Source organism: Bifidobacterium mellis, assembly GCF_000967265.1.
GTDB lineage: Bacteria > Actinomycetota > Actinomycetes > Actinomycetales > Bifidobacteriaceae > Bombiscardovia > Bombiscardovia mellis.
In genome coordinates this window covers 1,364,253-1,478,521 of the sequence record NZ_KQ033885.1, presented here as the reverse complement: position 1 = coordinate 1,478,521, position 114,269 = coordinate 1,364,253, and the positions used below count along the sequence as shown (strand labels likewise).

Below are 114,269 nucleotides of genomic sequence, written 5' to 3'. Positions count from 1 at the left end.
CAGGACTTGGGGTCCTCCGTCCAGTTCGGCCTTGACTGCGGGCGGCACCTGCGTGCCCTGGGCATAGGGGGAGGCCAGCAGCGAACGCCAGCCCTCGATGGGCAGACAGCCTTCCCGGTCTCCCTTGCCTGCAGCTGTGGCGTAGCCTCGGGCCAGAGTATCCACTTTCTCGTTGAAAGTGTTGCCAGCGTGGCCCTTGACCCAGACAAACCTGACCGATCCCGTCCGTGCCTGGATCTCCCGGTCGATGGCTTCAATGAGCGGGCGGTTCTTGACGGGCTTGCCCTGGGAGTTCTTCCAGCCCTTCTTCTTCCACCCGGGCACCCAGGTGGTGGAGCAGTTGATGGCGTATTGGGAGTCGGTTTCGATGACCAGCGGACGTTCGCCTGGGTGGGCGCGCAGGGCCTGCAGCACGGCGCACAGTTCGCCGATCTGATTGGTGCCGTTGCTGGCGCCGCCCGCATCCGCGTCGCCGCCCTCGTGATCGGCCCAGGCCCAGCCCATGGGGCCATTGGGGTTGCTCAGTGCGCTGCCGTCGGTGGAGACGACCAGATTCTTGTCATTGGTCATGGTTCCAGTCTAAGCAGGAAAATAAAGAACCCCCACGCCAGGGATGGTTCTGTCTGCAGCTCAGCCCAGGGCCTTGGCGACCACCTGATCGGCGTCGTCCAGTACCTGGTCCAGGGCCTCGGGGGAAACGAAGGATTCGGCGTAGACCTTGTAGATGTTCTCGGTGCCGGAGGGGCGGGCGGCGAACCAGTTGTTCCGGGTGGTCACCTTGATGCCTCCGATTTTGGCCCCATTGCCCGGGGCCTCGGTCAGCCTGGCAGTGATGGGCTCGCCGGCCAGGGTGGAGGCCGTCACGTCGTCGCTGTTCAGCCGGGCGAACTTCTGCTTCTGCTCCAAGGTGGTCGGGGTGTCCACCCGCTTGTACCAGCTTTGGCCGAAGCGCTCCACCTGCTCCTGGTGGAGCTGGGCCGGGTTCTTTCCGGTCTTGGCTGTTATTTCGGCAGCCAGGAGGTCGGGGATCAGCCCGTCCTTGTCGGTCGTCCAGACGCGGCCGTCCCGGCGCAGGAAGCTCATCCCGGAGCTCTCCTCGCCACCGAAGGCCACCTCGCCCTTGAAGAGGGGGTCGACGAACCACTTGAAGCCCACAGGCACCTCGATCAGCCTGGCGCCGATGGAGGCGGCCACGCGGTCGATCAGGGAGGAGGAGACCAGGGTCTTGCCGATGCCGGCACCCCGGGGCCATCCGGGTCTGTTGCCCGAGAAGAGGTATTCCACGCAGACGGCGATGTAATGATTGGGGTTCATGACGCCGGTACCCGGACAGACGATGCCGTGCCGGTCGGCGTCCGGATCGGTGCCGCCCACCAGGTCGTAGGAGCCCCAGGCTCCGGCGTTGAGGCGATCCACCAGCCCCTTCATGGCATAGGGGGAGCTGGGATCCATGCGGATCTTCCCATCGTGGTCGATGGTCATGAATCGCCAGGTCGGATCCACCTCCGGGTTGACGACGCCGATGTCCAGGCCGTACTTTTCATTGATCAGCGGCCAGTAGTTGACCGAGGCGCCGCCCAGCGGATCGATGCCCAGACGGACCCCGGAGGATCTGATCAGATCAAAGTTGATGACATTGCCCAGGTCGGCCACATAGTGCTCCCGGTAGTCGAAGCGCTCCACCAGGTCTGATTTGATGGCATCCTCGAAGGGAATCCGCTTGACCTGCCTGTAGTCGCCCAGGAGTTCGTTTGCCCGTTGTGCGATGGCATTGGTGGTTTCGGCCGGAGCCGGACCGCCTGTGGGCGGGTCATACTTGAATCCGCCGTCAGTGGGTGGGTTGTGGGAGGGGGTGACCACAATGCCGTCGGCCAGGTCCTTGCCGGAGAAGCGCTGGGTGCCGTCGGCCGCCCGGTTGTGTGTGAGGATGGCCTGAGAGACGGTGGGGGTGGGAGTGTAGTCATCATTGGCATCGATGCGCACCCGGACCCCGTTTGCGGTCAGGACCTCGATGGCCGTCTTCCAGGCGGGCAGGGAGAGGGCGTGGGTGTCGCGGCCCAGGTAGAGCGGTCCGGTGACCACGTCCTTGGCCCGCTGTTCGGCTATGGCCTGGCTGATGGCCACGATGTGGGCCTCGTTGAAGGATGTGGCCAGGGCGGAGCCGCGATGCCCGGAGGTACCGAAGGACACCCGCTGGGAGGGAATGGAAGGATCGGGGACGAGATCGTAGTACCTGCCGATCAGATCGTCGACGTTGATCAGATCTTCTGGGCTGGCAGGCTTGCCCGCATTCTGTGCTGTCATGGCTTCCATCATGCCACCCCGGCATGAGAAAGCGGACAGAGGAGCAACAGGCTCTTTCAGTCTCAGTCGGACTGGGGCACCCGCACGTCCAGGGCCCGGCGCTCCACGCTGAGTGCGATGTGGCGGGTCTCGCCCAGAATGTCGCCGTCCACCTGTGCCAGGGCGGGCTTCTCCAGGCGGATCTCCGCCTTTGTCCCCTGCAGCTGGACGATGGTGGAGTTGGTCGACAGGGGGCTCTGGCTGGACTTGCGGGTGATGGTCTGATGCATGACATCCCCGAAGAGGTTGGCCCAGCCGATCAGGCCGGCGGTGGTGTCGATGATCTCGAAGTCCAGGATGCCGTCATCGTAGGAGGCGTCGGGCATCAGGGAGAACCCCGGAATCTCCCCGCAGTTGCCGGCCATGAAAGTACGGAAGGTCACTGAGGTGTTGGTCTGCGTGACCTGGTCGGGCCGGGTGATGGCGATGTCGGCGGTGTACTTGGGTGCGAACAGATGCTTGGCGCCGCTGATGAAATAAGCCAGCCAGCTGACGGTCTTCTTCAGGTTGGGGTCGGTGTCGTCAATCATCAGGGCGTCGAAACCAATGCCTGCGATGATCAGGAAGGCGTGACCATGGCCTTGGTCCTGATCGTCTGCGTCAAGCAGGGCCATGCGGCCCACATCCACCTGGGTGGATCCGTGCGAGGTGGCCACGGCCAGGGCAGCGTCCAGATCGCCTACGGGAATGCCCATGTTCCGCGCGAAGAGGTTTCCGGTCCCGATGGGGATGATGCCCATGACATGGTCGCTGGAAGCCATGGCGCTGGCTACGGTGCGCACTGTCCCATCCCCGCCCACGGCAACGACTACGTTGGCTCCACGCTCCAGTGCCATGCGGGCACAGGCCCTCCCGTCCCGATCCAGCTGGGTTTCGATGAAGCTGAACTCGCGAATGCCCTTGTCCCGGCAGTATTGCTGGATGCGCTCGCGGGCGGCGGCTGCCTGGGGTTTGGAGGGGTTGATGACGAAAGCGTAGCTGAGCTGGTCGTCGTCCCGGGCCAGGATCTGCATGGCGAACCTATGCCGTCTTTGGGCTCGGACGATCAGCACCACCGCAGTGACGACAATGGCCGCCGCTGCCAGGATGGTGAGGATGACGACCGCTGGAATTGGCATGACTCTATTTTGCGCGCCGTGCCGACCCGCAGCCCTTGGGCGTGTCCGACGTGAACGAACCCTCTACAGCAATCACGCTGACAGTATGAGCTGATTGAGTAGTGAAAACCGTGAAGTTAAGATGGCACTCGGTCCATGTGGTCCCCTCGGTCTGGAGTTGCAACGGCTTCGTGCGCTGGAAGTCCGGGAAAGCCAGGGGGTATGGGGAGAGGAGGCAGGCATGGATAAGTACAAGAGCGTGTTCGACATCATAGGTCCCATCATGATTGGTCCCTCCAGCTCGCATACGGCTGGGGCAGTGGCCATTGGACGAGTTGGCCATACTCTTGTGGAGGGCGTTCCCAGCCGTGCTGATATTCATTACTATGATTCTTTCGCCCGCACGCACAGCGGCCACGGTACCGACTATGCCATTATCAGTGGCCTGCTGGGTTTTGCCCCGGATGACCCCCGGGTGCCTGATGCCATCGGCATCGCCCGCAGGCAGGGTATGGATCTGACCTTCCACGAAGAGGATGAGCCCAGTCCCATCGACCATCCGAATACCGCTGTCCTGGATTTGCAGGGCCCAGCCGGGCGGGTGATTTACGCGGCTTGCTCCATCGGGGGCGGGACCATTGAAGTGCGGCGTATCAACTTGGACGGCTGCCTGATCACTCCTCCCGGGCTTCTGCCCATCCTGCTGGTGGAACTGGATGAATCCGAAAAGAGCGCCGGTCGGCGATTGGAGCGCATACGCGATCTGCTTCGGGAAGAGGGCGTGACCAAGCAGACCAGGTATGAGCCCGAAGGTCCGGCCGGCATGGCGGTGTACGAGTTCGACCTGGACAATCCGCTGTCCGCGCAGCAACAGAGGCAGATCGCGGGTCACTCGTCCCGGATGATTTATATCGACTAGGAGGCATGGCGCATGTTCACTTCGATCGCTGAACTCGTGAGTATGGCCGAAGGGCGCGGCTCGTCGATATCCGAAGTGGCCATTGACGAGGAGGTGCGACGTTCGCACCAGACCCGCGAACAGGTCTGGGAGAGAATGGCCAGGAACCTGCAGGTCATGCAGGCTGCCGTGGCCAGGGGGTCCCAGGGCGATGGCGTATTTTCCAAGACTGGGCTGAGCGGTGGTCAGGCGGCTCTGCTGGAGCATTACCGGAAGACACGAACCAGCCTGAGCGGCGATGCCATCCTGCAGGCCGTGGAGGCCGCCATGGCTACCAATGAGGTCAACGCGGCCATGGGCATCATCTGTGCTACCCCTACGGCCGGCTCCTCCGGGACCCTGCCCGGAGTGCTCACCGTGCTCAGGAACCGACTGGGGCTGGATGACGATGGGCTGATCCGTTGCCTGTTCACGGCAGGGGCTTTCGGACTGGTTACGGCCAATAAGGCGATGATCTCCGGAGCCACAGGTGGCTGTCAGGCCGAGGTTGGCAGCGCATCCGGCATGGCCGCTGCTGCAGCGGTTGAGGGTGCAGGGGGCGATCCCAATTCCAGTGCCCAGGCCTTCGCCATAGCCATGAGCAACCTGCTGGGCCTCGTCTGCGATCCTGTGGCTGGGCTGGTGGAGGTGCCTTGCGTCAACCGCAACGCCATCGGCACTGCCAACGCTTTGATCGCTGCTGATATCGCCTTGTCGGGTGGCGTCAGCAGGATCCCGCCCGATGAGGTCATTGCAGCCATGAAGTCCATCGGCGAGAGCATGCCCTCATCGCTGAGGGAGACCGGCATCGGCGGGCTCGCGGGCACCCCCACCGGCAAACGGTTCCGTAAGACTGTATTCGGCAAGTGATGCGGGCCAGGCGCATATACATATCAGGGACAATCGGTTCCCGTCCGTCTTCCCGTCCTTCTTGCTCTTTTCGACTGGGTCGGCGGCCGGACCGGTTGCAGCAGAGGTCATAAGGCCCGGAAAGAGGTGTGCGGGGCCGGTTTTCGTGTCCCCTGAAAGTCATAGAATTCAGATATGTTAGATATCAGGTTCATTCAGGAACATCCGGATGTTGTCCGTGAATCACAGCGCAAACGTGGCGAATCGGTCGAACTCGTCGACGAAGTGCTGAAGGCGGACAGCGAGCGCAGGGCCGCACTCCAGGATTACGAGAGCTACAGGGCCGAGCAGAAGTCGCTCGGTAAGCGCATGGGCTCGGCGTCTCCTGATGAGAAAGCCGACCTCCTGGCCCGGACCAAGAGCCTGTCGGACAAGGTGAACGCCTGCAAGGCAGCCTCCGACGAGGCCAACGCCAGGTACACCGATTTGATGTGGAAGTTCAGCAACGTAGTGGAGCCCGAGGCACCCGAGGGCGGCGAGGACGACTACGTGGTGGTCAAGAAGATCGGCACTCCGCGCGACTTCGCCAAGGAGGGCTTCGAACCCAAGAACCACCTGGACCTGGGCGTGGGCGTGGCCGGCATCGATATGCGCAGGGGCGTCAAGGTCTCCGGATCCCGCTTCTACTTCCTGCGCGGGGATGTGGCCCGGCTGGAGATCGCCATGCTGACCATGGCCGTGGACCAGGCCATGGAGCATGGATTCATTCCTACGATCACCCCCACCTTGGTCCGGCCTGAGGTCATGGCCGGCACCGGCTTCCTCAATGCCCATGCCGACGAGATCTATCGCCTGCGTGAGCCCGACGACCAGTATCTGGTGGGCACCTCCGAGGTCTCCCTGGCCGGCATGCACGAGGACGAGATTCTGGACCTGAGCAAGGGTCCGCTGCGCTACTGCGGCTGGTCCAGCTGCTACCGGCGCGAGGCTGGCTCCGCCGGCAAGGACACCATGGGCATCATCCGTGTCCACCAGTTCGACAAGGTTGAGATGTTCGTCTACTGCAAGCAGGAGGACTCCCGCGACCAGCATCAGCAGCTGCTGGCCATGGAGCAGGAGATGCTGGCCAAGGTGGACGTGCCCTACCGGATCATCGACACCGCCGCAGGAGACCTGGGGTCCTCGGCAGCGCGCAAGTTCGACTGCGAGGCCTGGGTGCCCACCCAGGGTCGCTACCGCGAGCTGACGTCAACCTCCAATTGCACCGAGTACCAGGCCCGCCGCCTCAACGAGCGCGAGCGGCTGGAAGATGGCTCCACCCGTCCTGTCAGCACCCTGAACGGGACCCTGGCCACCACCCGTTGGCTGGTCGCCATCCTGGAGAACCACCAGAATGCCGACGGCTCCATCGTCATCCCTGAGGCCATGCGCTCCTATGTGGGCGGCAAGGAGGTCATCGAGCCCAAGACCTGGGAGGCCTGAACCGCCTCTGCCGAGATTGGTCGACATTCCGCTGGTGGTTGGACCAATCTTGATGTCGTATGATGAGTGACGTGCCTGATCGGCACGTCTTATGGACAGGTGTCTGAGCGGCCGAAAGAGACGGTCTTGAAAACCGTTGTGGCGCAAGCCACCGCGGGTTCGAATCCCGCCCTGTCCGCCTGGTGGATGCCCCGGAGCTCATTCCGGGGCATTCCTGTATTCGCTGAAATCCCCTGTTTGCAGAGCGGTTTGGGCTGGAACCTGGTGCCTACAATGATGGATGGTAGCCATGAGTAATCACGCGAGCCGACCCTTGGGCGCCGACTCTGCAAGGGAAAGGTCGGGTCGTGGATCAATTCATCGCCATTGTCTCTCTGATCGGGGACTGGTTGCTTTTCACATTCCCTCTCTTCCAGGGGCTGATGGAGCTGCAGGAATATCAGGAGCTCCTGGACGACTTTGATCAGCTCAGCAAGAATTGGGATGAGGTCTCGCCCTGGTGGTGGCTGGTGCCCATCGTCAAGATCCAGCTGGAACGTAAACGCGGGCACGAAATTCTCCGTCAGGCTACCAGGACCAGATCAGAACGTCGACGGGCGCTGAGCTTCCTCGACCAGGCGACCGCCTGGTACTTCGTGTCGGTCGCAGGCTGGCTGAAGATGGTTTCCTCCTCTTATGAATTGCTTGAGACATACGAAGCCAAAGAGAACATATGGCTGCTGGTCCTTCTGATCGTTCTGCTGACCTCCGGCGGTCTCTTCAACGCCTACTATCGCATAGACAGGAAGCGGATAGGCCAGAAGGAGAAGGAGCTGAAGCCCGACTCGGAGGTGGCCAACGACTGATGAGGCACCCATGAGACCTGGCAACGGCAGCACTGATCCTGCAGCCAGAGTAGACCTTGGCGCCCCGGTCGGTATGGATAAGAAGCCATTAGATTCGGGGGACAGGATGGTTCCCCAGCCGGTGCGAGAGCTTCTGGATGGTTTGAGAACGAATTGGCGCGTCGTACAGCATCCGCCTTTGGACACCATCGACCAGGGCATGGAGCTGGGCATCGCTGACCTGCTGGGGCTCTCTGCAGAAAACCTGTCCAAGTTCCTGCTGCTGGAGGATGTTGGAGGGCTGCTGATACTCCTGGTGGCCAAGGGTATAGTGCGGCCGGATCTGCGCCAGGTGCGGGAAGTGGTCGGATGTCGAAGGCTGCACATGGCCTCGGCTGCCACCTTGCGTCAGCGTCTGGATACGGTGCCGGGTCGGGTCTCGCTGCTTGATCTTGTGGGCCATCGCGGCCAGGTGGACACCACCGTCCTGGACGGCAATCTGACGGCAACTGACGAACAGACAGCACTGCCGTTGGGCTCCGACGATGTGTCCGTCTGCTTGCCTGGCTCCTGCCTGCCGGATCTTGCTCGGAAGCTGGCATCCCAGGTGTTCATACTGCCGGAGGGTTGAAGTCGTCGACTCAGCCATTGCTCCTGGTCTCTGCCCTGAGAGAAGCTGGAAACCGTTGTGCGCGAAGGAGGGAAGGAGCGGACCGGTGAGGCTGAATCTGTCTAGAGGAAAGCCGTCGGCAGATGAGATGGATCAGACCCATCGTTCCGACCAGCTGCAGGCGACCAGATCGGGTCGAGCCAGCCGGTGGCTGGTGGCGCTCAGGGCCGCCTGTTGCGGATTGCTGGTGGGAGTACTGGTGGTGCTCTACCGGCAGGGCATCGGCTATGGCACCAGGTTCGCTCGATGGGCCTACGCACAGATGCGTGATCAACCCCTGCTGATCCTTCCTTGGCTGCTGGCCGCCCTGCTGGTAGGCCTGACCCTGGCCTGGATGGTCCACCGGGTTCCCATGGCCTCCGGCTCCGGCATCCCACAGGTGGAGGGAGTGGTCATCCATGGCATGCGCATGCCTGCCATCCCTGTGCTGGGTGTGCGGTTCCTGGGCGGTCTGGCCTGCGGCATGTTCGGCTTGTCTCTGGGACGCGAGGGGCCCTCGGTGCAGATCGGTGCGGCCGGTTCCCAGCTGGTTTCCCGTGGATTGCGTCGGGACCGTGTGGAGGAGACCTGCCTGGTGACCTCCGGTGCGGCCGCCGGTCTGTCTGCGGCATTCAACGCGCCCCTGTCGGGGATGGTCTTCGCCCTGGAGGAGATCCACCGGTCCTTCTCTCCCATGATTCTTCTTTCGGCGGCCATGGCCTGCCTGAGTGCTGATTTCATCGCCAAGAACCGCTTCGGTCTGCGTCCGGTCCTGGACTTCACTGCTATGCCGCAGCTGACCATCGCCCAGTATCTGCTGATGATCCCCCTTGGGCTGGTGGCCGGCCTGGTGGGAGCTGCCATGAACCGTCTGCTGCTGGGTGCACAGAGCCTTTATAGCCATCTGCCCTCGAAGCTGGGACCGGTGATCTCCCTTTTCCTGGCCCTGCCGGTCGGATTGCTGCTGCCTGCTGTTCTGGGTGGCGGCGAGGACCTGATCGGCAAGGCGGAAGGCGTTCGCGAGCTGGTCTGGTCGGTGGCCGTCAACCTGCTGGTCCTGCTCCTGGTCAAGATGCTCTTTACGGCCACTTCCTTCGGCAGTGGCGCCCCTGGTGGCATCTTCATGCCCATTCTGGCTGTCGGCACGCTGACCGGGTCCCTATGCGGGATGGGTGCGGCCGCCCTGGGAATGCCCGTTCGAATCATTCCGGTCTGCGCGGTCTGTGCCATGGCTGGCACCCTGACGGCCTCGGTCAAGGCCCCCATAACCTCCATCCTGCTGACGGTGGAGATGTCTGGCTCACTGGTCCATATGCTTCCCGTGGCCCTGTGCGCCTTCACAGCCCTGATGGTGTCCGATTTGTTGCGTGTCGAGCCCATTTACGAGGCTCTGCTGGAGCGTTACCGCCGAGGGCATGCTCCCGATGACCAGGCTCCTGACAGGGTGACTGTCGAGTTTCCCATAGAGCATGGCAGCCCGGCGGCTGGTCGTCTGCTGGGGCAGGTTCCCTGGCCGCACGGATGCGCCGTTGTCGGTCTGCGCAGGGGCGAGCATCGGCTGATTCCCGCTGGTGATCTGCGACTGCTCGCAGGAGACGGTGTCATCCTGCTCTGTCCGGGTGATCGCCTGGACCAGGCCCGTCAGGTCATGGAAGGCCTCTGTCGCTGACGGGTGCTCTTTAGAGGATAGTCAGGCACTGCCCGTGGACTGCCACGGCCTGGCTGTTGCTGATAGCCACCATGGGACCATCGTCGCCGTAGCGGTCCAGAATTTTTCTGGTCACCCCGGCGAAGGGCTCGGAATCAAGGTGGGGGAGGAGGCGGAAGTCCACCAGACCCAGCCCGGCGGTGGATTCCAGATCAGGAGCGGCCGAGCGTGGATCCATGGCATCCAGGAAGCCGATATCGGGACCGGTCACCACTGCGCCGGCCGATTCGCCGATGTAGGGTTTGCCCTGATCCACCTGCTGCCTGATTAGATCAGCAGCACCTGAGCGACGCAGCTCCTGCAGCAGGAAGAAGGTGTTGCCGCCGGACAGGTAGATCAGGTCGTCCTCCTCAAGGCTCCGGCGTATGGTCTCCGGATCGGCGGTCGAGACCTCCAGGTCGTCGATTTGACAGCCCATGTCGGTGAAGGCCCGGCGAGCCTCCTGGACATAACCATCCGAACCTTGTGGAAGATTGGCCGTGGGGATGAAGGCCACCGTATGGTTCCTGGGCGAGCCTTCGAGGAAGGTAGCCAGCCTATCAGCGGTAGCGGAGAATGAGGATGTGAGCAGCAGCCGACGCATGACGGCTCCTTTCATGCCAGGCGGGACTTCCTCCCTGGGGCAGGTCGGAAGCGTGGGACCGACCATTGCTGGCCTCAATATATCCATGAAACGGCCTTTACCTGGTGATTGACCACGTTGTAGGTCCGGATGCCTAGTCTGAGGGCATGGCAAGGCAGCATCAGGAGTTTCGGCAGGAATCGGGCCAAGACATCTCAAGTGACATGTCTGATTATGATTTCTCTGGCAACGACAAGTTCAGCGACGACCGTCCCGATCCCGCAGCCCCCGGCGGCAGCATCCTCTTCGGTCTACCCGGTACCCTGGTGGATCGGGACCCACGCCGAGCCCTGGTTGGGCAGTACCCTGACGGGGTGATCGATATGGTGCTGGACCCGGAGGACCCTTGGGGTTTCGCCTGTGTCAGCAGGCAGATCAATCTGGGCGTGGATCCGCAGCAGGCACTGGCCGACTATGAAACCACTCACGGGCCTGCGGTCGCCTGGGTGGTCCGCATCTGTCTGGAAAACTACACCCTGGCAGTGAAGGGCCTGCTTCCCGGGGCGTCGGAGCTGTTGGAGGATCTGCGGAGGGCAGGCCTGACCCTATGGGGCCTGGCGGCAACGACCCGTCAGCTGATCGAAGCGGCATCCGAGGTCCTTTCACCGCTCTCTGCGCTGAAAGGTGTACTGATCTCATCCGAGGAGCATATGGACCTTTCCGATTCGCTCTTCTATCGTCTGGCCCTGCGCCGCTTCGCCATCAGTCCCGGGCATACGATCTTCGTTGATGCGGATCCTGAGCATGTTGCCGTGGCTGACCGACTGGGCATGGATGGGATTGTTGCCGATGACATCCGCGGTCTGCGTCAGCTTCTTCGTCAGCGCGGCATCGCCTGTTGAGCGGGCTTTCAGACGATGCGGCGGTCTGCGGCCCAGCGGGTCAGTTCGGTTCGGTTGGACAGCTGGAGTTTACGCAGGACGTTGGAGACGTGGGTCTCAACAGTCTTGATGGAGATGAACAGCTCGGAGGCCACCTCGCGGTAGGTGTAGCCCCGGGCGATCAGGCGCATGACCTCCTGCTCGCGCGCAGAGAGCCGGTCCAGTTCGTCGTCTTCTGCCAGGCCGGCATCTGCGGTCTCGTCCTCCTGGAAGGCGGAGAGCACGAATCCGGCCAGCTTGGGGGAGAAGACAGCGTATCCTTCATGCACCTGGCGGATTGAGGAGACCAGGTCCTTGGCGGAGATGGTCTTGGTCACGTAACCACGGGCTCCAGCACGGATGACCGAACCCACGTCCCTGGGCGAGTCGGATACGGAGAGAGCCAGAAAAACCGACCGGGGGGAGAGGGGATGGGAACGGCTCAGAATTTCGGCACCTCCACCGCCCTGGCCACCCGGCACGTGCACATCCAGCAGAACCACGTCGGGACGGGTCTGCCCGACCATGAGGATGGAGGATTCCACGTCCGCCGCCTGACCCACGATGTGAAAATGCGGCTGTAGGGTGGTGATGACGCCGGTGCGGAACATCTCATGGTCGTCGACGACGGCTACGCGGATGTTTGCGGACCCATCCTTGGCTTGATGGAGCTCTGCTGCAGTCGTGGTCATGGGCGTGGTTCAGCCCGCCTTTCCCGACGCGGGGTCCTCAAGTGTGGGTGGGATCGGACCGGCATGCGTCTGTGAATGAATGGTTCACCATGCATCCTATCATTGCTGGGCATCGGTCCCTTTTTCACGCTGACCAACCTTGCCCTCCTGATGCTGGCTGGCCTCGGACAGCGGCATGTGCATTCTGACCTCGGTGCCCCAACCAGGACGGGAGACGATCTCGACCCTGCCACCACGTCGCCGAGTCCGGCCGATGATGGACTCGCGGATTCCCAAGCGGTCAGCCGGAATCGCATCCACATCGAAACCCGAACCGTGGTCGCGCACGTAGACCTCAACCTGATTCCTGCGGGCCTCGCAATATACGGAGATGGGTTCACCGCCGTGGGTGACGGCATTGACCAGGGCCTGTCGGGCCGCGTTGAGCAGGGCATCGGTCTGGGCGCAGGGCATGGCGTCTCCCACGGTGACCACCTCGATTGGCTTGCCTGAATCGTCCTCCACCTGTGCGGCTATCTGGCTCAGCCCGGTGCTGACGGACCGGTCTGAAGGGGTGCGTTCCTGGTAGAGCCAGTTGCGCAGATCTCGCTCCTGGGATCGGGCCAGAGTGAAGACGGTATGCGGGTCGTCGGCATGCAGCTGAATCAGGGCCAGGGTCTGCAGAACGCCATCGTGCAGATGGGCTGCCATATCGGCCCGCTCCTCCTCGCGTTCCTTCATGGCGCGTTCATCACCCAGCTGGCTAATGATTGAGCCGACCCAGGGCACGACCACCGCGGTTACGCCTACAAGAAGCAGGCCGGCCAGGACTATCAGGGTCAGGGCCCAATGCAATTCCTGGGTGGACAGCAGGAAGATTACCGCAGCCGACAGGATCAGGGCCAGGCTTCCGATCAGGGCCGGCAGGTGGTAGCCGGTTCCTTGGTTCTCCGGCCTCACCCAGGCCAGGACAAGTCCAGCGCAGAAAAGCAGGCAGGGGACGACAAAGGCGGGGCGCATACCGCTGCTGAGCAGAATGACCGCGGTCAGCAGGAGGATGATGCCCAGGCCTGCCAGCAGTCTGGTTACCCGCCCGGGAGTGATGCTGTGATCCTCCTTCTGACCTGGTTGCCCAGTAAGGATGCTGGGCGCCAGCGGGGCTGACCGCGGGTCATTCGGTTGGGCTGCCTGTGTGGGATCGCCCTGGGGAAGTGTCAACCAAAGAAAGCAGTAGACCACGCAGGTGATCATTTTGGGAGCCAGGAGAACCATGACCAGGCGTATCCAGAAGACGGGGATACCCAGGTGCAAACTGACGCCCTTGCAGACTCCGCACAGGATCCTGCCCTTGTGCGGCCTCATCAGGGGCATGCGCGCAGGGTGCAGAGGAGGCGGTTCCTTCAGCGTTTGTTCTTCCTGCATGGTTGCGTTCATGCTTCCATTATCGTTTTCGGACGGTGCCGATAAGGCAGTAAGGGGAAGAAATCAGGGTTGAATCAGGGTGTTCCCCCATAAGATTTGCGCTCGCTGGGTGTTGTAATGAAGACATGAGTAGCGACATGAACGGCAATGGCCCTGATAACGGCTGGCGGTGGAAGTCCGACAGGTTCTTCCGCGCCTGCAGGGAGTCCTATCTGATCCGCGACCAGGGATGGATCGGCGGCGTCTGCGTAGCCTTGGCCCGTCGGCTGGGCTGGAGCGTGACCCTGGTCAGAGCGCTGATGATTTTGGCGGTCTTTCTCTTCGGCACCGGTGCTGCCTTCTACGGTTTTGCCTGGTTCGTCTTGCCGGACCGGCGTGGGGTCATCATTGCCCAGGAGCTGATTCACGGGATTTGGCACGCTTCCATGGTGGGCATCATCATTTACTGGCTGCTGGCAATCCTGATTCCTGGAGTCGGAATCTTTTCCCTGGGAGTCGGAATCTTTTCCCTGGCTTTGGGTGCGTTGATCCTGTATCTGCTCATCCGGTGGAGCCGCAACAAGGCCCTGGAGTATCAAAGAGGGTACTGGGCTGGGCCGGATGCCGGCAGGCCGGTTTCGGGCGATCCGTGGGTGATGGGATCGCAGTATTCGGAACGGCCGAATGGCACAGGTTCGCAGCGGTATTCGAATCAGCCTGAGTACCCTAGCTTTTCGGGGTATGAGGGATACCAGGATTACACAGGGACGCGAAGCAATGCACAGACAGCAAGTGATGCGAGCTCGGAAGGACTCAAGGATCAGCCAGAGCATTCCGATTCGTATGGAACTTCGGAGCAACAAGGGGAGGTAGCCTTTCCTGGACCCATCTCTGAGACAGAGGATTCGGCAAACACCGGCAGCGATTCGAATAATACGCAAGATGGGGGCAATCCCAGCGCTGGTGCAGCTCCCGGAGGTTGGACGGGGGCAGAAGGCCCTGCAGAACCTGCTGGGAACAAGAATCAGTCGTATGGATTCAGTGCCTGGCCGGGCTATGGCACAGCCGGGTCATTCTCGACAGGGCCGGGAATAGCCCGTCAGGGTCCGTCGGTTCCGCCCCGGCTGAGGCGTCGTCCCGCCGGACCTATGCTGGTCAGTCTTCTGTCAGGACTGATCCTGGTCTCCGGGGCAGGGGTCTGGTGGATGGCCACGAACCCCTATCGCGGATTGAATGCGGCCTTGGCCTATGCTCTGATCTGGGCTGGATGCGTCACGCTGGCACTTGGCGTGGTCATACTGATCCTGGGCTTGATGGGCCGCAGGTCTGGAGGGTTGACCCCCATTGCCTTGATGGCCTGCCTGGTTGTCCTGATTCTGGCTACCGGTTCGGCCATACCAGGCATTGAGCAAACCCAGAACCGCAGGGTCTTGGCCGACTACGCCACAGTTCAGGTTAACGGCAATAACCACGGGCGTTTGTTGGGGGCGGACAGTGCGGACATGAGGCGTTATCGCCGCGGTATCAAGCTGGTCGGAGACCAGCACGATCAGGGAAGTGCCGTCATTGACCTGACTGGTTATGAGCAGAAACACGGCACCCATCGTGTTCAGATTATGGATGATGCGGTGAGCACAGTCTCAGGCTGCCCGACGGGCACCGTCCGCCTGGCTGTGGCCTATGCTGACGTTCGCCTGCTCATACCTAAGGGATGCAGCTTGTCCTATAGGGAACACGCCGACCTCTACAGGGTCTTGGGATCAGGGGCGGCTGACTGGATAACCGAGACGGAACAAGGAAACTGGATGTGGTGGGGCAATACGTCGTCATCAGCTGAACGACGCGATTGGGAGGAAGCCCTGCGAGCGTCCAAGGAGGATCAGTGGCATATGCCCGACGAGCCCGAATTGATCGTCGAAGCCAATCTCATGGCCGGTGCACGGGTCACCGTGCAAGCCCGGGGGAGTGCTACCCAGCCGAGGCGGGCGCAGCTCTACAGCGGCTTGATCAATGATTATTGGGATTACAGCTACAATCCATGGCAGTTTGGGGAGGACCAGGAAGATGACTGATACGCAGCAACCAGAAGGAGACCAGCCGATGGATCGTCAGGAACGCATCACCAAGGCCATGCCGGTTGAATCCCCACCCCCGATTTACCAGGTTCGGATGCAGCCGCCGGAGCCGGTCCGTCCCAGCGGGCCCAGCCTGCCTACCATCATTTTTGGCGCCCTGGTTGGACTTTTGGCTCTGACCATGTTGGCTCTAGGATTGGTCTTTCTGCGTTACGGTACGGATCTGACCATAGTCGTACCCTGGCAGCGGGTTATTCCATTGATTTTTGCCGGCCTGGGCGTAGTGCTGATTGGAGCGTCTGTATTAGCCTGGCTGGCATCGGCAAGGCGCACCCGATCTGTCTCAAAAGACCAGGATATTCCAGAAGATCAGGCTGCCAAGGATGGCCAGAGACCCCAGCAGGGTCAGGGTCAGGGTCAGCCAGTGGACACTCCCGGCGACAGCCGGCTTGCCGTCAGCTCGGTTGAAGATAGAGGTCAGGGTGCTCGCCAAGAGCAGGATGAATACCAGACACAGAACGGACAACAGGGACCAGCATGATGCCATCATCGAGGACAGATGCATAAGGCCAAGCGCCTTGCGGACCACAGTAAAGGCATAGGCCAGCAGGCCAGTCATAAGTCCTGCGGCTAACAAGCCTAACGACCAGAGCCGTCCGGTCAGGCCTTTGCTGAAACCTGACTGTCTGCGGTCTTTGCCTCGAGCCCGCAGATGTGAGCCCAAGGCTCCAATCAGGGCAGAGACCAGGGCGGCAGCCAGCAGAATGGGGCCACTGGCCATCAGGGTCAACAGGGCGGTCAGTGAAGGTATCAACCCTGTATTCGTGTGCTCGGGCACTTGATTGAGCTGATGGGGCTGGCTGCCGGCAATCATGGGTGTGGACCACTGGTTGGCCTGGGTGCCCAGTGCCACGGCGTTGATCCAGTCTTCCAGATTATGGGTGTATCTGGGTTCCAGGGGTAACCCGGCCTTGGCCAGCCTGCTGCCGGTGCGGATCTGATGGTTGGTGGGATAGTAGCGCAGGGTCACGTTGTCGTTGCCGTTCGCGTGTGTTCTGCTGATGATCTCGCGCGCACCCTGCTCGACCGGCATGGAGACGTCCATGGTCCCGAAGTTGATCATGACCGGCATCCGCAGCTGGTCCAGATAGGGCAGGGAGGGGAAGTCGGCGTACTCCAGGCCCAGCAGGGACAGATCCATGCCCATGAGCCGGGGTATCACGTTACGGATCCCCTTGGGTGCGCCGATCAGGTCCAGGTAGCTGGTGGCCGCCATGGCCATCTGCCGCCGTCCCGGGTAGACGGGCGGCGAGGTCAGGATGGAGAAGGCGATGCCGGGATCCTTGGCGGTCATGATGGTCGATATCCAGGTGCCCTCGGACTCGGCGTACAGGCCCACCTTGGTCGGATCCACGCCCGGCCAGGAGCGCAGACGGTCAAGGGAACGCCCATAGTCGGCGGCCATGGCCTGATAGTCGCGGTGGAAGGTTGTGTAGGTGTCCAGACGTTTGTCAGGCACCAGGGTGGTGATGCCGGCTGAGGCCATGGCTGAAGCCAGGTCGCCGTACACCTCGGAGGATTTGCCTGTTCCGGCGCCATGGATGAACAGGCAGGCTGGTCCGGTGCCCTTTCGGTCGCCTGGCTCTCTGATGATGGCCTGGATGCGAACCCCGCCATCCAGAGTGATGCCGATCTTCCGCTCCCTGACGGGGTGGGTGCCCTCAGGGGTGGTGGCTCCAAGGCTCGAGGCGATGGCAGTGGACCGGGTCGGGACCTGCAGATGGTCGCGGTAGGGTTCCACCTGCCAGTCCGGCGTCATGGCTTGGCCCAAAAGGAGCATGACCAGCAGGATGACCACAAAGGAGGCGGCGGTGAAACCCGCCCGTTTCAGCTTTTGCACCCGTCAACTCTACCCGACCGCGCGACTGGTTGGTCAGATGGGCCTCATGATTGTGGTTCAGGTGCTCTGTCCTGGGCCTGCTCGGCTTCGTCCAGGGTCTCAAAGCCATTCATTTGCACCGTGGCCAGGATGGTTTCCTCGGTAAGGTTGCCGCCCCGGGCCGCGATCCGGTCCACCATGGACTGGTAAAGATCCAGCGTCCGTGCCGAATAGGTGCCCAGTTCGCCACGCAGATAGGTCTCAAAGGAGGTGGCCTCCGGCGTGTCCTCGCTGGTGCGCAGGACCCGCATCTCCTGGCCCAGGCGGGGGTATCGCTCGCGGAAGTCCTTGGCCCAGGCCACCTGCCGGTCGATGATGCGCTCCTGCTGCTCCTGGCGCTCCAGGCCCAGCCTGGGCAGGTAGGGGGCGATGCTGCTGTGGTACTGGTCCGGGGCTGTGGACTCCATCATCCGCCCGTACTTCTCGGTCAACAGGTTGCGCCCCACCTTGTCGGCCTGATCCAGGTCGTCCGCATAGCTGGTCAGCAGGGGGTGCGGCCAGGTCAGAAACTGGCTCAGACGCATCTGGTGGAACATGGGCCAGTTGCCCTGACAGTTGGCCGGACCACCCTCGTTGTTGACCTGCTGGAACTGCTCCCATTCGTGGCGGACGATCCGCTCACGCAGGGATTCCTCATCCTGACATTGCTCGTCGTTTGCCATCCTTGGCTCCTTTCAGATGCTGTGCAGAACCGGATCGTCGCTGGAGATGTGGGCCTCGACATAGGGGCGCTGCCATTCCAGGAAGGTTTCCGTGCTGTTGGTCAAGCCCTCCGCCTGCAACTCTTCTACGATTCTTGCGCAGATGGACTCCACAAGCTCGGTGACGCGTTCGGCGGCCGGCCGGGCTCCCTTGCCGCCCTCGCCGAAGCCTTGCCCCCCGTAGCAGGCAGCCGATGCCAGGCGCAGGATGTCCTCCAGTTGCTCGGTCAGGTCGGCCAGCCTGGTGGCCATTCGTCTGCTCAGCCGCCGCAGGGCCGCGAAGGTCCACTTGTAATAGGGCAGATACCCGACGGTCAGCGGATTGTTGATCAGGAAGATCAGGGAGGCGCAGGCCTTGATGAATTCGTTGATCGACAGCATGGCTGCAGCCCCGTCGCCACGCTGCAGGCTCCGCGGCAGGTTGTACTGGCCTGCTTGGGCGATCATGCCCAGCCGGCGGGAGATTAGGCAGAAGCGCACATCGTCGGGCATGGCCTTGAACCCCTGCCGGGTGGCCAGCATCTGTCCCAGAGGATCCGCGAAGATCCTGCCATTGGTGGCCGCCGCCAGCGTGGCCTCGTCCAGGAGCAGCCACTCGTGGGGGTGACCTTCCGGGGGAGCCTGACGGTAGCCGGTCAGGGATTCGAAGAAGGCGCCGATCTCGAAGACGCCCACGCGGCGGTCGGCTCCCTTGGCTCTGACGCTGTCGGTTCTCGAACCGAACCCCATGAATTCGGTGGGCAGGGCCTCGTAGTCCTTCTGCAGCTGGTCGCCAATGGCCCGATAATCCTCGCTGGTCAGCCACAGGCAGAAGCCAGGGCCGAAATCGTGGTCCCGGGAGATGGCATCGTCAAAGCCGTAGCAGTCCGAGCCATGGCCCATCAGGCCTACGGCGATCCGGCCGCGATATTGGGGGTAGCGTTCCTCCAGCATGGGACGGCCCACCTGCTCCCAGTAGGCCTTGGCCAGGTCCAGTCCCTGAATATCCGGCTGGGAGCCATGCCGATCGTTGTCACTGCTGTGATTTCTGGCCGGGGTCCGATCTGAGCTGGCTTTCGGCTGGCTGGATGCTGCTTCGTCGGCCTGCTTGGATTGGTCCTTGTCCCCGGCTGCTTCCGCGGCGGCCTGGGCCTGGTCCAGATTGGCCTTGGTGATCTGGTAATAGTCGCTGCCCTTGCCGTACCGGTCCTCGATGATGGCCAGGGCCCTTCGGTAGGTGTCCGCCGACTGGCCGAAGCGCCCGGTCATGTAGCAGACCTGGGCAAAGCCAGCCAGGGCCGAGGCATAGTGTGCGCTATTTTCCAGGTGGCCGGTTCGATAGATGTCCAGGGCTGTGCGGGCCTGGTCCCAGGCCTCTCGCAGAGCCTGCGGATTGTCCTTGCGCTGCATGAGCAGGAGGGCAAGATTGGTGTGGGTGGAGGCCAGATCCAGATCCCGGGAAGGATCAGTACTGGAAGTCTCCAGGATGTCCATGGCCTGGCGCAGCTCCTGTTCGGCCTGGTCGGGCCGGTCGGTTTCGCTGTAGAGCATGGACAGGTTGTTGTGCAGGGCCGCCAGCCGCCGGTCCTTGGGCCCGAGGGTTTTGGCTGCGGAGGCAAGCGCCTGCCGGTAGAGGTCCTCAGCCTGGTCGTACTTCTTGGCCGCCCGCAGACCTGTGGCTGCATTGATCAGGGTGGTCGTCCAGGCCTCGGACCCCTCGATGCGCATGCGCGAGGCCAGTTCGATGGCGCGCTGGATCATCCACATATTCTCCTGGTGGCGGCCCTGGGACCGGTAGAAGCCCATGGTTTCGTTCAGCACGGTCAGTAGCCCGGCGTCGTCGCCCGCATTCTCCGCATCCACCAGCGCCTGCTGCAGGTAGGGTTCGGCCTGATCACGGGCCTTGCCGACGTTGAAGATGGCATCCAGTCCGTCCAGGAAGGCTTGGGTGCCGAAGCTGCCGTCCGGTTGCATGTAGGACTGTTGAGGCTCTTTCTGCTTGCTGTCCTGCCAACCGACCTCGTCCATGTGGCCTCCGCTCGTCATCAATGATGGAATCGTGATGCACGCGATCATACGATGCGTCGATTATTCATATACATTCTACGGCTTGAACTTCTGCGGGGAACTGCGGGTCCGGGTCGGCTTGCTCACAGTCAGCGACATCCGTTATCTATGGACAAAGAGTAATCGGTTTCGTAATCTAGCGGGATAAGCAATGACGTCAAAGGCGGAAACGACGGTTTGTCCAAATGGTGTCGCGACTTTCTGAATATCCATAAAACGCTGCAATGACAATGAAAAATCAAGTGCTGAGCCTGTCGTGATTGGCATTTTTGCCAAGCGGCTGCTTGCGCGATCGCGACGAATGGTATAAGACTTTGAGTAACCGGTTACGCAATCGTTGTCGTACAAGGAGGTATTGCAGCACCATGAATCTCGATTCAGTTGTGCAGGCCCTGGACCACGGTTTCAATTGGTTCATAGGTCTGGGCGGCGCGGCCATGATGTTCTTCATCATCACCCTGTTGTCGCTGGCCTTCGGCGTCAAACTGTCCAAGGCGTTTGAAGGCGGTTTGAGAATGGCCATGGCCCTGACCGGCATGAGTGCGGTCATTGGGCTGTTGACCAACACCTTCAGTCCGGCTCTCAAGGCTTTCGTGCGTTATACCGGCCTTCAGCTGTCGGTCACGGATCTGGGCTGGGCACCCATCGCCGTCATCACCTGGAGCTCGTTGTACACGCTCTATTTCGCTCTTATCTGCATTGTGACCAATCTGGTCATGCTGGCCTTGAAGCTCACCAACACCCTGAACGTCGATCTGTTCAACATCTGGAATGTATCCATACTCGGTCTTCTCATCAACTGGAGCGCCGGCGGGAACTTCTTCCTCATGTCCGTTTTCGTGGTCTTCATCTATGCCTTGATGCTGTTCAACGCTGATGCCATGAAGCCCACCATTGATGATCTGCTTGGCTATGATCAGGACAACATCACCACCACGGCACACCCTGCCCTGTTGGTCACTCCAGTGGTTGTCCTCCTTGACCGTCTGATCAGCAAGGTCCTGCCTTTCATCGATCGGTTCGACTTCGATGCCGAGACCCTGAACAAGAAGATCGGATTCCTGGGAAGCAAGGGGGCCATAGGCGCATATTTGGGCGTATTCGTGGGTCTTCTAGGTCGCCAGGATGCCGCCCATATCTGCGCACTGGCATTCTCCTCCGGTGTCTGCCTGGAGCTATTCGGAGTCGTAGGGGACTGGTTCGCTCCCGCTATCGGTCCCCTATCCCAGGGGGTCACCTCTTTCATGGAGCGTCGCATGAAGGGGCGCAAGCTGTATATCGCCATTGATTGGCCCATCCTGGCCTCCCGGGCCGAGCTCTGGGCTGTGGCCAACATCCTGGCGCCCATCCTGCTCCTGATTGCCATGATCCTTCCCGGCAATTCGGTATTGCCTCTCGGAGGGATCATCCTCACCGTACTGGCGCCCTCGCTCCTCATAGGAGCCAGGGGCAAGGTGGTGAGAATGACCCTGATAGGAACCATCATGATTCCCCTCTTCCTTTGGGCCGCAAGCCTGATATCGCCCTTCCTGACCCAGACTTCGAAGACTATGGGTGTCTTCCCCGCCGGGCTGGGCAAGAACGAGATGTTCTCGGCCGTGGATTCAGATCCGCTGGAGAAGATGCTGGCCATGCTGATCGGCAATGCGGTTCGTACCCTCGATCTGAAAACCATCGGTCTGGCTCTGTTGGCTCTGTTGGCTTACATTGCACTTTTCGCCTGGTATATCAGGAGGCTTCGCAGGGAGGCGGCAGCAGGAATCAGTGTCGGTTCGGTTGCTGTTGACCAGCTCGATGCCGCCCCTGGGGCTGGTTCGGTTTCCGCACAGAGTGGAGTCGCCGCAGCCGAGGAATCTTCATCACCTTCTTTGCCTCCTGCCGGCAAGCGCTCGGGCGAGCCGGAAGGAGCTGGAGTCGGGGGTGATGCCTCCGGTCTATAGAAGTCCTGGAAACCTCGCTGAAATCACGTCTCCGGTTTAACCTGAAGTAACCGGTTAGGCCCAGGGAATCCATCCCATGCAGGGCCCTCCATCGCAAAGATATAAGGATCGACTGATGGTGACGATTAGGGATATTGCGGAGCTGAGCGGTGTTTCCACAGCAACCGTGTCGCGCATTCTCAACAAGAAAGGAGGGGCCAGTGATGCGACAATAAGCAAGGTCAACGCCATAGTCAAAAAGCTTGGATATCAGCCGAACTTCGTGGCAAGGACCCTGTCCGAGCAGTCATCGGATTTGGTCGCTCTCTTGGTTCCCGGCCTGGGCAATCCCTACTTTGCTGATTTGTCAGAGAGGATAGAACAGGCCGCTGACCGGCGGGGACTCCATATATATCTATGCAACAGCAGGGATGAACGCGATAAGGTCGATTATTATCTGCGGTTTATGGAGGGCATCCGAGTCCGCGGGGCCATCATCAGCTCCTTGTTCGTTGATGAGGAGGATCTGACCAAGCTCAACAACCAAGGCATCTTCACGCTCACTATGGACCGGGCATGTTTCTCGCATCCGTATTCGGCCTTATATGTGGACCACCGAGCGGGAGGGTACAAGGCCACCAGGTATCTGATCCGACAGGGTTCCTGCAGTCATCTCATGTTCATATCGGGACCTGAGCAGGAAAAAAGCTCCGAGGATCGGTATGCCGGGTACCTGAAGGCGATCACCGAGGCAGGGGCCAAGCCGGTTGCCAAACTGACGACTTCCTTCTCCCTGGCCGGCGGATACCAGGCAGCAAAGGGTTTCCTGGAGGATCACCCGGGGTCTGTGGATGGCATCTTCTGCTCTGATGACATTCTGGCCATCGGAGCCATGAGAGCCTGTACCGACCTGGGAATCCGGATACCCCGGGATATGCGGGTCTTTGGCTATGACGACATTGAACTGGCTGAATATTCCGTGCCGCGTCTGAGCACGGTCAATCAGCTTCCCGAGGACATAGGCGAGCAGATCATGGATTTGTTCGAAAGCACAGTGTCCAGCAAGGGGAAGCCGCAGAAACGTTCAATCGAACCGCACCTTGTCATTCGTGACAGCTCACAGACAAGGGGCGCGTAAATAGGAGATGTAATGCTGGAAATAGGGCCATCGCTCATGTGCGCCGATCTGGGCAATCTGGAACGTGATGTCAGGGAGCTCGATGCGGCGGGTGTTGATTTCTACCATATCGATGTGATGGACGGATCGTTCGTTCCGAACTTCACCCTTGGTCCCGACTTCGTACACAAGGTGCGGGCCATTACCGACAAGCCGCTGGATCTGCACATGATGGTGGAGCGGCCGGAACGCTATATTGACATGTTCGCTCTGGCCGGGGCTTCCGGAATCGCCATTCATGCAGAGTCCACCAGAAACCTGCAGGGGACTCTGACGGCAATCCATAAGGCAGGTCTCAAGGCCGGTGTGGCCATCAGCCCGGCTACGCCGCTGGACGTGTTGGACTACGTATACGACGTCACGGATTATGTGATTCTGATGACGGTCAATCCCGGCTTCGCAGGGCAGCGATTCATCGAGCCCATGTACGGCAAAATCAGTGATTTGGCCGATCGAATCCGCAACAGAGGCATGAATATCCCCATTGAGGTGGATGGGAACATCGGCCGGCAGACCATTCCTGAATGCGTGCGCAGAGGAGCCACCAGATTCATCGGAGGCACCAGCGCCATATTCCGCGAAGGCCGTAGCCTGGCTGAGAATGTCCGCGCCACGCGCGAACTCTTCAAGGAGGCGGTGGGCCCGCAAGAGGTCTGACATCCGTTTCTTGTTCTCGATCGGTTACTGATGAACAGATTATTGCGCATCAGCATGCTTGCCGACTGAGTCCAAACCAGTTGTAAAACACATCACACGCTAAGGCCGAGAGCCGCTGCGTGAGGCGAAGCCTTGCCTGATAGCGGCAAATTCATACCAATCTTGAGGAGATTATCATGCATTATGACGTCATAGTACTGGGCAGCATCAATCTGGATGTCAAGGCCCTGGTGACCAGCTATCCCAGACGCGGGGATACGGCTACGGCAAGGAGCATCACCATGCTGCCGGGCGGGAAGGGTTCGAATCAGGCCGTGGCTGCAGCCAAGTTGGGAGGCAAGGTGGCCATGCTGGGCGCGGTCGGTGAGGACGGCGCAGGCAAGCAGATGCTTGACAATTTAAGCGATTGGGGAGTCGATACCCAGTTCGTCATGCGCAATGGCAATGAGGGGACCGGAACATTCATCGTCCAGGTCGATCAGACCTCCGAGAACACCATGGTGGGAACCCTTGGCGCCAATGACACCATCACGGCCGCAGAAGTGGATACAGCCTTGGATCAGATGGAGGCTCCGGTTCTGCTTATGCAGCTGGAGACCAGTCGCGAGTCCGTTCTGGCTGCTTTGAAGGCCGGCAGACGCAAGGGCATGTACATCATCCTTGATCCCGCTCCGGCTGACGGTTTCTTCCCCGAGGCGCTCGCCTATGCTGATTGTGTCACGCCCAACCAGCAGGAGACCGAGCGGATCACCGGTATTCATGTGACCGACAAGGTGGAGGCGGTCAAGGCTGCCAAAGCCATAGCCGGTATGGGGCCGAAGACCGTCATCGTCAAGCTGGGTGCCGATGGGAGCGTGGTTTTGCATGAGGGGGAGATCTACGAAATCGACTCAGTCAAGGTCCACGCACTGGACTCCGTCTGTGCCGGTGATGTGTTTGCCGGCGCCCTTGCGGTCAACTATGCCCAGCATGGGGATTTTCTGAAGGCGGTGAATTTTGCCAACAAGGCGGCCGCCATCAAGGTCAGTCGTGTGGGCAACCATCAGGTCTTCCCCACCTTGGCCGATATGAGCTGACCGAAGTCAAGCACAGCTGCATGCAGTTTGACGAGTAATCACGCGCAGTGAAAAATGCGGTAAGAAAATTAAGAGGGATAAGGAAGAGGCCGGCATTATCTGCCGGCCTCTAATCGCATTTGTCGGGGTAGGGGGATTTGAACCCCCGGCCTCTTCGTCCCGAACGAAGCGCGCTACCAAGCTGCGCTATACCCCGTGACAACGTTCTATATAGTACACGTACCGTCGGCCAAACGCCATCGTCTGCGCGGCGCGACCGTTCAACCGCTTGCTGGTCGACGGTACCCTGGGCCAAGTACCGGCTCATGCGTAAAATAGCAGTTTATGAATGACTCATCGGAAGAAACCCCTCGTCTGACTACGGTCGAGCGTGCTCAGGCGCTGCTCGACCAGGATATGGCCATCACGGAGAAGATCGATCAGGGCGCCCAGTTGGATGACGCCATTGATCCCGGCAACCTGACGGACAGCGCTGAAGGCCATCCCGAACAGGTGCGCATGCGTGTGGCCAAGAGGGCTCTCATGCTCAAGGAGGGCATTGAGCCCTACCCGGTCCATCTGGATGTGACCGATCGCATTGAGGATGTGCGCCGTAAGTATCAGGACCGCCTTGAGCCTGGCCAGGAGACCGAGGATGTGGTTGGCATCGCCGGCAGGGTCCTCTTCCTGCGCAACGGCGGCGGCCTCTGCTTCGTCCAGCTGGCGGCAGGCGACGGCACGCGCATCCAGGGCATGGTTTCCAAGCGTGAGATCGGCGCTGATTCTCTCAAGCGCTTCAAGCAGCTGGTCGACTTGGGCGACCACCTCTACCTGCGTGGCCGTGTGGTCGCCTCCAAGACCGGGGAACTCTCCGTCTTCGCCACTGAGTGGAACATCGCGGCCAAGGCCCTGCAGCCCCTGCCCGCCCTTCACAAGGAACTGACCGAGGAACAGCGCACCCGCAAGCCCTACCTGGCCATGATCGCCGATGAGGATGTGCGGGCCATGGTCCGCCGCCGTTCCAAGGCCGTCTCCTCCCTGAGGCGTACCTTCGAGGACCACGACTTCATGGAGGTCGAGACCCCCATGCTTCAGACCGTGCATGGCGGCGCTGCGGCCCGGCCATTCACCACGCATATGAACGCCTTCGACATCGACCTCTACCTGCGCATCGCCCCTGAGCTCTTCCTCAAGCGCTGCCTGGTCGGCGGCATTGAGCGGGTCTTCGAGATCAACCGCGACTTCCGCAATGAGGGCGTGGATGCCACCCATGCCCCGGAGTTCACCATGCTGGAGGCCTATCAGGCCTACGGCACCTATGACACCATCGGAGAGCTGACCAAGGAGCTGATTCAGAAGGCGGCCATGGCCACGGCAGGTTCGCTGACGGTGACCCTGAAGGATGGCAGCCAATACGACTTCGGCGGCGATTGGCATCAGATCAGCATGTATGAGTCCCTTTCCGAATCCCTGGGCGAGGAGATCACCCCGCAGACCAGCGTGGACCATCTTCGGACCATTGCTGACAAACTGGGCCTGGAGGAGGAGCCGGCCGAGAACCACGGCAAGCTGGTCGAGCACCTCTGGGAGCACTTCTGGCAGGACAAGCTGTATGAGCCGACCTTCGTGCGTGATTTCCCGGTCGAGACCTCGCCCCTGGTCAAGGCCCACCGCACCAAGCCGGGCGTGGTCGAGAAGTGGGACCTTTACGTGCGCGGGTTCGAGCTGGCCACGGGCTATTCGGAGCTCAACGATCCGGTGGTCCAGCGGCAGCGGTTCGTCGAGCAGGCCAAGATGGCCAGCCGCGGCGATGTCGAGGCCATGGACATTGACGAGGACTTCCTTGAGGCCCTGGGGGTGGGCATGCCTCCAGCAGGCGGCATGGGCATGGGCATCGATCGTCTGCTGATCGCCCTTACCGGTGCATCCATCCGCGAGACCATCACCTTCCCGCTGGTCAAGCCGCTGGTCTGAGATAACAGGGGAGGGACGGTCATGAATATCAGGCTTTGGATGGATGGTATGCGTCCCAGGACGCTGCCTGCATCGGTGGCGCCTGTCTGCGTGGGCGCTTCGGCTGCACTCCTGGAGCGGTCACGGCTGTTGGAACAGTGCACCAGCTCCTGCTCGCCCACGCCTGCCGACCCTGCCCTGAAGGCGGCCACGCCGGGACGGCTGGCTCTGATCGTGGTCTTGTTGGTCCTGCTCGCCCTGTCCATGCAGATCGCAGCCAACTTCGCCAACGACTACGCCGATGGTGTTCGCGGCACCGACTCCGGCCGTGGAGGCGAGGAGGCCGCCTCCGGCAGGCCCAGACGTCTGGTGGCCGCCGGCGTGCCACCCAGGAAGGTGCTGTACGCCACCATGATCTCGGCGGCCTTCACCTGTCTGATGGGTCTGGCCGTCATGGCATTGACCGGTCACTGGTGGATGATCCTGGTCGGGGTCTGCTGCCTGGTCGCCGGCTGGTGTTACGTGGGTGGCCCGCATCCATATGGCTACCACGGGCTGGGCGAGGTCAGCGTATTCATCTTCTTCGGTCTGGTGGCCACCCTGGGCACCGAGTATTTTCTCATTAATAGGGTTGATACCGCCGGCATCCTGGGTGCCTGCGTCTGCGGGCTCAATGCCGTGGGCCTGCTCATGCTCAACAATTACCGGGACCTGGATGACGACCGCCGATCCGGCAAGCACACATATGCGGTTCTGGTGGGGGCGCGCGCAGCGGCTATTTCCATTTACCTGGTCTACATCCTGAGCCTGGTTCTGGGTCTGATCCAGTTCGTCCCGGCTGTCATGAGGCGTGGCCTGCCCGGCTTCCCTCTTGTGCTGGTCCTCCTGCCTGTGGCCGCTGTCTTTCTGCTGATCTGTCGAGCCTTTGCCCGTGGCCAGGTGCCCAAGGCCTTCGGCATGGCAGGCAAGGGTACCCTGGTCTCCGCCCTATGCTGGTCGGCGGGCCTGCTCCTGCAGCTGTGAAAATCCTGATACCCTCATAAGAAGGCAGTCCGACTTTCGAGCGATTTGGTGGATAATCAGGCAATCATGTTCATCACACTTCGGGAATACAAGGACGCACTGCGGCCCTCGGCCCTGCTCTGCTCGCCCACGCCGGTGCTGATCGGCACGGCGGTGGCCCTCCGGCAGCTGTTCAACCAAGGGCTGGGTCCGGATGCGCGCTTCTGGCTGATCGCCCTCTTATGCTGTCTGACGGCTGTGTTCATCCACAGCACCTGCAATCTGGCCAATGACTACTTTGACGGCATCAGAGGTACTGACGAAGGCCGCAGCAGCCTTTCGGGCGCCGGCGCTGACGGCCCGGTGCCCGATCTGCCTAGACGTGGGGTGGCCGGTGGTGTGGAACCTCGCAAGGTCCTGCTGTCCGCCTATCTCAACATCCTTATGGCCTGCCTGTCCGGACTGATCCTCTGCTGGGTGACCGGCCACTGGTGGATGATCCTGGTTGGCATCTTCTGTCTGCTGGGAGCCTGGTTTTACACGGGAGGCAAACACCCTTACGGCTATAGGGCCATGGGCGAGCTGAGCATCATGATCTTCTTCGGCCTGGTGGGCGTGCTGGCCACCCAGTACTTGGAGACCGGCGGCATCGACCGCCATGGCTTCATCGGCGCTTTGGTTGGCGGTCTTATCTGCATTCCCGTTCTGGAGATCAACAACTATCGGGACATCGATGCGGATCCTCTGGCCGGCAAGTACACGCTGTCTTCGTTCATCGGAGCCAAAGGCACGCTGATTCTGATGGGGTCCTGCTATGCCCTGGCTGTGATTCTGGGCGTGTTCGAGTCGTGGTCCCTGTCTGACGGATCCCTTGCGGACGCCTGGCCTCGCCTGCTCTGCCTGCTGCCCGTCCTGGCCCTGGCCATCGCCACCACAGTAGCCAGCTGTCGGAACCGGTTCAGCAGGGCGTTCGCGCTATCGGGCTATACGGATCTGCTGACAGGGTTCTGCTGGCTGGGTGTCTGCCTGCTTTGAGTGGCCGCTCTACAGGGGGAGCCGTAGGTCCGCCAAACAGTCCCTCTTAGGTCTTAGAATTTTCACTATGACCTACAAACTAGTATTGCTCAGGCATGGCCAGAGCGCATGGAACAACACCAATCAGTTCACCGGCTGGGTGGACGTCCCGCTGACCGAGCAGGGCGAGCAGGAGGCCCGTAAGGGCGGCAAGCTGCTCAAGGATAAGGGTGTTCTGCCGGACATCGTCTTCACCTCGCTGCTGCGCCGCGCCATCAACACCGCCAACATCGCCCTGGACGAGGCTGACCGCCTTTGGATCCCCGTCAAGCGTGACTGGAGGCTGAACGAGCGTCACTACGGGGCTCTGCAGGGCAAGAACAAGACCGAGATCCGCGAGAAGTACGGCGACGAGAAGTTCATGCTCTGGCGTCGTTCCTATGCCACCCCGCCGCCCGAGATCGATCCTGACGACGAATACTCGCAGTCCCATGATCCGCGGTATGCCGGAGCCCCTGTGCCCCGCGCCGAAGCGCTGGCCAACGTGGTCAAGCGCGTCACCCCCTACTGGGAGAGCGATATTGTTCCTGAGCTCAAGACCGGCAAGACCGTCCTGATTGCCGCCCACGGCAACTCCCTGAGGGCCATCGTCAAGATGCTCGACAACCTGACTGAGGACGAGATCGCCAAGGTCAACATCCCCACGGCCATCCCACTGGTCTACGAGCTGGACGAGAACTTCAAGCCCATCAAGCCTCGCGGCGAGTACCTGGATCCGGAGGCAGCCGCAGCCGGTGCTGCTGCTGTGGCGGCCCAGGGCCAGAAGTGAGATTCCTCGGATAGATCTATCCGATGATGTGAATCGGGCTTTGGATGCAGAGTATCCCAAGCTGATTGGGCGGTGTCTTCCCTTTTTGTGGAAGGCACCGCCTTTCGTATTTATTCCTGGCCGTTGGAGAAGTAAGAAACGGCCCGTCACCTGACTGACGGTCAGGTGACGGGCTGCACGGTTGCCGTCCGTTCAGTCCAGATCGAGGTCGAGGTCCTTGGGATCCTTGGAGGGGTCGAAGCCCGAGACGATGTAGACCACGCGCCGGGCCGCCGAAACGCCATGGTCTCCCAGACGCTCCATGAACCGTGCCACCAGGACCAGGTCGATCAGCTGCTGTCTGGTTCCCTTCCAGTCGTCTGAGAGGGCATAGCCGAATGTCTGCTGATGGAGCTTGTCCATCTGGTCATCGCTGACGATGATCTGTTCGGCTATGGTCGTGTCCCTGTCGGAGAGCATCTCGACCAGACGATCGGCCATGACATCCAGAAAGTCCTGCATCTGTTTGAACAGGGGGATGACCTCGTTGGGCAGGGTCGGTTCGGGGTAGGAGCGCCTTGCCGTCTCGGCGATGTGCCTGGCCAGGTCTCCCATGCGTTCAAAGGTGGCTGACAGGCTCAGCGTGGAGACCACCACCCGCAGATCGGTGGCCACGGGGCTCTGCTTGGCCAGGAGCCTGATGCATTGATCGATGATGCTGGCCTGGAGGTTGTCTATATCGGCATCCCCATCGATGACTTCCTGGGCCGTCTCTACATCGCTGTCCATCAGGGATCGCCCGGCTTTTTTGATGGCATCGCGGACCTTGGCGGCCATCCGATCCAGATCGTCGGCCACCAGCCCCAGCTCTTCGTTGAAAATCACGCGCATTGTTCTTCCCTTTCGGCCTCGGTCAACGATATGACTCCAGTCTATGTGACCGGGATGGCAAGAAAAAGCCAGAACCGAAGAATGTCGGGCCTTTGGAGCGCCAATCACTGTCGGATATGGGAGAATAAAGCCGGAACTGCCGATAAGACTTGGTTGATGTCGCAGCGTCCGGGGTCGGCGCCGGACTGGAGGGAAGTCCTTATGAGACGGTTCATGGACCGCCTACGCAGCCTTATGAGCAACCGGAGCAAGGATGGTGGACAGGCGGATGGCGAGGCTTTAGAGGGATCGACCCAGGCCTTGCTGGCGCTTATCCCCGCCGCTACGGTTGTGGTCGATGGCGATGACGAGGTTGTCCGCTCCAGCCCGGATGCCTACAGGCTGGGAATCGTCAGCAACGACGAGATCTCCAATCCGAAGATCATCGAAGCCATCGCCCAGGTGCGCCGCTCGGGCGGTCGACGCAGCTTTAATCTGATCACGCGAACGCCAACTGAATTCGCCTTGGATGCCGCAGCTGAGAGCAGGGAATCCGATGATTGGGAGATTAGCCAGGCCCAGGCGGTGTCCAGGAGGAACTGGCTCAAGGTCACCCTGGGTCGCATCGATCAGTCCCTGGTGGTGGTGCTTATCGATGATGTGAGCGATTCGGTCAGGTTTGTTCGGACCAGGGACGCCTTCATGACCAATGTATCCGAGCAGATGCTCAAGCCGGTCCAGGCACTAGAGGAGCTGGCGGCGCAGCTGAAAACCACCTCACACCTGGAGGGGGATGATCCGGAACTGCTTCGCAGCCACCTGCGCAGCGTCTCCAAGGATGCCTCCTCGGTCCAGCGTTACAGCGCATATCTGGGGCATGTGCTCAAGGATCTTCTTCTGCTGATCCGGGCTCAGGAGCGGATCAAACCCAGCAGGGAGAACGTGCTTGATGTGGCTGAGCAGATACGTGCAGTGGTACGGGATGAGCAGGATAGAGCCGACCAGGCCCATGTGACCCTGCGCTGGCGATGCGACCAGCCACTGACGATTCATGGCGACGGGCAACAGATCAGAGTGGCCCTGGCCAAGCTGGTGGAGAACGCTGTCTCCTATTCGTCTTCGGGCTCTACCGTCTCCCTGGTGGCACAGCCCTCCAAGGATGGGCGCTACGGAATCATCAGGGTGGTCGACCACGGCAGAGGCATATCCAAGGCCGACCAGGGCAGGATCTTCGAGCGCTTCTACCGGGCCGACAACCAGAATGAAGAGACTGCCGTAGGCATCGGTCTGGGGCTGGCCATCGTCAAGCATGTCGCTCTGACCCACCATGGCTCGGTCACTGTCTGGAGCGCGCCGGGAGAGGGGAGCACCTTCACACTGATGCTTCCTCTGGCTCAGGGTCCGGTTGCTGGGCAAGACGGCGATAATCCCAACGATTGAAGTGCTCCCAGATCATCAGCAGAATGCCCACGCCAACCCCGGACAGGCAGACAATCAGGGGCTTGGTGACCGTCATCCCGGTCAGGGCCAGGATGCCCACCACGACCAGAGCCAGAATCCAGGCACCGGTACCGAACAGGAAGATGCGTCGTAGGTCCACCTGCACGGGCCGAGGCGATGGCCTTCGGGCATCCGGGTCGAAAATGGGAGCCAGCTTCATACCCCCACTGTACCGTTTGCAATGACATGCGGTGACCCCCACGCCTTGCCCAGGCTTCGGCCCGTGTCATATTATGACGGAGATTGGTGGGTTCGTATGCACCGGCCCATGGAGGGATTTCCCGTGGAAAGGGGAGTGCGTGTATCCGATCCAAGCTGTGGAGAAGCACTACGCCTGGGGCTCACATGACCGACTGCAGCGCATGTTCCATTTGCATGAGCCGGAGGGATGCCAGGGGGATACCTTGGCGGAGATGTGGTTCAGCGGGCACACCGAATCCCCCTCGCCCCTGACCCTGCCCGACGGGTCGCTCATACCGCTGACCGAGGCCATTCGTCGCAATCCCATGGCCATGCTGGGTGAGCGCGACTCCCGCCTCTTCGGCCCCACCCTGCCCTACCTGTTCAAGATCATCTCGGCCCGCATCCCTCTGTCCCTGCAGGTGCATCCGCTGGATTTCGAGGCTCGCGCCGGCTTCAACCGTGAGAATGCCCTGGGGGTGGCTGATGACGATCCCAGCCGCTCCTTTCATGACAGTCTGGCCAAGAACGAGATGGTGGTGGCCCTGGAGCCCTTCCAGGCCTGTGTGGGCTTCGCAACCATCTCCACACAGCTGACCCTCCTGCGCGCCGTGGATCACCCCCTGGCCGAGCTGATGACCGAGGCTCTGACCGCCCGCACCTTCCATCTGGGGGTCCCTCCGGCCCGTTTCGCTTCGGCCGATGCCATGATGCCGGTCTCCTCCCTGATCTGGCCGGACTCCCGCCGACGTATCTTCCGGGCCTTCCACGCTGCCGTGACTGCCGAGCCGGAGGCCGCCCAAGGTCTGGAGGAAGCCTTGGAGGCAGCTGCCGGGCGGCTGCGGTCCAGGCGGGCAGGGGCCGTGCTGGACCATGCCCTGTGTGCAGTCCGGTCCTTCCCGAATGACCCCGCCGTGCTCTGCTTGCTTATGCTCAACCCCGTGGACCTGGAGGAGGGCGATTCGGTCTATATCCCCGCCGGGACCCCTCACGCATACATCCATGGCACTGCAGCAGAGATCATGACCAACTCCGACAATGTACTCAGGGCCGGTATGACCCCCAAGCATCGTGACATTCCCAACCTCCTGCGCAGCCTGGACTGCCAGCCTTCAGCCCCCATCGATCCATCCAGCTCCATGATCGCCACCCTGATCATGCACAATATGGTGACCTACCGGCCCAAAATCAACGAGTACATGCTGGTCTACGGGCATGTACAGGAGGGTGGCGCCACCTGGCCCCTGCTCAACAGGCTTCAGCAGCGTTACGGGGATCTGATAGAGCGTCTGGGGCCTCGCCACCTGATGATTCCCCGCAGGGGACCCCGCATCATCGTCTGCACTGATGGGCGGATCCGTTGCGCAACCGCCGACAAGTCCTGTGTACTGGACCAGGGACAGGCCCTCTTCGTCCCCTCGGAGGATGGCCGTGTCGACATCACCATGCCTCAGGATTCAGACGATGCCGGCGGGTCCTTCCTCCTGGCCTCGACCCCGGTCTGACCTTTTTTGAGCCTGGTTCGCTCAGGGTGGACCAGGCAGGGTTCAAAACCGAGGGACACGCCGTGGCGGACGGCACGCATGCCGGTTTGCTCATGTTCGCCTCATGTCCGTATAATCCTAGCGTATTCCGTGGTTGTCGAAGATGAGCGACCACCGAAGCCATGCTTGAGTACACCAGTATGGACAATTCAGGTCATTTGGCCTGGGTTCTCGCTTGCGTTATGGTGTTCCCTTGTGATGGTTCGTGATACGGCACGAAAGTCGCGTCGGAACATAAACGGGAGTGATTCTAGATGAAGCATGCTGCGCACAGGGCTTCGGCCAGGCGAGGCGCAGGTGTCGGCAGTTGGTCGACCGGCCGATCTTCAGGCGTAACGCAGGCAGCGGGCATTGAGGGTCTTGATGATGCCCTGGCGGCCAAGCTCAACCAGGTGGCCCCTCGAACCCGTCGTTCCATTCGTCTGGCGGCCAAGGCCTCAGCCCGTCGCTCCCACATCATGACCGGTTCGGCCCTGACTGTCCTGGTCGGTGCCGCCGCCTCCTCCATGGCGGTCAGTCAGGCTCGCGGTGACTGGTCCCTGCCCCTGGCCGACAGTGTCGCAATCAATTTGGTCACCCCCTCATCCTCTGCCGGTTCCTCCAGCGCGAACGGTGATGCAAGGGTCTCCCGCTCTGATTACCGTCAGCCCCTGCCGACGGCTTCTCAACGCAACGAGGGCAGCTGGGAGCTGGGCGAATCCGAACTCGATGCCGGGCAGATGTCCAAATCCCTGGCCGACAATCCGGTCGTGGCTGTGCTGATGGATACCAACCGATCAGTTCTGCCTTCAGGGTTCAATCCCAACCATGCCACCGGGGATGCAGGCAATGTCTACGAGTTCAGCCAGTGCACCTGGTGGGCCTACGTCCGACGTCACCAGCTGGGTCTGCCGGTGGGTTCACACATGGGCAATGCCAAGGATTGGTCCGGCTCTGCGCGCTCCCTGGGCTATTGGGTGGACAACACGCCGCGCAATGTCGGCGACATCGTGGTCTTCCAGGCCGGCCAGGAGGGTTCGGATTCCACCTATGGCCATGTGGCCATCGTCGAGAAGATCAATCCCGACGGCTCCATCGTCACCTCGGAGTGTGGTGCCATCATGAACGGAAAGACCTACTCTCGCACCTTGTCCAATGTGCATGCCTTCAGCTACATCCACTACTGATTCCTGGCTGGTTAATCTTTGTTCCCAATGCGTGATAGAATTGTGCCCGATGAAAAAAACACGCAAGTATGTGAGCATGATGGCGGCAGCCACAATCTGTGGCATGCTCTCCATCGGTATACCCGCCGTGGCCCAGGCCAGTGACGGCAGTGAAGCCGTAGTTACTTCGTCGCGTTCATTCACTCCCGGCAGCAAGGTGCGTGCCGACCTGTTGACCGAGTCGACGGCTACCACCGTCGAAAAGGACAGCAGCTGGGGTGGCATTGAGTCTTTGAACGTTCCTGCCACCAAGTCCCAGGCCGAGAAGGATGCTGAAGCCAGGGCCCAGCAGGCTCAAGAGCAGGCCCAGGCTGCAGCCAGTCGGCGTCAGTCCGCGCAGCAGGTCAGTCGTTCGGCTGCTCGTGCCGCTCGTGCCAGCACCACCGACACGGTTACGGATGCACCGGTCTCCGGCACGGGTGCCGATGTGGTCAACTACGCCCTTCAGTTCCAGGGGATTCCTTATGTGTATGGCGGGACCGATCCAGCCACGGGCTTCGACTGCTCTGGATTCACCCAGTATGTGTTCGCCCACTTCGGCATCAGCCTGCCCCGCACGGCCGATGCGCAACGTTCAGTGGGTGTACCGGTCACGGATCCTGCTCCTGGCGACCTGCTGGTGACCTCTGATGGTAGCCATGTGGGCATTTATGTCGGCGGTGGTCGCATGATTCATGCCCCGCGTCCCGGTCGGACCGTAACAGTTCAGAAGCTTTATCGGGATTTCGAGTATCGTCGTCTGGTCTAAGGCATAGTTTTTGCGCAGGCTCAACGCCCCTACGGGGGCGTTTTGCATATTCGGAGTCGAAGTTCCTCGCGTGTTGGCCCCTGCCAACTTATTGATGAGGTCTGCATGCGATATTCTGACAGAAAGAGCGATGTCGGTTTGTCATCGCCAAGTTTAAAGGAGGTCGTCGGATGAGCAACGACAAGGCTGTTCTGGTAGGCGTCGATGGCTCGGACGCCAGCTACAAGGCGGCGTGGTGGGCCGCCAACTACGCTAAGCATGCAGGGTTGACCCTGCAAATCGTCTGCGCATATTCCCTTCCCTCGTATGCGGCCGTCTCCTTCGACGCGACATACACCACCATGGGAGACGACGTAGCGGCCCACAACGATGCACAGGAGATTCTCTCCAAGGCCAAGGCCATAGCCGATGAACAAGGTGTAGGGGCAGCCACGCTGATTGTGACGGGGGATCCTTCATCGGTCTTCGTGGAGCTGAGTCGCAACTACCGGCTGATTGTCATCGGGAACCGGGGCAAGGGCGGCCTGGCTGAGCGTCTGCTGGGCACCACCAGCTCCAGCCTGCCCGCCTACGCTTACTGCCCTATCGTGGTCGTTCCTTACACCGATGACGATGGCAACCTGATGCATCTGAGCAACGACATCAAGCGGGTCGCCGTGGGTTCCGACGAGTCCAAGTGGGGGCTTAAGGCCCTGCAGATCGCCGCCGCCTTCGCCGACAGTTGGAACGCCGAGCTGGATGTCATGTCGGCAGTGCCCAATATCTCCGGACTGACCGGCACGGGTTCGGCCGAGGAGCGCAGCGTCATGGATTCCTACCTGGACGACCTCAATACCCGAATCGAACCACTCATGAAGACCTATCCCGATCTGCGCATCAACAAGACCGTGGTGCCGGGGTCGGCTGTGGAGGCCCTGACCCAGGCCAGCAAGACCCATGACGTGGTCGTGGTCGGTTCGCGTGGTCGCGGCGGCTTCACCGGGCTCCTGCTGGGATCGACCAGCCAGGGGCTCCTGCAGCATGCCGTCAGCCCCGTCTATGTGGTGCCGCGCAAGTATGTGGAGGCCGAGGAGTCCGGGCTCAAGGCTGCAGCCGAAGCTGCCGAAACTACCGATGTGGCTGAGATCACCGGTGTGGAGCAGGTCTCTGTGGATTCGGCCAAGCCCGAGCAGTTGGCCGACCTGGAGTCGACCATCGACCCCGAGCACGAGGAGTAAGAGCAAGGAGCGGAGACCCCGGAAGTTCCATGAACCTGGGGGTCCCCGCTCCTCTCTTCTTGTTGTCCTGTCGGATCAGTGGCGAACCTTGACGGAAATCCTTACCGGGGTCTCCCGCTGATAGGTGTGTGCCACGGTGCAGGACTTGGCGATATGGCGGCGGACCCGCTCCTCCAGCTTGTCTGCATCATCCTGGGCCAGCCTGGCCGAAGTGGCATCGACGTCCACCTGCTCGTCGAAGCTCAGGTAGGCGTCATCGTCGGCGTCATAGGTGCCGTCCACCACGATTTTCGCCCCCTTGCCCTTGCCTAGGGCGCTCTCCACGGCGAATTGGCTGGAGAGGGCTCCACAGGCGGCCAGAGCGATTTTCATCAGGTCGCCGGGGTTGAACTGATCCTCGCCCTTGCCGAAGGTGATGTGGGCGCCGTTGTCGCCATAGGCGTTCCAGGTGCCGTTTTCGTCGCGTTCGACCCAAAGTCTCTTGCCCATCTGTTCCTCCTTGTCCGGCACCCGGCCGGGTGCGTCATCCGGATCCGACCCTGTGGCCGGACCTGTTCCTCCAATCTAACCCGGACTTGGCGATTCGTCACCGGGGCGCGCTCAGCTGACCGAGGACTTGATAGTATGGCCGCATGGCCTTGACTTCCGAAGAACTGCAGCGCATCCGTACACGTATCCCCGAGCGTCCCGACTCGGACATTCCCACTCCTTATGAGGACCTGGTGCGCACCATCCTGCGCGAGGGCACCCTGAAGTCCGACAGGACGGGCACCGGGACCATATCCCTGTTCGGGCGGCAGATGCGATTCGATCTCTCGCGTTCCTTCCCGCTGATCACCACCAAGAAGGTCTACTTCCGTGGCATCGCCTATGAGCTGCTTTGGTTCCTGAAGGGGTCGCAGAACGTGCGCTGGCTGCAGGAGAACCGTGTGCATATCTGGGACGAGTGGGCGGACCCGGAAACCGGGGATCTGGGTCCGGTCTATGGGGTCCAGTGGCGCAGCTGGCCCGCTCCGACCCCTGAGGACCCCCATCACACCATCGACCAGATCGCCAAGGTGCTGGATTTGATCCGCACCCACCCGGACTCCCGTCGAATGATCGTCACCGCTTGGAATCCGGCCCAGATTGACAGCATGGCCCTGCCGCCCTGCCATGCGCTCTTCCAGTTCTATGTGGCCGACGGCAGGCTGAGTTGCCAGCTCTATCAGCGCTCCTGCGACATGTTCCTGGGGGTGCCTTTCAACATCGCCTCCTACGCCCTGCTGACCCTGATGATGGCCCAGCAGGCCGATCTTGAGCCTGGGGAGTTCGTCTGGACCGGCGGCGACTGCCACATCTACGACAACCATGTGGAGCAGGTTCTGGAGCAGCTGTCGCGCAAACCTTATCCTTACCCGACCATGCGCATCCGCAAGGCCGACTCCATCTTCTCCTACCAGTACGAAGACTTCGAGGTGGTGGACTATCAGTGCCATCCCGCCATCAAGGCCCCGGTGGCGGTCTGATGGTGCGCTGGGCCGAATACGGGCACCGTCGAATCCGAAGATTAGAATGTACTCGTATATCTACTCACCATGAGGAGTGAACACAACAGATGGAGCATGACAATAGTCGCAGCGGCTATCACGAACCCGAGCCCGGTCAGGCCGGGCTTCTAGGCGATGAGGAATGGCGGCATCAGGAAGAAGAGATAGGCCGCCGCTCATCGGTCAATATGATCTGGGCGCAGGCGCGGGCCACTGACGGCCGGCGCGGCGCCATCGGTTACCACAATGCCCTGCCTTGGCATTTGAGCGAGGACATGCGGCACTTCAAGGAGCTGACCGTATCCCATCCTGTCATCATGGGGCGGCGGACCTGGGTGTCCATGGGGGAGCGGCCCCTGCCCAAGAGGGACAACATCATCCTGTCCAGCGACCCAGGGTTCCATGCACCTGGCGCTACCGTGGTGTCTGCGGCCGACGATGCTCTGGAGCTGGCCAGGCAGGAAGCCATTCCCGACGATGGGATGGATCGCAGTGAAATATGGGTCATCGGCGGGGCAGGGGTCTTCAGCACCTTCTTTCCGTTGGCGGATGCGGCCTACGTGACCGACCTGGACCTGCAGACTCCGGCCGACGTCTTTGTGCCCGATATGGAGGAGCTGGTCAACAAGCGGTTCTGGCATGTGCGTGATAAGACCCGGTGGATGACCCCGGCCAAACCAGACCAGGCGGCTGCCATCCCGCGTTTCCGGTACATCACCTATGGGAAGGTGCGTTGATGGGCCGGGATTCTGAAGGAAAGGCCCCACGGGGTCCCTACAATGTCATGACCGTCTGCACCGGCAACATCTGCCGGTCACCCATGGCTGAGGTCATCCTGCGCAAGTTCTTCCAGGATCGCGGACTGGATGAGGACCAGGTCAGAGTGGAATCCAGCGGGGTCAGCGACGAGGAATTCGGCAACCCCATAGATCGGCGTGCCCAGAAGGTTCTGCGCGAGCGGGGCTATGAGGTGCCGCCTGACCACTTCGCCCACCGGATCACCTGGGAGGAGGCCGAAGACGCCGACCTGCTGCTGCCCATGACGGCCGACCATATGCGCGCCCTGCTGCGTCTGCTGCCCTCAGGCAAGCGATCCGCCGTTCATCTGTACCGTAGCTTCGACCCGGATCTGCCCAAGCCGGCGCCGGGTCGGGAGAGCCAAATCGACCTGGTGGACCCCTGGTATGGCGGCCCCCGTGAGTTTGAGGTGGCCATCGATCAGATCGAACACACCGCGCCTTACATCGTCGACTGGGTGGTCCGTCAGCTGTCCTGAACGATGGATGAATGCAAATATCAATTAAGCCCCTGGGTTCCTTATGAATCCCAGGGGCTTAATGGCTGGTGGCTCCGAGCGGGATCGAACCGTTGACCTAGCGATTTTCAGTCGCTCGCTCTACCAACTGAGCTACAGAGCCATGAACAGTCGAAAAGACCCGGACAAACCGGGCCAGACCATTCCCAGCGACTCCGGCCGGACTTGAACCGGTGACCTCCGCCGTGACAGGGCGGCGCTCTAACCAACTGAGCTACGGAGCCGAGGCTGCTCGAACAGCCAAGAGGAAAGTTTACATGAGCGCCGGAGGAATGCAAGCCCCGGCGCGTCGCTGCCTAGTCCTGCTGCTGCCAGCCATCGGTGTCGATGTGGTGGGCGGGGTTGGCCTGCCAGGCCTTCCAGGCCGATTCGACGATCTCTTCGACGCCGTACTTGGCATGCCATCCCATCTCGGTGTTGATCCGGGTGGGGTCGCCTATCAGGTGCGGCGGGTCGCCGGCACGGCGGGGCTTGATGGCCTCGGTGAAGGGCAGACCCGTCACTTTCCTGACCTCGTCCACGATTTGGCGAACGGATGTGCCCTGGCCGGTGCCCACGTTGAAGGCGTCGTAGCGGCGCTGGTCGCGGTCCAGGTAGTCCAGGGCGGCGATGTGGGCGTCGGCCAGATCGGAGACGTGGATGTAGTCGCGCACGCAGGTGCCGTCGGGGGTGGGGTAGTCGTCGCCGAAGATGGCGGGTGCCTTGCCCTGCCGCAGCCTGTCGAAGAGCATGGGAATCAGGTTGAGGACAGCCGGGTCCTCCAGGCTGACCGGTCCGCAGCCGGCCACGTTGAAGTAGCGCAGGGCGCAGAAGCGGATGCCGTAAGGCTGCTCGCAGGCCCGGGCCATCCACTCGCCGACCAACTTGGTCTGGCCGTAGGGGTTGATGGGGACCATGGGCTGCACATCCTCGGGGACCACGTCGACCGGAGGCTCGCCGTAGGTTGCTGCCGAGCTGGAGAAGACCAGCTTCTTGGCATCGGTCTTTGCCATGGCCGACAGGACGTTGATCATACCGTTCAGGTTCTGCCGGTAGTACCAGATGGGCTTCTCCACCGACTCGCCCACCTGCTTGCGGGCTGCGAAGTGGATGACCGAGTCGACCTTGTTCTCCTTGATGATCTCAGCCAGACGCTGGTCGGCCCCCGGTGCGGCCACGTCGGCGCCGTAGAGACGGGCATCGCCGATCCGGCTGGGCTTGCCATAACTCAGGTCGTCGACCACGACGACGTTCTTGCCGGCCTCCTGCAGGGCGTGGACCACATGGGCGCCGATGTATCCGCAGCCGCCTGTAACCAAAACTGACATCTGTATGCCTTTCCTGTCGAAAACCGGACGAAAGGGCTTGTTCGGTTTTGCAATCTTTTGTTGTTTTTTGTTCTAGATTGAGTATATCACGGGCACATGTGACTCCTGTGCCCGCTTGTATCCGCTTTCTAGGATATATATGAGCTGTGATGAGTGCAGAAAGACAGAGCAAGGCCCCCATGAGGTCCATCGTCTCCTATGTGAGGCGGTCCGAGAAGCTGAACGACCGGCTGGCGAGGGCTTGGGCTCGGTATTCTTCCAAATACCTGCTCGATTTGGGCCAGGCTAAGGGTTCGTTGACGGTTGCGGAGAATCTGCGTTGTGATGCAGCAATGATCAGGTCGGTCTGGGGACGGGATGCGCCGCTGATCGTCGAGATCGGATCGGGCCAGGGGGAGAACGTCGTGGCCAGCGCCCGGGAGCACCCCGATCTGAACTATCTGGCCCTGGAGGTCTATCAGCCAGGGTTGGCTCATACCATGCTGATGGCCGGTAAATCCGACCTGGATAATCTGCGGCTGGCCCAGGTCAACGCCCCGGACCTTCTGGCCCGTATGGATCCTGGACTAATAAATGAAGTCTGGACCTTCTTCCCCGACCCCTGGCCCAAGATGAAGCACCACAAGCGTCGTCTGGTCCAGCCGGCTCTGGCTGAAGAGCTGGCGAAGCGCCTGGTACCAGGCGGCATCTGGCGAATCGCAACCGACATCGAAGATTACGCCCTGCATGTGCATGAGGTGATGGATGGCAATCCGAAATTCAGGAACCTGGGCGATCTGCCAGTCAGCCTACCTACCCAGCATGTCGGCAAGGGGACGGCTGATCAGGCCAAATCCCTGCCTCATGCCATGTTCATGGAGTCGGAGCGGTTCGGCGGCAGGATCGTGACCAATTTCGAGCGTAAGGGGATCCAGGCCGGCCGGGTCATCCACGACCTGACCTATCAGGTTTCGGCAGACTGACCATAGAGTGCGCATAAACATGAAGAGCGAGGGAGGCCCCGATGGTCAAGAGGATAGTGGTGGGGATGCTGGCACATGTGGATGCCGGCAAGACCACGCTCTCGGAAGCCATGCTCTACCAGGGCGGGAGAATTCGCCGTCTGGGCAGGGTGGACCATGGCGATGCCTATCTGGACACCGACGATCTGGAGCGGCAGCGGGGCATCACCATCTTCTCCAAACCAGCCCGGCTGACCTATCGTGATGTCGATCTGACCCTCATCGACACACCCGGCCATGTGGATTTTTCGGCCGAGATGGAGCGGGTCCTGTCGGTCTTGGATTATGCCCTTCTGGTCGTCGACGCAACCGCTGGATTGGAAGGGTATGTCGACACGCTCTGGCGACTTCTGACGCGCTACGGGGTACCCACCTTCATTTTCGTCAACAAGTTGGATGCCCCTGGATCTGACGCCGCCCGCATACTGGAAAGCTGCAAGCAGCGCTGGTCTTCGGGCTGCTTCGATTTGAGCCGTGGACTTGGGCACGGTGATATGGAGGATGTGGCCCTGCTTGACGAGGGTGTCATGGATGAGTACCTCAAGACCGATGGCATATCGGATGAGAGTCTGGCAAGGCTGGTTGCCGGCCGCCGTCTCTTCCCATGTTTCCTTGGGTCTGCCCTGCGCCTGGACGGGGTCGACACCCTCCTGGAGGGGTTGGAGCGGTACACCCTTTCGCCTGTGTACGGCAAACAGTTCGGTGCAAGGGTGTTCAAGGTATCGCATGATGACAAGGGTGCAAGGTTGACCTGGCTCAAGGTGACCGGTGGCGACCTGCCGGTCAAATCCTCTTTGACCACCGAGCTCCGTCATGGGGATGAAGCCAGCCAAGCATCGGGTTCTGTCGCGCAGGCGTACGGGACAGCCGGAGATATGGGGAGGAACGGACACGTTGAGACCAGGGAGACGGTTGATCAGCTTCGTGTCTATTCGGGGGCTTCCTATACGTTGACGGACTGCGCCCAGGCCGGAAGCATCGTGGCGGCAACCGGCCTTGACCTGACACGTCCGGGGCAGGGGCTTGGGTGCGAGCGGAAGGATCTGACTCCTGTGCTGGAGCCGGTGCTGTCCTATGCAGTGTCAGCCGAGGGGGTGGACCCGCACCACTTGTTGAGCGCCTTGCGCATCCTGGAGGATGAGGATCCCCTCCTGCATGTGGTCTGGCAGGAACGGCTCCAGGAAATCCACCTGCGTATCATGGGCCAGGTTCAGTTGGAGGTGATTCAGGAGGAGCTGGATCGACGGTTCGGCATGCAGGTCTCCTTCAGCCAGGGCGGGATCCTATACAGGGAGACCATCGCGGCCCCCGTCGAAGGAGTTGGACATTTTGAGCCCCTCCGCCACTACGCCGAAGTCCACCTGCTCCTGGAACCCACGGAGCCGGGCAGCGGTCTCGGTTTCGCATCGACATGCAGTCTGGATCGCCTGGAGGGGAACTGGCAGCGGCTCATCATGACCCATCTGGCGGAGAAGGAGCATCTGGGCGTTCTGACGGGGTCGCCCATCACCGATATGCGCATCACCCTGCTGGACGGCCGCGGGCACATCAAGCACACCGAAGGCGGGGACTTTCGCCAGGCCACATACCGGGCCGTCCGGCAGGGGCTGATGAAGGCCCGCAATATACTGCTGGAGCCCTGGTACCATTTCAGACTCACCGTTCCCCAGGGGAATTTGGGCAGGGCCATGTCGGACATCTACCGGATGAAGGGCGGCTTCTCGGAGCCGCAGGCAGACGGGGATACTGTCGAACTGGAAGGGGATGCGCCGGTATCACAGATGCGTGATTATGCCATCGAGGTCAGCACCTACACTCATGGCCGCGGACATCTGACCTGTTTCTTCAACGGGTATCGTCCCTGCCAGGACCAGGATGCTCTTGTGGATTCCATCGGTTATGACCCCGAGTCCGACCTGGAGAACACCCCTGACTCGGTCTTCTGCGCCCACGGAGCAGGGTACCCGGTCAAATGGAACAAGGTGGAGGACTTCATGCACCTGCCCGGCGGCCGGTACATCTGAAGCACAGCCTTAAGGTTTGAGCTTGGTTATCCCCTGCATCGAGCGGTACGGGGAAAGAGCATTCTGGGCGGTCTGCCATTATCGGTTGATGATCCACCTAGAATTACGGACATGATCGATCATCTGACGCTGAAGGTTCGGGACATCCAGGCCTCCATCGATTTCTATAGCAAAGCCCTGGCACCATTGGGGTACGTGGCCAAGGCCCACCATGAGCCCACCATCGGGTTCGGTGCAGGGGATGATGGGGCCCATTCGGACTTCTACCTGACGCCGAGCGAGGACGGGGCCGGCTCACCAGTGACCCACATAGCCTTCAGGGCCGCCGATGCTGCAACGGTGGATGCCTTCCACAGGGAGGCGCTCGCTGCCGGAGGCCGTGACAATGGTGCTCCGGGGCTGCGCGATTATCATCCCAAGTATTATTCGGCTTTCGTCTTGGATCCGGACGGGAACAATGTCGAAGCTGTGGTGGACTGGTCAGAGGCCCAGGGATAACTGCGTCAGTCCACATACGGGATCATGTCAGTATCCGGGCGGTTGGAAAAGCCTAGGATGACCGGTATGACCTATACAGCCGCATTCGACGTGGGGACCACGCAGGTCAAGGCCGTTCTTGTGGATGGCCAGGGCTCTGCAAGAGAGTGCGCGTCCAGCGGTCTTCTGCCGATTGACACGTGTGAAGGGCGTATCGAGCAGAATCCCGAGGATTGGCTACAGGCCTTCATCGAGGTGTCCCGTGACCTTTTGGCCAGGGCCGGGCGGAGCATCGAGCATTTCAAGAGCGACCAGGTCACCGGTATCATCATGAGCGGACAGATGCAGGATCTGATCGCCATGGATGCGCAGGGGCAGCCGGTCGGGCCGGCAATCCTGTACGCGGACGGCAGGGCCGAAGAAGAGTCTGCCGAGCTGGTTGAAGCTTACGGGGCTGAGTCCTTCCGCGCTCGAGTGGGGAACCCGTGCGACGGGTCCCTGCCTGTAGCCAAGCTGATATGGATGTCCAGGCATCAGCCCCACCGGTATGCGCGGGTTCGCCATGTACTCATCGATGCCAAGGATTATCTGATTTGGTGGCTGACCGGTGTCTACTGTGGCGATGTGACGGCCTGCTCGACGGCAGGTGCCATGGATCTGCGCTCGCGAACGTGGAGAAGGGACATCCTGGAGGCAGCAGGCGTGGATGCCGCGATCTTCCCGGAACTCCATTGGCCATGGGAAAGCGTTGGTACCAGCACACCGGGCGCGTCCGCTGCCACAGGGTTTGCTCCGGGGACCACGGTCTATGCGGGTATGGGGGATGCTGGGGCATCCACCTTGGCCGGCGGGGTGTTCCATCCTGGTCAGTTCAATATCAACCTGGGCACATCCGGGTGGATTGCCACAGTGACAGACCGGGCTGTAGCTGACCGCCCTGGAATGGTCAATCTGGCCTATCTGGGTACGGACAGCATCGTCAACACGGTGCCATTCCTCAATGCCGGAAACGTGCACGCTTGGGCCGCCGGAGTCTTTGCAGGGTGCGGTCCGACCGAGGGCGACGGCGACCCCTATCGACGCATGGGGCACTTGCTGGAATCCAGCCCGGCAGGAGCGCGCGGTGTGGTATGCCTACCCTATCTGGTGGGGGAGCGCTTCCCGATGATGAATCCTTCGATTCGTGGAGCCTATGTCGGCATTTCTTCCGAGACCGAGGCCTGCGACCTTGCCCGAGCGGCGCTGGAAGGCGTGTCCTATTCGATTCGCCAGGGGCTCGACCTGCTGGGCACGCCCATCGAGCGCGTCACCCTGATCGGTGGCGGCACCCGCGAACCACTGTGGTGCCAGATGCTGGCGGATATCCTTGATGCGCCCGTTCAGGTGCTTGATGATGCCCATCTCATGCCTGCAGTGGCCTTGGCCGAGCTGGTCTCTGTTGGCAAACGGACAGGCTCGTCTTCCAGGCCCGATCTGCAGGCCTTGGAAAAGTTGATGGAGGCGAACCTTGTTGGACAGGTCTATTCGCCTGACCACGCAAACCGCCATGTGTACGATGCCGGTTACAACCGGTTCCGGCGATTATACCCGGCTTTGGACTCTCTCCGGTAAACACCCCTGGATGCCAATCATTCTTTATGATCTCTACGAGTACAGTCGAGGGTGGTGAAATGATCACTCCGGAAGTTTAGAGTCTTCAAACCTTTCGGATTGCAAATAATCGGGTCTTCGAATGGCAACAACAATTAGTGACTATTCTCACGTGATCACGCGTTCTATTATGCGATGTTGCCGAAATCCGAGCGAGTAAAGAGCTATGGCAATCCCCTGATGAATCTGACATTAGGGTCACTGATTGAGAGTATAGAGGTTTCGAACATCAGAAAATGGCGTTTTTTTTTTTAATGATTCGCCTATGTACAGTAACTATAAGGGGAGCAATTTAGTTGCTCAAGAAAACAGGCTGAAAGGTAAACTAATGGCAAAGAAAAATCCTGCATGCATATACAGCTACAAGGAAGCCGCACATGAGCTCAAACGTGACGAAAAAGAAGTAGAAGAAGCTATAGATTCATTAGAGCTAATTCTTCCATTTCCTAGAAGAAATCTGAAGAAGGTTGAAGAACATATTGCTTCTTTTCATGCGCAGAAAATCAATCAATCTGCTCAAGAGCGAGAGCGGGAAAAGAAGGAAGAAGAAGAGAAGGAAAAACAACAGATACTTGAAAACAGTAGATTGGATCAAGAGCGAAAAATGAAAAGTGTACAATCTAATTGTCTTCATTTAACTGCAGTTCAAGAGCTTCAGAAAGACGCTGAAGCAATTGAGTCGCAAAATCAGGAGGATGAAGATACGCCAGATTTTGATTGACGTATTGTGTTTGGCGGTTTGACTATGTAGCGATATATCGGCATTGGGCTTCGAATACTCTATTTTTTACAATAGGTAAGATAACAATAGCTTTTATTTTTGTCAAAAATACATTAGAGGGGATGTGATGAGTCTCCTCAGATCTGCTAAAAGTTAACAACTTTAATTGTATGATGTGTGGCGATAACACGTTTAGCGCTTAAGTGAAAAGAAGATTTGAACCCCGTATCAAAGCTATGTGCAACTATATAGGGTTTGCCTCATGTGTGCATATCTCTATTTAATAGAAAAAAGAAATAAAACAACAAGATAAATCATCAAGCTAGATGTAAATCTATATAGTGCACTTTTGTACCCCCGGAGAGAGTCGAACTCTCGCTGTCAGATTGAAAGTCTGGTGTCCTAACCGTTAGACGACGGGGGCGAACGTGCCCATGATACCCGCCCCCTATGGACCAGGCAAGCCTGGTGTGCCGTCCGCAGGTCAGTGGTCCTCCTGGTCCAGCTCCTGGTCGCGTCGGTGGAAGAGCTCCATCTGTTCGCGGATCCAGACACGTTCCGCAGGGTTGATGTCGGCGGATTCCAGGTACTTCTGGTAGACGGGGTAGAAGGCTCGAAGGATCGGGTAGATGGCGTAGAGGGTGTGTTCGGGCTTCTGCTCCCTGGTGTGCTGCGGGTGGGCGTCGAAGGTGTTCTTGAAGCGCTGCATGTAGTGGCGGAAGGATGTGAAGGAGGTGTCCATCCGGCGGGCGCTGATGCCCACGTTCATGTCCTTGCAGTAGACCGTCTTGAACCCTTGGTCGATCAGGTGCAGGGAGATATCGACATCCTCGTGCATGATGTCCTCCTTGTCCCTGCAGACCTGGTTGCGTATGGCTCGCCAGGCCGTGGCGCGCAGGGCCATGTTGGAGCCGTAGAGCAGGTATTGCCCGTCATCGGCCCGGTAGATGGCCCGGCGGATGGTGTTGTCGCCCTTGAGCCCGATCTTCTTGCCTGGCATGTCATAGTAGGCCACTGGACCGGTGGCGCCCATGGCCTTGGGGTCCCTGGTGAAGATGCCGGAGACCACCTCGACCCAGTTGGGTCGCAGCATGCAGTCGGCGTCGATCCGGCCCAGCACGTCGCCGGTGGCCCGGTCAAGTCCGTAATTGCGGGTGGGGATCAGCCCCTGTTCGCTGTCCTGGTGGAGGAGCTTGACATGCTGGTCAGGGTGCTGGTCGATGAATTGCTGGACGATGGAGGCCGTTGCGTCCGTGGAGTGGTTGTCGACTACCAGCACCTCCTTGGGTGCCTGGCTCTGCCTGGTGGCGTTCAGGAGGCAGTCTTCAATGCGTTCTTCCTCATTCCAGGCGGGTATGACTATGGAAACGGTCAACATACCCATTAGGATACGTGTGCCCGGATACACTGTCGGCTCAACCTGCGTCCCATGCCCCGCCATGTCAGCCATCTTGGGATAATGAAACATATGGCCAACGAGCAAAAGCAGCGCTTCGATTTCGCGACGGTCTTCCCGCCCAAGGGGGATCCGCGCCGACCTCCGGAATGGTTCGGCCGCGCCCTCCTCTACGTGGTCATAGCCGTCTTCCTGGCCTGGTTCGCCTACTCCTCCTGGTGGAAGATCGAATTCCTTGTTCTGGACGTGGTGATCGCCATCTTCGTCTCCCTGGCCATGGAGCCCCTGGTGCTCAGGTTGGTCAAGCATGGCTGGCGGCGGGGAGCGGCCTCGGCGGTCACCCTGATAGGCCTGATCATTATTGTGATCGTCCTCCTGGGCATGTTCGGCAATCTGCTGGTCCAGCAGGTCATCGGCATGGCCAACGGCTTGCCGGCCCTCTATGAGCAGGTGGCGGAATTCATCGCCAGCCGCACCCCCTGGCACCTGCCGGCCATGCAGGATCTGGGCGGGGAGATCGTCAAGAACATCCAGACATCCTGGGTGACTGACTTCGCCGGGCAGGCCTTGACCACGACCGTGGGTCTGGCAGGGTCCTTCATCAATATCATGACCGTTCTGCTGGTCATCTACTACATCTCCGCTGCAGGCCCCAAGCTGCGCCGCAGCCTCTGCCAGTGGCTGGCCCCCAGGAGCCAGCGCCGTTTCCTCTTCGTCTGGACCATCGCCCAGGACCAGATCTCCAGCTTCCTGTTCAGCAGGACCATCCTGGCGCTCATCTCCGCGGCCTGTATGTCGGTCTTCCTGGTCATTCTCAAGGTGCCCTACTGGCTGCCGCTGGCCCTCTTCTGCGGGCTGGTCTCCCAGTTCGTGCCCACCATCGGCACATACATAGGCGGGGCCGTTCCCATAGTGGTGGCCTGGGGGAGCCGTGGACTGCTGATGGCTGTTATTGTGCTGGTCTACATCATCATCTACCAGCAGATCGAAAACATGATCCTTGCCCCCAAGATCTCCCAGCGGACCATGGACCTCAACCCGGCCATCGCCTTCCTCTCCGTACTGGCACTGGGCGCGGTCTTCGGCGCCCTGGGCGCCTTCCTGGCCCTGCCTCTGGCAGCCAGCTTCCAGGCCATCTTCTCGGCTTCGGTCAAGCATTACGAGCTGATCGACTCACCGCTCATGCAGGATCCCAAGCCGGTCGGCAAGTCCAAGGTGGTCGAGGGCGTCGAGGCCTTCAACGAGCACGTGGTCCAACCGGTGGCCAGTCACGTGGGCAGCCGGTCCGCCAAGGGGAGCAGCGCCAGGGTTCGAGTGGAGGACCCTGTCATGACCATTGCCAGCCAGCTCTATCCGACATCCTCGCCGACGGCCAAGGACCTGGACGAGTCGGCTACGGTGCCCATACCCAAGTCGGCATCGGCTCCGGTAAAGCACAGGCCGCTCAAGGGTACCGAGACCGGGGACGAGGCCTCCGAGGGGGAGGACAACCCCCGCAAGGAGTGGCGCTGATGGCTCTGCTCAAAGTACTGGACGTTCTGATGCTGCTGCTGGGTGGAGTGGGCATCGTCTACCAGGCCATCTGCATCGTCATCTCCTTCGTCTCCAAGCCGGTGGTCTTTCCCGAGGCTCCCTTCGACAAGCGGTTCGCCGTCCTTATTTCCGCCCGCAACGAGGAGAACGTGGTCGGTCATCTGATCAACTCCATCAAGGAGCAGACCTATCCATTCTCCATGGTCGACATATGGCTGGTGGCCGACAACTGCACCGACAACACAGCCGGACTGGCCAGATCCCTCGGCTGCCACGTGGTCGAGCGGCAGGACCCGGACCGGGTGGGCAAGGGCTACGCCCTGACCTTCCTACTGGAGCAAATACTCGATCGGGGTCTTGACTCCCGCTACGACGCCTACTTCGTCTTCGACGCGGACAACATCCTGGACCGCCACTATATCGAGGAGATGAACAAGGCCTTCCAGTCCGGCTTCCGCATACTGACCAGCTACCGGAACTCGGTCAACTTCTCGGACAACTGGGTCTCTTCGGGCTCGGCCCTATGGTTCATCCGCGAATCCCGGTTCCTCAACACCTCAAGGATGGTCATCGGCTCCAGCTGCCATGTGGGCGGCACCGGGTTCATGTTCTCCAGGGAGGTCATGGAGCGCAACAACGGCTGGAAATTCCATCTACTGACCGAGGACCTGGAGTTCACCATGGACTCGGTTCTGCACGGCGAGCGCATCGGTTATTGCGGCACCGCCATCCTCTATGACGAGCAGCCGGTCACCTTCAAGCAGAGCTGGCGGCAGCGGCTGCGCTGGAGCAAGGGCTTCCTTCAGGTCTTTCGCTACTATGGGCCTGCTCTGATCTCCCGGGCCTTCCGTGAGCGCGACTTCTCGGCCGTTGATCTGACCATCCTGATCTGTCCCTTGACCGTCTTGGGCCTGGTCCGCTGCTTCTTCGGCCTGCTCTTCCCGGCTCTGGGTTTTGTGACCTGGACCAGCCAGGTGACCACCCTGATCGATGGCATTGCAGCTGGGATTCTGGGCCTCCTGGCCATGATGGGCCTGGCTGCCCTGACCGTGCTGGCCGAGCGGGACAAGATCGGCGCATCCAACAAGGAGCTTTTTGCCTACTGCCTGAGCTTCCCCATCTTCATGCTCAGCTACGTGCCCATCTCCTTTCAGGCCATTTTCGCCAATCCGGGATGGAAGCCCATCGAGCACTCGGGGCATTAAGGCCGGTCATTCCTCGAATGCTAGACTTAAGGCCATGTCCGATGAAGCGCAAGCAACCAGCATGACCGCCCAGACGGCAGTGGTTCCTCCGCCAGATCCACAGGCGGCGGTTTCTATCCGCGCCTTGGTCAAGTGCTACCAGGGTCGGCCAGCTGTCAACGCCCTCTCTGTGGACATTCCCAGGGGGTCCTTCTACGGGATAGTCGGCCCCAATGGCGCAGGAAAGACCACCACGCTGAATATGATGACCGGACTTCTGGTGCCCGACTCCGGCAATGTCATGATTCTGGGCAGGGACGTGTGGTCGGACGTGGATACGGCCAAGCGGGTCATCGGCGTCATGCCCCAGGCCGATCAGATCTTCGACAGGCTGACGGGTCTGCAACTGCTGGTCTACTCGGGCATGCTTCGACGGATGCCGCGCAATGAGGCCCTGGGCCGGGCCAGGGACCTGCTTGAGGCCTTCGACCTGACTGATGCCGGCGGCAAGCGGGTCTGTGATTATTCATCGGGCATGACCAAGAAGATCTGCCTGGCTACGGCCATGATTCATTCACCCAGGCTTCTGGTGCTGGACGAGCCCTTCGAATCGGTCGACCCGGTCTCCAGCGCCAATCTCAAGGACATTCTGGCCGAGTATGTCGATACCGGAGGGACGGTGGTCATTTCCTCCCATGTCATGGCCCTGGTGGAGCGGATGTGCACCCATGTGGCCATCATCGACCATGGTCTGGTTCGGGCTGATGGCACGGTGGCCCAGGTCGCTGCCGGCGAGGATCTGGAGGATCGCTTCCTGGAGCTTGTCGGCGGCCGTCATCAGGCTAAGCGAATCGCCTGGCTGAACGGCTCCGGGTCCGAGGAAGACCAGGGGACGCAATGAGCACGGCATCCACGATCATCGCCATGCGTTGGTCCATCACCTGGGGCACAATCAAGCACTCCTCCTGGCAGATGGTCGGGGCCATCATCAGCCTGCTCATGGCCATAGCCATCTGCCTGGCCTCGTGGCAGGTTGCGCTGACGCTGGGGGACTGGCTGCCCAGTGCCGGTCCGGGCGACCGGCAGCGTATGGGATCCATATTGGTCCTGTTCCTGGCCGGACTGACTCTGGGAGTGATCCTGATTCAACTGGCCTTTCTGGGCCAGGGGTCGAACCTGAGCCCTTCGCGATTCGTCCTGTACGGGATTCCTGACAGCCAGCTGCAAGTGGGGCTCTACCTAGCTGGGCTGATTGGGCCTGCGGGATTGACCGGCCTTGTCTGTTTCCTGGCCCTGACAGCCATCTATGCCCGCACGGGTGTCGGAGCCGCGATCGTGGCTTTGATCGCAGCCCTGCTGGCTGTCATGGTGATGCTGGCCTTGTCCCGGGCTGTTTTGGACCTGGTCGGTACCCTGGTGGTCTCCCGGCGCACCCGATCCGGGCTCTACCTGCTGGTCACCATGGTGATCATGCTTTTGTGCATGCTGCCCTCTCTGCTGGACAGCGGGATTACGGATGGCATGGCAGTCGACACTGACTCCCTCAAGTCCGTGGCCGACATACTGGCCTGGACGCCGCTGGGCGCCGCCGTCCGTCTGCCGGAGGATTTCCTTTCGGGATCATGGTGGGCTCTGGTCGGACGTCTGTGTATGGAGCTGGTCACCCTGGCTCTCTGTTCCATGATCGGCATGCTGTGTCTGCGCCATAGCCGTTTGCATGCCGGGGCGAGGACTGAACGGTCGACTGCGCCCAAGGGGCTGGGGATGCTGGGTCGGTCCCGGAACATAGTGGACGCCATGGCTGCGCGATCGCTGATCTATCTTCGTCAGGACCCCCGCAAGCTTGTCAGCTATCCGCTTCTGCTTGTTGTGGTGATTCTGTACGCGATAATCTTCCGCCAGATGCCCATGATGCTATGGCTGGGACCGATTGTGGGCGCCTGGGTGCTGGAGGTTCCCGAGGGCAACGCCCTGGCCTACGATGGGCTTGCCTTGCGCATGGAGATAGCGGCGGGGGTGAAAGGTCGTGAGGACCGGCTCTCCCGTGTCCGCAGCCATCTGAGTGTAGCTCTGCCCTGCATACTCCTGCTTGGGCTGGTGACTTTGGTATTCTCCGGGGCAATGAAGGGCGGACCAGATCTGGTCATCTCCTTGGATATGCTGGCTGCGACCATAGGATTGCTCCTGTCCGGGCTGGGAGTTGCCCAGGTCTTCTCGGCCCTGCTGATCTATCCGGTACCCTCCATGGATCAGCCCTTCACCTCACCACAGGGACGTGCCGTTGCCCAAGGCTTCCTGCCAATGCTGCAGTTGCTGGCCAGCCTGGTGATCATGCTGCCCACCTTCCTGGTGGCATTGCTGGCCATGATCACGGGCGGGATTCTTCCGTCCTGGCTGCCTATGCCGGTCGCACTGGCCAACGGCCTGATTGTGCTTGCCATAGGCGTCGCTTTGGGGTCCCGGATCTTCGATCGTCGACAGTCGGCCATTCTGCTGACACTGGATCGCTATGCCTCTCTGCAGTCCTGAGACGGTGACAGGACCAGTACTAGGCTGGTTGGGTGATGCCGACCGAGCCGAACTCGGTTGGCGAACACAAGCCAGGGAGTGAGCAATTGGGTGACAGACATCAGCTGCGCATGACACGCCGTCGTCAAACCAAGCGACGCTGGCGGGTGGCCCTGGCAGCGCTTGTGGCTATCATGTTGGTCCTCGGCTATGCATGCATGGACTTGGCCGACCTGGCTCCCGGACCGCTGACCTTGGCCAAGACCAGTCATTCTTCGGTTCCCCCTGCGGTCATGATGGGCGAGCCGCCCACCCTGGTCGCAGACAAGCCCGGGTCCGCAGTGGATGCCGGCCAGGTCCAGCAGCTGGTCAACGCCTTCGCCGGCACGCCGGGCCTGGGCAATGCATACTCGCTGGTCGTGCGGCAGGCTGATGGACGGGTGCTGGCTCAGAAGAACGCCGACCAGGCGCGCCAGCCGGCCTCCACCATGAAGACCTTGACAGCAGCCGCAGCCGCCTCCGTTCTGGACATGTCCTCCCAGCTGGATACCGAGGCTGTTCTGAATTCCTCTGCCTCCTCACAGGCGACGCTGACCCTGCGCGGTCACGGCGATATGCTTCTGGGGGTCGGCGAGGACGATCCCCTGCACGTCAATGGCCGGGCCGGCCTGGGGACCCTGGCCGGGAAGACGGCCCAGGCTCTGCGCCAGCAGGGAATCAGCCGAGTGACCCTGGCCTACCAGGACACGCTCTTCGGCAAGGATCGTGCGCCGAAGGGAATCGAAGCAAACAATGCTGATGGAATCTACTTCCAGGAGCCTGTCGCTATGGCCGTGGATGAGGCCAGACAGGGGCGGAATGAGCCTTTTGCCTATCCGGACGCGGGCGGGGTCTACCTGCCCAGGGTCCAAAATCCGGCAGGAGCCGCTGCGGCAGTCTTTGCCAGCCGCCTGATGGAGTCCGGGATCCAGGTGGACAATGCCCAAGGGCCAGACCGGACCGACCATGCCCAGGGCAAGGTTCTGGCCAGTATCAGCTCGGCACGGCTCAGCGAGATCATGTCGCTGATGCTACGCAACTCCGACAACAGTCTGGCCGAGCTTTTCGGCCGTCTGACCGCTTTGGCCCTGGACATGCCCAACAGCCCGGCCGGGGCTGTGAAAGCCGTGACCAGTACGCTGAACAAGCTGGGCGTAGACACCACAGGCCTCAACATGGCCGACTGCTCGGGGCTGACCCCTGGCTCAAGCCTAAAGGTGGGCACCTTGGCGGACGTCCAGCAGCTGGCCCTGTCCGAGAAGGGGCTGACCCCCCTGGTCAAGGGTCTGTCTGTGGTGGGGCTGACCGGCACGGCAGCCAGGCGGAAAATAGACAATCAGGCCGACGGGCTGATCCGGGTCAAGACCGGTACTTTGGACCATGTGACTTCATTGGCAGGCAATGTGATTCGACGCTCAGGCGGTGTTCTGGTCTTTGCCGTAGTCGTCAACGATCCCGAGGATGTGGCTGCTGCCCGGCACGCTGTGGACACCCTGGTCGGATCCCTGGATCGGCTCTGAGCGGGAAGCAGCCTGGACCATGGTCTATTCAGCGGAGATGAAAAAGGCGGTGGGGCTCCTGCGTTCGACCCTGGACAGTGAGGGCCTGGGCCTGCAGGATAGGCGGTTCACCCATCACGGGGTTCACCGGCCCGATTCGGATGCCCCATTGATCCTGGTGGCCTGCTCTGGAGGCCGTGATTCGCTGGCTCTGGCCTGCGTGGCCCACCTGGTGGCCGATATGACCGGGCTGCGGTGTGGGGCACTGCTGATCGATCATGGTCTGGTGCCTGATTCGGATCGTATCGCCGAACGTGCGGCTGTAACCTGCCGGGAGCTGGGAATGGATCCTGTCCGCGTCACCAGAGTGAAGGTACCCGTCACTTCGGCCGGCCCTGAGGCCGATGCCCGTGCGGCCCGCTACCAGGCCCTCTCCGAGCAGGCCCTCGGGTTGGGTGCCAGGGCCGTTCTTCTGGCGCACACCCGTGACGATCAGGCCGAAACGGTGCTGATCGGCCTGATCCGCTCCCAGGGGCTGGAGGCCATCACCGGCATGGCCCGGCGTGTGGAACGTGGAGGAATGTGCTATCTGCGTCCATTCCTGGACCTGGACCGGAAGGATACCACGGCCATTTGCCGCCAGCAGGGGATCGGTTGGTGGGACGACCCCACCAACGGCGATGATCAGCCGGCTGGTTCCAAGCTTCCCGAGACGCTGCCGCTGCGCTCGCGGATCCGTCATGACCTGCTGCCTGCCTTGAATCGCTTCGCAGGCCGGGACATGGTCCGCCGACTGGCCCTGGGCGCGGATATGGCCCGTCTGGATCAGGATTACCTGGATTCCCAGGTGGATGGGTTGTTCCAGCGACTGGTGGCCTGCCCTGAAACGGACCAAAAGGCCGAAGGGGTGCTGGCCTGCTTGGATGCCCACGGATTGGCCGACTGCCACCCGGCCCTGCGCACCCGTCTGCTGGCCCAGGTGCTGACCAGGCTGGGCATACGGTTCACTGCCGTGCAGGTCCGGGCCCTGGATGATTTGGTCTGCCGATGGCACGGCCAGCAGGGCCCTCGCTTTCCCAGCTCCCATACAGCAATCCGTAAGGGTCAAGTCATTCTCATATGCAATGATGGAGACCATGCGCATCGCTGATATTCAATCCCATATCGACCATGAACTGGTGTCCAAGGAACGGATAGAAGAGCTGATCAACCGGACGGCCGAGCAGGTCAGCCGGGATTACCGGGGCAAGAACCCGATCATGCTGGCCGTGCTCAAGGGGGCTTTCAACACGCTCGCCGCCCTCTCACAGGCCGTCACCATACCGGTGCAGATCGAGTTCATGAGCATCTCCAGCTATCCGGCAGGCAAGACCAGCGTTTCCAGGGGGGACCTTGACATCAGGATGGATCTGGACTGCGATGTGCGCGGACGGCATATTCTGATCGTTGAGGATATTATCGATTCCGGCTACACCTTGCACTGGCTGGTCGAGCATCTCAAGGAGCGAGGAGCCGCATCGGTGGAGATCTTCACCCTGCTGGACAAGACCTCGCGACACGAGGTCGAGGTGGACGTCAAGTATCCAGGGTTCGCCATACCCGACGAATTCGTTGTGGGCTTCGGGTTGGATTACGACGAGCAGTACCGTAATCTCGACTCGATAGCCGTACTCAGGTCCGAGGAATACATGGACCCGACCCAGAAACAGGATCATCAGGATCAGGGGGAGCAGTCATGAGCTACTCGCAGGGACCGCAGCAGGGTCCGCCCAATGGGGGCAGGGACAACGGGGACAAGGGCAACAACCCCTTCAACTTCAATCTGGGCAACAACAGCTCCGGCCCCAACGGGGGCAACCGCTCCTTCTGGCGTTCCCCCTGGCTCTGGGGGATTCTGGCCGTGGTCATCATCCTGGCCATCTTCGGCTTCTTCAGCAGCCAGAACGGCGCTCAGACCATCAATACCCAGGATGGCCTGGAGCTGCTGAACGACCGCAGCAGCATGGTCAAGAAGGCCGAGATCACCGAGAAGATGCAGGTCGTCGAGCTCAAGCTCAATAGCGACTTCGTCAAGGATGTACCCGGCTTCCGCGGCAACCGCACCTCCAAGAACTTCGGCAAGGATGTGCAGTTCTACTACGTGGAGGCCCAGGGGGAGCAGGTTGTCAAGGCCGTCGAAAAGGCCAAGCCCTCCGAGGGGTACAACTCGGTGGTGCCGCAGACCAGCATGATGAGCTACCTGATCTCCTCCATCCTGCCCATGCTGATCATTCTGGGGGTCTTCTGGTTCCTGCTCTCGCGCATGTCTTCGGCGGCCGGCGGCGGCATGTTCGGCATGGGGGGCAAAAAGAACTCCGCCAAGCTCAGCGACGGACAGACACCCAAGACCAAGTTCTCGGACGTGGCCGGCGAGGAGGCCGCAGTCCAGGAGGTGGAGGAGATCAAGGAGTTCCTCAAGGATCCCTCCAAGTACAAGGCCCTGGGCGCCCGCATACCCCGTGGCGTCCTGCTCTATGGTCCCCCCGGAACCGGCAAGACCCTGCTGGCTCGGGCCATCGCAGGCGAGGCCAGCGTGCCCTTCTACTCCATGGCAGGATCAGACTTCGTCGAGATGTTCGTCGGTCTGGGCGCCTCCCGAGTGCGTGACCTGTTCGACGAGGCCAAGAAGAATGCGCCGGCCATCATCTTCATCGACGAGATCGATGCAGTGGGCGGCAAGCGCGGCTCCGGCATGAGCGGCGGCCACGATGAGCGCGAGCAGACCCTGAACCAGCTGCTGGTCGAGATGGACGGCTTCGACAACGACACCAACCTGATCATCATTGCAGCCACCAACCGCCCGGACATCCTGGACCCGGCCCTGCTCAGGCCCGGCCGGTTCGACCGTCAGGTGGCCGTGGAGGCCCCGGACCTGGAGGGCCGCGAGGCCATCCTCAAGGTCCACGCCAAGGGCAAGCCCTTCGTGCCGGATGTGGATCTGCACACTGTGGCCGTGCGTACGCCTGGCTTCACCGGCGCCGACCTGGCCAATGTGCTCAACGAGGCGGCTCTGTTGACCGCTCGCTCGGATGCCCAGCTGATCGACAACCGGGCCATCGACGAGGCCATCGACCGTGTGCTGAGCGGACCTCGGCGGCGGACCAAGGGCATGGCCCTGGCTGAGATGCGCAACACCGCCTACCACGAGGGCGGCCACGCCATGGTTGCTGCGGCCCTGCACCACACCGACCCGGTCACCAAGGTGACCATTCTGCCTCGTGGACGGGCCCTGGGCTACACCGCGGTCATGCCCACCACAGACCGCTACTCGCAGTCCCGCAACGAACTGCTGGACCAGATGGCCTACGCCATGGGCGGTCGCGTGGCGGAAGAGGTGGTCTTCCACGACCCGACCACCGGCGCCTCCAACGACATCGAGAAGGCCACCAGCATCGCACGGCAGATGGTCCTGCAGTATGGATTCTCATCCAAGCTGGGGGCCATCAAGTGGGCTGATGAGAACGACCAGGATGCCGGACTCGATGCCCTGAAGCCCCACAACTATTCGGAGAAAACCGCCGAGGCCATCGATGAGGAAGTCCACAATCTTATCGAGACGGCCCACCAAGAGGCCTGGCGGATCATCACCGAGAACCGTGACGTGCTGGACGAGCTCGTTCGGCAGCTGCTGGTCAAGGAGACCCTGAACAAGGACGAGCTGGCTGCGGTCTTCGCTGGTCTGCGCAAGGCTCCCGAGCGCCAGCTCTGGCTGTCTGCGCCGGATCGGCCGGACTCCGAGCAGCCCCCGGTGGAGATCCCCGAGGAGCTCAGGCGCAGCGTAAACGGGCCGTCCGCAACGGACCAGCACTGAATTCCGGATTGGCCCGGTGAAATGGATGTTCCAAGGCGAGGGAGGAGCGTACATCATGGATTCCATCCGTTTGAGTTCCATCAAGGTCGCACCCCTGCACGGCCAGCAGAAGCCTGGGTTGGGCTACCAGGTCGATGCCGTCCTTTACCTGGATTTGAGTGAGGCAGGCAGGCTCAACGACGGCACCCAGACCGTGGACTATGTGCAAATTGTCCGTCGGATCGTCAACCTGATCCAGAACGAGCCGGCTGATGAGATTCTGGAATCCCTGACTGCCAAGGTGGCTGATGCCATCCTGCTCTCCCACCAGATCCGCCGCACACGGGTCACGGTCACCCGTCTGGGTGCCGACCAGGGAACTGGGGTAGATTTTCAGGTGGGCGTCACCCTTGAGCGTGCAGCCGACGATCAGGTGGAAGGCAACCCTGCCAGCATGGAATCCGGGCGGGTTAGCAGCGGCGGGAATGCTTCTTTAGGGCATCCCTCCTTCCTGCTGTCTGGTCAGGCTGATTCTGGCCATGCGGCACAGGCCCGGCTGCGTCACCCCCTGACCTCCTCCACCCAGAGCGGCCTGTCCTCGGATCCGGATAGTGATAACGAAGCGTCCACTCAGCCGTCTGTTGGAGGAGCCAAGCCACAGGGCCTTCTGATGCGTGATGTGATTGCGCTGGAAGGAGCATCGGGAACCGACCGGTTGACCATGCTCCGTGCTCTTGCAGCCCTGGACGGAATTCCCGGCAGTCAACTGGTCGGCATCTCGCCCCTATATGCCTACCGTGATGATCAGGGGGATCAGCGTCTATCGGCTGTGGTTATTCTGCAGACGCCGCTGAATCTTGGTGAGCTGCGGTCGGCCCTGGACATGGTGGCCGCTCCTATCAGACAGATGGGCGGACTGGATGCCGATGTGGTTGAGGTGGAGACCTCGGACGGTTCGGTTCTGTCTTCCCGGGACCGCCCCCCTCTGCTGACCGCCGATGCTCCATCGCGCATTCTGATTCCCTGGGCCTATTTGGAGCCTGAACACTGCCTGCCTGGGGCTGGCGGATCCTGTCTGGCCAGCCTGGCCAACCGTGCTCCTGACCGTGACCGTATCAGCCTGGTCTCGGAGGACTGGATTCTGGACGGTCTGTCATGAGGGCCCGCCGCACCCCGCTCGCGCACTATCTGGTCGCCCTGGTTCTGGGCCTGATGGGAGGTGCCGGCATCTCGGAACTGGGCATGTCCACCAGGACGGACCTGATGGGGGTTCCCTGGCTGGTCAGTGTATTGCTATTCCTACTGGGGTTGGCCATCCTGATCATGGCCTTTCAGGTGCATCGCTACGCCAAGGGGGACCGCAAGCAGATGGATTTGCGCTTCGCGGTCAACGTGCTGATCATGAGCAAGGCCCTGGGCATTGCCTGTGCCGCCCTGTTGGGCTGGTACGGCAGTCAGGCCCTGATCAGCATGGGTCATGCAGGCGCGCCCTATTACACACGGGTCATGCAGGAGTGCCTGGTCGCCTCCCTGGTCTGTCTGCTCGATGTGGTGGCCGGAGCCGTGGGGGAGTGGCTCTGCCAGTTGCCCCCGGATGACGGGCCTGAGAACCCCGACCGTCGCAAGAAGTCCTCGCGAAGACCGATGGCCGATGCGGCCGATACCGCCGATAGGGCGGAGATAAAGGCCGATTCAAGCAAAAAGCACAGCTGAACAGCGTTCAAGGCCCTAACTGGGGACGTTTCTGAAGATAGCCGGCCTGCTGTCGACCAAGCTATTGATCCCTTGCTGGGGAAGAATATGCGATGACGTAGTGGAAGCTCAGTCTTTGGGCACCCTGATCATGGCCTCCTGAACCATGTAGGCGGCCAGGTCACCCTGGCGGTTGTAGACCTTGGCCATGCACAGGCTGCGGCCGTGGTCGGCTACAGGGGACTCCTGGATGAAGCAGTGCCAGTCACAGGGGTCCAGATCCTGATACCACCACATGGCATGGTCGATGGACGCGAAGGAAATCCCCGGGGTGGTCATGCTCAGCCCGGCACGGCGTAGGGCGGGCTCCATCATGATCTGATCGCATTCCATGGCCAGCAGGGCCCGGCGCATCAGCGGGTCCAATTCGGCTCTCCCCTGGGTACGGCTCCAAACGGCCTGGCGACTCCTGCTGTCATCCTTGGAATTTCCATGTTCTGCATCATCTGCATCGTCCAGCAGTACCGTGCCGCCGACATGACGCATATCGAAGGGACTCTGATGGGCGTAGTAGTCAGCGAAGGGGGACTTGTCAGCATAGGGTTCCATCAGCTCCCGGGAGCCAGGCAGGTCCTCCGGATCGGGCAGCCCCGTCGGCATGGGGTCGGCATAGCGGACGCCCTCCTGGCCGACCTGCTGATAGGAGAGCAGGGCGTTCAGGATGGTCCGTTCCCCCTGGTGCAGATCAACCCGTCGGGAGGAGAAGGAACGCCCGTCACGGATGGTCTCCACATCCGCCTGAACGTCCTGATCAAGCAGTCCAGTGCGCAGGTAATAGGCGTGCATCGAGTGGGGTAGTCGGCCTTCAGGCACGGTCCGCCCGCCGGCCATGATGGCCTGGCCCAACATCTGGCCCCCGTAGAGGCGGCCGGTGGGGAAGTCCAGCGATTTGCCCAGGAAACGGGAACGGCCATCGGCAGACTGCTGCTCCTGCAGGTTCAGCCCGGCGATGGCCTGGGCCAGTGATTCATCCTCGACGCTCATGCTTCTCCTTGGCCCTCGATCCCTTGTGATCTACTTTGTTCAGCGGGTCAGCTTGCGATGGATGCGGTGGGGCCTGGAGGCCTCCTCGCCCAGACGCTTGACCTTGTTCTCCTGGTAGGCCTGGAAGTTGCCTTCGAACCAGTACCAGGAGGCCGGATTTTCGTCCGTGCCCTCCCAGGCCAGGATGTGGGTGGCGATACGGTCCAGGAACCAGCGGTCGTGGGAGATGACCACAGCGCAGCCGGGGAAGGCCAGAAGGGCATTCTCCAGACTTTCCAGGGTCTCCACGTCCAGATCGTTGGTGGGCTCGTCCAAGAGGAGGAGGTTGCCGCCCTGCTTGAGGGTGAGTGCCAGGTTCAGCCTGTTGCGCTCGCCTCCGGAAAGGACACCGGCCGGCTTCTGCTGGTCCGAGCCCTTGAAGCCGAAGGATGCCACGTAGGCGCGGGTGGGCACCTCGACGCCGCCGACCTCGATGAAGTCCAGCCCTCCGGAGACCACCTCCCAGAGGTTCTTATCGGGGTCGATGCCCTCGCGGTTCTGATCCACGTAGGAGATCTTGACCGTGTCACCGACCTCCAGGGTGCCCGAGGTCAGCGGTTCCAGGCCCACTATGGTCTTGAAGAGCGTGGACTTGCCCACGCCGTTGGGGCCGATGACGCCCACAATGCCGTTTCGAGGCAGGGTGAAGCTCAGGTCGTCGATCAGGACGCGGTCGCCGAAGGCCTTGTGGATGTGCTCGGCCTCCAGCACCTTGGAGCCCAGGCGGGGCCCCGGCGGAATCTGGATCTCGGAGAAGTCCAGCTTCTTGTTGTTCCGTGCCTCGTTCTCCATCTGCTCGTAGCGCTCCAGACGGGCCTTGTTCTTGGCCTGCCGGGCCTTGGGTGAGGAGCGGACCCATTCCAGTTCGCTGTTGAGACGCTTGGCCAGCTTGGCATCCTTCTGGCCCTGGACCTCCAGACGCTTGGCCTTGGTCTCCAAGTAGGTGGAGTAGTTGCCCTGGTAGGGGTAGAGGTGGCCACGGTCCACCTCGCAGATCCACTCGGCCACGTTGTCCAGGAAGTACCGGTCGTGAGTCACAGCCAGGACGGCGCCCTTGTAGGTGTGCAGGTACTGTTCCAGCCAGAGGATGGACTCGGCATCCAAGTGGTTGGTGGGCTCGTCCAGCAGGAGCAGGTCTGGGGCCTCAAGCAGAAGCCGACATAGGGCCACCCGGCGGCGCTCGCCTCCCGAGATGACCGAGACCGGGGTGTCCGGGTCGGGGCACTGCAGGGCATCCATGGCCTGGTCAAGCTGGGAGTCAAGGTCCCAGCCATTGGCGGCATCGATCTGCTCCTGAAGCTGGCCCATCTCGGTCATCAGGGCATCGTAATCGGCATTGGGATCGGCCATCTGCTCGCCGATTTGGTTGAAGCGGTCGACCTTGCTCATGATGTCGCCGAAGGCCATGCGGATGTTCTCGCCCACGGTCTTGTCCTCGTCCAGCGGCGGCTCCTGCTGGAGGATGCCTACCGTATAGCCGGGGGTGAGCTGTGCCTCGCCGTTGCTGACCGTGTCCAGGCCGGCCATGATCCGCAGCAGGGTGGACTTGCCCATGCCGTTGGGGCCCACCACGCCGATCTTGGCGCCGGGCAGGAAACTCAGGGTCACATCGTCCAGGATGACGCGGTCGCCGAAGGACTTGCGCGCCTTGATCATCTGATAAATGAATTCGGCCAAGAAGCTACCTCACAGAACCATAGAAAGACAGTGCAAACTGCATTCATCGTAGTGGGAACTTCTGACTTATGCGCCGGGCTGATAAGCAAGGTCAGTAAGGCGGATGGCCGCCTATAAACAAGACCTATGACCAGACCCTGGTCCTGCCGCCTTGGTCGGGGTAGCCTTGAGTCGGCGTTCCCGCCCGGCATGCGCAGGTCAAGGAACGCCGGACGGGCCTTTGCCGGCTTGGGCGGGTTCCTTCCTATCGCTGTGCGCATGAGGAACGGACCGTCTGTTCTATGGCGGTCGTAAGGGAGTATCAATGACGGTGAAACAGCAACAGGGTCGGATTTCCGCTTCTCATCGGTTGCGCTGGAGGCCGCTTGACATTGCGGTCGGCGCCGGCCTGGGCGCGGTGTCGGGGTTGATCTACTGGTTGGCCAGCCTGCTCGCCTCGTGGATATTCCCGCTGATGACGGCCCTTCTTCCCGGGGCGGCGGCCCTTTTGCATGGGGTCTTCTACTTTCCCTGTACCCTGTCCCTGCTGATACTGCGCAAGCCAGGCGCGGCCGTCTACGTCGGCATCATCAGCGTCCTGGTCGAGATTCTGCCTGGCAACGCCTATAACGTGCCGATGATTATGGTGGAGGCCATCGTCGAGGCCCTCTGCGCGGAACTGGCCTTCGGAATATTCCGCTACCGCCGCTGGACCCTGGGAACGACCGTTCTGGGGGGTATCCTGATAGCCTTGGTCTATAACGCTTTTCTCCTAGCCTTCTACTATCAGGGGGTCTCCCTCCTCAGCCCGAGGGGGATCATCGGCACCATCTGCGAGCTGATCAGTGGAGTGGTTCTGGCTGGACTGGTCAGCTGGTTCCTCTTCCGGGCCATCGGCAGCACCGGTGCCCTGGATCGGCTGGCATCCGGGCAGGATGTTAGGCAGGTCTGAATATCGGCATCCTCGCCCAATCGACTGATTGACTATATCTTTCGTGACAAGGCCCGTACCGGGCAGGAAGGGTCCTATCATGACCAAGCTTCGTTCCTACATCGCAGCAGTGGTGCTTCCGCTCGTCCTGGCAGCGGGCGCCTGCGGCACCTCCCAGGCTTCCCAAGAAGACCGGATCGATCCACAGGCCGCCATCAGCGTCAACAATGCCGAGCCTACGGCTCCCCTGATTCCCTCCAGCACCAACGACACCGCAGGCTGGAAGGTGGTGACCCAGCTCTTCGATGGTTTGGTCACCTTCGATGCCAAGGGCGGGATGACCATGCTTCAGGCCGACTCGATTACTCCCAATGAGGATGCCAGCCGGTACACGATTGTCCTCAAACCGGGACTCACCTTCAGCGATGGGGAGAAGATCACAGCCAAGACCTATGCGGATTCCTGGTCCTTCGCGGCGAATGCGGCCAATGGACAGCTGGGGGCCTCGGCGTTTTCGACCATCGCCGGGTACGAGCAGGTGCAGGATGAGCATGGCGACCCCAAGGCTCCTCTGTCTGGTCTCCGGGTGGTTGACGACCTGACCCTGGAGGTGACCATGGACAAGCCGGATTCCTCCTTCCCCTACAAGGTGGGAGATGTGGCCTTCCTGCCGCTGCCGGCATCCGCCTACAAGGACATCAAGGCCTTCGGCAAGAAGCCAATCGGGAACGGGCCCTACCGCTTCAAATCATGGGTGCCCAATCAGGGGATCAAGCTGGAGAAGGATCCTGCATACAAGGGACCTCGCAAGGCTCGGAACGGAAGCCTGGAGTTCAGGGACTACCAGAGCCTCGATGCCGCCTATGCCGATATCCAAGCCGGTCACCTGGATGTGCTCGATACGGTTCCGGTCTCCCGCCTGAAAACCTTCCACACCGATTCGGGCCTGCAGCCTTTGATTAAGCCGGGTCCGGCCTTCCGCTCCCTGACCATCCCGCAAGGCCTGCAACATTTCCAGGGGCAGGAAGGCGCCCTTCGCCGGGCGGCCCTGTCATATGCCCTGGATCGTGCGAAAATAGCAGACAAGGTCTTCGCTGGTTCGGTTACGCCTGCCACTGATTTCCTTGCCCCGACCATCGGGGGGCATGCCTCCGATATCAAAGGCCGGGAGGTACTGAACCACGATCCGGACCAGGCCCGTAAACTTTGGAAGCAGGCTGATGCCATCTCTCCCTGGGAGGGCACGCTTCGCATCGCTTACAGCGCCGACGGGGCAGACAAGGACTGGGTTGATGCGGTTCTACATGAGTACGCCCAGGTTCTGGGCATCAAGACGGCACCGAATATCTTCCCGACGGGCAAGGAATTCAATACGGCGGTTCACAACCGTCAGGTCAACAGTATTTTCAATTCGGGCATCACCTCGGACTATCCCCACCCCGAAGGCTACCTGGTTCAGGGGTATGCCTCCAGCCAGGCCGATGGCAAGGGACTGAACAATGGGGACTACAAGAGCGCGGAATATGATGCCATCCTTTCCCGTGCCGCCTCCAAGACCGACCAGGACGAAGCCATGCAGGATTACCGCCAGGCCGAGGCCGTGCTCTTCAAGGATCTTCCGGTGCTGCCGCTCTGGTACAGGAAGGTCTCGGCAGTGGCCGGCAAGCAGGTTCGCCAGGCTCCTTTCGGATACATGGGTCTGCCTATCTACAACCAGGTCACCAAGTAGGTCCGACAACCCGGACCTGGCTGATGACGAGTCGTTTTGATACCATGACTCTGGCCGATATGTTCGGCGCGGGGCCTTAGCTCAGTCGGTTAGAGCAAACGACTCATAATCGTTCGGTCCAGGGTTCAAGCCCCTGAGGCCCCACACAAGCAAGCCTCGGAACCCTGAAAGTTCCGGGGCTTTATTGATAGATTGAATCGGGGAGACCAAGATGCCTCATCTCAAAGTCAATTGGGAAACTTTGGTGCAACACTGGTTCACGTCTTCAATGACTGCCAGTGGGCTGGTCAGGGTTTTGAGCCTCGAACTTTCTTGATAGTCTTAGTAGAAGGACAGCCCCGGCTATTGTCGGGGCCATCCTCTCGCCGCCTAGCTCTAGCATCCATGATTCACCGATGCAATATGTATGGCTTCACATGTAAGCCGGGGGAAAAGAGCTAGGCGCGTTTTTTATGTCGGATCACAGGACACCTTCGGTGTATATCCACTTTTCGGTGCCCCAAGCGTGCATACGTAGACAGCCATAAGATCTGCGCATGTCGCAATAATCCGGAAGCGTTTCCGCAGAAGCGCTAAGTATGAGAATTTATCAGGGAAAAGAATACGGGACGAGCTTGAGTCGGAGCCGTCGGCATATACCGGGAAACTATACGCATGTACATCTCCTCTGAGACTGAAAATAATTCAGCCCCTGTAGGTCCATCGTGTATACGTCCCCCGTATATCTGTTTTCAATCATACACCCTGGAGGGGGTGTGTCAAAGCTGAGCAGGGCGAGCCTAGGTGCTCTGATCAGGGCCTACAGCGGCATTGCGTATCGTATGCAAATAGCGGTAGACGCTGGGGGAGGAGATCCCTAGAGCCCGGGCAACCGTGTCCACTGAGCCCTTGACCAGAAAGACCCCTGACCCATCCAGTCGTGTAATAAGCTGCATTCGCTCCTGCAGGTTCATCCTTGCCGGAGAAATACCAAGCTCTGTGGCGAACTTGGCGATATTATGCGTAACCACTTCGTCTGCGTTGACGGAGAGGACTTCATGGACCGATTGGTCGGTTCCGGTCTCGGCCTCCGGTTCTTCTGGCGTGGCCTCATTGTCTTTCATCTCGGCAGTGGGATCGGCCAGTCCCAGAGCGTCCAGATAAGCGCTTGCCCGCCTGAGCTCTTGGCTGGCCTGTCGAAAGGCGGAATTGTCAAAATTGATGCAGAGAAAGCCGATCACCCGGCCTCTGGAATTCCGCACGAACAGGGTGGAGGAGACCACGGGATGCCCCTGAATGGTGTAGCCAGCGTAATGGGTCAGATAGTTGTGCTGGTCGTATTCGTGGTTTTGCCAGATGTGCCGGACCAGGTCGGTGGCGGGGCTGCCTATGGTGCGTCCGCTCAAATTGCCGTTGGCGATGGCAACCACCGAATGCGAGAAATCCTTGACGTTCTGAAGCACCACTTCCGTCTTGGGTCCGAGGATTTTACCCAGGAAGTCCACTAGCGGGACGAAAAGCTGCAGAGAAGATGAAACGGGCTTTGATGCTTTCATTCTGTCACCCCATCCACTGACTAAAGCCAGATAGTAGCATCGCTGCTCTGGTATTGGACGCAGACACTCGGACGGAGCCCACGGCTGTAGACTGGCGGAAGGTCGCTGCGAGCGCATCTGCACGGGATGAGAGGTTGACTATGACATACGATTTCACCAGCATCATGGATAGGCACGGCAAGGACGCAATCGCGGTTGACGGCCTGGGCGCCGAGCCTGGATTTGCCCCCGACCCTCCCAAGGAGGGCTTCGATGTCATCCCCATGTGGGTGGCCGATATGAATTTCCCCACGGTGCCGACCATACCCGAGGCCATCATCGAGCGTGCCAAGCATCCGGCCTTCGGCTATTTCAATCCCACTGACGAGTACTACGATGCCATCATCAACTGGCAGCGCACCCGTAATGGTGTGGAGGGCCTGACGGCCGAGGACATCGGCTATGAGAATGGAGTCCTGGGCGGGGTGGTCTCGACTTTGACGGCCTTCGCCGCACCTGGCGATGCAGTATTGCTCCACAGCCCTACCTATGTAGGCTTCACGTCCTGCATTGAGAATAACGGCTACCACATCGTGCACAGCCCCTTGAAGAAGGACGATAAGGGCGTCTGGCGGATGGACTTCGATGACATGGACCGCAAGCTCAAGGAGAACAACATCCATGTGGCGGTCTTCTGCAGTCCGCACAACCCCTGCGGCCGTGTCTGGGAGAAGTGGGAGATCGAGAAGGCCATGGAGGTATATAAGGAGAACGACTGCGTGGTCATCTCCGACGAGATCTGGTCGGATCTGATCCTGTCGGGCCACAAGCACATCCCCACCCAGTCGGTCAGCGAGGATGCCCGCAACAGGACGGCTGCCTTCTATGCACCCAGCAAGACCTTCAACCTGGCCGGGCTGGTCGGCTCCTACCACATCATCTACAACAAGTACCTGCGCGACAGGATTGTGGCCAAGGGATCCAAGGCCCACTACAACGACATGAACGTGCTGTCCATGCATGCCCTGATCGGAGCTTACAAGCCCCAGGGCCAGGAGTGGGTGGATGAACTCCGGCAGGTCCTGACCGGGAATGTGGACTACGCCTACGATTACATCCGCCAGCATTTCGGGGGAGTCGAGCTTTCCAAGCCCCAGGGCACCTACATGCTCTTCCTTGATTGCACGCAATGGTGCAAGGACCACGATCTCAACCTGGATCAGCTGCTCAAGCGTGCCTGGGATGTGGGCGTCGCCGTCCAGGACGGGCGGCAGTTCAAGGCTCCCTGCGCCATCCGTATGAACCTGGCCCTGCCTTTGAGCCGTGTCCAGGAGGCCATGGATCGTCTGGACAAGTACGTCTTCAACGCCTGAATGATCCCTTGATGATCATGGGCCCTCGCTGTCGGACTGAACCGATCAGCGTGGGCCCATCATATGCGGGCGAATCCTTGCTACAGAATCACTGGAATTGCATGCCGCCGTCTACGATCAGGGTCTGTCCGGTTACGTAGTCGGAGTCATGCCCGGCCAGGAAGGCCACGGCGTTGGCCACATCCTCCGGCTCGGAAAGCCGTCCCAGGGCGATGCCGTCCGAGAAGGTGGACATGCCCCACTCGTCATCCTTGCCGGCGTTGACCCCGACCTGATGAGCGATGTCCATCATCATGGGCGTCTTGACAATGCCGGGGGCGTAGGCGTTGGCGGTGATGCCCTCCTTGGCCAGATCGCGTGCAGCCACCTGGGTCAGGCCGCGGATGGCGAACTTGGTGGAGGAATAGAGCATCAGGTTGGGGTTGCCCACCACGCCGGCCTGGCTGGCGGCGTTGATGATCTTGCCCCCGTGGCCCCGATCACGGAAGGCCTGAACGGCGGCCTGCATGCCCCAGATGGTTCCTGCTACGTTGACGTGGTAGACCTTGTCGAACAACTCCGGGGTGATGGACTCGATGGGGGTGGTCGGTCCCAGGCCGGCGTTGTTGACAATCACGTTGAAGTCCCCCAGCTTGGTGGCGGTCTTCTCGACGGCCGAGCGCACCTGGACACGGTCGGTCACGTCCAGGGTGACGGCCATAGCCCGTCCGCCTGATTGATTGATGGAGTCGGCCACTGCCTGGGCCTTGTCCGTATTCATATCCGCCACGGCCACGGCGAACCCGTCCTTGGCCAGACGGCGGGCAATGGCCTCGCCGATTCCCTGAGCCGCCCCTGTAACGAACGCCACTTCCTGCTGCATTGCTGCCCTCCTTTGTCGCCTCGCCGGGCCGGTCGGTCCGACTGTTTGATTCTAGAGGACGCTCGACCGGCCCTCGGTTGATTGATTCGGCGTGTGGCGCAAGGGTGCCGTAATCTCTTCGGGTTGCGCTAGACTATTACGCGGTTGCCGGTTCACGTCCGCCACAGGGGCGGTCGACCCGGGGCCCTTGGATCTAGGAGTAACCATGAAGCAGGGAATTCATCCCGATTATCATCCCGTTGAGGTCACGTGCTCGTGCGGCAATACCTTCATCACCCGTTCGACCGCTCCCGGCGATCATATGACGGTTGATGTCTGCTCGCACTGCCACCCCTTCTACACCGGCAAGCAGAAGATTCTGGACACCGGTGGTCGCGTGGCTCGGTTCGAAGCCCGTTACGGCAAGAGGACCAAGTAGCACTTCCAACGCCAGTCCCTTCCGGGTCGCTCTGCTATGCCCGGTGGGGACTGGCGTTTTTTATGACTTGAACCATGCGGATAAGCGGACGGGAAGGGTGCAGATGAGCGAGGAGCAGTTTCCGGCGGCGGTGGCTGCCGTCGAGGAGTACGGTCGCCTGGAAAAGCAGATGAGTCAACCCGAAACGGCTTCAGATCCGGCGCAGATCCGCAAGTTGGGTCGCAGACATGCTGAGCTTGCTCCCATCGTTGAAGCCTATAAGGCCTACCAGAGCGCCTTGGAAGACAGCCAGGCGGCCGAGCAGATGGCACGGGAGGATCCTGACTTCGCGCAAGAGGCCAAGGCCATGACTGACCGGATACCGGACCTGGAGCAGACCCTGCGCACCGCTCTTATCCCGCGCGACCCCGATGACGGCCGCGACACGATCATGGAGATCAAGGCCGGCAGCGGCGGCGAGGAGGCGGCCCTCTTCGCCGGCGATCTGATGCGCATGTACGTGCGGTATGCCGAAAAACGTGGCTGGACCACCGAAATCATGAGTGAGAACCGTACCCAGCTGGGCGGTGTCAAGGATGCCCAGCTTGCCATTCGCGCTCGCGGCCAGGTGGCTCCTGCCGACGGTGTCTGGGCTTCACTCAAGTACGAGGGCGGCGTCCATCGGGTCCAGCGTATTCCCGTCACCGAGTCCCAGGGCCGCATTCAGACTTCAGCCGCCGGAGTCATCGTCTTTCCTGAGGCCGACGAGGACGACGACGAGATCGAGATCGACCCCAAGGACCTCAAGGTTGACATCTTCATGAGTTCCGGCCCGGGAGGACAGTCCGTCAATACCACCTACTCGGCTGTGCGCATGACCCACATTCCCACCGGCATCGTGGTCTCCATGCAGGATGAGAAATCCCAGATACAGAATCGCCAGGCTGCCCTGCGGGTACTCAAGTCCCGTCTGCTGGCCATGAAGCACGAGGAGGAGGCCGCCCAGGCCGCCGACATGCGCCATTCCCAGGTCCGTTCCCTGGATCGGTCCGAGCGTATCAGGACCTACAACTTCCCGGAGAGCCGGATCGTGGACCACCGAACCGGCTACAAGGCCTACAACCTGGAACAGGTGCTGGACGGCGACCTGCAGGCCGTTATCGACTCCGATATTCAGGCCGACGAGGCCCGCAGAATGGCATCACAGGGGTGAATCAGCAGGAGCATGGGACCAGTATGGCTGAGCTGGTCGATAGGGGCCATCGCCTGCTGGCCCAGGCCGGTGTGCCTACGCCGCTCAATGATGCCAGGCTGCTGCTGGCCGATGCCCTTGGATGCGATCTTCATCAGCTGGATCAGGCCCTGCTCTTGGACCGGACAGCTGAGGAACTGCTGACGAATGAAGGTGGTCGCAGACAAGCTGATGGTTTTCAGTCGGCGGCCCTGGACCGTTATCGGTCCCATCTGCAACGGCGGGCCGGACGCGAACCCCTGCAGTACATTCTTGGCCATGCCTACTTCCGTTATTTGGATCTCCGCCTGGGACAGGGGGTCTTTATTCCCCGTCCTGAGACCGAAACGGTGGTCCAGGCGGGAGTGGATGCCTTGACCAGGGTGGATCATCCACTGGCAGTGGATCTGTGCTCGGGCAGTGGGGCCATCGGCCTGTCCCTGGCCACAGAGGTTCCAGGAGCGCTGGTCCGGGCCGTGGAGGTCGACAAGGAGGCATATCGGTGGGGCGCGTTGAACGCCGCCGCTCAGGAGGCCGCCATCCGGGAGGTTGGATCCGATTATCGGCTGATGCTGGCCGATGCCGCAAATGCCGCCACCCTGTCTGATCTGGATGGCCGGGCGGATCTGGTCATCAGCAACCCTCCCTACGTCCCCATGGATGCGATTCCCAGCCAGCCTGAGGTGCGTGACTGGGATCCGGACCTGGCCCTCTATGGCGGTTCGCCTGACGGGTGTCTCTTGCCCTGCCGCATTCTGGACAGGGCCATGGTGCTGCTGGCTCCCGGCGGTCTGCTGGTCATGGAACATGATGCCTCCCAGGGGCCGGCCATGGTCGCTGCTGCACTGGAGCGGGGGTATGTTCGGGCACGCACTCATCGGGACCTGGCTGGCCGCGACCGCTATCTGACGGCCTGGCGGCCTGCCATGGTCCTGGGATAGATTGGTAGCTGGTCACATGAACATGTCGAGCCGAAAGGTCGTGATGCAGGGTATGAGCCGGGTGATGACCTATGACAGTCGCTCGCCGCAATTGCTGGCCCAGGTGGTGGCTGCCGGAGGACTGGCGGTCATTCCTACCGACACGGTCTATGGCATCGCCTGTGATCCATGCAATGATGCGGCCATCGATAGGCTCTTCCAGGCCAAGCATCGTCCCAGGACCAAGTCCATCCAGGTGCTGCTGGAGGGGGTCGAGGCCATGGACCGGCTGGATCTTAGCCTGCCTGCGCCTCTGGATCGCCTGGCCGACGCCCTGTTGCCGGGTCCCTTTTCGCCTATCGCCCTTGTGGGGAGGTCCTGCCCCCTGCGCACCCCTCGGATGGAGCCCGATGGTCCCACCCAGGCCGTCAGGGTTCCTGACTCGCCCATCTGTCGGGCGCTCCTGCAGGTGACCGGGCCTTTGGCCGCTTCCAGCGCCAACCGATCGGGCAATCCCAGCGTGGAGACCGTCCAGCAGGCCAGAGCCGAACTGGGTGACAGCGTCGACCTTTACCTGGACGGGGGGCCGACCCCGGGTTCAGTGGCCAGCACGGTGGTGGAAGCCGACAAGACCGATCCTGATGGGATACACGTGCTGCGGCAGGGTGTAATCGGCGAGGCCCGGGTCCGTGCCCTTCTGTCGGGCCGCTCCAGCGGAGGGGAGGGTCAGTGAGGGTATACCTGTTCATCGCTGCCATCGCTGGCGGGGCCACCTGGCTGGTCATGCCCATGGTCCGACATCTCGCCATCCGGGTTGGTGCCGTAGGTGTGGTCCGCGCTCGCGACGTACATAAGGTGCCCACCCCTCGGATGGGCGGCCTGGGCATGTTGATCGGCTTTGCCGTGGCCATGTGCTTCGCCTCCCGCATTCCCTTCATCACAGGCCTCTTCCAGTCCGGCCATCAGGCCTGGGTCATCCTGGCCGGGGCCGTGGCCATCTGCCTGCTGGGCATAGCGGACGACCTTTGGGACCTGGATTGGATGCTCAAGCTGGCCGGCCAGCTGTTGATTTCGGTCTTCGTCTCCTGGGGTGGTATCCAGATCATCTCCCTCCCACTGGGATCCCTGGTGGCGGCCTCGCCCAGCCTGTCCATGGCCATCACGGCATTCCTGATTGTGGCCTCCATCAATGCGGTCAACTTCGTGGATGGGTTGGACGGCCTGGCTGCAGGCATCGTGGCAATAGGAGGCATCGCCTTCGCCATCTACTCCTATATCATCGCCCGCATCTCGCCCGACTACGCCTCCCTGGCCACGCTGATCGACGTGGCCATGGTGGGCATTTGCGTGGGATTCCTCCTGCACAACTGGCATCCGGCCAAGCTCTTCATGGGCGACTCGGGATCCATGCTGTTGGGATACCTGATCACCTGCGCCTCCATTGTGGTCACCGGCCGGCTGGATCCGGCCACCATTCATGCCAGCATCTATCTGCCGGCCTTCATGCCCATTCTTCTGCCCATCCTGGTGCTTTTCCTGCCTGTTCTGGACATGTGCCTGGCCATCGTCCGAAGGCTCAGCCACGGGCAATCCCCCATGCACCCCGACCGCATGCACCTGCACCACCGTATGCTGCGCATCGGTCACACGGTTCGTTCCGCTGTCCTTATTCTTTGGGGCTGGGCCGCCCTGATCGCCTTCGGCTCGCTCTTTATCCTTTTCTTCCGTCTGCGATATGTCCTGATCGGTCTGGGCCTGGCCGCCATACTGCTGACCTTCGCCACCCTCTACCCCTACTACCGCCGTCGACTTCCCGAGATCAGGCGCGAGAACGCCCTACTTGCCGCCCAGGGCTCGCAGCATGCTGCCAGACCGCCTTGGCATCGCAGGAGCCGCCACGATAACAATGAGGACAGCTGATTCGCTGGATGAAACAGTACGGACACGATACTCTTAACGGTCAAGAAGCACTTGTAGCATGGTGCTATGGCTATGGAAAACCCACAAAGCGAACCCTCCTCCTACACTCAACTGCCCGACGCCTTCCAGAAAATCGGTCTGGCCTATGACGACGTCCTTCTGCTGCCCAACGAATCCGATGTCATCCCCTCCGAGGTAGACACCACCACCCGGCTGACTCGGAACATCACCATGAAGTCCCCGGTTCTTTCGGCCGCCATGGACACCGTCACCGAGGCCACCATGGCTGTGGCCATGGCCCGTAACGGCGGCATCGGCGTCCTCCACCGCAATCTCAGCATCGAAGATCAGGCCAATCAGGTCGACATCGTCAAGCGCTCCGAGTCTGGCATGATCTCCGACCCCCTGACCGTCACCCCGGATGCCACGCTGACCGACCTGGACAAGCTCTGCTCCACCTACAAGGTCTCCGGTCTGCCTGTGGTGGATCGTCGGCAGCGACTGGTGGGCATCATCACCAACCGTGACATGCGCTTCGTCAATCCCGCCGACTTCGACCGGCTCAAGGTCAGCGACATCATGACCAAGGACCACCTGATCACCGGTCCGTCCAACATCACCAAGGAGGATGCCCACCAGCTTCTGGCCAAGTACAAGGTGGAGAAGCTTCCCCTGGTCGATGACGAGGGCAAGCTGACCGGGCTGATCACCGTCAAGGACTTCGTCAAGACCGAGCAGTACCCCGAAGCCACCAAGGATGAGCGCGGCCGTCTGCGCGTGGCCGCCGCCGTCGGATTCTTCGGTGACGCCTGGCAGCGCATCACCGCCCTGGCCGATGCCGGGGTCGACATTCTGGTCGTGGACACCGCCCATGGCCATGCCAAGCTCATGCTGGATATGATTCGCCGGATCAAGGCTGATCATGCCTTCGACCATGTGGATGTGATCGGCGGCAATGTGGCTACCCGCGAGGGCGCCCAGGCACTGATCGATGCCGGCGTTGACGCGGTCAAGGTCGGTGTGGGCCCTGGCTCCATCTGCACCACCCGTGTGGTGGCTGGCGTGGGTGTGCCCCAGCTGACCGCGGTCTACGACGCCGCCCTGGCCTGCCGCCCTGCCGGGATCCCTCTGGTGGCCGACGGCGGAATCCATTACTCGGGAGACATCGCCAAGGCCATCGTGGCAGGGGCCGATTCGGTCATGCTGGGCGGTCTGCTGGCAGGCACTGAGGAGGCCCCTGGTGAGAAGGTCCTCCTGCATGGCAAGCAGTACAAGGTCTATCGGGGCATGGGGTCCCTGGGCGCCATGGCCCCTCGCGGCAAGAAGAGCTACTCCAAGGACCGCTACTTCCAGGCCGACGTCACCAGCTCCGACAAGGTGGTGCCCGAGGGCGTCGAGGGCGAGGTGCCCTACCGTGGTCCTCTCAACTACGTGCTCTACGAGCTGGTCGGCGGCCTGCATCAGACCATGTTCTACACCGGTGCCCGCACCATTCCCGAGCTGCAGCGCAAGGGCCGGTTCATTCGGATCACCGATGCCGGTCTGCGTGAATCGCATCCCCATGACATCGTCATGACCAAGGAGGCCCCCAACTACTCAGGCTTCCACAACTGAGCCTACATGGGCAGGTGATCGGCGCAGGATCTCATCAGGACCTGCGCCGATTGCATATCTCGTGCCCGTTACGGTCCGGTCGGACGGGCGACGATCCCTCCGTCGGTCACGTGCTGGCGGTATCTTGTAATGTTCCGTCCAAGGCGGCGGAAGGAGCGATCCGGGGCCCGACCCGGATCTGAAAGGCGTACAGATGAGCGATAAGAATGATCTGACTTTCTCTGCGGAGGAATCCCGCATGATCTGGATAGACTGCGAGATGACCGGTCTGGATATCTTCCATGACGAGCTGTGCGAGGTCTCCGTGGTTCCCACCGACTTCAACATGAAGGTCCTGGACAAGGGCATCGACCTGGTCATCAAGCCCTCCCAGGCGGCCCTGGACCATATGGGGGATTTCGTCAGGAAGATGCACACCTCCTCCGGCCTTATCGAGGAGATGAAGACCGGACTGGACCTGGAGGAGGCCCAACGTCAGGTGATCGAGTATGTCAAGCCCTTCCTGCCCAAGAACGGCAAGGCCCATCTGGCAGGCAACTCTGTGGGCTCCGACAAGAAGTTCCTCGACAGGTACATGCCCGATCTGATGGCTCTTCTTCATTACCGGGTCATTGACGTGAGCACCCTCAAGGAGCTGTCCCGCCGCTGGTACCCGGACGTCTACAAGAACAAGCCGGCCAAGCATGGCGGCCACAGGGCCCTGGCCGACATCATCGAGTCCATGGACGAGCTGCGCTACTACCGCTCCATGTTCTTCCTTCCGGCTCCCGGACCCGACCAGGCCCAGTCCAAGGCCGGGGCGGAACAGATCGAGCAGACCAGTCTTCTGCGCCATTACGAAGAGTCCGGCAATCCTGTCGAGGATGCCAACAAGCCCGAGAAGACCGACTACTGACAGGCGTGGCCATGTACCTCTGACGTGGCACCATGGAGGCATGCAGCAATCCGAAGCCTTGACCATATTGAATGCGGGGGCCAATGCCTTCATCACAGGTGCCCCCGGGTCAGGCAAGACCTTTGTGCTCAACGAGTTCGTCGCCCAGGCCCGCCAGGCCGGGGCGGTTGTGGCGGTGACCGCCTCGACCGGCATCGCCGCCACGCACATCAACGGCCAGACCATCCACTCCTGGAGCGGGGTGGGAATCGCCACCTGCATGACCGAATCGCTCTTGAAGCGGATCAAGACCCGCCGCCGCAGGCAGATCGAGGGCACCGACATCCTGGTCATCGACGAGGTCTCCATGATGCACGCCTGGCTCTTCGACATGGTGGACCAGGCCTGCCGGGCTGTCCGTCACAGCCCCGAACCCTTCGGAGGGATCCAGGTGGTCCTTTCCGGGGACTTCTTCCAGCTGCCGCCGGTGACGAGGTCCAACCGAGCTGCGGGAATACCGCCCAGCCCTGAATTCCAGGCTGCCCGGGAACGTTACGCCCGGGCCGGCAAGGACCCGGACGGGTTCGTGACAGAATCACTGGTCTGGCAGGACCTGGAACCGGTCATCTGTTACCTGACCGAGCAGCACCGCCAGGACGATGGCCAGCTGTTGACAGTCCTGACTGACATCAGGGAGGGTGGTGTCACCCAGGAGGACCATGATGTCCTGGCCACCCGTGTGGGCGCAGTGCCCGCTCCCGGCCAGGTGGCGGTCCACCTCTTCCCGGTCAACAAGCAGGCCGACACGCTCAACGACCAGCGCCTGGCCTCCATCGACGAACAGGCCCACCATTACCAGGCCACATCCCGGGGCGAGGCAAGGCTGGTGGAGCGGCTGAAGAAGAACATGCTGGCCCCCGAGGATCTGGCCCTGAAGACCGGAGCCGCAGTCATGGCCCTGCGCAACGACCAGGATCATCAATATGTCAACGGCTCCATAGGTACAGTCAGCGGATTCACCAGCTCGGCCAAGGGGGGATGGCCGATCGTCTCCTTCCAGAACGGCAACGTGGTCACTATGAAGCCGACCGCCTGGGAGACCATGGACGGGGACACGGTCTTGGCCGCCGTCAACCAGGTACCTCTTCGCTGTGCCTGGGGGATCACCATTCACAAGTCCCAAGGGATGACCTTGGACAGGGCGGTCATGGACCTGAGACGGACCTTTGCGCCAGGGATGGGATACGTGGCCCTCTCCCGTGTGGAAAGTCTGGATGGGCTCTACTTGACAGGTATCAATGAGCACGCCTTCCTGGTCTCTCCTGATGCCGTCGTTCTGGATGCTGGCTTGAGGGCCGAATCCAAGGCGGCCTGCGCCCGTCTGAAAGATGAAGGTCCTGAGTCCTTCACCAAGCGCGCCGTCGGTCAGGAACCGGAAGACGAATTCAACCAGGACCAGCTTTTCTGAAGGGTCGGCCTTACCTATCTTGGGCCGGTGCGGTCGTTCGGGTCGCTAGAGACACCATGACAGACGGACCATGTCTTTAAGGGTGATTCCGTTCTCGACAATGGGCTGCTGGTAGCGGTCTACAAAATAATCCCGCACAATGCGGTCCATGCGAAATCCGCATGTCTGGTAGAAGCAAAGGGCTCCAAAACTGGTGGATCCGGTGCCCACTTCCAATCTTCTCAGACCCAGCCCGACAGTTTCCATCTTGGCTCGCTCTATTAATCTGCTTCCAAGTCCCTGTCGGCGAAAAGCACGGCCCACACTGATATCGGCGATTTCCAAGGTGTCCGTGTTTTGTCTGACAAGCAGCATGACGCCGGCCAGGGCTTGTTCCACTCGGATTTCATAAGCGCGGGAATTGGCGAAAACGTCATGGATTATCCGTTCCGAAGGATCTGCCTCCAGGAGAAGCGTCATGTGCTCTGCATCGAGGTCGGTGAAGGTCTGGATGGTCACACCCGGCTCTGATGACATAGGTGCCCGCCCTGTCCTTGTAAATCAGAAAACCTGTTTGATATACAACCATCATATCTTGGCCCTCTTTATAGGAGAGGGTAATACTGGAGAGATGCCGGATGTCAGGATGTTAGGTTGAGGATTTGCCGACCTTTTCCGGTATGCGCCGTTTGGTTTGGGTTCTGCTGACGGCTAGGTGGACTCGGACAAACTCCTGCGCTGCTAAGGCCGGTAGGGTCTAACACCTCTCACACGCAGCTGTGCTGGCTTTTATTTCTTGTCCATGATCATTCCCCGGCCTCCGGTAACTGTCCAGAGTAAGACGGCGAAGACTGTCAAGACCGCTGCAATCGCCGGCCAGATCCCCTGTCCAGGAACAGGCGGTTTGATGTCCTCGGGGTATAGACGAAGCGTCAGCCCCATGCCTACCTGCATACCTTGGCTGGCGATATTGATCACTGCCAGCCCTACGCCCAGCCCAAGCCCGTAGAAACGACCCAGTAATGCGATGCCGAGCATGACCAAGGATGCGTCGACCAGGCCGTTGCAGGCAGCCAGTCTGAGCAGCGACTGTGCGGTTGTCGGGTCACCGTGGGAGCTAGGTATGGTAAGGAGGAGGCTGAAAAGAAACGGCAGCATCAGCACGCCTGTCCCGGCAGCCAGGGCTCGCCAACGGACGCGCGCCAGGTTCAGGCGCTCCCAGGTGGGCATAAGCGGGGCGAGCATGACCAAGGCACATGCGCTGAACACCGCGTAGGCCAGCTCGGCCATGGGCACGACACTTGGCACGGCGCTTTTGCCTTGTGGGCATTGGGTGTGCACAGCGTCGTTGAATACAACCGCATGTGGATCAGGAAGGCAGACGTACCCGTAATAGGCTGGTCGAGCATAGATCTCTCCGCCGGTAGCGGAAGCGGAGACGGAGGCAAGCAGGAAGGGTATGGCCGCAGCCAGCGCGATGAATGCCAAGGCCGCCCATGGGTTGCGCCCAGCCAGCCATCCGACCGAGATTCCGCCTCTCTTGGAACCACGTCGATGCCGGCCGCCCATCAGTGGCTCTTCCCCAGATCATTGATGACATTGGACGGCGTGACGGCGCAGCGTTCGATCTCAGAGAGGTTGCGACGCACGTAGGCATGGAACTCGTCATTTGTGGCCTCGTTGAGCAGATCGACGGCAGGTCCTCGGGCGCTTCCCATCCCGGAGCTTCCATTTCCTCCGCCCGGCGACTCGTAGGCGGTCTCTCTCATGCGCTGGGGCAACTGCTCCAGCACGAAGGCGGACACGCTGGCACCGTCATCCAGTGTCCGTTGTTTATACACGTTTTCAAGTGCCGTAGCCGCGCAGTCGGCATGGACGAATTCCTTCACGATGGCCTCTGTGACATCAGCTAGGTCGCTGTATCGTCCAGTGCGTTCAGTTACTGTGTCGGTCATTACCTGTATCTTCTTGCCGCCCAAGTGCTGCAATTCGGTCAGGCCCTGGTCGGTGAGATTCCATGCCTGGCCATGGGTTGTGGGCGTAAAAGCGTTGCCCAGCAAAAGCACAAGACCCGAGCTGCCTTCCACACTGTCCTTGGGGAACCATGAGGCGACCGAATGCATATACCGTGTGTAGCGTCTCAGCTGGGCGCCATCATCCGGATGGGCGCACACCGACAGTGGCACACCGTCTATGCTTTTGCAGACAGGGGTGAACGGAGCGGACCGGTGCCATTCTGCCGGACCGGACATGGCGACCAGGCCCCCGGCAGCAGTCGGAACAAGCAGAAGCACCGCCAATGGGGCGACTATCCATGACAGGCCGGGCCGCCACCGGTGCGCGGTCAGAATGCAGGCCGCTGTGGACGTGGTCAGCACTACAGCGACCAGGACCCAGCGCACTGTCACCGCTAAAGGGTTAATGCTGAGTCCCGGCTCGGCACCGATGCCCGTGTCCATCACCGGCATCGCCGCGGCCAGTGGTGACCCCCATGCTCGGGGGAACACGTCACCCTTGGGTGTGCGTGGCATCAGCAGAAATACACTGCCCCAACACAGGGCGGCAGGCAGGAGCGTGGCCGGTACCAGGGACCAGCGGCTACCCATGATGGCCCCGAGTGCATAACCCAGGGCGAACATGGCTGCCGGCACCGCCATGCCCATGAGCAAGGCTCCCACGGGAACCGACCCGCCTGTGAACCGCAGTGTCTGGACGATGGCGGGAAGACAACCTGCCGCATAGGCCAGGGAACTCAATGCGGCACCCTTGAGGACAGGCACACCATATCTGCGGACAGACGGGCCCCCGATCCAGGGCGGCGCGACCATGGATCGCGGGGAACACGCTTTCCAGGCACTCCACGCACCAAACATGCAGGCAATCACATCCGTCATTAGATGCATCCAGGTCAAGTCAAGCTGCAAGGCCGCATCTGTCAGTACCCACGGAGACGCGTCTGATCGGCCGACTCCGTAGTTGCGCACCGATAATGCGGCCGGATATGCCATCATTGACAGAAAGAACACCAGCGAGCTCAGCGGTGACAGGGGATTGAGCAGTCGGGCCATTATGAGACCTCATCTTGGTCGGATGGCAGGTGTCCAGTCCGCGTCAGAAGCTGTCGATAACCAGATTCCCAAGGCGATGCCATTGAGTCCTCAGGATTGGCTAAGGCGGCGAGATCATCCATGTGGCCGTCCAAGAGCAGACGCCCGTTATTGAGCACCAGTACACGGTCGGCAATTGCGGCCAGGTCCTCGACCAGATGTGTGCTCACCAGCACTGTGTGGCTGTCGGCATAGGCATCGAGGAATCTACGCACCTCAATGCGCTGCACTGGATCGAGGCCAACGGTCGGCTCATCCAAGACAAGCACGTCGGGACGGGCGACAATTGCACACGCGATGCCCGCACGTTGACGCATGCCACCGGACAGGCTGCGCACCAGGCGGCGGGATTCCCCAGACAATCCCACCTGTTCCAAGGCCCACACCGCTGCATCGCAGGAAGCTTTCCAGGACAGACCGCGCGCCCAGGCGGCGTACCGCACGTTGCGCATCAGGCTTGAAGCATTCATCAGCTCGAACGATTGCGGCAAATATCCGATCCGACTCCTGGCCCGACGTCGTCCAGCGCCAGTCAGCACATTCGCTCTGGCAATCCTTACACTGCCCGAGGAAGGACGCGACAAGGTGGTCACAATATTCATCAGCGTCGTCTTGCCGGCACCATTGGGTCCCAAGAGCCCGAATACGCCATTGCCGAAGCTCAAGGACACATCCGACAGTGCCTGTTTACGTCCGTAGGAGAAGGACACATGCGAGAGGGAAACGTCTACTTGATAAGTCACCATTGAACCAAACTAATAAAAAGATTGAACTAATTTTACTTCAAAATTCATTTAATTGTACATTACACAACTGCTCGAGTCAAATCGGTGTGCTTGACAAAGCGCATGAACGGTATTCGGAATTGTTCTAAGAAGTTGCAGTCTCTGTATTCCGCAGCGTCTCGATTGATCTCAAGAGATGATCCGCGGCATGGCCGCCAGAACTATGTATGATGGGCGCGATCAATAATTTCCAGATTTCGGGCTCTCCTGCAGCAAATTGTCCCAGGTCGTCTTCTATGGCTTCTTGTCCCTTTGCGCGCATATCTTTGGGAGGTATGAGAACCAAAGCCATGCGCATGTCAACCCTCTTTCTGCGGACCCTCAGGGAGGATCCGGCCGACGCCGATGTGGACTCGGCCAAACTCCTTCAGCGGGCTGGTTACGTTCGCAAGGTGGCCCCTGGCATCTTCACCTGGTTGCCGCTGGGTCTGAAAGTCCTTGACAAGGTCCAGGCCGTGGTCCGTGAGGAGATTAATGGCATTGGTGCCCAAGAGGTCCACTTCCCGGCCCTGCTGCCTCGCGAGCCCTACGAGGCCACCCACCGCTGGGAGGAGTACGGTGAGAATCTCTTCCGCCTCCAGGACAGGCACGGCGCCGATTACCTGCTGGCTCCCACCCATGAGGAGATGTTTACCCTTTTGGTCAAGGACATGTACTCCTCATACAAGGACCTGCCGGTTGTCCTCTACCAGATCCAGACCAAGTACCGCGACGAGTTCCGTCCCCGCGCCGGGCTGATCAGGGGTCGTGAGTTCATTATGAAGGACGCTTACTCCTTCACCGTGGATGAGGAGGGGCTGAAGAAGGCCTACCAGGATGAGCGCGGTGCCTATGAACGAATCTTCAAGCGTCTGGGCGTCAATTACGTAATCGTCCACGCGGTCTCCGGACCCATGGGAGGATCAGAGTCCGAGGAATTCCTGGCTCCGCTGCCCATAGGCGAGGACACCTTTGCCCTGGCTCCATCGGGGAAGGCGTGGAACGTGGAGGCGCTGACCACCCCGCACCCCGAGTCCGTCGACTATTCCGAGACCCCGGCCATGCAGGAGCTGGATACCCCCGACTCGACTACCATCGACACTCTGGTGGAGCGGTTCAATCAGCTGCATCCCCGCCAGGACGGCCGGGACTGGACCGCTGCCGATACTTTGAAGAACCTGATTGTGGCCGTCAAGCACCCTGCCGACGATGACCATCCCGAGGGCTGGCGGGAGCTGGTGGCCGTCGGCCTGCCGGGCGACCGTCAGGTGGACATGAAGCGGCTGGAGGCCCAGTTCGCCCCGGCCGAGATCGAGGAGGCCAGTGAGACTGACCTTGCGGCCCATCCCGAGCTGGTCAAGGGGTACATCGGTCCCCGTGTGCTGGGCCCTCAGCGTTCGGACAGTGAATCCGCCGCTCATATCCGCTACTTCCTCGACGCCCATGTGGCGCTCGGCTCAGCCTGGGTGACCGGTGCTGATGCCGAAGGCGTGCACCTGGCCAATGCGGTCTACGGGCGTGACTTCCAAGCCGACGGAGTGGTGGAGGCCGCCGAGGTCCGTCACGGGGATATGAGCCCTGACGGATCAGGACCGCTCAGCTTCGAACGTGGAGTGGAGATCGGGCAGGTCTTCCAGCTTGGACTGAAATACTCTGACGCATTGGGTCTGAAGGTTCTGGACCGCAACGGCAAGGCGGTGCCGGTCTGGATGGGTTGCTATGGCATCGGTATTTCCCGCGTGCTGGCCTGCATCGCGGAGATGCATCACGATGACAAGGGTCTGGCCTGGCCCAAGGCTGTCGCTCCTGCCGCGGTTCATGTGGTGGCCACCGGCAAGAAGCAGGAGGCCTTCGATGCCGCTGAGAAGCTGGTCGCCGATTTGGAGGACCGTGGCGTGGAGGTCCTCTACGATGACCGGCCCAAGGTATCCCCCGGGGTCAAGTTCAAGGATGCCGAGCTGATCGGGGTGCCCCTGGTCGCCATTGCCGGACGCGACACCATCGCCAACGGCACCATCGAGATTCGCAACCGCGACGGTTCGGATGTGCAAGCTGTTCCTGCTGATCAGGCCGCTCAGGTGATTCTTGATCGGATCGCAGCCCTGCAGTAGGGCATGCCACACCCATGGTTGCTTATCGCAACCAATATAGAGGGGCGGGGCCCTGGTCACGTACATCATGGCGTGACCAAGGCCCCGCCCTTTTGGTCGTATCGGTTTGGGTTCAGGGATCTATCCGGTCAGATGCGCAGCAGAATGGGCAGATGGTCCTGGCGCTCGCCGGTGTCCACGGGTTCACTGGTGCTGACCTGGTCAGCGATCCGGTTGGAGGTCAGCCAGTAGTCGATGCGCCAGCCTGAGTTGTTGATCTTGCTCTTCGGGGCACGCTGGGCGAACCAGGTGTAGATGCTGCGGTGGTCATCGTAGAATCCGGCGGCATCGCCATGGATCTTTCGGAAGGTGTCGGTGAAGCCTGCGTCCAGCAGAAGGCCGAACTTCTCGCGCTCCTGGTCGGTGAAGCCGGCGGAATGGTGGTTGGATGCCGGGTTGGCGATGTCGATCTCCTCGTGGGCCACGTTGAAGTCGCCGCAGGCCAGGACCGGCTTGCGGGCATCCAGCTCCTGCAGGTAGTGACGGTAGCAATCGTCCCAGACCCCGCGCGGCTTGAGCCTGACCAGTCCCGATCCGGAATTGGGGGTGTAGACCGTGGTGACGAAGCAGTCCGGGAACTCCAGAGTGAGCATGCGGCCTTCGTCGTCCATGGTGTCCGGAGCGCCGATGCGGGGGCGGGTCACGGTAGGCTCCGGCAGGCTCTTGCGGTAGAGCATGAGCGTGCCTGCGTAGCCTGTGCGGGCCGGGGCTTCGGAGCGGCGGTCCACTTCCTGGTAATCGGGGAAATAGCGCATAAGCGCCTTGAGAATGCCCGCGGATTTCTTCTGATCGCCGTTGAGTTTGGTCTCCTGGATGGCTACGACATCGGGGTCCAGATCCCGTATGGTCTCCACCACCTTCAGGGAGAGGGCGCTGCGACTGCTCTTGCCCAGCAGGGCGGCGTTGAGCGAATCGATATTCCAACTGACCAGCGTGTGAACCATGACTGCGGGTCCTTCCAAACCGTGCCGATGTATCTGCTCTCACAGTTTAGCCCAGGACCAATGCTCGATGGTCCTGGACAGTGGAGGGGCATTTGGAGCCCGGCCATGGGGGCGGCTTGTCCACCACGGGAACCAGACCGAGCCCGTTCGACCACATTGGTCTGCGGGTCAGGTGCAGGGACGTGGGCGGAGGCAGGATGGACTCACCGTTCGTCGGAGGGTTCCTGGCCGGGGCCAGTACCTTCCCCCGCTCCGATTATCCGCGCTCCGGTCGGGGATCCTCCGTCGAATGGCCTCACCGCTGCAAGTTCAGGAATCGACCGGCGGATTTACAGCGTCGGATTCATAACATCAACAGAGAGGTTCCGGTATGTCTATCAACGAAATAAAAACGACCGTCTTCGGCTTCATGGGGACCCAGCCAACTCGTCTGGGACAGCCTGGGTCTACACCTGTCTGCTCCTTCAGGTTGGGTTCCACGCCGGCCTATTACGATGCTACGGCTGGGGTGTGGAAACGAAAATCCACCACCTGGCTGACGGTCAAGGCCTTCAGAACTCTGGCGGTCAATGCCCTGGCCTGTCTGCACAAGGGTGATCCGGTAATGGTTTCCGGATCCTTGGTGACGGAGGAATGGACCAGCGATGGTCAGCCGCACAGCAGTCTGGTCTTGGTGGCGGATGGCATCGGTCACGACCTGTCCCGGGGACAGGACACCTTCACCAGGATCCAATCGGGTGCTGCGCCTGTTGCGCCCACCGATGAGGGGGCGGTGGGCCCGGACCCTTGGACCACGCCGCTACCATCCTCACCGTCCGAAACCGCCTCTGTCTGTGCATCCTCTGCTTCGTCTGCAGCCGAGCGGACATCGGTGGTGGCTTCCAATGCTGGATGAGCAAAGGTTGTTCCGGCCGAGCAAGACGAAGGCGGGAGGCCGACTGATTCCCGTCTGCCTCCCGCCTTGATCAGCACGCTACTTGAAGCCGTGAACCAACGATTTCGATCAGAACAGGTTTACCAAATCTTGACCCGTGCTTCGGGCTCCAGCCACATACCGTCCTCGGCGGTGACTCCGAAGGCCTGATAGAAGCGATCCACATTCCTGACGATGCCGTTGGTACGGAATTCAGCAGGGGAGTGGGGATCGATCTGCAGATACTGTTCGGCCAGCTGATCCCTGTTCTTGGTCCTCCAGATGGAGGCATAGGACAGGAAGAACCGTTGCAGACCGGTGTAGCCGTCCATGACCGGAGCCGAGGCCAGTGCCTGGTCCATGGCCGCATCGTCAGTCCCGGCTGTGCCGCCCTCCTTCTTCTGTAGGGAGAGTGCATAGGCCTTGATGGCGATGTTGACGCCTCCCAGGTCCCCGATGTTCTCGCCAATGGTCAGTGCCCCATTGACATGAGGTGCCTGCTCGGGCTTGTCGGCGTACTTCTCGGCAAGTTGCTGGGGGACGAACCCGTTGTACTGCTCAATGAGTGCCTTGGTCCGTTGCTCGAAGTTTTTACGGTCCTGCGGGGTCCACCAGTCCTGCAGACGTCCGTCACCGTCGTACTTGGAGCCCTGGTCGTCGAATCCGTGGCCGATCTCGTGGCCGATGACCGATCCGATGCCTCCGTAGTTGACGGCGTCGTCGGCTTCCGGGTCGAAGAAGGGCGGCTGCAGGATGGCTGCGGGGAAGACGATGACGTTCAGGGTGGGCTCGTAGTAGGCGTTGACCGTCTGAGGGTTCATCAGCCACTCTTCCTTGTCCACAGGCTGACCGGCCTTGCCGAACTGGTAGCCGGACTCGTAGAGGTTGGCCCGCCGCACGTTGTCGACCAGACCCAGCTTTTCGTCCACAGCCAGGGCCGTATAGTCGCGCCAGTGTTCGGTGTAGCCGATCTTGGGTGAGAATTTGTCCAGCTTGGCAAGAGCCTTGACCTTGGTCTGTTCGCCCAGCCAGTCGCTGGAGGTGATGGAGACCCGGTAGGCGTCGATCAGGTCTGAGACCAGGGCCTCCATACGGGCCTTGCTGGAGGCGGGGAAGTGCCGACGCACATATTCGCGTCCGACATCCTCGCCGCAAATGCCGTTGACCAGGGATACGGCTCGCTTCCAGCGGTCACGCATCTTGGTCGTGCCTGAAAGGACCTTGCCATAGAAGTCGAACCTGGCCTGATCGAAGTCGCTGCTGAGCAGACCTGCCCACTCGATCAGGGTGTGTACGCGGGCCCAGAGTTTCAGATCCTCCAGATCGCTGGTCTTCCAGAGCTCGTTCAAACCCTGCAGGAAGGAGGGTTCGTGCACGATGGTCCTGGACAGGGCTGAGCTCAGATCGACCGGTTGCAGATTGGCGACAGGGCTGGCTGCATATGCCTTCTGCCAGGACTCGATCCAGGTGTGCAGATTGAAATCGGCGAGCGTCGACTCCAGGTCAGTCAGCGTAGTGGGGTTGTAGGTACGATCCTCATCTCTGGTGGACACGTTGTCCCAGTGGCGTGCCGCTATGCGCGTCTCGATCTCGAGGAAGGACCCCGCCTGCCTGTGGGCATCCTCCTGGTCGTCGGCGTAGCCGGAGAGCCTGAGCAGGGAGGCGACCATATCGGTGTAGGCCTGACGGACCGGAGCGTAACTCTTCTCCCGGTAGTAGGCCTCGTCGGGAAGCCCAAGCCCGGCCTGTTCCATATGAGCCACGTTGACGCCGGCGTTGCCCGGATCGCCATAGATGGCAATGCCGAACAGATCGGGGCCGCCAGTGGGATTGAGCCGGCCCAGCAGGCTGGTCAATGCCTTCTTATCGGGCACGGCATCAATGGCCTGCAGGTCGGGGCGGATGGGTTCCATTCCCGCAGCCTCGATGGCCTCGGTGTCCAGGAAACTGCGGTAGAGCAGGGCTGACTTGACAGCCGGGGATTCCGGGTCTTCGAGGATTTCGCGGATCTGTGCCTCGGCATCCTCGGCGAGCTTGTCGAAGGAGCCGAACCGGGAGCGGTCCTCGGGCAGACTGTAGGTGTCGATCCAGGGACCGTTGACAAAACGAAAGAGGTCGTCCTGGGGTCTGATGACCGAAGAGAAGGAGGCCGGATCAAGTCCGGAGGAGGTCTTGGATTCAGTAGATTGTGCCATGCCACAAGCCTAGCCATCTTTGGTGACATGCCATGCCCCGGGGTCGGCGGGGATCAGCGGACCGGAGAATCATCCGCCTAAGGGAAAAGCCGCGATTGCCCCCGTGGTGATTTAAACTTGGAAGGCGGTGACAGGACGGCCGCCCGGTCGCCCTGAGCGAGTGAAAGAGGACGGTATGACGGATCCCATGCAGGGCGGTCAGCCCAATCAGTACGGTGGTCAGGATTCTTCGCAGAATAACGGCCAATACCAGAATAATTATGGCCAGAATAATTATGGTCAATATGGGCAATACCCCGGCTACCAGGGGCGCCCGCCACGGATGGATCCATTCTCCATGATCGCCGAGGATCTGGGATTCAAAACCCTGCGGGCCATCCGCACCATCATGGGCGTCATGGGCGTGATTGGGGTCATCCTGGGCCTGGCCCTGCTGCTCAGGCCGGACAAGACCCTGATCGCCGTGACCGTGGTGCTGGGTATCTACTTCATCATCTCCGGCGTGGTCCGTCTGGCCACCTCCATCGTGTCCAAGGGGCTTCCCGGCGGTTGGCGTGTGTTGGGTGTCCTCTTTGGTGCCCTGATCGCCGTCGGCGGCATTGTCATCGTCAGGAACACGGCCCTGTCCGCTTCTGCGCTGACCCTACTGGTCACCATCATTGTGGGCATCAGCTGGATCATGGAGGGCGTGATGAGTCTGGCAGCCTCCTGGGGGCTCCCGCATTCAGGCTGGGCCATCTTCTCGGGCATCGTATCCATCATCGCCGGGATCATCGTCATGATCTACCCGCTGAGCTCCGTCATCTTCCTGGTCATCTTTAGCGGGTGTGCACTTCTGGTGCTGGGAGTCGTCTCCATCATCAGGGCCTTCACCTTCGGCCGGAACTGAGAGCCGGACTCGTCCGACTGACCCGATAATACTGAGAGGTAGTACTTGGGCAGGATCCTGAGGGGCGGCACCCGCGGGCACCAATTATGAAAGGACGCAGAGGATGATCGAGCTCAAAACCAAGCAGGAGATCGAACAGATGAAGCCGGCGGGCAGGTTTGTCGGCAGCATCCTCAAGGAGCTCAAAGCCATGAGCAAACCCGGGGTCAACCTGCTGGAGCTGGATGACTACGTCAAGGACAGGATCAACTCCCGTAAGGGAGCCACCTCCTGCTACGTGGACTACGCACCCGATTTCGGCACAGGCCCCTTCGCCCACTACATTTGCCTGTCCGTCAACGATGCCGTCCTGCACGGGGTGCCCTATGACTACAACCTCAAGGACGGCGACCTGCTCTCCCTGGATCTGGCCATCAATGTGGACGGCTGGGTGGGCGACTCGGCCATCAGCTTCGTGGTGGGTGAGCATGCCGATCCAGAGGATCTGCGGCTGATTCGGACCACTGAAGAGGCCCTGAAGGCGGGCATCGCCCAGGCTCAGCCCGGTAACCGCCTGGGTGACATCTCCGCTGCAATCGGTGAAGTTGCCCATGAAAACGGATACAGCGTCAACCTGGAATTCGGTGGACACGGGGTAGGGCGAATCATGCATGGCGATCCCCACGTGCCCAACGATGGCACTCCTCACCACGGCTACAAGCTGCGCCCGGGCCTGGTCATCGCCATTGAGCCTTGGTTCCTGGCGACCACAGATCAGATTTACCAGGATCCCAAGGACGGGTGGACCCTGCGTTCTGCAGACGGATCGCGGGGCGCCCACAGCGAGCACACCATCGCCATCACCGAGCAGGGACCTGTCATCCTGACGACCAGGGACTGAGTCGAAGGCCGTCCGAGGCCGAAATCAGACTATAGGGACCCAGGAATGTCCACAATGTGGATGCTCCCGGGTCCCTCTTTGATGCCGGCCCTGTTTGATACCTGTACTTTCTTCCCTGCCCTGTGCCGGCACGCTGATGCGGGGACGAAGACGGCACTCGCTTGGACCTGCGCGTCGTTGGTGGAGGTGACGGATTCATGCTTGTGGTTACAAGCCGGTAATCGAAGTCGTGGTTGTTTCTGCTAGCATGTCGGCAATTCCACGCCGGTACAGGTGCCGGTAGCCTGATCCGGCCTGGCCGTCGACTCTCACTGGCACCTCACTGGTTGATCAACAGGAGGTGCGTGGTGTCCACAGCACGGTTGTCCATCGATTCCGAACAGGTTGATCTTCCCCTGGTTCGCGCCACCGAAGGGCCCGATGGCATTCTGGTCTCCTCCCTGCGCAACGACGGCTGGGTCACGCTGGATCCCGGCTTCCAGACCACGGCCCAGTGCGTCTCGGGAATCACCTTCATTGACGGCAAGCGGTCCATACTGCGCTACAGGGGCTATGCCATAGAGGATCTGTGCGCCCAATCCAATTTCCTCGAAGTGGCCTGGCTGCTGTCCCACGGTGAGCTGCCTGATGCCGAGCAGTACCAGCGGTTCCGCAGCCATGTCCTGGGTCATACGGTCGTAGGGGAGGACTTCCGCCATCTGCTCTCGTCCTTCCCGCGCCAGGCTCATCCCATGAGTGTGCTGGCTGCGGCGGTCAATGCCCTGGCTGGCTTCCACCCGGACACCTGCAATGTTGACGATTCCGACCAGCTGGATGAGGCCAGTGCCATCATCATGGCCAAGGTGCGCACCATCGTCTCCCTGATCCACCGTCGTCGCCGTGACCAGCCGCTGCTCTACCCGGACAGGACCTGGGGCTATGTGGAGGACTTCCTGCGGATGAGCTTCGCCATGCCCTACCAGCCCTATCAAGCCGACCCTCTCAAGGTGCAGGCCCTGGACAAGCTTCTGATCATCCATGCCGACCATGAACAGAACTGCTCCACTTCAGTGGTGCGGATTGCCGGATCGGCCCGGGCCAACCTGTATTCGGCAGTGGCCGCCGGCATCAATACCCTGTCAGGTCCCCTGCACGGCGGCGCCAACGAGGCCGTGTTGCGTCAGTTGAAGAGCATACGGGATTCCGGACTGGGCGTGCGGGGGTATGTGGACCAGGCCAAGAGCGAGGGGCGGAAAATCGCGGGTCTGGGCCACCGGGTCTATAAGTCCTATGACCCGCGCGCGGCCATTGCCAAGCAGTGGCTCTACAAGCTCATGGACGAACCCGACCAGGACAGGAATGCCGAGGATGCGGAGCTCTTCGACGTGGCTCTTGAGCTGGAGGACCTGGCACTGCACGACGACTACTTCGTCGAACGCCACCTCTATCCCAACGTTGACTTCTACACAGGGCTCATCTACCGCGCCATCGGCTTCGACCCGGAGATGTTCACCACGCTCTTCGCATTGGGACGTATCCCCGGATGGATCGCCCAGTACCGGGAGATGCTGGACGATCCCGACACGAAAATCGGTCGTCCCAGGCAGGTCTATACCGGTCAGGGCCCACGCGACTACCTGCCCATGGAGCAGCGCTGAGCCCCGTGACCGCCGGACTCAGTTGGCGTGCAGCCGCTCGTTCAGCTCGATGCCCTTCTTGCGGGGCAGGGCTTTGACCTGGCCAGTGCGGGAGTCGCGGATGAAGAGCAGATGATCCCGTCCGCTGAGCTCCGCCCCCTTGACCACCTGATCGCCCAGGCCGATCTTAGTGCCGGCGGTGACGTAGAGCCCGGCTTCGACAACGCAGTCGTCGCCCAGTGAGATACCGATGCCGGCGTTGGCCCCCAGCAGGGAGTGCTGACCGATGGAGACCCGATGGCGGCCTCCGCCGGACAGGGTGCCCATGATGGAGGCTCCTCCGCCGATGTCCGAACCGTCGCCGACCACGACCCCCTGTGAGATGCGGCCTTCGACCATGGAATGGCCCAGGGTTCCGGCGTTGAAGTTGACGAAGCCCTCATGCATGACCGTCGTTCCCGGTGCAAGATGGGCGCCGAGCCGAATCCGGTCGGCGTTGCCGATGCGGACTCCCTCGGGAACCACGTAATCCACCATGCGGGGGAACTTGTCCACGCTCAGCACCGTTACCTGCGTCACCGGAATGCCCGGCATGGACCGGCTGGCTGCAGCCATGACCTGTGACCGGCGCAGGGCGAAGTCCTCCACGGCGAAGGGTCCGTAGTTGGTCCAGACCACCGTGGTCAGTTGTTCGAAGATCCCGTCCAGGTTCATGCTGTTGGGCGGTGTCAGGCGCATGCTGAGCAGGTGAAGCCGCAGATAGGCGTCGGCGGCATCGGCTATCGGGCCATCCAAATCAGCCACGGTGAAGACCGGTACCCTTCGGATGCCACGGGCGTCGGGCTGGTTGTGGACCTGGTCGCCGAAGTCGTGGTTGGGGCGGTTGGCCGGGGTCGGCGGTGTGGAGATCTCGGCCTTGGGGTACCAGACGTCCAGGGTCCGGCCCTGCTCGTCCTGGCTGGCAAGGCCCCAACCCCATGCGGTGCGTGCTGTGCTCATCGTTCCTCCTTCAGGCGGTGCAGTCGTGTTGACATCAAGTTGTCTTACAGGATAAACCGGTCGACGCTCAAATACAGGCGGTCCGTCCGGCAGTCGGGTCCGGATCGACACCAGCCAGGTCCCAGCCGATAGGTAAAATTACCGACTATGAGTGCCTACAGTCATGAGCGGGAGCGCCGGGAGCGTCGGCGCCGCAATACGGCCAGGGTGGTCTGCCTGGTCATCGCCGTGGCTCTGCTGGCCAGTCTTGTCATCCCGGCCATCTTCAGCGGCCTTTGACCCGGTCCGTCCGGTCGGCGGGAATCCGGCCGTCACAGGCAAAGGCACACAGGAATGAAGACGGTGGTCGGCTCGTGCGGAGCCGGTCCGGAAAGCGGTGAGACGGTATGGCAGAGATGGATTTTGCTCAAGCATTGGAGCAGGCCAAGGCCAAGTACGAGATGATTTCCAAGGCGCTGGACCCGGATGGTCTGCGCTCGCGGATTGCGGATCTGGAGCGTCAGGCCAGCGCGCCCGGACTTTGGGACGACCAGGAGAATGCTCAGAAGGTGACCAGCAGGCTCTCGGCCCTGCAATCCCAGCTCAAGCACCTGGAGTCCGCAGCCTCCCGGCTGGATGATGTGCAGGCCTTGGAGGAGCTGGGCCAGGAGGAGCATGATCAGGACACCCTGGTGGAGGCCCGCAAGGAGATCGACTCTTTGAGATCCGACCTGGATGACATGGAGATTCAGACCCTGCTGGACGGGGAGTACGACGAGCGCGCTGCCGTGGTCACCATCCGCTCGGGCGCCGGCGGGGTGGACGCGGCCGACTGGGCGCAGATGCTCCTGCGCATGTACATGCGTTGGGCTGAGAGGCACGGCTTCTCCACCAAGGTCATGGACACCTCATACGCGGAGGAGGCCGGCATCAAGTCGGCCACCTTCCAGGTGGATGCCCCCTACGCATACGGCCGTCTGTCGGTGGAGGGCGGCACCCATCGTCTGGTGCGGATCTCGCCCTTCGACAACCAGGGCAGGCGGCAGACCTCTTTCGCCGCCGTCGAGGTCATCCCCTTGGTGGAGCCCACCGACCACATCGACATCCCCGACTCGGACATCCGAGTGGACACCTACTGCTCCTCCGGCCCAGGCGGCCAGGGTGTCAACACCACCTATTCGGCCGTGCGCATCACCCACCTGCCGACCAACATCGTGGTCACCATGCAGGATGAGCGCAGCCAGATCCAGAACCGCGCGGCTGCCATGGCTGTTCTTCAGTCCCGGCTGCTGGTTCTGCGGCACGAGGAGGAGGCCAAGAAGAAGAAGGAGCTGGCCGGCGACATCAAGGCCAGCTGGGGCGACCAGATGCGCTCCTATGTGCTGCATCCCTACCAGATGGTCAAGGACCTGCGCACCGGATACGAGACCTCAGATACCCAGGGGGTCTTCGACGGTGACATTGACGCCTTCATCGAGGCCGGCATCCGCTGGCGGCATCAGCAGCGGGTCCAGGCTCGCGAGGAGGAAGCCAACAAGTAGAGCTTCGTCCGGCCCAGGTCCGGTCGGTGTTTCATGGGTGAGTAGTGTCGGTCTTCTTGATAGCCTCTGTATGGGAATACCGAGGAACGGAGTGTAAATGGCGTTGATTTCGCTCAAGGGCGTGACCAAGATTTACCCCAAGGGGTCCCGTCCGGCCTTGGATAACATCAGCCTGGATGTCAATCGCGGGGATTTCGTTTTTCTGGTGGGCGCCAGCGGGTCGGGCAAGACCACCCTGCTGCGTCTGCTCCTGCGCGAGGAGGAGGCCACCGAGGGTGAGATCCGCGTGGCCGGCAACGACCTGCGACGTCTGCGCAACCGCGAGATCCCAGGGTATCGGCGTTCCATCGGTTTCGTATTCCAGGATTACAAGCTGCTCAACAACAAGACCGTATGGCAGAACGTGGCCTTCACGCTGGAAGTCATCGGTGCCCGTCGGTCCACCATCAAGACCCTGGTGCCTCAGGTGCTCAAGACCGTGGGGCTGACCGGCAAGGAGCACAACTACCCCCACGAGCTTTCCGGCGGCGAGGCCCAACGTGTGGCTCTGGCCCGGGCCTACGTCAACAACCCGGAAATTCTGCTGGCGGATGAGCCTACCGGCAATCTCGATCCCACCACCTCCCTGGGCATCATGGAGGTCCTGGACGCCATCAACAGGACCGGCACCACTGTGGTCATGGCCACCCACAACGAGGAGATCGTCAACTCCATGCGCAAACGGGTGGTGGAGTTGCATACGGGTCGGATCATGCGCGACGAGGCCCACGGCTCCTATGATTCTTCGCGCTTCTTCCCCGATGCCGAAGTGGCTGCGCGCTCCCATCACGCCATCGGGGATCCCGCCGACGGCGATGCCCTGGACCGTGCACGCGAGGCAGGAGTTGGAGGGCGCCGTCCGGTGCGGGTCGTCGTGCAGGACGGGAACAGTCCGGCCGCCGAGCCCATCGCGGATGGGACCAAGGGGGCCAAGCAGGTGGTCCAAGCGGTGGCGCAGGCCGTCAACCAGGGTCAGTACGGCGACGAGGGAATCGCACGGCTGGCCAAATCCATGCATTCGGGGCGAACCGGGCGTTATGGGCAGGTCTTCACCTCGGTGGAGGACACCCTGACCTGGGGCAAGGGTCTGGGCAGCCTTGAGTCCGCGCAGGAAGATTCCAGCCAGCACGAAGACACAGCTGCAGGGTCTGACTCGGATGAGCGATTCCGCAGGCCTGTGGCCCAGACCAGCAAGGATCGATCCGGTCAGTCGAGTGACGGTTCCGGTGACAGGGACCACGACAAGGCAGGACATGCCCATACAGAACGTACAGCTTCCAGAAAATCCCCCAAGCCTGCCCGTGGTTCGGATGCTGTTCAGCCCAAGGCGACCGCTGAAGGCAGGCCCCAGGATCGGCAGACCGAAGAATCGGGCAGCAGGCAGCGGGACGGGAAACGCGGCGATGACAGCAAGGGTCTCGCGCATGACGAACGCAATCGTGATCGAGGTCAAAGAGCGCCCGAGAAGGACGACAAGGCCAATGACCGACGATCGATGAAAAGTTCTTCCGCCAAGACCTCTGATAGTGGGCAACGGTTCAAGAGGCCCGATCAGCCTTCGGGGTCCGATGGCTCCAGCCCGGCAGAGCCGACCGGCGAATCAGATCAGACTGCAGGCCGGAAGAAGCAGGACGTCCCCAAACCCTCAAAACAGTCCTCCAACAAGGCCAGGACCGATAAACAGGTCTCAATGAGCGACAATCATCATAATGCTGAGCCCATGGGAGCCCCGCCGGCTCCTCCTGCCCCGCCTGAAGCCCCCAAGGCGGCAAGGAAGTCCCGTCGAGAGAACGAAGCACCGGCTCGGGATGAGCATGATGACAAGAAGAAGGCAGCACGATGAGACTGCGGTTCATCCTTTCCAGCACCTGGGACAACCTGCGCCGCAACGGGTCCATGATCCTTTCGGTCATGCTGGTCACCTTCATCTCCTTCCTGTTCATAGGCGCCTCGGGCCTCATGCAGGCTCAGATCAGCAAGGCCAAGGGAGACTGGTACGACCAGGTGGAGGTGGTGGTCTGGCTCTGCCCGGACGGCACCAGCCAGGCGGCCTCATGCGCGACCGGCAAGGCGCCCACCAATGACGAGATCGTCAAGCTGGAGAACACCATCAATACCGAGCTGAGCGACTCCGTGGCCAAGATCACCTATCAGAGCCGTGAGGACTTCTTCAAGAACACCTTCCTCAAGCAGTACCCTGACGGTACCTACGAGGGAAGGACCATGACCGCGGCGGACATGCAGGGCTCCCTGCGGCTCAAGCTCAAGGACCCGACCAAGTACCAGGTGGTCTCCGAGGTGCTGTCCGGACGCGATGGGGTGGAGGAGGTCTCCGACCAGCGTCAGATATTCGACCCGGTCTTCAAAATCCTCAACAGGGCCACGGCGGTCACTCTGGTCCTGGCTGTGGTGATGGTGATTGTGGCCATTCTGCTGACCGGCACCACCATCAGGATGAGCGCTGCCGCGCGTCGGAACGAGACGGAGATCATGAGACTGGTGGGAGCCTCCAACTGGACCATCCGGCTGCCCTTCATCCTGGAGGGGGTGGTGGCCTCCCTGCTGGGCTCGCTTCTGGCTGTCGGAGCCCTGAGCGCCATCGTCAAGCTCTTCATTACCGACTGGCTGGCTCGCACGGTCCAATGGATGCCCTACGTGGACCAGTCCACGGTCCTGCTCATAGCCCCAGCCCTGATCCTGGGGGCCATGCTCTTGTCGGCGATGGCCTCCTCCATCTCCCTGCGGCGGTATTTGCGGACCTGATTTGCGGCGACGGGCCGTTCGATCGGGGGCGCAATCTCTGTCATAATGATGACTAGCATGGATAGCGATAGTGAGGGACTTGACCATGAATCGTACCAAACGGTGGGAGGCTATCTGCGGCCTCGTCGGATCGTTGGCCATGATGCTGGGCGGCGGAATCCTCGGACTGTCCGTAGCGCCTGAACCTGCCCGGGCCGACTGGAGCAGCTACCAGCAGAAAGTCCAGAACCACGCGGCCCTGAAGAGCAAGCTGGCTGGCGTCAGCGCCCAACTTGCCAACCAGATACTGAGCCTTGATGATCTGACCTCCAATCAGATTCCGGCTGCACAGCAGAGTGCCATCGATGCCCAACAGCAGGCCGAACAGGCCGATAGCCTGGTCCAGGCCACCAATGACCGTCTGGAGGCTGCCCGCAAGGATCGTGCCGACCTGGAGGCCAAGATACGTCAGACCGGCCTTGACTATGACGATGCCAAGGCTGGCGTGGCTCAGATGGCCAGAAAGAGCTTTCACGGGTCCGAGACTTCCCAGATCATGGATGTGGTGACCAAGTCTTCAAGTACCCAGGACTTCGTGGACAAGATGCAGTCCGATGCGGCTGTAACCAGGTCCGAAGCCAATACGGCCAACGATGCAGCCAATACCCTCAACTCCTCCATGAACCGGAAGCAACGTCTGGAGGCCATCGAGGAGCAGATCAGCACGCTCAAGGCCAAGGCCGATCAACAGCAGGCGGTGGCCCAGCAGGCTGTAGCGGCGGCTCAGGCCAAGCAGGACCACCTGCAGGCCCTGCGTGACCAGGGGACCGCAGCACGCAAGCAGCTGGAGAGTCAAAAGGCTGCCCTGACCACACAGTCGGCCCGTGAAGCCGCAGATATCGTGGCCACCGAATCCATGATCGACTCGCTGAACACCGGCAATCCGGGCGGCAGCGCCGACCCGCATGCCGGAGGAGCCCAGCAGATCAGCAATGGCGGCGGATCCCGTCCGGCACGGAATCCACGGCCTGCCCCGCCCAGTAACAATGGCGGCGGTGGTAATAGCGGCAGAGGCAACGGTGGCGGTGGCGGCGCCTCCGGCATGAATTATGCAGTGCCGGGCAGCTGCCCCTCAGGTTCCGGATTCTGCTATGGCCATAGCACCGGCAATACAGTGGGTGGCAGCGCCTACCCCGCACGGCAGTGCACACTTTGGGCCTATATACGCCGCTCGCAGTTGGCTCTGCCTGTGGGCTCATATCTAGGCAACGGGGCTCAGTGGGCCGGCAAGGCACGTGGCCTGGGCTACCTGGTCAACAACACCCCCCATGTCGGTGCTGTCATGGTCTTCGCCCGTGGCCAGCGGGTCACTAGTTGGAACGCCAACTGGACCTATGGCCACGTGGCTGTGGTCGAGCGGGTCAATTCGGATGGATCAGTGCTCATTTCCGAAGGGGGCACCGGCTTCGCCGCCTTCCCCACCTATGAAACGGTCTATGGGGCAGGCAACTACCAATACATTCATTACTGATGCCGGTGCGCGCCAGGTCCGCCGCTTGGAACGGCATTATCGCTGTCCGGAGTGCCATGTAGCCTCCTTGGCGCAATCGAGAGGAGGATATCATGGCTAAGGAAACCGGCACGTCGATGATCGCCCAGAACCGCAGGGCCCGTCATGACTATCAGATTGAGGATCGGTATGAGGCCGGCATCGCGCTGACCGGGACCGAGGTCAAGTCTCTGCGCGAGGGGCGTGCCTCCCTGGCCGAGTCGTTCGTCAGCATTGACCGGCGGCACGAGGTCTGGTTGGAAAACACCAATATCCCTGAATACCTCAATGGCACCTGGAACAACCACGCCCCCAAGCGTAAGCGCAAGCTGCTCCTCCACGCCAAGCAGATCCTTCGCTTGGAGCGGCAGATTCAGGCCAAGGGCTATACCATCGTTCCCCTGAGTCTGTATTTCAAGGACGGCAAGGTCAAGGTGGAGATCGCCGTGGCCCGAGGAAAGCGCGAGTATGACAAGCGCCAATCCCTGCGGGAGGAGCAGGATCGCCGTGAGGCCCAGAGGGCCATGCGCTACCGCAACCGGCGGGGCTGAGCTCTCGGATAAACCTACCGAATTTCCTGAGTCTCATAACGACCCACAGTCGCCCACAAAGGTCTTCCCGTTCTATACAGATTCGACACGCCCGGAGCTGATGGCGATCGACAGTGTCGAATAGCGCCTTTGGCCTGCTATAGAGCCAAAAATACCAGGATAAGCGGTCTGCAATATCTAGTTAACCTTCATCTGTATGCATAAAAATACAAATGTGTGCATAATAGTGCATGTCAATCAAGAGCAATCGGGGTCGCTTCGGGGCGGTCCGGAAGAGGAGAAGACATGGGCAAGATCAAGGCGGTGTTGGCGACGGCTCTGAGCATCACCCTGCTGGCCTCCATCGGAGCCTGCGGAACCACAGACGAGGCGGACACCAGCAGTGCATCGGGCAAGGTCACCACCAGCTCCCACCCAGCGGCTTTTGACGTCAGCGGTATCAAGAAGGATCCGGCCGTCGCGGCCAAGGTGCCCGAGTCGGTTTCCAAGGACGGCAAGCTGACCGTGGGTATGGAGACCTCATATGCGCCTGGCGAGTTCATGAGTGAGGATGGAAAGACCCCGATTGGCTTTGACGTGGACCTGTCGAACGCCATTGCCAAGGTCATGGGGCTCGATGGGCAGATGGTCAGCGCCTCCTTCGATACCATCATCCCGGCCATCGGCAGCAAGTATGACGCGGGCATCTCCAGCTTCACCATCACCAAGGAGCGGATGCAGTCCGTCGACTTCGTCACCACCTTCAAGGCGGGTACGGCCTTTGCCGTCAAGAAGGGCAACCCCTCCAAGATCAACCCTGACGACATCTGCGGCGTCAAGGTCGGCGTGCAGACCGGGACCATCGAAGAGCAGCAGGCAACCGACAAGATCTCGGCCGAGTGCAAGGCCAAGGGCAAGAAGCCGGTGGACGTGCAGTCCTACAAGCAGCAGACCGATGCCGCCACGGCAGTGGTCAACGGCAAGATCGACGTCTTCTATGCCGACTCCCAGGTGACCGGGTATGCCATCAAGCAGACCGACGGCCAGCTGGAGAAGCTGGGCAAGGACACCGACATCGTCCTGCAAGGTGCCGCCCTCAAGAAAGGCAGTGGCATGGCCGAGGCCACCCAGGCGGCTCTCCAGAAGCTGATTGACGACGGCGTCTACGCCAAGATCCTCAAGAATTGGGGCGTCCAGAGCGGTGCGGTCGAAAAGGCTGAGATCAACCCTGCGGTCTCTGACTGAGGCAAGGCCAGGCGCGGGTCGTCACACCGGGCGACCCGCGCCTCAGCAGGTGGTTCGGCCAATGGATCAGGCCTGAACAAGTACAGCGGTGCGGAAGGAAGCAGGAGATGCATACCAAGAAGGGGACGGACCAGATTCAGATCCCCGGCAGAATACATGCCAGGCCGGTGCGCAAGCCGGGGCCGATCGTGGCTGCCGTCATCGTGGCCATCTTCGTGGCCATGCTGATCCACGGCATGGTGACCAATCCCAACTTTGACTGGCCCACGGTCTGGAAGTACCTCTTCAATGAGCACGTCCTGGACGGCATCAAGTGGACCCTGCTACTGACCGTCTACGCCATGGTCCTGGCCACAATCCTGGCCATCATCCTGGCGGTCATGCGCAAATCGTCCAATCCGGTCCTGCGCTGGGTCAGCTGGTTCTTCATCTGGTTCTTCCGCGGCACTCCTGTATATACCCAGCTGGTCTTCTGGGGCCTGCTTTCCGTGCTGATACCCAAACTGGCCATCGGCATCCCCTTCGGTCCCGAATTCTGGAGCATCGACACCAAGACCGTGCTGAATGCCACTGTGGCCACGGTTCTGGGCCTGGGGCTCAACGAGGCTGCCTATCTTTCCGAAATCGTCCGTGCCGGCATCGAGGCTGTGGATCCCGGCCAGGAGGAGGCAGCCAAGGCCCTGGGCATGCCGCCATCCATGATCATGCGGCGCATCGTCCTGCCTCAGGCCATGCGCATCATTGTGCCGCCTACCGGCAATGAGACCATCGGCATGCTCAAGACCACATCCCTGGCTCTTGCCGTGCCCTTCACCCTGGAACTTCAGTTCGCCACCAACGCCATCGCCAACCGCATCTACAAGACCATCCCGCTGCTGATTGTGGCCTGCATCTGGTATCTGGTCATCACCTCCGTTCTGATGGTCATCCAGGCCCAGCTGGAGAAGCACTACGGCAAGGGCTTCGACTCGCGGCCCCTGGCCGGGTCGGGTGCCAAGGACGGCAAGGATGGCGGGGACCCGCAGACCCGTCAGGAGACCGACAAGGTCAACAAGGTCATGATGGCCGGGTTGAACGCCTGAGGCAGGAGGAGAATCATGGACGAGGACAGGCAGACCAAGAAAGACGGTCAAGGCGGCAAGGATCCGGCCATCGTCATCAGGAATGTGCACAAGGTCTTCGGCGATCAGCATGTGCTGCGGGGAATCAACCTGGAGGTCATGCCCGGCACGGTGACGGCCGTCCTGGGGCCTTCCGGTTCAGGCAAGTCAACGCTGTTGCGGTTGATCAACCAGCTGGAGACCCGCACAGCCGGTGAGATCTATGTGGACGGTGAGCTGACCGGATACCGGAAGATCGATACCGGCAAGGGCCCTGTGCTTGAGACCCTGGACGACAAGGCCATTGCCAGGCAGCGATCCAAGATCGGTATGGTCTTCCAGCGTTTCAACCTCTTTCCTCATATGACCGCCCTGGAGAACGTCATGGAGGCGCCGGTCCATGTGGGCCGGGTTCCTAAAAGCGATGCCCGCAAGGAGGCACAGGCCCAGCTGGAACGTGTAGGGCTGGAGGACAGGATGGACTACTATCCAGCCCAGCTCTCCGGCGGACAGCAGCAGCGTGTGGCCATCGCACGAGCACTGGCCATGCACCCTGACATCATGCTCTTCGACGAGCCCACCTCGGCCCTGGATCCGGAGCTGGTGGGGGAGGTCCTGGGGGTCATGCGGCAGGTGGCTCAACAGGGCATGACCATGGTGGTGGTCACCCATGAGATGGGCTTCGCCCGCGAGGTGGCCGAGCAGATCGTCTTCATGGACCAGGGTGTCGTGGTGGAGCAGGGCGGCCCTGGCATCATCGACCATCCTCATACCGAGAGGTTCGCTGGGTTCCTGCATACCGTGCTCTAGAAGCAGGTGCGGTTCAGGTTGTAGAAATTCCGGCAAGAAGCCTTCCGGATGGTCGGCGGCGGAATTCCCATGGCTAGACTGGGGCCCATGTGCGGAATCGTCGGTTATGCGGGATCAGTACGGACGGCCTGCGGCAGGCCCCTGGAGGTCTGCCTCAAGGGTCTGGAACGCTTGGAGTACCGGGGCTATGACTCGGCCGGAGTGGCCCTGGCTGCCCCTGGGATGGCGCGGGTGGCCGTGCGCAAGAAGGCCGGGCGCCTGGGCAATCTGGTCGCCGATCTGAAGGCCAAGCCAATGCCCGAGGCAACTGTGGGCATCGGCCACACCCGTTGGGCCACCAATGGCGAACCCACTGACGTCAACGCCCATCCCCACGTCAGCCGTGACGGCAAGGTCGCGCTGATCCACAACGGGATCATCGAGAACGCATCCAGGCTGAGGCTGGACCTGGAGACCGAGGGGTACACCTTCGTATCCTCCACGGACACCGAGGTGGCCGCCAAGCTTTTGGGCAAGATCGCCCAGGAGATTATCGATGCCACCGGCCAGCCCGACATCTTCGAGGCCATCAGGCGGCTGGCCCGCATGCTCAAAGGGGCCTTCACCATACTGGCAGTGGACTCGAGGCAGCCCGATCTGGTGGTGGGCATCCGACACGATTCGCCGCTGGTGGTTGGTCTGGGGGACGGAGAGAACTACCTGGGATCCGATGTGGCCGCCTTCGTGGCCTATACCCGTCGGGCCATGGAGCTGGGGCAGGACCAGGCGGTCTGCATCAGCGCGGACCAGGTCCTGGTCACCGACTTCCAGGGGCATCCTGTGGAGCATCCCCGACGCTACACCATCGACTGGGATGCCTCGGCCGCCGAAAAGGGCGGATGGGACTCCTTCATGGACAAGGAGATCCACGAGGATCCTGCGGCGGTCTCCAACACCCTGCTGGGCCGGTACGACGAGTCGGGCGACCTGGATCTGGACGAGGTCCACATCGATGAGGAGGTCTTCCGCCAGATCGACAAGATCATTGTCGTGGCCTGCGGAACGGCCTCCTATGCGGGTCTGGTGGCCAAGTACGCCATCGAGCACTGGGTCCGCATCCCGGTGGAGGTCGAGCTGGCCCATGAGTTCCGCTACCGTGATCCCATTCTGACCCCGCGCACCCTGGTCGTGGCCATTTCCCAGTCCGGGGAGACCATGGACACGTTGATGGCGCTCCGGCATGCGCGAGAGCAGGGTTCAAGGGTTCTGGCCATTTGCAACACCCAGGGGTCGACCATCCCCAGGGAGTCCGACGCCGTACTCTACACGCACGCCGGCCCCGAGGTGGCTGTGGCCTCCACCAAGGCCTTCCTGGCCCAGATTGTGGCGGCCTACCTGCTGGGGCTCTACCTGGCCCAGGTCAAGGGGACCATGTACCGGGACGAGATCCACCAGACCATCGACAACCTCAAGGCCATGCCTGCCAAGATCCAGAAGGTGCTGGATAGCCAGGCCGAGGTCATCAGCCAGACGGCTCAGCGCATGTCCAAGGCCCGTTCCTTCCTCTTCCTGGGGCGGCATGTGGGCTATCCCGTGGCACTGGAGGGGGCGCTCAAGCTCAAGGAGATCGCCTACATCTTCACGGAAGGATTCGCCGCCGGCGAGCTCAAGCACGGCCCGATCGCCCTGGTGGAGCCGGGGGAGCCCGTGGTGGTCATCGTCCCCAGCGCCCGGGGCCGCAATGTGCTGCACGACAAGGTCATCTCGGCCATCGAGGAGGTCAAGGCCCGCGGCGCCTTCACCATCGTCGTGGCAGAGGAGGGCGACCCGGATGCAGGCCGCTATGCTGACGTGGTCTTTTGGCGGCCGCCCTGCCCGACCCTGCTCAGCCCCCTGGTGGATGTGGTCCCCTTGCAGCTGTTCGCCCTGGACATGGCCCGGCTCAAGGGCCTGGACGTGGACAAGCCCCGCAACCTGGCCAAGTCGGTCACGGTGGAATAGGGGCGGCCCATGATCGTCGGGTCCGGGCAGCGGGGGCATCGGATCGTTCTGGAGGAACCGCCGATCCCTTTCGAGCCCAGGGTCATCTACGAGGATCAACGCATCATCGTGGTCGACAAGCCCCACTTCCTGGCCACCATGCCCAGGGGGATGTGGTACGCGGGCACTGTGCTGATTCGAATCCGCCAGCTGTACGGGGAGCCCGACATCATACCCGCCCACAGGCTTGACAGGGCCACTGCCGGCGTGCTGGTCCTGGTGCGCGACCCGGCTGCCAGACGGGCCTACCAGATGCTCTTCCAGGAGCATCGCGTGAGCAAGGTCTACCAGTGCCTGGCGCCGGTGCAACCCATGGTTCGTCCGCGGACCGGCACCGTGCGGCACCTGGATCCGCCCCGGGTCTTCCCGCTGGAGCGTCGCTCCAGGGTGATCAAACGTCGGGGGATTCTCCAGGCCTGGGAGGAGCGTGGGCCCGTCAATGCCATTACCAGGGTCGAGCTGACGGCGGGCCGGGGATGCCTGGCCACCTACACCCTCTATCCGCAGACGGGCAAGACCCATCAGCTTCGGGTGCATATGAACTCCTTGGGCCTGCCCATGGTGGGCGACGACCTTTACCCCAGAATCCGGACCAGGTCCTATGACGACTTCTCCCGGCCGCTGCAATTGGTGGCCCGTCGCCTGGAATTCACCGACCCCTACACCGGGGTCAAGCGCACCTTCACCTCCTCTGTTCCCTTGGATCCTCAAGGAGAAGCCTGAACAGTCAGCCTGGTGGGACATAATGGTCAGGGGATCCCGGAGCCGCGGGACGACGTGGACGCGGTAGGCATCCCCGTCCGAGAATCCAGACGGACCAGGAGGTTCCACCCATGAGCAAACCGACAAGGCGGGCCTATCGATGGCCCAAGCATCTCAAGGGTCAGCAGTCGCTCTGGTACGGATGCGACTACAACCCCGACCAGTGGCCCGAGGATGTCTGGGATGAGGACATCAGGCTGATGACCAAGGCAGGGGTCAACGTGGTGGCCCTGGCGGTCTTCTCCTGGTCGCGTATTGAGCCCAGCCAGGGTGTTTTCGACTTCGATTGGCTGGACCGGATCATCGACAAGCTCGGCCGGGCAGGCATCGGGGTCAACCTGGCCTCGGCCACGGCCACGCCGCCGCTCTGGCTGACCCAGGCCCATCCCGAAGTGCTGCTCAGGGACGAGCGAGGCGATACGGTCTGGCCCGGAGCCCGGCAGCACTGGCGGCCCACCTCGCCGGTCTTTCGCTCCTATGCCTTGAAGCTCTGTCGGGCCATGGCCGAGCACTACCGGGACAACCCCTATCTGGTGGCCTGGCATGTGGGCAATGAGTATGGCTGTCACAATCGCTTCGACTATTCCGACGATGCCATGAGGGCCTTCCAACGCTGGTGCCGCCGCCGCTACAAGGACATCGACGCCGTCAACCGCGCCTGGGGCACGGATTTCTGGTCGCAGAGGCTGAGTGACTTCTCGCAGATTCTGCCTCCGCGTTTCATCGGCCAGGGGAATTTCCAGAATCCGGGCCGCATGCTGGACTTCGAGCGGTTCAGCTCAGACGCCCTCAAGGATTTCTATATGGCCGAGCGGGACACCCTGGCTGAGATCACCCCGGATATACCTTTGACCACCAACTTCATGGTCAGCGCCGGCGGATTCGCCCTGGACTACGACGACTGGGGCGACCAGGTGGACTTTGTGGCCAATGACCACTACGCGATGCCGGGCAGGGATCATCTTGAGGAGCTGGCCTATTCCTCCAGCCTGGTGGACGCCATCGCCCGCCGGCGTCCCTGGTGGCTTATGGAGCAGTCCACATCGGCGGTCAACTGGCGGCCGGTCAACCCCCGCAAGGAGCCGGGACAGCTGGAGCGCGACTCCCTGGCTCACCTGGCCTTGGGTGCTGATGCCATCTGCTACTTCCAGTGGAGGCAGTCCCGGGCTGGCGCGGAAAAGTTCCACTCGGCCATGCTGCCTCATGCCGGCGAGGACACGGCTGTTTTCCGTGATGTCTGCCAGCTGGGAGGGGACCTGCAGGGGCTCTCGCAGGCTGGTTTGGCCGGCACCACGCTGGCCAAGGCCCCGGTGGCCCTGGTCTTCGACTACGCAAGCCAGTGGGCCAATTCCCACGCAGCCTCGCCCAGCGATCGGGTCGAGCACGGCCAGGAGCCGCCGGTCTGGTACCGGGCCTTTCTGGACAACGCCATCCGACCCGATGTCCTGCCGGTCAGGGCCACCTGGGAGGAGTATCCGCTCGTGGTCCTGCCAGCCCTCTACCTGATTGACGCCGATCTTTCCAAACGGCTGCACAAGTATGTACATGGTGGAGGGCGGCTGATCGTCACCTGGGGTAGCGGTATCGCCGACGAGCAGGACCGCGTCTGGACCGGCGGGTATCCGGGGCCGCTTCGGGATCTGCTGGGGCTGTCAGTCGAGGAGTTCGCGCCCATGGCTCCCGGCACTCCCGGTCTGCTGGACCATCTGGACCTGACCGACGGGGTTACGGCCCACGATTGGGCCGATGTCATCGGCCACCTGGACAAGGGCACCAAGGTCCTGGCAAGTTACCGGGCGGATCCCTGGACGGGGATGGATGGCATGCCGGCCATGACCGTTCACGACTGGGGTCACGGCAAGGCCGCCTATCTGGGTTGCCGTCTGGACGCCCAAGGTCTGGCCAAGGTCCTTCCTGCCCTCTTGGAGGCCATGGATGTCGCCGATATGAGGTCGGCCCAGGGCGACCCCGATCTGTTGAGAGTTGAGCGGGTCAGTCAGGATGACCGGACGCGTTTCGTCTTTCTGTTCAACAGAACCAGGCATCCGGTGCAGGTTCAGGTGGAGGGCCGGGTCCTGGTGGGCTCGCTGGCCAGCGTTGACGGGGATGGTAAGCAGGCCAGTCTGCAGGTCAACGGTGCGCTGGTGCAGCGTGTGGTCGGCCATCGGCATTGAGCTGGTGAATCCTGTACATGCCGGCGAAGATCAGCTCGGGGTCGTAGACCTCGATCAGGTCGGTGTCCTGTGAGAAGGTGCGACCCATGCCGCCCGTCGCCACCACGTGGAAGTCCCGGCCTATCTCGCTGCGGTACTGGCGGATGATCCGCTCCAGGCCGCCGAGGAAGTTGTAGTAGAGCCCGGCCTGCATGGCCGTCCTGGTGCCCGTGGCCATGATGGTCTGCGGACGGGTGATCTCGACCTGGGGCAGCTGGGCGGTCTGGCCGGCAAGGGCCTGCGCCCCCGAGCGGATGCCCGGCACGATCAGGCCGGAGCGGATGGCACCCTTGGCATCCACATAGTTGAAGGTGGTGGCCGTGCCGAAGTCGATGACCAGGACCGGCCCTCCGTAGCGGTGGAAGGCGCCCACGCAGTCGGCCAGGCAGTCGGCGCCCAGGGAGCGCGGGTCGTCCAGCCGGATGTTCATGCCTGTCTTCACGCCGGGGCCCACCACCATGGGGTCGATGGAAAAGAAGCGGATCAGACAGGACCTCAAGGCGTGCATGACCGCGGGAGCCACCGATGAGATGATGGCATCCTGCACATCCGCAGTCCTGTAGCCGGCCAGGGCCATGAGCTGCCTCAGCAGAAGCCCGAACTCATCGGCCGTGTGGTCGATTCTTGTGGTCAGTCTGTAGGAGGCGGCGACCCGGTCACCCTCCATGAATCCGACCTCGATGTTGGTATTGCCGATGTCGATGGCCAGCAGCATGTCTGTTCCTCCCTGCCGTCGTCCGGGCGCGTGGCGCTTTTCGAATCCATCCTAGGCGCATAAGCCTGGGTGATGGCTTCGGGGAGTATGCTTGTGGGCGGTGATCGACCAGAATGGCGGTCAACCACAGCATAAGGATTCGTCAATGAACGCAGATCGACACGGCACGCATGTCCATGGCAGCGTGACCGCAGCAGATACAGAGGCGGCCCAGGAGCCAGGCCCCAGCACTGACCCCGAACTCAACGCCAGGATCAGGCCCATGAGGTCGGGCGGCAACACCCTGCCCTGGAAGCTGCTCAGTCTCATGCTGGCCCTGGCCTTGGCATTCTCCCTGTGGACAGGGCATCGTGGTGCTACTGGCCAGGCCGAGGGCGGAACTGTAGCTGATTCGGTCACGGTGGGGCTCAAGCTGGCTCCCACCAACTTGGACATCCGCAACCAGTCGGGCACGGCGCTGGATCAGCTTCTGATCGGCAACGTCTATCAGGGCCTGGTGTCACGGGATTCCCGGAACCGGGTGCGTCCGGGCCTGGCCAGGACCTGGGATGTCTCCGAGGACGGGCTGGTCTACACCTTCCACCTGCATGAGGGCATCCGTTTTTCCAACAATCATGCTCTTCGGGCCCAGGACGTGGTCGACTCCATACGCGGGCTTATGGCAGGCCACTATCAGGGTAGTGAGATGCTGGAGGGTTTCCAGGGCGTTCAGGCCACGGATCCGCTGACGGTGCGTCTGACGCTGTCCAGGCCCTACCAGGACCTGCTCTGGCAGCTGAGCGGCCGGGCTGGCCTGGTCTTTGACCGGCGGGCCCATTACGACATGAAGACCCAAGCCGTGGGTTCCGGCCCATATCTGCTGGAAAGCTTCCGCCCAAACGACTCGGTCACGCTTAAGGCCGATCCGCACTACTGGGGGAGCGACAAGCCTAAGACGCCAACCATCGTCATCCGTTACCTCAATGACGACAATGCTGCCGTCAACGCCCTGCGCAGCGGGGATGTGCAGGTGCTGGCTCCGGTCACTGAGAATCTGGCCAGCCCCTTCCGGAACAGTCCCGATTTCCAGGTCAAGGCGGGCGACGACACCGACAAGTACGTACTGGCCATGAACGGCAAGGGCGCCGCCACATCCGACCCGCGGGTGCGGAAGGCCATCCGCCATGCCATCGACCATCGGCAGCTGATTGCCTCCCGGGGCGGATCGGACAGGGCCCTGGGCGGACCAATACCGTCCCTGGATCCCGGTTATCAGGATCTGACCGGGCTCTACCCCCACGATCCGGAGCAGGCACGGAGGCTTCTGGCCCAGGCCGGGTACGGTCCCGAGCACCGGCTCAAGCTTCGGCTGACCTACGCCAATACCTATGGCAGCGAGTTGGGCGATCAGTTGCGCTCGCAGCTGCGTCAAGTGGGCATCGACCTGGATGTGCGGGTGGTGGAGTTCTCGGTCTGGCTCCAGGACGTGCATGCCAACAAGGACTACGACCTGTCTCTGGTGGATCATGGCGAGAGCCACGACTTCCATCAGTGGGCCAACCCCGGCTACTACTACAACTATGACAATCGTCAGGTCCAGGAGCTCTACCAGAAGGCCATGGCCACGACCTCCGCCGATGACTCCGACAGGCTCCTGGCCCAGGCCGCACGGATTGTCAGCAGCGATGCGGCGGCGGACTGGCTCTTCAACTACCGGGTGACCACGGCCTGGCGGACGGGGCTGGAGGGCTTCCCGGTCGACCTGAACCAGTCCCTCATGCCCTTGTCCGACGTGACCTACAGACGGGGGTGACCATGGCCAGATTCCTGATGCGCCGTCTGGTGCTCTTCATCTTGGCACTGATGGGCATCTCCCTGCTGATCTTCCTGGCACTGCGCATCCTGCCCGGTGACGTGGCCGCCGTCATGGCCGGGCTGGATGCCCCGCCTGAGCGTGTCGACCGGCTACGTCGGCAGATGGGCCTGGACCGCTCCTATCCCCGGCAGTATCTGGATTGGATCAGCGATTTCCTCAAAGGGGACCTGGGCAGGTCCATTCTGACCAACCGTTCCATCGCCTCCCAGGTGGGCATCCGGGCCCAGATCACCTTCCCTTTGATTCTTTTGGGACTGGGCGTGGCCCTGCTGCTGGGCATCCCCCTGGGTTGTGCGGCAGCTCTGGCGCGCTCGCCTCGGATGCAGTCCTTCAGCCACATGGCAGCCATCGTGGGCGGATCCGTACCGGCCCTCTGGTCAGGACTGCTGCTGATCATGCTCTTCGCCAAGGGCAGTGGGCTGATTGGTCTGCTGCCCTCCCAGGGCTTTCCTGCTCTCGGCTGGGCTCAGCCGGGCCAGGCCCTGGCGGCTTTGATCCTGCCTGCTGTGTCCACCGGCATCATTGTGGGCGCCGGCATCATGCGATACACCCGTTCCCTCCTGGGCGACATGCTCTCTTCCGGGTATGTGGACATGGGCATGGCCTGCGGGATGACCCGGACCCAGGCCGCCCTGCGCATCGGTCTGCGGCTGGCTTCCCCCCAGCTGGTCTCGGTGGTCGGGCTGACCATGGCCGAGATGATCACCGGGGTCATGGTCAGCGAGAACCTGTTCGCCCTGCCGGGACTGGGCTCCATGCTGATCACAGACGTGGGCAACCGGGATCTTCCGGCCGTTCAGTCCGAGCTGCTTCTTCTGGCGGCCTTCTTCCTCTTCCTGGGACTGCTGGTGGACGTTATCCATAGATTGATCGATCCGCGTTTTCGAGGTGCGGCCAGGCAGGAGGTGGCTGACTGATGAGTTGGGAGCATACTGACAGGCCCCGCCTGGGATTGCGGGCCATCTTCCCCGGCCGACTGGGATTCCTCGGACGGATGCGGGTGGTGCTGGCCAGCATGTGGCGCAAGGCCTCAGGGCGATACTCGCTGATTGTTCTGGCCATGTGGATCCTGTTCTCCCTGGTCTCCAGGTTCTGGACCCCGGTCCCTATCTGGACCACCGACGGATACCGGATCTGGCAGGCCCCCAGCCGCGACCACCTTCTGGGAACGGATGGCACCGGGGCAGACATCCTCTCCTGGCTGATGGCGGGGTCGGCAACCAACCTGGCCATCAGTCTTCTGGCGGTCCTCCTGTCGGGCCTATTGGGCCTCCTTCTGGTCATGGCCATGGTCTCGCGCAGTTCCGGAGTATCGCAGACGGTCGTGGTCCTGGTAGATGCCCTGATTTCCCTGCCCACGGTTCTGCTGGCCCTGATTCTGGCTGTCCCCCTGGGACCGAGCATCGCCGTGGTCGTCGTGGCCTGCGGATTCGGCTACGGACTCAACCTGGCCCGGATTGTAAGGCCCCAGGCGCTCCTGGCGGCGGAATCGGACTATGTGCGATCCGCCCGGCACAGCGGGGTCGGATCCTTCAGAATTTTCTGCACGCACCTGGTGCCCAATGTCATTCCGGTCCTGTGCGTGCAGCTTTCCATGTCGGCGGGGACCTCCGTTCTGGCTGAAGCAGGGTTGACCTACCTGGGGGTGGGCGTTCCCGCTGGTCTACCCTCCTGGGGGCACTCGCTGACCACCTCGGTCAAGTTCATCAACGTCTTTCCGCTGACCGTGCTCTGGCCCGGCCTGGTGGTCACCATGGTGGTGGTGGCGTTGAACCTGTTCGGTGATGCCCTGCGTGATGCCATCGATCCGGTCACCAACTCCGGGCTCAGGGCCGCCGTGGCTGCCGCCGGACGGTCGGCTCTCCGGTCTGGGGAGCGTCAGGAAAAGTCTGCGCAATCAAACGACTCCGGTCATCATGTCGAGAATGCGATCCGTACAGGTGAGGGAGACCAATCATGTCGCTGAATATTGACGGCCTGAGTCTGTCCATCAATGGCCGCACCATTCTTGACCGGGTGAACCTCAGGGTGGCGGATGGACAACGGGTCGGCCTGATCGGCTCCTCAGGCTCCGGAAAGTCGATGATCGCCCGCAGCGTCCTGGGCACCGCACCGCTGACGGCCTCCCTGTCCGGTTCCATTCTGGTGGACGGGCTTCAGATTCTCGGCTCCGATGACCGGTCCCTGGCGGACCTGCGGGGTTCCCGGATGGGCATGATCTTTCAGAATCCTTCCACGGCCCTGAACCCGGTCAAGAAGGTCTACAGCCAGGTTGAGCTTCCTCTCCGTCGCCACTATCGTCTGAGCACCCAGGAAAGGCACAGGCGGGTCATGGAGATATTGGCCCAGGTCGGTTTGGATGCGGATCTGGCCGGCTCCTACCCACATGAACTGTCCGGGGGCCAGCAGCAGCGGGCGGCCATAGCCACAGCCCTGGTCACCAAGCCCAGACTGATTCTGGCAGACGAGCCGACCACCGCCCTGGATGCCGTCACCCAGCGGCAGATCGTGGATCTGCTGGTTTCCCTGGTCGACCAGAGCGGGGCCTCCCTGCTGTTCATCACCCATGATTTCTCGGTCCTCGCCAGGGTTGCCGATTACTGCTACATCCTTGATGCAGGGCGAGTGGTGGAAAGCGGGCAGACGCAGAGCATTCTGCACAGTCCATCCAGTCCACAGGGCAGGACCCTGGTGGGGGCGGCCAGAGAGCTGACGCTGCGCGCAGATGGAGGCAAGCATGGGAACTACTGACGTTGCACATGCCGATCCGATCCTGATCGGGAAGGGCCTGACCAAGATCTATGCCTCAAACGGCAGCGACGTGGCTCGAAACGCTGCGGTTGACGGAATCGATGTCTCGCTCATGCCGGGGGAGTGCTTGGCGATTATAGGGGAGTCGGGTTCGGGGAAAACCACGCTTTCCCGTCTGCTTCTGGGTCAGTTGAGGCCTGATGCCGGGCAGGTGGCGTATCAGGGCAGTCCTGTTCTGCGTGGTTCTGCGGCCGCCAGGTCGCTTGCCCGAGATTCCGCCCTGGTCTTCCAGAACCCCTTTGCCTCCTTGGATCCCCGGTGGACCATCGGCCGGTCAGTCGCCGAACCCCTTCTGGCTGCCGGGCGTAGGAGGAGCGGACACCTATGGCATCGTCGTCAAGATGGGACAGACCTTGCTGATCGGGTGGCCAAGGTCTTGTCAGAGGTTCAGCTTGACCCAGACAGGTTCATGACGGCTTATCCGTCGGATCTGTCCGGAGGCCAGGCCCAGCGGGCGGCCATAGCCCGGGCCCTGGTCGTCAAGCCCCGGATACTCCTGGCCGATGAGCCCATGAGCGCCATCGACGTCTCGGCGCGCGTCGGGATCCTCCATACCCTTCAATCCATCATGGCCCAGTCCAGGCAGCAGGCAGATCCTTCCAATGGCATGTCCATGATCATCATCTCCCATGATCTGGGCGTGGTCCAGCACATCGCGGACAGGGTCATGGTGCTCAGCCAGGGGAGGGTGGTGGAGGAGGGGCCGGTGCAGACCATCCTCGATCACCCCAGTCAGTCCTATACCCGTCAGCTGCTGGCAGCTGCAACCCTGTAGGCATTCGTGCTTATACGGCATCCTGGCTAAGCAGAATTACATGAGGGCATGTCCGTTCTTGCTGGGATGAAGTAGGGCAGCGGAAGTATCTGCGCAGAGCAACCGGGCGGATTACGACTGCATTTGATTTGACGGTTGGAAGAACAAATCGTAGACTGTTGGTTAGTTACTCAAGTAACTAAGTAATAAACAGTTGTAAAGGTCCTAATTCGGCACTCCGAATCAAGGCAGACAAGGCGGTCAAACGATGGCGATCGAAATACCGGATGGTCGGCCCGTTTTCATGAAGGTGGCGGACCGGCTGACCGAAGCCATAGCCGAGGGTCTGGTCGCCGATGGTGAGAGGATTCCCAGCACCACGGAAATCTCGACCGCCTACCAGATCAACCCGGCCACCGTCCTCAAGGGGATGAACCTGTTGGTCGACCGGGGCCTTCTGGAGAAACGGCGGGGGCTGGGCATGTTTGTCACTGCCGGTGCGGGCCGGAGTGTTCGTGAGCGTCGGAGGAACGAGCTCCTGAACGGAAGGTTCCAGGATCTGGTCAAAGAAGCCAAGTCTCTGGACGTATCTCGTGAGGACCTGGACGCCATCATAGAAAGGGTCTACCAATGAGTCTGACAGTTTCCAATGTGGACAAATCGTACGGAAAGCTGAAGGCCCTGGATGAGATCTCACTCTGCTTTGAGCCCGGCAATATATACGGACTCTTCGGGCGGAACGGGGCCGGCAAGTCCACCCTGTGCAATCTGATGGCGGGCAGGGCACTTCCTGACCAGGGGCTGATCCACCTGGATGGAAGCGATCTGGTCAGCGATTCA

General features: G+C 61.4%; 100 protein-coding genes, 6 tRNA genes and 1 pseudogene (2 of these 107 cut by a window edge). 76 read left to right on the top strand and 31 right to left on the bottom strand.

Annotated elements, in window-relative coordinates; all coding sequences use genetic code 11:
* The 3 genes from JF70_RS06335 to JF70_RS06325 form a co-directional block, all read right to left on the bottom strand.
* On the bottom strand, positions 1 to 570 hold the 5' portion of the coding sequence (locus JF70_RS06335) for a ribonuclease H family protein (RefSeq protein ID WP_045935692.1). 426 nt of this gene lie to the left of the window's left edge; 570 of the gene's 996 nt are visible here — the first part of the coding sequence; it begins with the start codon at positions 568 to 570; the stop codon falls past the left edge of the window.
* A gap of 60 nt (positions 571 to 630) precedes the next feature.
* Entirely contained in the window at positions 631 to 2,304 is a 1,674-nt protein-coding gene (gene pgm, locus JF70_RS06330) for a phosphoglucomutase (alpha-D-glucose-1,6-bisphosphate-dependent) (protein WP_045935691.1), read from the bottom strand.
* A 62-nt stretch (positions 2,305 to 2,366) separates the two neighbouring features.
* Entirely contained in the window at positions 2,367 to 3,461 is a 1,095-nt protein-coding gene (locus tag JF70_RS06325) for a diacylglycerol/lipid kinase family protein (protein ID WP_045935690.1), read from the bottom strand.
* Positions 3,462 to 3,681: 220 nt separating this feature from the next.
* Between JF70_RS06325 and JF70_RS06320 the strand changes: the two genes are divergently transcribed.
* From JF70_RS06320 to JF70_RS06290, 7 genes are all read left to right on the top strand, one after another.
* Positions 3,682 to 4,359 carry a serine dehydratase beta chain gene (locus JF70_RS06320; RefSeq protein WP_045935689.1) on the top strand — a complete coding sequence of 226 codons (678 nt, stop codon included), beginning with the start codon at positions 3,682 to 3,684 and terminating at the stop codon, positions 4,357 to 4,359.
* 12 nt (positions 4,360 to 4,371) lie between these two features.
* A complete protein-coding gene (gene sdaAA, locus JF70_RS06315; RefSeq protein WP_045935688.1) occupies positions 4,372 to 5,247 on the top strand; it encodes an L-serine ammonia-lyase, iron-sulfur-dependent, subunit alpha in 876 nt (291 codons plus the stop codon).
* 174 nt (positions 5,248 to 5,421) lie between these two features.
* Positions 5,422 to 6,708 (top strand): serine--tRNA ligase, encoded by a 1,287-nt coding sequence (serS, locus tag JF70_RS06310; RefSeq protein ID WP_045935687.1) that lies wholly within the window; start codon positions 5,422 to 5,424, stop codon positions 6,706 to 6,708.
* Positions 6,709 to 6,801: 93 nt separating this feature from the next.
* Positions 6,802 to 6,886, top strand: a tRNA-Ser gene (locus JF70_RS06305).
* A gap of 169 nt (positions 6,887 to 7,055) precedes the next feature.
* On the top strand, positions 7,056 to 7,553 hold the full coding sequence (locus tag JF70_RS06300) for a hypothetical protein (protein WP_045935686.1): 498 nt from the start codon (positions 7,056 to 7,058) through the stop codon (positions 7,551 to 7,553).
* 10 nt (positions 7,554 to 7,563) lie between these two features.
* The gene (locus tag JF70_RS06295; protein ID WP_082069434.1) at positions 7,564 to 8,163 is read left to right on the top strand and encodes a YbaK/EbsC family protein; all 600 of its coding nucleotides are present in this window, start codon (positions 7,564 to 7,566) and stop codon (positions 8,161 to 8,163) included.
* A 127-nt stretch (positions 8,164 to 8,290) separates the two neighbouring features.
* Positions 8,291 to 9,850 (top strand): ClC family H(+)/Cl(-) exchange transporter, encoded by a 1,560-nt coding sequence (locus JF70_RS06290; RefSeq protein ID WP_420804945.1) that lies wholly within the window; start codon positions 8,291 to 8,293, stop codon positions 9,848 to 9,850.
* A gap of 10 nt (positions 9,851 to 9,860) precedes the next feature.
* Here the strand turns inward: JF70_RS06290 and JF70_RS06285 are convergent, their stop codons facing one another.
* On the bottom strand, positions 9,861 to 10,487 hold the full coding sequence (locus tag JF70_RS06285; RefSeq protein WP_197069111.1) for a Type 1 glutamine amidotransferase-like domain-containing protein: 627 nt from the start codon (positions 10,485 to 10,487) through the stop codon (positions 9,861 to 9,863).
* Positions 10,488 to 10,675: 188 nt separating this feature from the next.
* Between JF70_RS06285 and JF70_RS06280 the strand changes: the two genes are divergently transcribed.
* Positions 10,676 to 11,353 (top strand): HAD family hydrolase, encoded by a 678-nt coding sequence (locus tag JF70_RS06280; RefSeq protein WP_045935683.1) that lies wholly within the window; start codon positions 10,676 to 10,678, stop codon positions 11,351 to 11,353.
* Between the two features lie 8 nt (positions 11,354 to 11,361).
* On the opposite strand, the gene JF70_RS06275 is transcribed toward JF70_RS06280, so the two are convergent.
* Together JF70_RS06275 and JF70_RS06270 are read right to left on the bottom strand one after the other, a co-directional pair.
* Positions 11,362 to 12,063, bottom strand: a complete 702-nt coding sequence (locus tag JF70_RS06275) for a LuxR C-terminal-related transcriptional regulator (RefSeq protein ID WP_045935682.1) — start codon at positions 12,061 to 12,063, stop codon at positions 11,362 to 11,364.
* 99 nt (positions 12,064 to 12,162) lie between these two features.
* Positions 12,163 to 13,464: an ATP-binding protein gene (locus JF70_RS06270; protein ID WP_045936198.1), complete on the bottom strand. Its 1,302-nt coding sequence runs from the start codon at positions 13,462 to 13,464 to the stop codon at positions 12,163 to 12,165.
* Between the two features lie 125 nt (positions 13,465 to 13,589).
* On the opposite strand from JF70_RS06270, the gene JF70_RS06265 reads away from it, so the two are divergent.
* Entirely contained in the window at positions 13,590 to 15,515 is a 1,926-nt protein-coding gene (locus JF70_RS06265) for a PspC domain-containing protein (RefSeq protein WP_082069432.1), read from the top strand.
* A gap of 346 nt (positions 15,516 to 15,861) precedes the next feature.
* Here JF70_RS06265 and JF70_RS06260 read toward each other — a convergent pair whose 3' ends face one another.
* The 3 genes from JF70_RS06260 to JF70_RS06250 are packed head-to-tail and all read right to left on the bottom strand — an operon-like array spanning position 15,862 to position 20,165.
* Positions 15,862 to 17,418: an alpha/beta hydrolase family protein gene (locus JF70_RS06260; protein WP_045935680.1), complete on the bottom strand. Its 1,557-nt coding sequence runs from the start codon at positions 17,416 to 17,418 to the stop codon at positions 15,862 to 15,864.
* A 44-nt stretch (positions 17,419 to 17,462) separates the two neighbouring features.
* Entirely contained in the window at positions 17,463 to 18,119 is a 657-nt protein-coding gene (locus tag JF70_RS06255; protein WP_045935679.1) for a DUF4125 family protein, read from the bottom strand.
* 12 nt (positions 18,120 to 18,131) lie between these two features.
* Positions 18,132 to 20,165: a DUF4037 domain-containing protein gene (locus JF70_RS06250; RefSeq protein WP_052690783.1), complete on the bottom strand. Its 2,034-nt coding sequence runs from the start codon at positions 20,163 to 20,165 to the stop codon at positions 18,132 to 18,134.
* A gap of 404 nt (positions 20,166 to 20,569) precedes the next feature.
* Here JF70_RS06250 and JF70_RS06245 point away from each other — a divergent pair, with 404 nt between their 5' ends.
* The 4 genes from JF70_RS06245 (at position 20,570) to JF70_RS06230 (ending at position 25,033) form a co-directional block, all read left to right on the top strand.
* Positions 20,570 to 22,144 (top strand): PTS transporter subunit IIC, encoded by a 1,575-nt coding sequence (locus JF70_RS06245; RefSeq protein ID WP_082069431.1) that lies wholly within the window; start codon positions 20,570 to 20,572, stop codon positions 22,142 to 22,144.
* Between the two features lie 115 nt (positions 22,145 to 22,259).
* Entirely contained in the window at positions 22,260 to 23,261 is a 1,002-nt protein-coding gene (locus tag JF70_RS06240; RefSeq protein WP_045935677.1) for a LacI family DNA-binding transcriptional regulator, read from the top strand.
* A 12-nt stretch (positions 23,262 to 23,273) separates the two neighbouring features.
* Positions 23,274 to 23,957: a ribulose-phosphate 3-epimerase gene (gene rpe / locus JF70_RS06235; RefSeq protein ID WP_045935676.1), complete on the top strand. Its 684-nt coding sequence runs from the start codon at positions 23,274 to 23,276 to the stop codon at positions 23,955 to 23,957.
* Positions 23,958 to 24,133: 176 nt separating this feature from the next.
* Positions 24,134 to 25,033: a ribokinase gene (locus tag JF70_RS06230; RefSeq protein WP_045935675.1), complete on the top strand. Its 900-nt coding sequence runs from the start codon at positions 24,134 to 24,136 to the stop codon at positions 25,031 to 25,033.
* 122 nt (positions 25,034 to 25,155) lie between these two features.
* On the opposite strand, the gene JF70_RS06225 is transcribed toward JF70_RS06230, so the two are convergent.
* A tRNA-Pro gene (locus JF70_RS06225) sits at positions 25,156 to 25,229 on the bottom strand.
* 128 nt (positions 25,230 to 25,357) lie between these two features.
* On the opposite strand from JF70_RS06225, the gene lysS reads away from it, so the two are divergent.
* The 4 genes from lysS to JF70_RS06205 all read left to right on the top strand — a co-directional run bounded on the left by lysS (position 25,358) and on the right by JF70_RS06205 (position 29,810).
* Entirely contained in the window at positions 25,358 to 26,986 is a 1,629-nt protein-coding gene (gene lysS, locus JF70_RS06220; protein WP_045935674.1) for a lysine--tRNA ligase, read from the top strand.
* Positions 26,987 to 27,007: 21 nt separating this feature from the next.
* Positions 27,008 to 27,988, top strand: a complete 981-nt coding sequence (gene menA / locus JF70_RS06215; protein WP_045935673.1) for a 1,4-dihydroxy-2-naphthoate octaprenyltransferase — start codon at positions 27,008 to 27,010, stop codon at positions 27,986 to 27,988.
* Between the two features lie 66 nt (positions 27,989 to 28,054).
* Complete coding sequence (gene menA / locus JF70_RS06210; protein WP_156149623.1) at positions 28,055 to 29,002, top strand: 1,4-dihydroxy-2-naphthoate octaprenyltransferase; 948 nt, start codon at positions 28,055 to 28,057, stop codon at positions 29,000 to 29,002.
* Positions 29,003 to 29,069: 67 nt separating this feature from the next.
* Complete coding sequence (locus JF70_RS06205; RefSeq protein WP_024626731.1) at positions 29,070 to 29,810, top strand: phosphoglyceromutase; 741 nt, start codon at positions 29,070 to 29,072, stop codon at positions 29,808 to 29,810.
* A 192-nt stretch (positions 29,811 to 30,002) separates the two neighbouring features.
* Here JF70_RS06205 and phoU read toward each other — a convergent pair whose 3' ends face one another.
* Entirely contained in the window at positions 30,003 to 30,680 is a 678-nt protein-coding gene (gene phoU, locus JF70_RS06200; protein ID WP_045935672.1) for a phosphate signaling complex protein PhoU, read from the bottom strand.
* A gap of 201 nt (positions 30,681 to 30,881) precedes the next feature.
* Between phoU and JF70_RS06195 the strand changes: the two genes are divergently transcribed.
* Complete coding sequence (locus tag JF70_RS06195; RefSeq protein ID WP_231578872.1) at positions 30,882 to 32,099, top strand: sensor histidine kinase; 1,218 nt, start codon at positions 30,882 to 30,884, stop codon at positions 32,097 to 32,099.
* Here the strand turns inward: JF70_RS06195 and JF70_RS06190 are convergent.
* Positions 32,032 to 32,319: a hypothetical protein gene (locus tag JF70_RS06190; protein WP_045935671.1), complete on the bottom strand. Its 288-nt coding sequence runs from the start codon at positions 32,317 to 32,319 to the stop codon at positions 32,032 to 32,034. The two genes, JF70_RS06195 and JF70_RS06190, sit on opposite strands and share 68 nt — an antisense overlap.
* 139 nt (positions 32,320 to 32,458) lie before the next feature.
* Here JF70_RS06190 and manA point away from each other — a divergent pair, with 139 nt between their 5' ends.
* The 4 genes from manA to JF70_RS06170 all read left to right on the top strand — a co-directional run bounded on the left by manA (position 32,459) and on the right by JF70_RS06170 (position 37,053).
* Complete coding sequence (gene manA, locus JF70_RS06185; RefSeq protein WP_045935670.1) at positions 32,459 to 33,844, top strand: mannose-6-phosphate isomerase, class I; 1,386 nt, start codon at positions 32,459 to 32,461, stop codon at positions 33,842 to 33,844.
* A gap of 293 nt (positions 33,845 to 34,137) precedes the next feature.
* Positions 34,138 to 35,049, top strand: a complete 912-nt coding sequence (locus tag JF70_RS06180) for a CHAP domain-containing protein (RefSeq protein WP_045935669.1) — start codon at positions 34,138 to 34,140, stop codon at positions 35,047 to 35,049.
* Between the two features lie 49 nt (positions 35,050 to 35,098).
* A complete protein-coding gene (locus JF70_RS06175) occupies positions 35,099 to 35,836 on the top strand; it encodes a C40 family peptidase (protein ID WP_045935668.1) in 738 nt (245 codons plus the stop codon).
* 170 nt (positions 35,837 to 36,006) lie between these two features.
* Entirely contained in the window at positions 36,007 to 37,053 is a 1,047-nt protein-coding gene (locus JF70_RS06170; RefSeq protein ID WP_045935667.1) for a universal stress protein, read from the top strand.
* A gap of 75 nt (positions 37,054 to 37,128) precedes the next feature.
* Here JF70_RS06170 and JF70_RS06165 read toward each other — a convergent pair whose 3' ends face one another.
* Entirely contained in the window at positions 37,129 to 37,542 is a 414-nt protein-coding gene (locus JF70_RS06165; protein WP_045935666.1) for an OsmC family protein, read from the bottom strand.
* A 143-nt stretch (positions 37,543 to 37,685) separates the two neighbouring features.
* On the opposite strand from JF70_RS06165, the gene JF70_RS06160 reads away from it, so the two are divergent.
* The 3 genes from JF70_RS06160 to JF70_RS06150 all read left to right on the top strand — a co-directional run bounded on the left by JF70_RS06160 (position 37,686) and on the right by JF70_RS06150 (position 39,858).
* Positions 37,686 to 38,561 (top strand): thymidylate synthase, encoded by an 876-nt coding sequence (locus JF70_RS06160; RefSeq protein ID WP_045935665.1) that lies wholly within the window; start codon positions 37,686 to 37,688, stop codon positions 38,559 to 38,561.
* Between the two features lie 89 nt (positions 38,562 to 38,650).
* Positions 38,651 to 39,319, top strand: coding sequence for a dihydrofolate reductase (locus JF70_RS06155; RefSeq protein WP_045935664.1), 669 nt, complete (start codon positions 38,651 to 38,653; stop codon positions 39,317 to 39,319).
* A complete protein-coding gene (locus tag JF70_RS06150; RefSeq protein ID WP_045935663.1) occupies positions 39,319 to 39,858 on the top strand; it encodes a low molecular weight protein-tyrosine-phosphatase in 540 nt (179 codons plus the stop codon). The genes JF70_RS06155 and JF70_RS06150 overlap by 1 nt, the downstream gene beginning before the upstream one ends.
* Positions 39,859 to 39,924: 66 nt before the next feature.
* On the opposite strand, the gene JF70_RS06145 is transcribed toward JF70_RS06150, so the two are convergent.
* The 3 genes from JF70_RS06145 to galE all read right to left on the bottom strand — a co-directional run bounded on the left by JF70_RS06145 (position 39,925) and on the right by galE (position 41,204).
* Positions 39,925 to 40,000 (bottom strand) — tRNA-Phe (locus JF70_RS06145).
* A 47-nt stretch (positions 40,001 to 40,047) separates the two neighbouring features.
* Positions 40,048 to 40,121 (bottom strand) — tRNA-Asp (locus JF70_RS06140).
* A 72-nt stretch (positions 40,122 to 40,193) separates the two neighbouring features.
* Positions 40,194 to 41,204: a UDP-glucose 4-epimerase GalE gene (gene galE, locus JF70_RS06135; RefSeq protein ID WP_045935662.1), complete on the bottom strand. Its 1,011-nt coding sequence runs from the start codon at positions 41,202 to 41,204 to the stop codon at positions 40,194 to 40,196.
* A gap of 149 nt (positions 41,205 to 41,353) precedes the next feature.
* On the opposite strand from galE, the gene trmB reads away from it, so the two are divergent.
* From trmB to JF70_RS08980, 5 genes are all read left to right on the top strand, one after another.
* A complete protein-coding gene (gene trmB, locus JF70_RS06130; protein ID WP_045935661.1) occupies positions 41,354 to 42,166 on the top strand; it encodes a tRNA (guanosine(46)-N7)-methyltransferase TrmB in 813 nt (270 codons plus the stop codon).
* Positions 42,167 to 42,207: 41 nt separating this feature from the next.
* Positions 42,208 to 44,229 carry an elongation factor G gene (locus JF70_RS06125; RefSeq protein ID WP_045935660.1) on the top strand — a complete coding sequence of 674 codons (2,022 nt, stop codon included), beginning with the start codon at positions 42,208 to 42,210 and terminating at the stop codon, positions 44,227 to 44,229.
* Between the two features lie 111 nt (positions 44,230 to 44,340).
* Positions 44,341 to 44,727 (top strand): VOC family protein, encoded by a 387-nt coding sequence (locus JF70_RS06120; protein WP_045935659.1) that lies wholly within the window; start codon positions 44,341 to 44,343, stop codon positions 44,725 to 44,727.
* A gap of 57 nt (positions 44,728 to 44,784) precedes the next feature.
* A complete protein-coding gene (locus JF70_RS06115) occupies positions 44,785 to 46,317 on the top strand; it encodes a xylulokinase (protein ID WP_082069428.1) in 1,533 nt (510 codons plus the stop codon).
* Positions 46,318 to 46,684: 367 nt separating this feature from the next.
* Complete coding sequence (locus JF70_RS08980) at positions 46,685 to 47,077, top strand: hypothetical protein (protein ID WP_156149622.1); 393 nt, start codon at positions 46,685 to 46,687, stop codon at positions 47,075 to 47,077.
* 352 nt (positions 47,078 to 47,429) lie between these two features.
* On the opposite strand, the gene JF70_RS06105 is transcribed toward JF70_RS08980, so the two are convergent.
* Positions 47,430 to 47,501, bottom strand: a tRNA-Glu gene (locus JF70_RS06105).
* Positions 47,502 to 47,561: 60 nt separating this feature from the next.
* The gene (locus JF70_RS06100; protein WP_045935657.1) at positions 47,562 to 48,455 is read right to left on the bottom strand and encodes a glycosyltransferase family 2 protein; all 894 of its coding nucleotides are present in this window, start codon (positions 48,453 to 48,455) and stop codon (positions 47,562 to 47,564) included.
* Positions 48,456 to 48,545: 90 nt separating this feature from the next.
* Between JF70_RS06100 and JF70_RS06095 the strand changes: the two genes are divergently transcribed.
* The 10 genes from JF70_RS06095 to JF70_RS06050 all read left to right on the top strand — a co-directional run bounded on the left by JF70_RS06095 (position 48,546) and on the right by JF70_RS06050 (position 60,778).
* Complete coding sequence (locus JF70_RS06095) at positions 48,546 to 49,985, top strand: AI-2E family transporter (RefSeq protein ID WP_052690779.1); 1,440 nt, start codon at positions 48,546 to 48,548, stop codon at positions 49,983 to 49,985.
* Positions 49,985 to 51,211 (top strand): glycosyltransferase family 2 protein, encoded by a 1,227-nt coding sequence (locus JF70_RS06090; RefSeq protein WP_045935655.1) that lies wholly within the window; start codon positions 49,985 to 49,987, stop codon positions 51,209 to 51,211. Before JF70_RS06095 ends, JF70_RS06090 begins: the two co-directional genes overlap by 1 nt.
* 34 nt (positions 51,212 to 51,245) lie before the next feature.
* On the top strand, positions 51,246 to 52,091 hold the full coding sequence (locus JF70_RS06085; RefSeq protein ID WP_045935654.1) for an ABC transporter ATP-binding protein: 846 nt from the start codon (positions 51,246 to 51,248) through the stop codon (positions 52,089 to 52,091).
* Positions 52,088 to 53,719, top strand: a complete 1,632-nt coding sequence (locus tag JF70_RS06080; RefSeq protein WP_045935653.1) for a hypothetical protein — start codon at positions 52,088 to 52,090, stop codon at positions 53,717 to 53,719. Before JF70_RS06085 ends, JF70_RS06080 begins: the two co-directional genes overlap by 4 nt.
* Positions 53,720 to 53,805: 86 nt before the next feature.
* Positions 53,806 to 55,257 (top strand): D-alanyl-D-alanine carboxypeptidase/D-alanyl-D-alanine endopeptidase, encoded by a 1,452-nt coding sequence (dacB, locus tag JF70_RS06075; RefSeq protein ID WP_052690778.1) that lies wholly within the window; start codon positions 53,806 to 53,808, stop codon positions 55,255 to 55,257.
* A 19-nt stretch (positions 55,258 to 55,276) separates the two neighbouring features.
* Positions 55,277 to 56,386, top strand: coding sequence for a tRNA lysidine(34) synthetase TilS (gene tilS / locus JF70_RS06070; RefSeq protein WP_045936192.1), 1,110 nt, complete (start codon positions 55,277 to 55,279; stop codon positions 56,384 to 56,386).
* Positions 56,373 to 56,975 (top strand): hypoxanthine phosphoribosyltransferase, encoded by a 603-nt coding sequence (gene hpt, locus JF70_RS06065; RefSeq protein ID WP_156149620.1) that lies wholly within the window; start codon positions 56,373 to 56,375, stop codon positions 56,973 to 56,975. The genes tilS and hpt overlap by 14 nt, the downstream gene beginning before the upstream one ends.
* A complete protein-coding gene (gene ftsH / locus JF70_RS06060) occupies positions 56,972 to 59,086 on the top strand; it encodes an ATP-dependent zinc metalloprotease FtsH (RefSeq protein ID WP_045935652.1) in 2,115 nt (704 codons plus the stop codon). Before hpt ends, ftsH begins: the two co-directional genes overlap by 4 nt.
* Before the next feature lie 55 nt (positions 59,087 to 59,141).
* Positions 59,142 to 60,224 (top strand): dihydroneopterin aldolase, encoded by a 1,083-nt coding sequence (locus tag JF70_RS06055; RefSeq protein WP_045935651.1) that lies wholly within the window; start codon positions 59,142 to 59,144, stop codon positions 60,222 to 60,224.
* Entirely contained in the window at positions 60,221 to 60,778 is a 558-nt protein-coding gene (locus JF70_RS06050) for a DUF3180 domain-containing protein (RefSeq protein ID WP_045935650.1), read from the top strand. Before JF70_RS06055 ends, JF70_RS06050 begins: the two co-directional genes overlap by 4 nt.
* A 108-nt stretch (positions 60,779 to 60,886) precedes the next feature.
* Here the strand turns inward: JF70_RS06050 and JF70_RS06045 are convergent, their stop codons facing one another.
* Both JF70_RS06045 and ettA read right to left on the bottom strand, forming a co-directional pair.
* A complete protein-coding gene (locus JF70_RS06045; protein WP_045935649.1) occupies positions 60,887 to 61,801 on the bottom strand; it encodes an acyl-CoA thioesterase in 915 nt (304 codons plus the stop codon).
* 39 nt (positions 61,802 to 61,840) lie between these two features.
* Positions 61,841 to 63,517 carry an energy-dependent translational throttle protein EttA gene (gene ettA, locus JF70_RS06040; RefSeq protein WP_045935648.1) on the bottom strand — a complete coding sequence of 559 codons (1,677 nt, stop codon included), beginning with the start codon at positions 63,515 to 63,517 and terminating at the stop codon, positions 61,841 to 61,843.
* Positions 63,518 to 63,821: 304 nt separating this feature from the next.
* On the opposite strand from ettA, the gene JF70_RS06035 reads away from it, so the two are divergent.
* The 3 genes from JF70_RS06035 to JF70_RS06025 all read left to right on the top strand — a co-directional run bounded on the left by JF70_RS06035 (position 63,822) and on the right by JF70_RS06025 (position 66,300).
* The gene (locus tag JF70_RS06035; RefSeq protein ID WP_045935647.1) at positions 63,822 to 64,448 is read left to right on the top strand and encodes an ECF transporter S component; all 627 of its coding nucleotides are present in this window, start codon (positions 63,822 to 63,824) and stop codon (positions 64,446 to 64,448) included.
* Positions 64,449 to 64,527: 79 nt separating this feature from the next.
* Positions 64,528 to 66,156, top strand: a complete 1,629-nt coding sequence (locus JF70_RS06030) for a peptide ABC transporter substrate-binding protein (protein ID WP_045935646.1) — start codon at positions 64,528 to 64,530, stop codon at positions 66,154 to 66,156.
* A gap of 70 nt (positions 66,157 to 66,226) precedes the next feature.
* Positions 66,227 to 66,300 (top strand) — tRNA-Ile (locus tag JF70_RS06025).
* 635 nt (positions 66,301 to 66,935) lie between these two features.
* Here JF70_RS06025 and JF70_RS06020 read toward each other — a convergent pair.
* A complete protein-coding gene (locus tag JF70_RS06020) occupies positions 66,936 to 67,691 on the bottom strand; it encodes a helix-turn-helix transcriptional regulator (protein ID WP_045935645.1) in 756 nt (251 codons plus the stop codon).
* Positions 67,692 to 67,831: 140 nt separating this feature from the next.
* Between JF70_RS06020 and JF70_RS06015 the strand changes: the two genes are divergently transcribed.
* Positions 67,832 to 69,043, top strand: a complete 1,212-nt coding sequence (locus JF70_RS06015; RefSeq protein ID WP_045935644.1) for a MalY/PatB family protein — start codon at positions 67,832 to 67,834, stop codon at positions 69,041 to 69,043.
* An 88-nt stretch (positions 69,044 to 69,131) separates the two neighbouring features.
* On the opposite strand, the gene JF70_RS06010 is transcribed toward JF70_RS06015, so the two are convergent.
* Entirely contained in the window at positions 69,132 to 69,905 is a 774-nt protein-coding gene (locus JF70_RS06010; RefSeq protein WP_045935643.1) for a (S)-acetoin forming diacetyl reductase, read from the bottom strand.
* Positions 69,906 to 70,110: 205 nt separating this feature from the next.
* Here JF70_RS06010 and rpmE point away from each other — a divergent pair, with 205 nt between their 5' ends.
* From rpmE to JF70_RS05970, 8 genes are all read left to right on the top strand, one after another.
* Positions 70,111 to 70,323: a 50S ribosomal protein L31 gene (rpmE, locus tag JF70_RS06005; protein WP_015022244.1), complete on the top strand. Its 213-nt coding sequence runs from the start codon at positions 70,111 to 70,113 to the stop codon at positions 70,321 to 70,323.
* Between the two features lie 103 nt (positions 70,324 to 70,426).
* Positions 70,427 to 71,515, top strand: coding sequence for a peptide chain release factor 1 (gene prfA, locus JF70_RS06000; RefSeq protein ID WP_045935642.1), 1,089 nt, complete (start codon positions 70,427 to 70,429; stop codon positions 71,513 to 71,515).
* Between the two features lie 23 nt (positions 71,516 to 71,538).
* A complete protein-coding gene (prmC, locus tag JF70_RS05995) occupies positions 71,539 to 72,474 on the top strand; it encodes a peptide chain release factor N(5)-glutamine methyltransferase (protein ID WP_045935641.1) in 936 nt (311 codons plus the stop codon).
* A 64-nt stretch (positions 72,475 to 72,538) separates the two neighbouring features.
* Positions 72,539 to 73,186: an L-threonylcarbamoyladenylate synthase gene (locus JF70_RS05990; RefSeq protein ID WP_231578870.1), complete on the top strand. Its 648-nt coding sequence runs from the start codon at positions 72,539 to 72,541 to the stop codon at positions 73,184 to 73,186.
* The gene (locus JF70_RS05985; protein WP_029678706.1) at positions 73,183 to 74,373 is read left to right on the top strand and encodes an MraY family glycosyltransferase; all 1,191 of its coding nucleotides are present in this window, start codon (positions 73,183 to 73,185) and stop codon (positions 74,371 to 74,373) included. Before JF70_RS05990 ends, JF70_RS05985 begins: the two co-directional genes overlap by 4 nt.
* A gap of 66 nt (positions 74,374 to 74,439) precedes the next feature.
* On the top strand, positions 74,440 to 75,987 hold the full coding sequence (gene guaB, locus JF70_RS05980) for an IMP dehydrogenase (protein WP_029678705.1): 1,548 nt from the start codon (positions 74,440 to 74,442) through the stop codon (positions 75,985 to 75,987).
* 193 nt (positions 75,988 to 76,180) lie between these two features.
* Positions 76,181 to 76,882, top strand: a complete 702-nt coding sequence (gene orn / locus JF70_RS05975; RefSeq protein WP_045935639.1) for an oligoribonuclease — start codon at positions 76,181 to 76,183, stop codon at positions 76,880 to 76,882.
* A 40-nt stretch (positions 76,883 to 76,922) separates the two neighbouring features.
* A complete protein-coding gene (locus tag JF70_RS05970; protein WP_045935638.1) occupies positions 76,923 to 78,329 on the top strand; it encodes a PIF1 family DEAD/DEAH box helicase in 1,407 nt (468 codons plus the stop codon).
* A gap of 45 nt (positions 78,330 to 78,374) precedes the next feature.
* Here JF70_RS05970 and JF70_RS05965 read toward each other — a convergent pair whose 3' ends face one another.
* The 4 genes from JF70_RS05965 to JF70_RS05950 form a co-directional block, all read right to left on the bottom strand.
* Positions 78,375 to 78,827 (bottom strand): GNAT family N-acetyltransferase, encoded by a 453-nt coding sequence (locus JF70_RS05965; RefSeq protein ID WP_197069110.1) that lies wholly within the window; start codon positions 78,825 to 78,827, stop codon positions 78,375 to 78,377.
* Between the two features lie 270 nt (positions 78,828 to 79,097).
* Positions 79,098 to 79,877, bottom strand: a complete 780-nt coding sequence (locus tag JF70_RS05960; protein ID WP_045935637.1) for a hypothetical protein — start codon at positions 79,875 to 79,877, stop codon at positions 79,098 to 79,100.
* The gene (locus JF70_RS08590) at positions 79,877 to 81,088 is read right to left on the bottom strand and encodes a hypothetical protein (RefSeq protein WP_156149617.1); all 1,212 of its coding nucleotides are present in this window, start codon (positions 81,086 to 81,088) and stop codon (positions 79,877 to 79,879) included. The genes JF70_RS05960 and JF70_RS08590 overlap by 1 nt, the downstream gene beginning before the upstream one ends.
* 287 nt (positions 81,089 to 81,375) lie before the next feature.
* A complete protein-coding gene (locus tag JF70_RS05950; RefSeq protein ID WP_045935636.1) occupies positions 81,376 to 82,161 on the bottom strand; it encodes an ABC transporter ATP-binding protein in 786 nt (261 codons plus the stop codon).
* Positions 82,162 to 82,475: 314 nt separating this feature from the next.
* Here JF70_RS05950 and JF70_RS05945 point away from each other — a divergent pair, with 314 nt between their 5' ends.
* Entirely contained in the window at positions 82,476 to 84,290 is a 1,815-nt protein-coding gene (locus JF70_RS05945) for a proline--tRNA ligase (RefSeq protein ID WP_045935635.1), read from the top strand.
* Between the two features lie 128 nt (positions 84,291 to 84,418).
* Here the strand turns inward: JF70_RS05945 and JF70_RS05940 are convergent, their stop codons facing one another.
* Complete coding sequence (locus JF70_RS05940; protein ID WP_045935634.1) at positions 84,419 to 85,273, bottom strand: exodeoxyribonuclease III; 855 nt, start codon at positions 85,271 to 85,273, stop codon at positions 84,419 to 84,421.
* A gap of 370 nt (positions 85,274 to 85,643) precedes the next feature.
* On the opposite strand from JF70_RS05940, the gene JF70_RS05935 reads away from it, so the two are divergent.
* Positions 85,644 to 86,168, top strand: coding sequence for a single-stranded DNA-binding protein (locus JF70_RS05935; protein ID WP_052690775.1), 525 nt, complete (start codon positions 85,644 to 85,646; stop codon positions 86,166 to 86,168).
* Positions 86,169 to 86,287: 119 nt separating this feature from the next.
* Here JF70_RS05935 and JF70_RS05930 read toward each other — a convergent pair whose 3' ends face one another.
* Positions 86,288 to 88,381, bottom strand: a complete 2,094-nt coding sequence (locus tag JF70_RS05930) for a M13 family metallopeptidase (RefSeq protein WP_045935633.1) — start codon at positions 88,379 to 88,381, stop codon at positions 86,288 to 86,290.
* A gap of 175 nt (positions 88,382 to 88,556) precedes the next feature.
* Between JF70_RS05930 and JF70_RS05925 the strand changes: the two genes are divergently transcribed.
* The 3 genes from JF70_RS05925 (at position 88,557) to JF70_RS05915 (ending at position 91,787) form a co-directional block, all read left to right on the top strand.
* Positions 88,557 to 89,270, top strand: a complete 714-nt coding sequence (locus JF70_RS05925; RefSeq protein ID WP_045935632.1) for a DUF308 domain-containing protein — start codon at positions 88,557 to 88,559, stop codon at positions 89,268 to 89,270.
* 103 nt (positions 89,271 to 89,373) lie between these two features.
* Positions 89,374 to 90,150, top strand: coding sequence for a type I methionyl aminopeptidase (gene map / locus JF70_RS05920; protein WP_045935631.1), 777 nt, complete (start codon positions 89,374 to 89,376; stop codon positions 90,148 to 90,150).
* Positions 90,151 to 90,497: 347 nt separating this feature from the next.
* Positions 90,498 to 91,787 carry a citrate synthase gene (locus tag JF70_RS05915; protein ID WP_082069423.1) on the top strand — a complete coding sequence of 430 codons (1,290 nt, stop codon included), beginning with the start codon at positions 90,498 to 90,500 and terminating at the stop codon, positions 91,785 to 91,787.
* A gap of 18 nt (positions 91,788 to 91,805) precedes the next feature.
* Here JF70_RS05915 and dapD read toward each other — a convergent pair whose 3' ends face one another.
* Positions 91,806 to 92,765 carry a 2,3,4,5-tetrahydropyridine-2,6-dicarboxylate N-succinyltransferase gene (gene dapD / locus JF70_RS05910; RefSeq protein WP_045935629.1) on the bottom strand — a complete coding sequence of 320 codons (960 nt, stop codon included), beginning with the start codon at positions 92,763 to 92,765 and terminating at the stop codon, positions 91,806 to 91,808.
* 147 nt (positions 92,766 to 92,912) lie between these two features.
* On the opposite strand from dapD, the gene JF70_RS09240 reads away from it, so the two are divergent.
* The 3 genes and pseudogenes from JF70_RS09240 to ftsE all read left to right on the top strand — a co-directional run.
* Positions 92,913 to 93,044 carry a hypothetical protein gene (locus tag JF70_RS09240; RefSeq protein WP_258326683.1) on the top strand — a complete coding sequence of 44 codons (132 nt, stop codon included), beginning with the start codon at positions 92,913 to 92,915 and terminating at the stop codon, positions 93,042 to 93,044.
* Positions 93,045 to 93,151: 107 nt separating this feature from the next.
* Entirely contained in the window at positions 93,152 to 94,285 is a 1,134-nt protein-coding gene (gene prfB / locus JF70_RS05905) for a peptide chain release factor 2 (RefSeq protein ID WP_045935628.1), read from the top strand.
* 97 nt (positions 94,286 to 94,382) lie between these two features.
* Positions 94,383 to 95,414: pseudogene (gene ftsE, locus JF70_RS05900) on the top strand (cell division ATP-binding protein FtsE); the annotation flags it as partial.
* Positions 95,415 to 96,028: 614 nt separating this feature from the next.
* Here ftsE and JF70_RS09305 read toward each other — a convergent pair.
* On the bottom strand, positions 96,029 to 96,088 hold the full coding sequence (locus tag JF70_RS09305; protein WP_420804944.1) for a hypothetical protein: 60 nt from the start codon (positions 96,086 to 96,088) through the stop codon (positions 96,029 to 96,031).
* A 75-nt stretch (positions 96,089 to 96,163) separates the two neighbouring features.
* On the opposite strand from JF70_RS09305, the gene ftsX reads away from it, so the two are divergent.
* The 9 genes from ftsX (at position 96,164) to JF70_RS05855 (ending at position 107,255) form a co-directional block, all read left to right on the top strand.
* A complete protein-coding gene (gene ftsX, locus JF70_RS05895; protein ID WP_029678687.1) occupies positions 96,164 to 97,087 on the top strand; it encodes a permease-like cell division protein FtsX in 924 nt (307 codons plus the stop codon).
* An 85-nt stretch (positions 97,088 to 97,172) separates the two neighbouring features.
* Positions 97,173 to 98,597 carry a CHAP domain-containing protein gene (locus JF70_RS09235; RefSeq protein ID WP_045936186.1) on the top strand — a complete coding sequence of 475 codons (1,425 nt, stop codon included), beginning with the start codon at positions 97,173 to 97,175 and terminating at the stop codon, positions 98,595 to 98,597.
* 92 nt (positions 98,598 to 98,689) lie between these two features.
* On the top strand, positions 98,690 to 99,166 hold the full coding sequence (smpB, locus tag JF70_RS05885) for an SsrA-binding protein SmpB (protein ID WP_045935627.1): 477 nt from the start codon (positions 98,690 to 98,692) through the stop codon (positions 99,164 to 99,166).
* A gap of 285 nt (positions 99,167 to 99,451) precedes the next feature.
* The gene (locus JF70_RS05880) at positions 99,452 to 100,390 is read left to right on the top strand and encodes an ABC transporter substrate-binding protein (RefSeq protein WP_045935626.1); all 939 of its coding nucleotides are present in this window, start codon (positions 99,452 to 99,454) and stop codon (positions 100,388 to 100,390) included.
* A 107-nt stretch (positions 100,391 to 100,497) separates the two neighbouring features.
* Positions 100,498 to 101,472 (top strand): amino acid ABC transporter permease, encoded by a 975-nt coding sequence (locus tag JF70_RS05875; protein ID WP_045935625.1) that lies wholly within the window; start codon positions 100,498 to 100,500, stop codon positions 101,470 to 101,472.
* A gap of 15 nt (positions 101,473 to 101,487) precedes the next feature.
* Positions 101,488 to 102,300: an amino acid ABC transporter ATP-binding protein gene (locus JF70_RS05870; protein WP_045935624.1), complete on the top strand. Its 813-nt coding sequence runs from the start codon at positions 101,488 to 101,490 to the stop codon at positions 102,298 to 102,300.
* Positions 102,301 to 102,387: 87 nt separating this feature from the next.
* The gene (glmS, locus tag JF70_RS05865) at positions 102,388 to 104,280 is read left to right on the top strand and encodes a glutamine--fructose-6-phosphate transaminase (isomerizing) (RefSeq protein WP_045936185.1); all 1,893 of its coding nucleotides are present in this window, start codon (positions 102,388 to 102,390) and stop codon (positions 104,278 to 104,280) included.
* A 9-nt stretch (positions 104,281 to 104,289) separates the two neighbouring features.
* Positions 104,290 to 105,042, top strand: a complete 753-nt coding sequence (locus tag JF70_RS05860; RefSeq protein ID WP_045935623.1) for a pseudouridine synthase — start codon at positions 104,290 to 104,292, stop codon at positions 105,040 to 105,042.
* A gap of 110 nt (positions 105,043 to 105,152) precedes the next feature.
* Positions 105,153 to 107,255, top strand: coding sequence for a beta-galactosidase (locus tag JF70_RS05855; RefSeq protein WP_045935622.1), 2,103 nt, complete (start codon positions 105,153 to 105,155; stop codon positions 107,253 to 107,255).
* On the opposite strand, the gene JF70_RS05850 is transcribed toward JF70_RS05855, so the two are convergent.
* Positions 107,212 to 108,009: a type III pantothenate kinase gene (locus JF70_RS05850; protein WP_045935621.1), complete on the bottom strand. Its 798-nt coding sequence runs from the start codon at positions 108,007 to 108,009 to the stop codon at positions 107,212 to 107,214. The genes JF70_RS05855 and JF70_RS05850 overlap by 44 nt on opposite strands.
* 145 nt (positions 108,010 to 108,154) lie before the next feature.
* Between JF70_RS05850 and JF70_RS05845 the strand changes: the two genes are divergently transcribed.
* From JF70_RS05845 to JF70_RS05815, 7 genes are all read left to right on the top strand, one after another.
* Complete coding sequence (locus JF70_RS05845; RefSeq protein ID WP_082069422.1) at positions 108,155 to 109,801, top strand: ABC transporter substrate-binding protein; 1,647 nt, start codon at positions 108,155 to 108,157, stop codon at positions 109,799 to 109,801.
* Positions 109,802 to 109,803: 2 nt separating this feature from the next.
* Positions 109,804 to 110,781 carry an ABC transporter permease gene (locus JF70_RS05840; RefSeq protein WP_045935620.1) on the top strand — a complete coding sequence of 326 codons (978 nt, stop codon included), beginning with the start codon at positions 109,804 to 109,806 and terminating at the stop codon, positions 110,779 to 110,781.
* Between the two features lie 77 nt (positions 110,782 to 110,858).
* Positions 110,859 to 111,830 carry an ABC transporter permease gene (locus JF70_RS05835; protein ID WP_231578939.1) on the top strand — a complete coding sequence of 324 codons (972 nt, stop codon included), beginning with the start codon at positions 110,859 to 110,861 and terminating at the stop codon, positions 111,828 to 111,830.
* Positions 111,821 to 112,615 (top strand): ABC transporter ATP-binding protein, encoded by a 795-nt coding sequence (locus tag JF70_RS05830; RefSeq protein ID WP_045935619.1) that lies wholly within the window; start codon positions 111,821 to 111,823, stop codon positions 112,613 to 112,615. Before JF70_RS05835 ends, JF70_RS05830 begins: the two co-directional genes overlap by 10 nt.
* On the top strand, positions 112,602 to 113,450 hold the full coding sequence (locus JF70_RS05825) for an ABC transporter ATP-binding protein (protein WP_045935618.1): 849 nt from the start codon (positions 112,602 to 112,604) through the stop codon (positions 113,448 to 113,450). The genes JF70_RS05830 and JF70_RS05825 overlap by 14 nt, the downstream gene beginning before the upstream one ends.
* Positions 113,451 to 113,697: 247 nt before the next feature.
* Positions 113,698 to 114,063 carry a GntR family transcriptional regulator gene (locus JF70_RS05820; RefSeq protein ID WP_045935617.1) on the top strand — a complete coding sequence of 122 codons (366 nt, stop codon included), beginning with the start codon at positions 113,698 to 113,700 and terminating at the stop codon, positions 114,061 to 114,063.
* Positions 114,060 to 114,269, top strand: partial view of an ATP-binding cassette domain-containing protein gene (locus JF70_RS05815; RefSeq protein WP_045935616.1) — the beginning only. It continues 651 nt past the right edge of the window; the window shows 210 of its 861 coding nt (coding positions 1–210); its start codon is at positions 114,060 to 114,062; the stop codon falls past the right edge of the window. Before JF70_RS05820 ends, JF70_RS05815 begins: the two co-directional genes overlap by 4 nt.

What these genes read in the sequence shown, in the direction of transcription:
- map (WP_045935631.1), top strand. Translation starts at nt 89,374, where the DNA reads ATGATCGAGCTCAAAACCAAGCAGGAGATCGAACAGATGAAGCCGGCG.
- JF70_RS06100 (WP_045935657.1), bottom strand. Translation starts at nt 48,455, where the DNA reads ATGTTGACCGTTTCCATAGTCATACCCGCCTGGAATGAGGAAGAACGC.
- JF70_RS05950 (WP_045935636.1), bottom strand. Translation starts at nt 82,161, where the DNA reads ATGGTGACTTATCAAGTAGACGTTTCCCTCTCGCATGTGTCCTTCTCC.
- JF70_RS06030 (WP_045935646.1), top strand. Translation starts at nt 64,528, where the DNA reads ATGACCAAGCTTCGTTCCTACATCGCAGCAGTGGTGCTTCCGCTCGTC.
- JF70_RS09240 (WP_258326683.1), top strand. Translation starts at nt 92,913, where the DNA reads ATGAGTGCCTACAGTCATGAGCGGGAGCGCCGGGAGCGTCGGCGCCGC.
- lysS (WP_045935674.1), top strand. Translation starts at nt 25,358, where the DNA reads ATGAATGACTCATCGGAAGAAACCCCTCGTCTGACTACGGTCGAGCGT.
- JF70_RS06245 (WP_082069431.1), top strand. Translation starts at nt 20,570, where the DNA reads ATGAATCTCGATTCAGTTGTGCAGGCCCTGGACCACGGTTTCAATTGG.
- JF70_RS05960 (WP_045935637.1), bottom strand. Translation starts at nt 79,877, where the DNA reads ATGGGCGGCCGGCATCGACGTGGTTCCAAGAGAGGCGGAATCTCGGTC.
- JF70_RS06270 (WP_045936198.1), bottom strand. Translation starts at nt 13,464, where the DNA reads ATGCAGGAAGAACAAACGCTGAAGGAACCGCCTCCTCTGCACCCTGCG.
- JF70_RS06205 (WP_024626731.1), top strand. Translation starts at nt 29,070, where the DNA reads ATGACCTACAAACTAGTATTGCTCAGGCATGGCCAGAGCGCATGGAAC.
- JF70_RS06165 (WP_045935666.1), bottom strand. Translation starts at nt 37,542, where the DNA reads ATGGGCAAGAGACTTTGGGTCGAACGCGACGAAAACGGCACCTGGAAC.
- guaB (WP_029678705.1), top strand. Translation starts at nt 74,440, where the DNA reads ATGGCTATGGAAAACCCACAAAGCGAACCCTCCTCCTACACTCAACTG.
- JF70_RS06250 (WP_052690783.1), bottom strand. Translation starts at nt 20,165, where the DNA reads ATGGACGAGGTCGGTTGGCAGGACAGCAAGCAGAAAGAGCCTCAACAG.
- prfA (WP_045935642.1), top strand. Translation starts at nt 70,427, where the DNA reads ATGAGCGAGGAGCAGTTTCCGGCGGCGGTGGCTGCCGTCGAGGAGTAC.
- JF70_RS06190 (WP_045935671.1), bottom strand. Translation starts at nt 32,319, where the DNA reads ATGAAGCTGGCTCCCATTTTCGACCCGGATGCCCGAAGGCCATCGCCT.
- JF70_RS06290 (WP_420804945.1), top strand. Translation starts at nt 8,291, where the DNA reads ATGGATCAGACCCATCGTTCCGACCAGCTGCAGGCGACCAGATCGGGT.
- JF70_RS05935 (WP_052690775.1), top strand. Translation starts at nt 85,644, where the DNA reads ATGTCTATCAACGAAATAAAAACGACCGTCTTCGGCTTCATGGGGACC.
- JF70_RS06285 (WP_197069111.1), bottom strand. Translation starts at nt 10,487, where the DNA reads ATGAAAGGAGCCGTCATGCGTCGGCTGCTGCTCACATCCTCATTCTCC.
- JF70_RS06125 (WP_045935660.1), top strand. Translation starts at nt 42,208, where the DNA reads ATGGTCAAGAGGATAGTGGTGGGGATGCTGGCACATGTGGATGCCGGC.
- pgm (WP_045935691.1), bottom strand. Translation starts at nt 2,304, where the DNA reads ATGACAGCACAGAATGCGGGCAAGCCTGCCAGCCCAGAAGATCTGATC.
- JF70_RS05880 (WP_045935626.1), top strand. Translation starts at nt 99,452, where the DNA reads ATGGGCAAGATCAAGGCGGTGTTGGCGACGGCTCTGAGCATCACCCTG.
- trmB (WP_045935661.1), top strand. Translation starts at nt 41,354, where the DNA reads ATGAGTGCAGAAAGACAGAGCAAGGCCCCCATGAGGTCCATCGTCTCC.
- JF70_RS06175 (WP_045935668.1), top strand. Translation starts at nt 35,099, where the DNA reads ATGAAAAAAACACGCAAGTATGTGAGCATGATGGCGGCAGCCACAATC.
- JF70_RS05870 (WP_045935624.1), top strand. Translation starts at nt 101,488, where the DNA reads ATGGACGAGGACAGGCAGACCAAGAAAGACGGTCAAGGCGGCAAGGAT.
- JF70_RS06090 (WP_045935655.1), top strand. Translation starts at nt 49,985, where the DNA reads ATGGCTCTGCTCAAAGTACTGGACGTTCTGATGCTGCTGCTGGGTGGA.
- JF70_RS06080 (WP_045935653.1), top strand. Translation starts at nt 52,088, where the DNA reads ATGAGCACGGCATCCACGATCATCGCCATGCGTTGGTCCATCACCTGG.
- dapD (WP_045935629.1), bottom strand. Translation starts at nt 92,765, where the DNA reads ATGAGCACAGCACGCACCGCATGGGGTTGGGGCCTTGCCAGCCAGGAC.
- JF70_RS06085 (WP_045935654.1), top strand. Translation starts at nt 51,246, where the DNA reads ATGTCCGATGAAGCGCAAGCAACCAGCATGACCGCCCAGACGGCAGTG.
- ftsX (WP_029678687.1), top strand. Translation starts at nt 96,164, where the DNA reads ATGAGACTGCGGTTCATCCTTTCCAGCACCTGGGACAACCTGCGCCGC.
- JF70_RS06045 (WP_045935649.1), bottom strand. Translation starts at nt 61,801, where the DNA reads ATGAGCGTCGAGGATGAATCACTGGCCCAGGCCATCGCCGGGCTGAAC.
- JF70_RS06115 (WP_082069428.1), top strand. Translation starts at nt 44,785, where the DNA reads ATGACCGGTATGACCTATACAGCCGCATTCGACGTGGGGACCACGCAG.
- JF70_RS06050 (WP_045935650.1), top strand. Translation starts at nt 60,221, where the DNA reads ATGAGGGCCCGCCGCACCCCGCTCGCGCACTATCTGGTCGCCCTGGTT.
- JF70_RS08980 (WP_156149622.1), top strand. Translation starts at nt 46,685, where the DNA reads ATGGCAAAGAAAAATCCTGCATGCATATACAGCTACAAGGAAGCCGCA.
- phoU (WP_045935672.1), bottom strand. Translation starts at nt 30,680, where the DNA reads ATGCGCGTGATTTTCAACGAAGAGCTGGGGCTGGTGGCCGACGATCTG.
- rpe (WP_045935676.1), top strand. Translation starts at nt 23,274, where the DNA reads ATGCTGGAAATAGGGCCATCGCTCATGTGCGCCGATCTGGGCAATCTG.
- JF70_RS06155 (WP_045935664.1), top strand. Translation starts at nt 38,651, where the DNA reads ATGGAGCATGACAATAGTCGCAGCGGCTATCACGAACCCGAGCCCGGT.
- JF70_RS09235 (WP_045936186.1), top strand. Translation starts at nt 97,173, where the DNA reads ATGAATCGTACCAAACGGTGGGAGGCTATCTGCGGCCTCGTCGGATCG.
- JF70_RS05835 (WP_231578939.1), top strand. Translation starts at nt 110,859, where the DNA reads ATGCGGGTGGTGCTGGCCAGCATGTGGCGCAAGGCCTCAGGGCGATAC.
- menA (WP_156149623.1), top strand. Translation starts at nt 28,055, where the DNA reads ATGTTCATCACACTTCGGGAATACAAGGACGCACTGCGGCCCTCGGCC.
- JF70_RS06035 (WP_045935647.1), top strand. Translation starts at nt 63,822, where the DNA reads ATGACGGTGAAACAGCAACAGGGTCGGATTTCCGCTTCTCATCGGTTG.
- JF70_RS05940 (WP_045935634.1), bottom strand. Translation starts at nt 85,273, where the DNA reads ATGGTTCACACGCTGGTCAGTTGGAATATCGATTCGCTCAACGCCGCC.
- JF70_RS05825 (WP_045935618.1), top strand. Translation starts at nt 112,602, where the DNA reads ATGGGAACTACTGACGTTGCACATGCCGATCCGATCCTGATCGGGAAG.
- prfB (WP_045935628.1), top strand. Translation starts at nt 93,152, where the DNA reads ATGGCAGAGATGGATTTTGCTCAAGCATTGGAGCAGGCCAAGGCCAAG.
- JF70_RS06195 (WP_231578872.1), top strand. Translation starts at nt 30,882, where the DNA reads ATGAGACGGTTCATGGACCGCCTACGCAGCCTTATGAGCAACCGGAGC.
- rpmE (WP_015022244.1), top strand. Translation starts at nt 70,111, where the DNA reads ATGAAGCAGGGAATTCATCCCGATTATCATCCCGTTGAGGTCACGTGC.
- JF70_RS06095 (WP_052690779.1), top strand. Translation starts at nt 48,546, where the DNA reads ATGGCCAACGAGCAAAAGCAGCGCTTCGATTTCGCGACGGTCTTCCCG.
- JF70_RS05820 (WP_045935617.1), top strand. Translation starts at nt 113,698, where the DNA reads ATGGCGATCGAAATACCGGATGGTCGGCCCGTTTTCATGAAGGTGGCG.
- JF70_RS06240 (WP_045935677.1), top strand. Translation starts at nt 22,260, where the DNA reads ATGGTGACGATTAGGGATATTGCGGAGCTGAGCGGTGTTTCCACAGCA.
- JF70_RS05875 (WP_045935625.1), top strand. Translation starts at nt 100,498, where the DNA reads ATGCATACCAAGAAGGGGACGGACCAGATTCAGATCCCCGGCAGAATA.
- glmS (WP_045936185.1), top strand. Translation starts at nt 102,388, where the DNA reads ATGTGCGGAATCGTCGGTTATGCGGGATCAGTACGGACGGCCTGCGGC.
- JF70_RS06010 (WP_045935643.1), bottom strand. Translation starts at nt 69,905, where the DNA reads ATGCAGCAGGAAGTGGCGTTCGTTACAGGGGCGGCTCAGGGAATCGGC.
- serS (WP_045935687.1), top strand. Translation starts at nt 5,422, where the DNA reads ATGTTAGATATCAGGTTCATTCAGGAACATCCGGATGTTGTCCGTGAA.
- JF70_RS05925 (WP_045935632.1), top strand. Translation starts at nt 88,557, where the DNA reads ATGACGGATCCCATGCAGGGCGGTCAGCCCAATCAGTACGGTGGTCAG.
- JF70_RS06265 (WP_082069432.1), top strand. Translation starts at nt 13,590, where the DNA reads ATGAGTAGCGACATGAACGGCAATGGCCCTGATAACGGCTGGCGGTGG.
- JF70_RS06280 (WP_045935683.1), top strand. Translation starts at nt 10,676, where the DNA reads ATGTCTGATTATGATTTCTCTGGCAACGACAAGTTCAGCGACGACCGT.
- galE (WP_045935662.1), bottom strand. Translation starts at nt 41,204, where the DNA reads ATGTCAGTTTTGGTTACAGGCGGCTGCGGATACATCGGCGCCCATGTG.
- JF70_RS06295 (WP_082069434.1), top strand. Translation starts at nt 7,564, where the DNA reads ATGAGACCTGGCAACGGCAGCACTGATCCTGCAGCCAGAGTAGACCTT.
- JF70_RS05855 (WP_045935622.1), top strand. Translation starts at nt 105,153, where the DNA reads ATGAGCAAACCGACAAGGCGGGCCTATCGATGGCCCAAGCATCTCAAG.
- orn (WP_045935639.1), top strand. Translation starts at nt 76,181, where the DNA reads ATGAGCGATAAGAATGATCTGACTTTCTCTGCGGAGGAATCCCGCATG.
- JF70_RS06120 (WP_045935659.1), top strand. Translation starts at nt 44,341, where the DNA reads ATGATCGATCATCTGACGCTGAAGGTTCGGGACATCCAGGCCTCCATC.
- sdaAA (WP_045935688.1), top strand. Translation starts at nt 4,372, where the DNA reads ATGTTCACTTCGATCGCTGAACTCGTGAGTATGGCCGAAGGGCGCGGC.
- JF70_RS06255 (WP_045935679.1), bottom strand. Translation starts at nt 18,119, where the DNA reads ATGGCAAACGACGAGCAATGTCAGGATGAGGAATCCCTGCGTGAGCGG.
- ftsH (WP_045935652.1), top strand. Translation starts at nt 56,972, where the DNA reads ATGAGCTACTCGCAGGGACCGCAGCAGGGTCCGCCCAATGGGGGCAGG.
- JF70_RS05945 (WP_045935635.1), top strand. Translation starts at nt 82,476, where the DNA reads ATGAGAACCAAAGCCATGCGCATGTCAACCCTCTTTCTGCGGACCCTC.
- JF70_RS06320 (WP_045935689.1), top strand. Translation starts at nt 3,682, where the DNA reads ATGGATAAGTACAAGAGCGTGTTCGACATCATAGGTCCCATCATGATT.
- JF70_RS05845 (WP_082069422.1), top strand. Translation starts at nt 108,155, where the DNA reads ATGAACGCAGATCGACACGGCACGCATGTCCATGGCAGCGTGACCGCA.
- JF70_RS06150 (WP_045935663.1), top strand. Translation starts at nt 39,319, where the DNA reads ATGGGCCGGGATTCTGAAGGAAAGGCCCCACGGGGTCCCTACAATGTC.
- JF70_RS06055 (WP_045935651.1), top strand. Translation starts at nt 59,142, where the DNA reads ATGGATTCCATCCGTTTGAGTTCCATCAAGGTCGCACCCCTGCACGGC.
- menA (WP_045935673.1), top strand. Translation starts at nt 27,008, where the DNA reads ATGAATATCAGGCTTTGGATGGATGGTATGCGTCCCAGGACGCTGCCT.
- JF70_RS05930 (WP_045935633.1), bottom strand. Translation starts at nt 88,381, where the DNA reads ATGGCACAATCTACTGAATCCAAGACCTCCTCCGGACTTGATCCGGCC.
- JF70_RS06230 (WP_045935675.1), top strand. Translation starts at nt 24,134, where the DNA reads ATGCATTATGACGTCATAGTACTGGGCAGCATCAATCTGGATGTCAAG.
- JF70_RS05840 (WP_045935620.1), top strand. Translation starts at nt 109,804, where the DNA reads ATGGCCAGATTCCTGATGCGCCGTCTGGTGCTCTTCATCTTGGCACTG.
- JF70_RS06160 (WP_045935665.1), top strand. Translation starts at nt 37,686, where the DNA reads ATGGCCTTGACTTCCGAAGAACTGCAGCGCATCCGTACACGTATCCCC.
- JF70_RS05990 (WP_231578870.1), top strand. Translation starts at nt 72,539, where the DNA reads ATGACCTATGACAGTCGCTCGCCGCAATTGCTGGCCCAGGTGGTGGCT.
- JF70_RS06325 (WP_045935690.1), bottom strand. Translation starts at nt 3,461, where the DNA reads ATGCCAATTCCAGCGGTCGTCATCCTCACCATCCTGGCAGCGGCGGCC.
- tilS (WP_045936192.1), top strand. Translation starts at nt 55,277, where the DNA reads ATGGTCTATTCAGCGGAGATGAAAAAGGCGGTGGGGCTCCTGCGTTCG.
- JF70_RS05830 (WP_045935619.1), top strand. Translation starts at nt 111,821, where the DNA reads ATGTCGCTGAATATTGACGGCCTGAGTCTGTCCATCAATGGCCGCACC.
- JF70_RS06015 (WP_045935644.1), top strand. Translation starts at nt 67,832, where the DNA reads ATGACATACGATTTCACCAGCATCATGGATAGGCACGGCAAGGACGCA.
- JF70_RS06275 (WP_045935682.1), bottom strand. Translation starts at nt 12,063, where the DNA reads ATGACCACGACTGCAGCAGAGCTCCATCAAGCCAAGGATGGGTCCGCA.
- JF70_RS06170 (WP_045935667.1), top strand. Translation starts at nt 36,007, where the DNA reads ATGAGCAACGACAAGGCTGTTCTGGTAGGCGTCGATGGCTCGGACGCC.
- JF70_RS05850 (WP_045935621.1), bottom strand. Translation starts at nt 108,009, where the DNA reads ATGCTGCTGGCCATCGACATCGGCAATACCAACATCGAGGTCGGATTC.
- JF70_RS05970 (WP_045935638.1), top strand. Translation starts at nt 76,923, where the DNA reads ATGCAGCAATCCGAAGCCTTGACCATATTGAATGCGGGGGCCAATGCC.
- JF70_RS06180 (WP_045935669.1), top strand. Translation starts at nt 34,138, where the DNA reads ATGAAGCATGCTGCGCACAGGGCTTCGGCCAGGCGAGGCGCAGGTGTC.
- smpB (WP_045935627.1), top strand. Translation starts at nt 98,690, where the DNA reads ATGGCTAAGGAAACCGGCACGTCGATGATCGCCCAGAACCGCAGGGCC.
- JF70_RS06020 (WP_045935645.1), bottom strand. Translation starts at nt 67,691, where the DNA reads ATGAAAGCATCAAAGCCCGTTTCATCTTCTCTGCAGCTTTTCGTCCCG.
- prmC (WP_045935641.1), top strand. Translation starts at nt 71,539, where the DNA reads ATGGCTGAGCTGGTCGATAGGGGCCATCGCCTGCTGGCCCAGGCCGGT.
- hpt (WP_156149620.1), top strand. Translation starts at nt 56,373, where the DNA reads ATGCGCATCGCTGATATTCAATCCCATATCGACCATGAACTGGTGTCC.
- JF70_RS05860 (WP_045935623.1), top strand. Translation starts at nt 104,290, where the DNA reads ATGATCGTCGGGTCCGGGCAGCGGGGGCATCGGATCGTTCTGGAGGAA.